This window comes from Streptomyces sp. NPDC038707 (assembly GCF_040636485.1).
In the GTDB taxonomy this organism is placed as follows: Bacteria; Actinomycetota; Actinomycetes; order Streptomycetales; family Streptomycetaceae; genus Streptomyces.
This window is the reverse complement of record NZ_JBEZUP010000003.1, coordinates 108,094-218,626: the sequence shown is the minus strand read 5'-3', so window position 1 is coordinate 218,626 and position 110,533 is coordinate 108,094. Positions and strand designations below refer to the sequence as shown.

Annotated in this window: 108 protein-coding genes, 5 tRNA genes and 1 riboswitch (2 of these 114 running past the window's edge); of the genes, 54 read left to right on the top strand and 59 right to left on the bottom strand. The window is 72.2% G+C overall.

The window, feature by feature from the left end:
- From AB0E62_RS05890 to AB0E62_RS05875, 4 genes are all read right to left on the bottom strand, one after another.
- On the bottom strand, positions 1-346 hold the 5' portion of the coding sequence (locus AB0E62_RS05890; RefSeq protein ID WP_362188644.1) for a hypothetical protein. 38 nt of this gene lie to the left of the window's left edge; only the first 346 of its 384 coding nucleotides appear in the window; its start codon is at positions 344-346; the stop codon falls past the left edge of the window.
- A gap of 247 nt (positions 347-593) precedes the next feature.
- A complete protein-coding gene (locus AB0E62_RS05885; RefSeq protein ID WP_362188641.1) occupies positions 594-1,469 on the bottom strand; it encodes an acyl-CoA thioesterase II in 876 nt (291 codons plus the stop codon).
- Positions 1,470-1,504: 35 nt separating this feature from the next.
- Positions 1,505-2,662, bottom strand: a complete 1,158-nt coding sequence (locus tag AB0E62_RS05880) for an acyl-CoA dehydrogenase family protein (RefSeq protein ID WP_362188638.1) — start codon at positions 2,660-2,662, stop codon at positions 1,505-1,507.
- A 405-nt stretch (positions 2,663-3,067) separates the two neighbouring features.
- Positions 3,068-3,664 carry a TetR/AcrR family transcriptional regulator gene (locus AB0E62_RS05875; RefSeq protein ID WP_362188635.1) on the bottom strand — a complete coding sequence of 199 codons (597 nt, stop codon included), beginning with the start codon at positions 3,662-3,664 and terminating at the stop codon, positions 3,068-3,070.
- 96 nt (positions 3,665-3,760) lie between these two features.
- Between AB0E62_RS05875 and AB0E62_RS05870 the strand changes: the two genes are divergently transcribed.
- Genes AB0E62_RS05870 through AB0E62_RS05855 form a run of 4 tightly spaced genes read left to right on the top strand, consistent with a single transcriptional unit; the run spans position 3,761 to position 9,409 of the window.
- Positions 3,761-5,377, top strand: coding sequence for a carboxyl transferase domain-containing protein (locus AB0E62_RS05870; protein ID WP_362188633.1), 1,617 nt, complete (start codon positions 3,761-3,763; stop codon positions 5,375-5,377).
- Between the two features lie 11 nt (positions 5,378-5,388).
- Entirely contained in the window at positions 5,389-7,305 is a 1,917-nt protein-coding gene (locus tag AB0E62_RS05865; protein WP_362188630.1) for an acetyl/propionyl/methylcrotonyl-CoA carboxylase subunit alpha, read from the top strand.
- A complete protein-coding gene (locus AB0E62_RS05860; RefSeq protein ID WP_362188627.1) occupies positions 7,302-8,243 on the top strand; it encodes a hydroxymethylglutaryl-CoA lyase in 942 nt (313 codons plus the stop codon). Before AB0E62_RS05865 ends, AB0E62_RS05860 begins: the two co-directional genes overlap by 4 nt.
- A gap of 5 nt (positions 8,244-8,248) precedes the next feature.
- Positions 8,249-9,409 carry an acyl-CoA dehydrogenase family protein gene (locus AB0E62_RS05855; protein ID WP_362188624.1) on the top strand — a complete coding sequence of 387 codons (1,161 nt, stop codon included), beginning with the start codon at positions 8,249-8,251 and terminating at the stop codon, positions 9,407-9,409.
- Positions 9,410-9,492: 83 nt separating this feature from the next.
- Here the strand turns inward: AB0E62_RS05855 and AB0E62_RS05850 are convergent, their stop codons facing one another.
- On the bottom strand, positions 9,493-10,122 hold the full coding sequence (locus AB0E62_RS05850) for a flavin reductase family protein (protein ID WP_362188621.1): 630 nt from the start codon (positions 10,120-10,122) through the stop codon (positions 9,493-9,495).
- Positions 10,123-10,594: 472 nt separating this feature from the next.
- Here AB0E62_RS05850 and AB0E62_RS05845 point away from each other — a divergent pair, with 472 nt between their 5' ends.
- The 8 genes from AB0E62_RS05845 to AB0E62_RS05810 all read left to right on the top strand — a co-directional run bounded on the left by AB0E62_RS05845 (position 10,595) and on the right by AB0E62_RS05810 (position 18,753).
- Positions 10,595-10,711: an NUDIX domain-containing protein gene (locus tag AB0E62_RS05845; RefSeq protein ID WP_362189168.1), complete on the top strand. Its 117-nt coding sequence runs from the start codon at positions 10,595-10,597 to the stop codon at positions 10,709-10,711.
- 3 nt (positions 10,712-10,714) lie between these two features.
- On the top strand, positions 10,715-10,930 hold the full coding sequence (locus AB0E62_RS05840) for a hypothetical protein (RefSeq protein ID WP_362188618.1): 216 nt from the start codon (positions 10,715-10,717) through the stop codon (positions 10,928-10,930).
- A gap of 727 nt (positions 10,931-11,657) precedes the next feature.
- The gene (locus AB0E62_RS05835) at positions 11,658-12,704 is read left to right on the top strand and encodes an ABC transporter substrate-binding protein (RefSeq protein ID WP_362188615.1); all 1,047 of its coding nucleotides are present in this window, start codon (positions 11,658-11,660) and stop codon (positions 12,702-12,704) included.
- Positions 12,705-12,756: 52 nt separating this feature from the next.
- Positions 12,757-13,602 carry a siderophore-interacting protein gene (locus AB0E62_RS05830; RefSeq protein WP_362188612.1) on the top strand — a complete coding sequence of 282 codons (846 nt, stop codon included), beginning with the start codon at positions 12,757-12,759 and terminating at the stop codon, positions 13,600-13,602.
- Positions 13,603-13,726: 124 nt separating this feature from the next.
- Entirely contained in the window at positions 13,727-15,193 is a 1,467-nt protein-coding gene (gene desA / locus AB0E62_RS05825; protein ID WP_362188610.1) for a lysine decarboxylase DesA, read from the top strand.
- Positions 15,177-16,463, top strand: coding sequence for a lysine N(6)-hydroxylase/L-ornithine N(5)-oxygenase family protein (locus AB0E62_RS05820; protein ID WP_362188607.1), 1,287 nt, complete (start codon positions 15,177-15,179; stop codon positions 16,461-16,463). Before desA ends, AB0E62_RS05820 begins: the two co-directional genes overlap by 17 nt.
- Positions 16,460-16,984 (top strand): GNAT family N-acetyltransferase, encoded by a 525-nt coding sequence (locus AB0E62_RS05815; protein ID WP_362188604.1) that lies wholly within the window; start codon positions 16,460-16,462, stop codon positions 16,982-16,984. Before AB0E62_RS05820 ends, AB0E62_RS05815 begins: the two co-directional genes overlap by 4 nt.
- Complete coding sequence (locus AB0E62_RS05810; RefSeq protein ID WP_362188601.1) at positions 16,981-18,753, top strand: IucA/IucC family siderophore biosynthesis protein; 1,773 nt, start codon at positions 16,981-16,983, stop codon at positions 18,751-18,753. The genes AB0E62_RS05815 and AB0E62_RS05810 overlap by 4 nt, the downstream gene beginning before the upstream one ends.
- Before the next feature lie 65 nt (positions 18,754-18,818).
- Here the strand turns inward: AB0E62_RS05810 and AB0E62_RS05805 are convergent, their stop codons facing one another.
- Positions 18,819-20,423 carry a beta-N-acetylhexosaminidase gene (locus AB0E62_RS05805; protein ID WP_362188598.1) on the bottom strand — a complete coding sequence of 535 codons (1,605 nt, stop codon included), beginning with the start codon at positions 20,421-20,423 and terminating at the stop codon, positions 18,819-18,821.
- An 83-nt stretch (positions 20,424-20,506) separates the two neighbouring features.
- Here AB0E62_RS05805 and AB0E62_RS05800 point away from each other — a divergent pair, with 83 nt between their 5' ends.
- Entirely contained in the window at positions 20,507-21,391 is an 885-nt protein-coding gene (locus AB0E62_RS05800; protein ID WP_362188595.1) for a DUF4429 domain-containing protein, read from the top strand.
- A gap of 36 nt (positions 21,392-21,427) precedes the next feature.
- Here the strand turns inward: AB0E62_RS05800 and AB0E62_RS05795 are convergent, their stop codons facing one another.
- Complete coding sequence (locus tag AB0E62_RS05795) at positions 21,428-22,993, bottom strand: metallophosphoesterase family protein (protein WP_362188592.1); 1,566 nt, start codon at positions 22,991-22,993, stop codon at positions 21,428-21,430.
- Between the two features lie 165 nt (positions 22,994-23,158).
- Between AB0E62_RS05795 and AB0E62_RS05790 the strand changes: the two genes are divergently transcribed.
- Positions 23,159-23,416: a hypothetical protein gene (locus tag AB0E62_RS05790; RefSeq protein WP_362188589.1), complete on the top strand. Its 258-nt coding sequence runs from the start codon at positions 23,159-23,161 to the stop codon at positions 23,414-23,416.
- Positions 23,417-23,496: 80 nt separating this feature from the next.
- Positions 23,497-25,314, top strand: a complete 1,818-nt coding sequence (gene glmS / locus AB0E62_RS05785; RefSeq protein WP_362188586.1) for a glutamine--fructose-6-phosphate transaminase (isomerizing) — start codon at positions 23,497-23,499, stop codon at positions 25,312-25,314.
- Positions 25,315-25,381: 67 nt separating this feature from the next.
- On the opposite strand, the gene AB0E62_RS05780 is transcribed toward glmS, so the two are convergent.
- Together AB0E62_RS05780 and AB0E62_RS05775 are read right to left on the bottom strand one after the other, a co-directional pair.
- The gene (locus AB0E62_RS05780; protein WP_362188584.1) at positions 25,382-25,957 is read right to left on the bottom strand and encodes a GPR1/FUN34/YaaH family transporter; all 576 of its coding nucleotides are present in this window, start codon (positions 25,955-25,957) and stop codon (positions 25,382-25,384) included.
- A gap of 127 nt (positions 25,958-26,084) precedes the next feature.
- On the bottom strand, positions 26,085-26,612 hold the full coding sequence (locus tag AB0E62_RS05775) for a universal stress protein (RefSeq protein ID WP_362188581.1): 528 nt from the start codon (positions 26,610-26,612) through the stop codon (positions 26,085-26,087).
- 316 nt (positions 26,613-26,928) lie between these two features.
- On the opposite strand from AB0E62_RS05775, the gene AB0E62_RS05770 reads away from it, so the two are divergent.
- From AB0E62_RS05770 to AB0E62_RS05755, 4 genes are all read left to right on the top strand, one after another.
- A complete protein-coding gene (locus tag AB0E62_RS05770; RefSeq protein ID WP_362188578.1) occupies positions 26,929-27,198 on the top strand; it encodes a hypothetical protein in 270 nt (89 codons plus the stop codon).
- A 379-nt stretch (positions 27,199-27,577) separates the two neighbouring features.
- The gene (locus tag AB0E62_RS05765) at positions 27,578-28,801 is read left to right on the top strand and encodes a helix-turn-helix domain-containing protein (RefSeq protein ID WP_362188575.1); all 1,224 of its coding nucleotides are present in this window, start codon (positions 27,578-27,580) and stop codon (positions 28,799-28,801) included.
- 183 nt (positions 28,802-28,984) lie between these two features.
- Positions 28,985-29,587: an oligoribonuclease gene (gene orn / locus AB0E62_RS05760; RefSeq protein WP_362188572.1), complete on the top strand. Its 603-nt coding sequence runs from the start codon at positions 28,985-28,987 to the stop codon at positions 29,585-29,587.
- A gap of 107 nt (positions 29,588-29,694) precedes the next feature.
- Positions 29,695-29,767, top strand: a tRNA-His gene (locus tag AB0E62_RS05755).
- A 119-nt stretch (positions 29,768-29,886) separates the two neighbouring features.
- On the opposite strand, the gene AB0E62_RS05750 is transcribed toward AB0E62_RS05755, so the two are convergent.
- The 5 genes from AB0E62_RS05750 to AB0E62_RS05730 form a co-directional block, all read right to left on the bottom strand.
- Positions 29,887-30,942: a LacI family DNA-binding transcriptional regulator gene (locus AB0E62_RS05750; RefSeq protein WP_362188569.1), complete on the bottom strand. Its 1,056-nt coding sequence runs from the start codon at positions 30,940-30,942 to the stop codon at positions 29,887-29,889.
- A gap of 87 nt (positions 30,943-31,029) precedes the next feature.
- Positions 31,030-32,472 (bottom strand): GH1 family beta-glucosidase, encoded by a 1,443-nt coding sequence (locus AB0E62_RS05745; protein ID WP_362188566.1) that lies wholly within the window; start codon positions 32,470-32,472, stop codon positions 31,030-31,032.
- Between the two features lie 357 nt (positions 32,473-32,829).
- Positions 32,830-33,753, bottom strand: coding sequence for a carbohydrate ABC transporter permease (locus AB0E62_RS05740; protein ID WP_362188564.1), 924 nt, complete (start codon positions 33,751-33,753; stop codon positions 32,830-32,832).
- 14 nt (positions 33,754-33,767) lie between these two features.
- Entirely contained in the window at positions 33,768-34,760 is a 993-nt protein-coding gene (locus tag AB0E62_RS05735; RefSeq protein WP_362188561.1) for a sugar ABC transporter permease, read from the bottom strand.
- 338 nt (positions 34,761-35,098) lie between these two features.
- Complete coding sequence (locus AB0E62_RS05730; RefSeq protein WP_362188558.1) at positions 35,099-36,421, bottom strand: extracellular solute-binding protein; 1,323 nt, start codon at positions 36,419-36,421, stop codon at positions 35,099-35,101.
- 493 nt (positions 36,422-36,914) lie between these two features.
- Between AB0E62_RS05730 and AB0E62_RS05725 the strand changes: the two genes are divergently transcribed.
- Positions 36,915-37,964 carry a LacI family DNA-binding transcriptional regulator gene (locus tag AB0E62_RS05725; protein ID WP_362188555.1) on the top strand — a complete coding sequence of 350 codons (1,050 nt, stop codon included), beginning with the start codon at positions 36,915-36,917 and terminating at the stop codon, positions 37,962-37,964.
- Positions 37,965-38,111: 147 nt separating this feature from the next.
- A complete protein-coding gene (locus AB0E62_RS05720; RefSeq protein ID WP_362188552.1) occupies positions 38,112-39,524 on the top strand; it encodes a GH1 family beta-glucosidase in 1,413 nt (470 codons plus the stop codon).
- A 226-nt stretch (positions 39,525-39,750) separates the two neighbouring features.
- Here AB0E62_RS05720 and AB0E62_RS05715 read toward each other — a convergent pair whose 3' ends face one another.
- Entirely contained in the window at positions 39,751-40,611 is an 861-nt protein-coding gene (locus AB0E62_RS05715) for a fused MFS/spermidine synthase (protein WP_362188549.1), read from the bottom strand.
- Between the two features lie 131 nt (positions 40,612-40,742).
- Complete coding sequence (locus AB0E62_RS05710) at positions 40,743-41,150, bottom strand: hypothetical protein (protein WP_362188547.1); 408 nt, start codon at positions 41,148-41,150, stop codon at positions 40,743-40,745.
- Between the two features lie 271 nt (positions 41,151-41,421).
- Between AB0E62_RS05710 and AB0E62_RS05705 the strand changes: the two genes are divergently transcribed.
- Positions 41,422-42,885: a hypothetical protein gene (locus AB0E62_RS05705; RefSeq protein WP_362188544.1), complete on the top strand. Its 1,464-nt coding sequence runs from the start codon at positions 41,422-41,424 to the stop codon at positions 42,883-42,885.
- A gap of 63 nt (positions 42,886-42,948) precedes the next feature.
- On the opposite strand, the gene AB0E62_RS05700 is transcribed toward AB0E62_RS05705, so the two are convergent.
- On the bottom strand, positions 42,949-43,545 hold the full coding sequence (locus AB0E62_RS05700) for a histidine phosphatase family protein (RefSeq protein WP_362188541.1): 597 nt from the start codon (positions 43,543-43,545) through the stop codon (positions 42,949-42,951).
- Between the two features lie 264 nt (positions 43,546-43,809).
- Here AB0E62_RS05700 and AB0E62_RS05695 point away from each other — a divergent pair, with 264 nt between their 5' ends.
- The 5 genes from AB0E62_RS05695 to AB0E62_RS05675 all read left to right on the top strand — a co-directional run bounded on the left by AB0E62_RS05695 (position 43,810) and on the right by AB0E62_RS05675 (position 50,047).
- A complete protein-coding gene (locus AB0E62_RS05695) occupies positions 43,810-44,754 on the top strand; it encodes a phosphatase PAP2 family protein (protein ID WP_362188538.1) in 945 nt (314 codons plus the stop codon).
- Positions 44,735-45,940: a hypothetical protein gene (locus tag AB0E62_RS05690; RefSeq protein WP_362189165.1), complete on the top strand. Its 1,206-nt coding sequence runs from the start codon at positions 44,735-44,737 to the stop codon at positions 45,938-45,940. Before AB0E62_RS05695 ends, AB0E62_RS05690 begins: the two co-directional genes overlap by 20 nt.
- Positions 45,937-47,526 carry a hypothetical protein gene (locus AB0E62_RS05685; protein WP_362188535.1) on the top strand — a complete coding sequence of 530 codons (1,590 nt, stop codon included), beginning with the start codon at positions 45,937-45,939 and terminating at the stop codon, positions 47,524-47,526. Before AB0E62_RS05690 ends, AB0E62_RS05685 begins: the two co-directional genes overlap by 4 nt.
- Positions 47,523-48,860 carry an AAA family ATPase gene (locus AB0E62_RS05680; protein WP_362188532.1) on the top strand — a complete coding sequence of 446 codons (1,338 nt, stop codon included), beginning with the start codon at positions 47,523-47,525 and terminating at the stop codon, positions 48,858-48,860. The genes AB0E62_RS05685 and AB0E62_RS05680 overlap by 4 nt, the downstream gene beginning before the upstream one ends.
- Positions 48,861-48,949: 89 nt before the next feature.
- Positions 48,950-50,047 carry an LLM class flavin-dependent oxidoreductase gene (locus AB0E62_RS05675; RefSeq protein ID WP_362188529.1) on the top strand — a complete coding sequence of 366 codons (1,098 nt, stop codon included), beginning with the start codon at positions 48,950-48,952 and terminating at the stop codon, positions 50,045-50,047.
- Here the strand turns inward: AB0E62_RS05675 and AB0E62_RS05670 are convergent.
- Positions 50,026-51,834, bottom strand: coding sequence for a bifunctional diguanylate cyclase/phosphodiesterase (locus AB0E62_RS05670; protein ID WP_362188526.1), 1,809 nt, complete (start codon positions 51,832-51,834; stop codon positions 50,026-50,028). The genes AB0E62_RS05675 and AB0E62_RS05670 overlap by 22 nt on opposite strands.
- Positions 51,835-52,200: 366 nt before the next feature.
- On the opposite strand from AB0E62_RS05670, the gene AB0E62_RS05665 reads away from it, so the two are divergent.
- Positions 52,201-53,415 (top strand): M6 family metalloprotease domain-containing protein, encoded by a 1,215-nt coding sequence (locus AB0E62_RS05665; protein WP_362189162.1) that lies wholly within the window; start codon positions 52,201-52,203, stop codon positions 53,413-53,415.
- 95 nt (positions 53,416-53,510) lie between these two features.
- On the opposite strand, the gene AB0E62_RS05660 is transcribed toward AB0E62_RS05665, so the two are convergent.
- From AB0E62_RS05660 to AB0E62_RS05645, 4 genes are all read right to left on the bottom strand, one after another.
- A tRNA-Lys gene (locus tag AB0E62_RS05660) sits at positions 53,511-53,584 on the bottom strand.
- Complete coding sequence (locus AB0E62_RS05655; RefSeq protein ID WP_362188523.1) at positions 53,575-54,156, bottom strand: bifunctional DNA primase/polymerase; 582 nt, start codon at positions 54,154-54,156, stop codon at positions 53,575-53,577. The genes AB0E62_RS05660 and AB0E62_RS05655 overlap by 10 nt, the downstream gene beginning before the upstream one ends.
- Positions 54,157-54,290: 134 nt before the next feature.
- A complete protein-coding gene (locus AB0E62_RS05650) occupies positions 54,291-54,659 on the bottom strand; it encodes a hypothetical protein (protein ID WP_362188520.1) in 369 nt (122 codons plus the stop codon).
- A 103-nt stretch (positions 54,660-54,762) separates the two neighbouring features.
- On the bottom strand, positions 54,763-55,494 hold the full coding sequence (locus AB0E62_RS05645) for a decarboxylase (protein WP_362188518.1): 732 nt from the start codon (positions 55,492-55,494) through the stop codon (positions 54,763-54,765).
- Positions 55,495-55,698: 204 nt separating this feature from the next.
- On the opposite strand from AB0E62_RS05645, the gene AB0E62_RS05640 reads away from it, so the two are divergent.
- The 7 genes from AB0E62_RS05640 to AB0E62_RS05610 all read left to right on the top strand — a co-directional run bounded on the left by AB0E62_RS05640 (position 55,699) and on the right by AB0E62_RS05610 (position 60,877).
- Positions 55,699-56,652: a D-2-hydroxyacid dehydrogenase gene (locus AB0E62_RS05640; RefSeq protein WP_362188515.1), complete on the top strand. Its 954-nt coding sequence runs from the start codon at positions 55,699-55,701 to the stop codon at positions 56,650-56,652.
- 195 nt (positions 56,653-56,847) lie between these two features.
- Entirely contained in the window at positions 56,848-57,699 is an 852-nt protein-coding gene (gene ehuB / locus AB0E62_RS05635; protein ID WP_362188512.1) for an ectoine/hydroxyectoine ABC transporter substrate-binding protein EhuB, read from the top strand.
- Positions 57,696-58,343: an ectoine/hydroxyectoine ABC transporter permease subunit EhuC gene (gene ehuC, locus AB0E62_RS05630; protein ID WP_362188509.1), complete on the top strand. Its 648-nt coding sequence runs from the start codon at positions 57,696-57,698 to the stop codon at positions 58,341-58,343. The genes ehuB and ehuC overlap by 4 nt, the downstream gene beginning before the upstream one ends.
- Positions 58,340-58,990: an ectoine/hydroxyectoine ABC transporter permease subunit EhuD gene (gene ehuD, locus AB0E62_RS05625; RefSeq protein WP_362188506.1), complete on the top strand. Its 651-nt coding sequence runs from the start codon at positions 58,340-58,342 to the stop codon at positions 58,988-58,990. Before ehuC ends, ehuD begins: the two co-directional genes overlap by 4 nt.
- Complete coding sequence (ehuA, locus tag AB0E62_RS05620; protein WP_362188503.1) at positions 58,980-59,762, top strand: ectoine/hydroxyectoine ABC transporter ATP-binding protein EhuA; 783 nt, start codon at positions 58,980-58,982, stop codon at positions 59,760-59,762. Before ehuD ends, ehuA begins: the two co-directional genes overlap by 11 nt.
- Positions 59,763-59,954: 192 nt before the next feature.
- A complete protein-coding gene (locus tag AB0E62_RS05615; RefSeq protein WP_362188500.1) occupies positions 59,955-60,707 on the top strand; it encodes an IclR family transcriptional regulator C-terminal domain-containing protein in 753 nt (250 codons plus the stop codon).
- Positions 60,708-60,803: 96 nt separating this feature from the next.
- A tRNA-Lys gene (locus AB0E62_RS05610) sits at positions 60,804-60,877 on the top strand.
- Positions 60,878-60,924: 47 nt separating this feature from the next.
- Here the strand turns inward: AB0E62_RS05610 and AB0E62_RS05605 are convergent.
- The 3 genes from AB0E62_RS05605 to AB0E62_RS05595 all read right to left on the bottom strand — a co-directional run bounded on the left by AB0E62_RS05605 (position 60,925) and on the right by AB0E62_RS05595 (position 63,921).
- Complete coding sequence (locus AB0E62_RS05605; RefSeq protein WP_362188497.1) at positions 60,925-61,530, bottom strand: lytic polysaccharide monooxygenase; 606 nt, start codon at positions 61,528-61,530, stop codon at positions 60,925-60,927.
- 131 nt (positions 61,531-61,661) lie between these two features.
- On the bottom strand, positions 61,662-62,798 hold the full coding sequence (locus tag AB0E62_RS05600) for an SPFH domain-containing protein (protein WP_362188494.1): 1,137 nt from the start codon (positions 62,796-62,798) through the stop codon (positions 61,662-61,664).
- A 121-nt stretch (positions 62,799-62,919) separates the two neighbouring features.
- A complete protein-coding gene (locus AB0E62_RS05595; RefSeq protein WP_362188491.1) occupies positions 62,920-63,921 on the bottom strand; it encodes a peptidoglycan-binding protein in 1,002 nt (333 codons plus the stop codon).
- Between the two features lie 197 nt (positions 63,922-64,118).
- Here AB0E62_RS05595 and AB0E62_RS05590 point away from each other — a divergent pair.
- A tRNA-Lys gene (locus AB0E62_RS05590) sits at positions 64,119-64,192 on the top strand.
- A 225-nt stretch (positions 64,193-64,417) separates the two neighbouring features.
- Positions 64,418-65,107, top strand: coding sequence for a FadR/GntR family transcriptional regulator (locus tag AB0E62_RS05585; protein ID WP_362188488.1), 690 nt, complete (start codon positions 64,418-64,420; stop codon positions 65,105-65,107).
- A 4-nt stretch (positions 65,108-65,111) separates the two neighbouring features.
- Here the strand turns inward: AB0E62_RS05585 and AB0E62_RS05580 are convergent, their stop codons facing one another.
- The 13 genes from AB0E62_RS05580 to AB0E62_RS05520 all read right to left on the bottom strand — a co-directional run bounded on the left by AB0E62_RS05580 (position 65,112) and on the right by AB0E62_RS05520 (position 77,836).
- Complete coding sequence (locus tag AB0E62_RS05580) at positions 65,112-65,783, bottom strand: class F sortase (protein ID WP_362188485.1); 672 nt, start codon at positions 65,781-65,783, stop codon at positions 65,112-65,114.
- A gap of 6 nt (positions 65,784-65,789) precedes the next feature.
- Positions 65,790-66,347, bottom strand: coding sequence for a hypothetical protein (locus AB0E62_RS05575; protein ID WP_362188483.1), 558 nt, complete (start codon positions 66,345-66,347; stop codon positions 65,790-65,792).
- Positions 66,348-66,445: 98 nt separating this feature from the next.
- Positions 66,446-67,225, bottom strand: a complete 780-nt coding sequence (locus tag AB0E62_RS05570; RefSeq protein WP_362188480.1) for an HAD-IIA family hydrolase — start codon at positions 67,223-67,225, stop codon at positions 66,446-66,448.
- 78 nt (positions 67,226-67,303) lie between these two features.
- Entirely contained in the window at positions 67,304-68,836 is a 1,533-nt protein-coding gene (locus AB0E62_RS05565) for an alkaline phosphatase family protein (protein ID WP_362188477.1), read from the bottom strand.
- A gap of 74 nt (positions 68,837-68,910) precedes the next feature.
- A complete protein-coding gene (locus AB0E62_RS05560) occupies positions 68,911-69,963 on the bottom strand; it encodes a 2-aminoethylphosphonate ABC transporter substrate-binding protein (RefSeq protein WP_362188474.1) in 1,053 nt (350 codons plus the stop codon).
- Positions 69,964-70,010: 47 nt separating this feature from the next.
- Positions 70,011-70,808 carry an ABC transporter permease subunit gene (locus AB0E62_RS05555; RefSeq protein ID WP_362188471.1) on the bottom strand — a complete coding sequence of 266 codons (798 nt, stop codon included), beginning with the start codon at positions 70,806-70,808 and terminating at the stop codon, positions 70,011-70,013.
- Positions 70,795-71,643: a 2-aminoethylphosphonate ABC transporter permease subunit gene (locus tag AB0E62_RS05550; RefSeq protein WP_362188468.1), complete on the bottom strand. Its 849-nt coding sequence runs from the start codon at positions 71,641-71,643 to the stop codon at positions 70,795-70,797. Before AB0E62_RS05550 ends, AB0E62_RS05555 begins: the two co-directional genes overlap by 14 nt.
- On the bottom strand, positions 71,633-72,685 hold the full coding sequence (locus AB0E62_RS05545; protein ID WP_362189159.1) for an ABC transporter ATP-binding protein: 1,053 nt from the start codon (positions 72,683-72,685) through the stop codon (positions 71,633-71,635). The genes AB0E62_RS05550 and AB0E62_RS05545 overlap by 11 nt, the downstream gene beginning before the upstream one ends.
- A gap of 1 nt (position 72,686) precedes the next feature.
- Positions 72,687-73,403, bottom strand: a complete 717-nt coding sequence (locus tag AB0E62_RS05540) for a phosphonatase-like hydrolase (protein WP_362188465.1) — start codon at positions 73,401-73,403, stop codon at positions 72,687-72,689.
- A gap of 7 nt (positions 73,404-73,410) precedes the next feature.
- Entirely contained in the window at positions 73,411-74,535 is a 1,125-nt protein-coding gene (locus tag AB0E62_RS05535) for a TIGR03364 family FAD-dependent oxidoreductase (RefSeq protein ID WP_362188462.1), read from the bottom strand.
- A 133-nt stretch (positions 74,536-74,668) separates the two neighbouring features.
- Entirely contained in the window at positions 74,669-75,424 is a 756-nt protein-coding gene (locus tag AB0E62_RS05530) for a GntR family transcriptional regulator (RefSeq protein ID WP_362188459.1), read from the bottom strand.
- A gap of 65 nt (positions 75,425-75,489) precedes the next feature.
- The gene (locus AB0E62_RS05525; protein ID WP_362188457.1) at positions 75,490-76,344 is read right to left on the bottom strand and encodes a hypothetical protein; all 855 of its coding nucleotides are present in this window, start codon (positions 76,342-76,344) and stop codon (positions 75,490-75,492) included.
- Positions 76,345-76,699: 355 nt separating this feature from the next.
- Entirely contained in the window at positions 76,700-77,836 is a 1,137-nt protein-coding gene (locus AB0E62_RS05520; protein WP_362188454.1) for an ROK family transcriptional regulator, read from the bottom strand.
- Between the two features lie 48 nt (positions 77,837-77,884).
- Here AB0E62_RS05520 and AB0E62_RS05515 point away from each other — a divergent pair, with 48 nt between their 5' ends.
- The 3 genes from AB0E62_RS05515 (at position 77,885) to AB0E62_RS05505 (ending at position 80,399) form a co-directional block, all read left to right on the top strand.
- Entirely contained in the window at positions 77,885-78,958 is a 1,074-nt protein-coding gene (locus AB0E62_RS05515) for a Gfo/Idh/MocA family oxidoreductase (RefSeq protein WP_362188451.1), read from the top strand.
- The gene (locus tag AB0E62_RS05510; RefSeq protein ID WP_362188448.1) at positions 78,958-79,437 is read left to right on the top strand and encodes a heme-degrading domain-containing protein; all 480 of its coding nucleotides are present in this window, start codon (positions 78,958-78,960) and stop codon (positions 79,435-79,437) included. The genes AB0E62_RS05515 and AB0E62_RS05510 overlap by 1 nt, the downstream gene beginning before the upstream one ends.
- 95 nt (positions 79,438-79,532) lie before the next feature.
- Positions 79,533-80,399 (top strand): LLM class F420-dependent oxidoreductase, encoded by an 867-nt coding sequence (locus AB0E62_RS05505; RefSeq protein ID WP_362188445.1) that lies wholly within the window; start codon positions 79,533-79,535, stop codon positions 80,397-80,399.
- 362 nt (positions 80,400-80,761) lie between these two features.
- Here the strand turns inward: AB0E62_RS05505 and AB0E62_RS05500 are convergent, their stop codons facing one another.
- From AB0E62_RS05500 to AB0E62_RS05490, 3 genes are all read right to left on the bottom strand, one after another.
- Positions 80,762-81,619 carry a fumarylacetoacetate hydrolase family protein gene (locus AB0E62_RS05500; RefSeq protein ID WP_362188442.1) on the bottom strand — a complete coding sequence of 286 codons (858 nt, stop codon included), beginning with the start codon at positions 81,617-81,619 and terminating at the stop codon, positions 80,762-80,764.
- Positions 81,620-81,755: 136 nt separating this feature from the next.
- Positions 81,756-82,466, bottom strand: coding sequence for a membrane protein insertase YidC (gene yidC / locus AB0E62_RS05495; protein ID WP_362188439.1), 711 nt, complete (start codon positions 82,464-82,466; stop codon positions 81,756-81,758).
- A gap of 234 nt (positions 82,467-82,700) precedes the next feature.
- Positions 82,701-83,027, bottom strand: coding sequence for a DUF6412 domain-containing protein (locus AB0E62_RS05490; protein WP_362188436.1), 327 nt, complete (start codon positions 83,025-83,027; stop codon positions 82,701-82,703).
- Between the two features lie 298 nt (positions 83,028-83,325).
- Between AB0E62_RS05490 and AB0E62_RS05485 the strand changes: the two genes are divergently transcribed.
- From AB0E62_RS05485 to AB0E62_RS05475, 3 genes are all read left to right on the top strand, one after another.
- The gene (locus AB0E62_RS05485) at positions 83,326-84,798 is read left to right on the top strand and encodes a glycoside hydrolase (protein WP_362188433.1); all 1,473 of its coding nucleotides are present in this window, start codon (positions 83,326-83,328) and stop codon (positions 84,796-84,798) included.
- A gap of 128 nt (positions 84,799-84,926) precedes the next feature.
- Complete coding sequence (locus AB0E62_RS05480; RefSeq protein WP_362188430.1) at positions 84,927-85,940, top strand: SEC-C domain-containing protein; 1,014 nt, start codon at positions 84,927-84,929, stop codon at positions 85,938-85,940.
- A 24-nt stretch (positions 85,941-85,964) separates the two neighbouring features.
- A complete protein-coding gene (locus tag AB0E62_RS05475; protein ID WP_362188427.1) occupies positions 85,965-86,429 on the top strand; it encodes a very short patch repair endonuclease in 465 nt (154 codons plus the stop codon).
- Here AB0E62_RS05475 and dcm read toward each other — a convergent pair.
- The 5 genes from dcm to AB0E62_RS05450 form a co-directional block, all read right to left on the bottom strand.
- Positions 86,358-87,710, bottom strand: a complete 1,353-nt coding sequence (dcm, locus tag AB0E62_RS05470; RefSeq protein ID WP_362188424.1) for a DNA (cytosine-5-)-methyltransferase — start codon at positions 87,708-87,710, stop codon at positions 86,358-86,360. The two genes, AB0E62_RS05475 and dcm, sit on opposite strands and share 72 nt — an antisense overlap.
- A 166-nt stretch (positions 87,711-87,876) precedes the next feature.
- On the bottom strand, positions 87,877-88,440 hold the full coding sequence (locus AB0E62_RS05465; protein ID WP_362188421.1) for a class IV adenylate cyclase: 564 nt from the start codon (positions 88,438-88,440) through the stop codon (positions 87,877-87,879).
- Between the two features lie 10 nt (positions 88,441-88,450).
- Positions 88,451-89,113, bottom strand: coding sequence for a class I SAM-dependent methyltransferase (locus AB0E62_RS05460; protein WP_362188418.1), 663 nt, complete (start codon positions 89,111-89,113; stop codon positions 88,451-88,453).
- A 551-nt stretch (positions 89,114-89,664) separates the two neighbouring features.
- Positions 89,665-90,567, bottom strand: coding sequence for a radical SAM protein (locus AB0E62_RS05455; RefSeq protein ID WP_362188415.1), 903 nt, complete (start codon positions 90,565-90,567; stop codon positions 89,665-89,667).
- Positions 90,568-90,631: 64 nt separating this feature from the next.
- Positions 90,632-91,366: a haloacid dehalogenase-like hydrolase gene (locus AB0E62_RS05450; protein ID WP_362188412.1), complete on the bottom strand. Its 735-nt coding sequence runs from the start codon at positions 91,364-91,366 to the stop codon at positions 90,632-90,634.
- 93 nt (positions 91,367-91,459) lie between these two features.
- On the opposite strand from AB0E62_RS05450, the gene AB0E62_RS05445 reads away from it, so the two are divergent.
- Both AB0E62_RS05445 and AB0E62_RS05440 read left to right on the top strand, forming a co-directional pair.
- Positions 91,460-92,233 (top strand): helix-turn-helix transcriptional regulator, encoded by a 774-nt coding sequence (locus AB0E62_RS05445; protein WP_362188409.1) that lies wholly within the window; start codon positions 91,460-91,462, stop codon positions 92,231-92,233.
- Complete coding sequence (locus tag AB0E62_RS05440) at positions 92,220-92,687, top strand: NUDIX domain-containing protein (RefSeq protein WP_362188406.1); 468 nt, start codon at positions 92,220-92,222, stop codon at positions 92,685-92,687. Before AB0E62_RS05445 ends, AB0E62_RS05440 begins: the two co-directional genes overlap by 14 nt.
- Here AB0E62_RS05440 and AB0E62_RS05435 read toward each other — a convergent pair.
- The 4 genes from AB0E62_RS05435 to AB0E62_RS05420 form a co-directional block, all read right to left on the bottom strand.
- Positions 92,675-93,238 (bottom strand): HD domain-containing protein, encoded by a 564-nt coding sequence (locus tag AB0E62_RS05435; protein WP_362188403.1) that lies wholly within the window; start codon positions 93,236-93,238, stop codon positions 92,675-92,677. The two genes, AB0E62_RS05440 and AB0E62_RS05435, sit on opposite strands and share 13 nt — an antisense overlap.
- Before the next feature lie 93 nt (positions 93,239-93,331).
- The gene (locus AB0E62_RS05430) at positions 93,332-95,146 is read right to left on the bottom strand and encodes a DEAD/DEAH box helicase (protein ID WP_362188400.1); all 1,815 of its coding nucleotides are present in this window, start codon (positions 95,144-95,146) and stop codon (positions 93,332-93,334) included.
- Positions 95,143-96,576: a hypothetical protein gene (locus tag AB0E62_RS05425; RefSeq protein ID WP_362188397.1), complete on the bottom strand. Its 1,434-nt coding sequence runs from the start codon at positions 96,574-96,576 to the stop codon at positions 95,143-95,145. The genes AB0E62_RS05430 and AB0E62_RS05425 overlap by 4 nt, the downstream gene beginning before the upstream one ends.
- Positions 96,577-96,632: 56 nt before the next feature.
- Positions 96,633-97,331: a hypothetical protein gene (locus AB0E62_RS05420; RefSeq protein ID WP_362188394.1), complete on the bottom strand. Its 699-nt coding sequence runs from the start codon at positions 97,329-97,331 to the stop codon at positions 96,633-96,635.
- Between the two features lie 345 nt (positions 97,332-97,676).
- Between AB0E62_RS05420 and AB0E62_RS05415 the strand changes: the two genes are divergently transcribed.
- Positions 97,677-98,681, top strand: a complete 1,005-nt coding sequence (locus AB0E62_RS05415; RefSeq protein WP_362188391.1) for a hypothetical protein — start codon at positions 97,677-97,679, stop codon at positions 98,679-98,681.
- A gap of 24 nt (positions 98,682-98,705) precedes the next feature.
- On the opposite strand, the gene AB0E62_RS05410 is transcribed toward AB0E62_RS05415, so the two are convergent.
- The gene (locus AB0E62_RS05410; protein ID WP_362188388.1) at positions 98,706-99,329 is read right to left on the bottom strand and encodes an ATP-binding protein; all 624 of its coding nucleotides are present in this window, start codon (positions 99,327-99,329) and stop codon (positions 98,706-98,708) included.
- Positions 99,330-99,547: 218 nt separating this feature from the next.
- Between AB0E62_RS05410 and AB0E62_RS05405 the strand changes: the two genes are divergently transcribed.
- Both AB0E62_RS05405 and AB0E62_RS05400 read left to right on the top strand, forming a co-directional pair.
- Positions 99,548-100,393 carry a helix-turn-helix transcriptional regulator gene (locus AB0E62_RS05405; protein ID WP_362188386.1) on the top strand — a complete coding sequence of 282 codons (846 nt, stop codon included), beginning with the start codon at positions 99,548-99,550 and terminating at the stop codon, positions 100,391-100,393.
- Entirely contained in the window at positions 100,394-100,609 is a 216-nt protein-coding gene (locus AB0E62_RS05400; protein WP_362188383.1) for a DUF397 domain-containing protein, read from the top strand.
- Positions 100,610-100,780: 171 nt separating this feature from the next.
- Here the strand turns inward: AB0E62_RS05400 and AB0E62_RS05395 are convergent, their stop codons facing one another.
- Positions 100,781-101,266 (bottom strand): DUF2267 domain-containing protein, encoded by a 486-nt coding sequence (locus tag AB0E62_RS05395; protein ID WP_362188381.1) that lies wholly within the window; start codon positions 101,264-101,266, stop codon positions 100,781-100,783.
- Positions 101,267-101,579: 313 nt separating this feature from the next.
- Positions 101,580-102,008 carry an Hsp20/alpha crystallin family protein gene (locus AB0E62_RS05390; RefSeq protein ID WP_362188378.1) on the bottom strand — a complete coding sequence of 143 codons (429 nt, stop codon included), beginning with the start codon at positions 102,006-102,008 and terminating at the stop codon, positions 101,580-101,582.
- 178 nt (positions 102,009-102,186) lie between these two features.
- Between AB0E62_RS05390 and AB0E62_RS05385 the strand changes: the two genes are divergently transcribed.
- The gene (locus tag AB0E62_RS05385; RefSeq protein WP_362189156.1) at positions 102,187-102,489 is read left to right on the top strand and encodes a hypothetical protein; all 303 of its coding nucleotides are present in this window, start codon (positions 102,187-102,189) and stop codon (positions 102,487-102,489) included.
- Positions 102,490-102,509: 20 nt separating this feature from the next.
- On the opposite strand, the gene AB0E62_RS05380 is transcribed toward AB0E62_RS05385, so the two are convergent.
- Positions 102,510-103,466: a helix-turn-helix domain-containing protein gene (locus AB0E62_RS05380; protein WP_362188375.1), complete on the bottom strand. Its 957-nt coding sequence runs from the start codon at positions 103,464-103,466 to the stop codon at positions 102,510-102,512.
- 153 nt (positions 103,467-103,619) lie between these two features.
- On the opposite strand from AB0E62_RS05380, the gene AB0E62_RS05375 reads away from it, so the two are divergent.
- Positions 103,620-104,069, top strand: coding sequence for a hypothetical protein (locus AB0E62_RS05375; RefSeq protein ID WP_362188373.1), 450 nt, complete (start codon positions 103,620-103,622; stop codon positions 104,067-104,069).
- A 12-nt stretch (positions 104,070-104,081) separates the two neighbouring features.
- On the opposite strand, the gene AB0E62_RS05370 is transcribed toward AB0E62_RS05375, so the two are convergent.
- Positions 104,082-105,620, bottom strand: a complete 1,539-nt coding sequence (locus tag AB0E62_RS05370; protein ID WP_362188370.1) for an MFS transporter — start codon at positions 105,618-105,620, stop codon at positions 104,082-104,084.
- A 61-nt stretch (positions 105,621-105,681) separates the two neighbouring features.
- Positions 105,682-106,944, bottom strand: coding sequence for a DUF445 domain-containing protein (locus tag AB0E62_RS05365; protein WP_362189153.1), 1,263 nt, complete (start codon positions 106,942-106,944; stop codon positions 105,682-105,684).
- Between the two features lie 184 nt (positions 106,945-107,128).
- On the opposite strand from AB0E62_RS05365, the gene rdgB reads away from it, so the two are divergent.
- Positions 107,129-107,731, top strand: coding sequence for an RdgB/HAM1 family non-canonical purine NTP pyrophosphatase (gene rdgB / locus AB0E62_RS05360; protein WP_362188367.1), 603 nt, complete (start codon positions 107,129-107,131; stop codon positions 107,729-107,731).
- A gap of 4 nt (positions 107,732-107,735) precedes the next feature.
- Here the strand turns inward: rdgB and AB0E62_RS05355 are convergent.
- Both AB0E62_RS05355 and bcp read right to left on the bottom strand, forming a co-directional pair.
- Positions 107,736-107,822 (bottom strand) — tRNA-Leu (locus tag AB0E62_RS05355).
- 46 nt (positions 107,823-107,868) lie between these two features.
- Positions 107,869-108,336 carry a thioredoxin-dependent thiol peroxidase gene (gene bcp, locus AB0E62_RS05350; protein ID WP_362188364.1) on the bottom strand — a complete coding sequence of 156 codons (468 nt, stop codon included), beginning with the start codon at positions 108,334-108,336 and terminating at the stop codon, positions 107,869-107,871.
- A gap of 103 nt (positions 108,337-108,439) precedes the next feature.
- Here bcp and AB0E62_RS05345 point away from each other — a divergent pair, with 103 nt between their 5' ends.
- The 3 genes from AB0E62_RS05345 to AB0E62_RS05335 all read left to right on the top strand — a co-directional run bounded on the left by AB0E62_RS05345 (position 108,440) and on the right by AB0E62_RS05335 (position 109,625).
- Positions 108,440-108,769 carry a DUF3618 domain-containing protein gene (locus AB0E62_RS05345; protein WP_362188361.1) on the top strand — a complete coding sequence of 110 codons (330 nt, stop codon included), beginning with the start codon at positions 108,440-108,442 and terminating at the stop codon, positions 108,767-108,769.
- Between the two features lie 23 nt (positions 108,770-108,792).
- Positions 108,793-109,152 carry a co-chaperone GroES gene (locus AB0E62_RS05340; protein ID WP_030610388.1) on the top strand — a complete coding sequence of 120 codons (360 nt, stop codon included), beginning with the start codon at positions 108,793-108,795 and terminating at the stop codon, positions 109,150-109,152.
- A 47-nt stretch (positions 109,153-109,199) separates the two neighbouring features.
- Positions 109,200-109,271, top strand: a riboswitch (guanidine-III (ykkC-III) riboswitch).
- A 33-nt stretch (positions 109,272-109,304) separates the two neighbouring features.
- Positions 109,305-109,625: an SMR family transporter gene (locus AB0E62_RS05335; protein WP_030610391.1), complete on the top strand. Its 321-nt coding sequence runs from the start codon at positions 109,305-109,307 to the stop codon at positions 109,623-109,625.
- A gap of 19 nt (positions 109,626-109,644) precedes the next feature.
- Here AB0E62_RS05335 and AB0E62_RS05330 read toward each other — a convergent pair whose 3' ends face one another.
- Positions 109,645-110,533, bottom strand: the 3' end of a protein-coding gene (locus tag AB0E62_RS05330) for a transglycosylase domain-containing protein (protein WP_362189150.1). Its footprint extends 1,970 nt past the window's final position; only the last 889 of its 2,859 coding nucleotides appear in the window; the start codon falls outside the window, past its right edge — the gene reads right to left on this strand; it ends in the stop codon at positions 109,645-109,647.

Sequence of the window (110,533 nt, the reverse complement as noted above, 5' to 3'; positions counted from 1 at the left end):
CACCGCCGTGACCGCCGCCACCACCGCCGTGGCCACCGCCACCGCCGTGGTCGCCGCCACCGCCGTGGCCGCCGCCGCCGTAGCCGCCGTGGTCGCCGCCGTAGCCGCCGTGGTCGCCACCGTAACCGCCGTGGTCACCGCCGTAGCCGCCGTGGTCGCCGTAGTCGTCGTCGTCATCGTCGTTCCACCAGCCGCCGCCGTGGTCGTCGTCGTACCGGCTGTAGGAACTGTCGCTGCCGTGTTCCGAGGCGGAGGCCGTCGCGGCCGTGCCGAACGCGGCTCCGCCCGCCAGCAGCAGACCGGAGGCGGACAACGCGACAAGACGCCTCGTGCGCTGTGATCGCATGGGAATACCTTCCATCTCCATCGTCTCTCACGGCTCCCCTGGGGAAGCGTGAGGTGGATGGCCGTCGCCGCGGCTGTGCGGAAGATGCGGCGCGGTCTTCAGGTGTCACCGCAGCGGAAAGGAACGGAACCACCGGAAGCCGGGGGTTGTGGGACTCCCCGCGTCCAGGGCATGCCGTTCGCTGCGGCCCTTCACCCAGAGAGCCTAATCGGACATACGCCACAAGTCATCTCGTGGAGCGCATCCGTCACAGCTGTCTCGGAACGCGGACCAGGCCCTCCTGGATGACCGTGATGGCGAGCCGTCCGTCCTGCGTGTATATGCGGGCCTGGCCCAGGCCCCGGCCGCCGGACGCGGACGGCGACTCCTGGTCGTACAGCAGCCATTCGTCGGCGCGGAAGGGCCGGTGGAACCACATCGCGTGGTCCAGGGACGCCCCGACGACGTCCCCGACGGCCCAGCCGCCGCGCCCGTGGGCGAGCAGCACGGAGTCGAGCAGGGTCATGTCGGAGACGTAGGTGGCGAGGACGACGTGCCGCAGCGGGTCGGCGCCGTCGAGCTTGCCGTTGACGCGGAACCACACCTGGGAGTGCGGCTCGCGCGGCGCGCCGTAGCGGCCGTACGGCGGCTCGTCCACGTACCTGAGGTCGATCGCCTCGCGGGCCTCCAGGAACCTCTCGACCACCTCGGGGGCCAGGTGGCGGTAGCCGCGCAGCCGCTCCGGGGAGGTGGGCAGGGTCGCCGGGTCGGGCGCGGCGGGCATGGGCGCCTGGTGCTCCAGGCCGTCCTCGTACGTCTGGAAGGACGCGGAGAGGTGGAAGATCGGCTTGCCGTGCTGGACGGCGACCACCCGGCGGGTGGTGAAGGACCGGCCGTCGCGGATGCGGTCCACGGTGTAGACGATCGGCGCGCCCGGGTCGCCGGGGCGCAGGAAGTACGCGTGCAGGGAGTGGGGAAGCCGGTCCGCGGGGACCGTGCGCCCGGCGGCCACCAGCGCCTGCGCCGCGACCTGCCCGCCGAAGACGCGCGGGACGACGGCGGAGCGGGACCGGCCGCGGAAGATGTCCTCCTCGATCTGCTCGAGGTCGAGCAGATCGAGGAGGTCCTGGAGTGCCTGGCTCATGAGGTGCAGGTATACCGCCCGGGGACCCGGGGTCCTCAGAGACCCATGTCCTTGGCGATGATCGTCTTCATGATCTCGCTGGTGCCGCCGTAGATGCGGTTGACGCGGTTGTCCGCGTACAGGCGGGCGATCGGGTACTCGTTCATGTAGCCGTAGCCGCCGTGCAGCTGGAGGCAGCGGTCGATGACGCGGTGCGCGACCTCGGTGCAGAACAGCTTGGCGGAGGCGGCCTCGGCGGGGGTCAGCTCGCCGGCGTCCAGCGCCTCCAGCGCGCGGTCGGCGACGGCCTCGGCGGCGTCCACCTCGGCCTGGCAGGCGGCCAGCTCGAACTTGGTGTTCTGGAAGTGCGCGACCGGCTTGCCGAAGACGGTGCGGTCCTGCACGTACTGCTTGGCGAACCGGACGGCGGCCTTGGCCTGGGCGTAGGCGCCGAAGGCGATGCCCCAGCGCTCGGAGGCCAGGTTGTGGCCGAGGTAGTAGAAGCCCTTGTTCTCCTCGCCGAGCAGGTCCTCGACGGGCACCTTGACGTCCACGAAGGCCAGTTCGGCGGTGTCGGAGGTGCGCAGGCCCAGCTTGTCCAGCTTGCGGCCGATGGAGTAGCCCTCGGACTTGGTGTCCACGGCGAACAGGGAGATGCCGTGGCGGCGGTCCTCGGCGGTGGGCGCGGAGGTGCGGGCGCAGACGATCACCTTGTCGGCGTGGACGCCGCCGGTGATGAAGGTCTTGGCGCCGTTGAGGACGTAGTGGGTGCCGTCCTCGCTCAGCTTGGCGGTGGTCTTCATGCCCGCGAGGTCGGAGCCGGTGCCCGGCTCCGTCATCGCGATGGCCCACATCTCCTCGCCGGTGACGAACTTCGGCAGGTAGCGCTTCTTCTGGTCCTCGGTGGCGAGCATCTTGATGTACGGCAGGGCGAGCAGCACGTGCACGCCGGAACCGCCGAACTGGACGCCCGCGCGCGCGGTCTCCTCGTAGAGGACGGCCTCGAACTTGTGGGTCTCCAGGCCCGCGCCGCCGAACTCCTCGGGCACGCTGATGCCGAAGACGCCCAGATCGCCGAGCTTGTAGTAGAAGTCGCGCGGCGCCTGGCCGGCGGCGAACCACTCGTCGTAGACCGGGACGACCTCGGCCTCGATGAAGGCGCGGATGGTCTCCCGGAACGCCTCGTGATCCTCGTTGAACACCGTACGGCGCACGCCGCCACCTCCACGTACCTCGGCATGACTTCGGCCATGTCTAAGCGCTTGCTCACTCACCGTACCGGCGAGTACGGAACTCCGTCCAGAGGGGTTCGGCCGTAATACTCGTCACGCGTTCCGCGCCGGCGCGACCAGACCCACGCGCGGCGCCCCGAAAAGAGACCCGGACACCCGCCGGCCCACCGCGCACGACATCCCCACGGACCCCGACGGCCGGTTCGCCCCGACGGCCGGTTCGCTCCGAGGGGCGGGATCGCGGCGGCCGAGCCGGTCCCCGGGGCGTGGCCCCGGCAGACGGGCCGGCCCACCGGGCACGTGTCCTGACGGAGTACGGCCCTCCGGACACGGGGTCCTGACAGACCGGTCACGCCACAGCGCGCACCGGGAGAACAAGCCCTACGGCTACGCCACTCCCGCCGCCTCGAACGCCCCCCGCGCCATCCGGTGCAGGAGGTCCGCCGTCGTGCCCCGGCCGGGGAGGGTGCCGGCGCGGCCGAGGTGGGGGGTGGAGTTGAGCAGGCCGAAGACGGAGTGCACGGCCGAGCGGGCGGCCGGTTCGGTCAGGTCCGGGTAGACCTCGCGGACCACCTGCACCCACAGCTCCACGTACTGCCGCTGGAGCTGGCGCACCAGCTTGCGGTCGCTGTCGCGCAGCCGGTCCAGCTCGCGGTCGTGCAGGGTGATCAGCGGGCGGTCGTCCAGGGCGAAGTCGATGTGCCCCTCGATCAGGGAGTCCAGGACGCGGGTCGCGGGGGTCCCGTCGGCCTCCGCCAGCCGGCGCCGGGCACCGGTCAGCAGCTGTCCGCTGATGCCGACCAGCAGCTCGGCGAGCATCGCGTCCTTGCCCGGGAAGTGCCGGTACAGGCCGGGGCCGCTGATGCCGACCGCGGCGCCTATCTCGTCGACACCGACGCCGTGGAAGCCGCGGTCGGCGAACAGCCGGGCGGCCTCCTTGAGGATCTGCTCGCGGCGGGTCGGGGCGTCGGTTCTGCTGGCCATGCCGTCAATTCTAGACAGCGGGGTTAGCGGTCGTTAACCTGAAGGAAATGGTTAACGCTCATTAACACGTTCGGACACCGGTGAGGGGACCGCAGGATGCAGGAGGCACCGGAGCTTCACAGCGCGGCCGATCCCGCGTCACAGGGCTGGCGGGCCAACGAGGAGGCCCATCTCGCACTCGTGGAGGAGCTGCGCGCCAAGCTGGCCGCGGCGGCCCTCGGCGGCGGTGAGAAGGCCCGGGCGCGGCACACCGCGCGCGGCAAACTGCTGCCGAGGGACAGGGTGGACACGCTGCTCGACCCGGGCTCGCCCTTCCTGGAGCTGGCGCCGCTCGCGGCCGACGGGCTGTACGACGGGCAGGCCCCGGCCGCCGGGGTGATCGCCGGCATCGGGCGGGTCAGCGGCCGCGAGTGCGTGATCGTGGCGAACGACGCCACGGTCAAGGGCGGCACGTACTACCCGATGACGGTCAAGAAGCACCTGCGCGCCCAGGAGGTGGCCCTGGACAACCGGCTGCCGTGCGTCTATCTGGTCGACTCCGGCGGAGCCTTCCTGCCGATGCAGGACGAGGTGTTCCCCGACCGGGACCACTTCGGCCGGATCTTCTACAACCAGGCCCGGATGTCCGGCGCCGGCATCCCGCAGATCGCGGCCGTCATGGGCTCCTGCACGGCGGGCGGGGCGTACGTCCCGGCGATGAGCGACGAGGCCGTGATCGTGCGGAACCAGGGCACGATCTTCCTCGGCGGGCCGCCGCTGGTGAAGGCGGCCACCGGCGAGGTCGTCACCGCCGAGGAACTGGGCGGCGGCGAGGTGCACTCCCGGGTCTCCGGTGTCACCGACCACCTCGCCGAGGACGACGCGCACGCGCTCAGGATCGTCCGGGACATCGTGGCCACGCTCCCGGCCCGGCGGTCGCTGCCGTGGGAGGTCCGGCCGTCCGTCGAGCCCAAGGTCGACCCTCACGGGCTGTACGGCGCCGTCCCGGTGGACTCCCGTACCCCCTACGACGTCCGGGAGATCATCGCGCGCGTGGTCGACGGTTCCCGGTTCGCCGAGTTCAAGGCCGAGTTCGGGCAGACCCTGGTCACCGGGTTCGCGCGGATCCACGGCCACCCGGTGGGGATCGTCGCCAACAACGGCATCCTGTTCGCCGAGTCCGCCCAGAAGGGCGCCCACTTCATCGAGCTGTGCGACCAGCGCGGCATCCCGCTGGTGTTCCTCCAGAACATCTCCGGCTTCATGGTGGGCAAGGACTACGAGGCGGGGGGCATCGCCAAGCACGGCGCCAAGATGGTCACGGCGGTGGCCTGCACCCGCGTGCCCAAGCTGACGGTGGTGGTCGGCGGTTCCTACGGCGCGGGCAACTACTCGATGTGCGGCCGGGCCTACTCCCCCCGCTTCCTGTGGATGTGGCCCAACGCCAAGATCTCCGTGATGGGCGGCGAGCAGGCCGCGTCCGTGCTGGCGACCGTCAAGCGGGACCAGCTGGAGGGCCGCGGCGAGGAGTGGCCCGCCGAGGAGGAAGAGGCGTTCAAGGCGCCGATCCGCGCCCAGTACGAGCGCCAGGGCAACGCCTACTACGCCACCGCCCGGCTCTGGGACGACGGCGTGATCGACCCGCTGGACACCCGCCAGGTCCTCGGTCTGGCCCTGACGGCCTGCGCCAACGCGCCTCTGGGAGACCCCCAGTTCGGCGTCTTCCGGATGTGAGGAGGGGAACCGTGTTCGACACAGTGCTGGTGGCCAACCGGGGCGAGATCGCCGTACGCGTGATCCGTACGCTGCGCGCCCTGGGCGTGCGCTCGGTGGCGGTCTTCTCCGACGCCGACGCCGACGCGCGGCACGTACGGGAGGCCGACACGGCGGTCCGGATCGGCCCGGCGCCGGCCGCCGAGAGCTATCTGTCGGTGGAGCGGCTGCTGGAGGCCGCCGCCCGCACCGGCGCCCAGGCCGTCCACCCCGGGTACGGCTTCCTCGCCGAGAACGCGGCGTTCGCGCGGGCGTGCGAGGAGGCGGGGCTGGTGTTCATCGGCCCGCCCGCGGACGCGATCGCGCTGATGGGCGACAAGATCCGGGCCAAGGAGACGGTCCAGGCGGCCGGGGTGCCGGTGGTGCCCGGCGGACGCGACCCCGAGCTGGCCGAGGCGGCCCGCTCCCTGGGCGCGCCCGTGCTGCTGAAGCCGTCGGCCGGCGGCGGCGGCAAGGGCATGCGCCTGGTGCGGGACCTGGCCGTGCTGGACGAGGAGATCGCCGCCGCCCGCCGCGAGGCCCGCGCCTCCTTCGGTGACGACACGCTGCTGGTGGAGCGGTGGATCGACCGGCCCCGGCACATCGAGATCCAGGTGCTGGCCGACGGCCACGGCAACGTGGTGCACCTCGGCGAGCGCGAGTGCTCCCTCCAGCGGCGCCACCAGAAGATCGTCGAGGAGGCGCCGAGCGTGCTCCTGGACGAGGCGACCCGGGCCGCGATGGGCGAGGCGGCCGTGCAGGCGGCCCGCTCGTGCGGGTACCGGGGCGCGGGCACGGTGGAGTTCATCGTGCCGGGCGCGGACCCGACGCAGTACTACTTCATGGAGATGAACACCCGTCTCCAGGTGGAGCACCCGGTCACCGAGCTGGTGACCGGCCTGGATCTGGTGGAGTGGCAGCTGCGGGTGGCGGCCGGCGAACCGCTGCCCTTCGGCCAGTCCGGCGTCACGCTCACCGGGCACGCGGTGGAGGCCCGGATCTGCGCCGAGGACCCCGCGCGCGGCTTCCTCCCCTCCGGCGGCACGGTCCTGCTGCTGGACGAACCCGAGGGCGACGGGGTGCGCACCGACTCCGGGCTCAGCGAGGGCACCGAGGTGGGCAGCCTGTACGACCCGATGCTGTCCAAGGTCATCGCCTACGGCCCCGACCGCGCGACCGCCCTGCGCAGGCTCCGGGCGGCTCTGGACCGCACGGTCACGCTGGGCGTGCAGACCAACGCCGGGTTCCTGCGCCGGCTGCTGGCCCATCCGGCCGTGGTCTCCGGTGACCTGGACACCGGGCTGGTGGAGCGGGTGGTGGACGACCTGGTCCCCGCCGAGGTGCCCGAGGAGGTGTACGAGGCGGCGGCGGCCGTCCGGCTGGAGGCGCTGAAGCCACGCGCGGAGGGCTGGACCGACCCGTTCTCGGTGCCGGACGGCTGGCGGCTGGGCGGCACCCCGAAGCCGCCCGTCTTCCACCTGCGGGTGCACGAGCCCGTGGCCTACACCCCCCGCGGCGCCCACACCGTCACCGGCGACCGGGTGAGCGTCACCCTGGACGGCGTCCGGCACACCTTCCGCCGCGCCGGGGACTGGCTCGGCCGGGACGGCGACGCCTGGCAGGTGCGCGACCACGACCCGGTCGCCGCGTCCCTGAACCGCGCGGCCCACGCGGGCGCCGACTCCCTCACCGCCCCCATGCCGGGCACGGTGACGGTGGTCAAGGTGGCCGTCGGCGACGAGGTGACCGCGGGCCAGAGCCTGCTGGTGGTGGAGGCGATGAAGATGGAGCACGTCATCTCCGCCCCGCACGCCGGCACGGTCGCCGAGCTGGACGTGACCCCGGGCAGCACGGTCGCCATGGACCAGGTGCTGGCCGTCATCGCCCCGCACGAGGAGGCGGCCGGATGAGCGCCCCGGGACTGCCCATGGCCGTACCGGCCGAGGGACTGCCCGCGCGCGTGCGCATTCACGAGGTGGGCGCGCGCGACGGGCTGCAGAACGAGAAGACGGCCGTACCGACGGCGGTGAAGGCCGAGTTCATCCGCCGGCTGGCCGGCGCGGGCCTGACCACCATCGAGGCGACGAGCTTCGTGCACCCCAAGTGGGTGCCCCAACTGGCCGACGCGGAGGAACTGTTCCCCCGGGTCGCCGGCCTGGACGCGGCCCTTCCGGTGCTGGTGCCCAACCAGCGCGGCCTGGACCGGGCGCTGGCTCTCGGTGCCGAGTACGTCGCGGTGTTCGCGAGCGCCACCGAGTCCTTCGCCAAGGCCAACCTCAACCGGACGCTGGAGGAGTCCCTCGCGGTGTTCGAGCCGGTGGTGCGGCACGCGAAGGACGCGGGCGTGCGGGTGCGCGGCTATGTGTCCATGTGCTTCGGCGACCCGTGGGAGGGCCCGGTGCCGCTCGCCCAGGTGGCGCGGGTGTGCGGGGCGCTGCGCGACATGGGCTGCGACGAACTGAGCCTCGGCGACACCATCGGAGTGGCCACCCCGGGCCAGGTCCGCGCCCTGCTCGCCCTGCTGAACGAACGGGGCGTGCCGACCGACGCGATCGGCGTCCACTTCCACGACACGTACGGGCAGGCGCTCGCCAACACCCTGGCCGCCCTCCAGCACGGCGTCACCACCGTGGACGCCTCCGCCGGGGGGCTCGGCGGCTGCCCGTACGCCAAGTCCGCCACCGGCAACCTCGCCACCGAGGACCTCGTCTGGATGCTGCACGGTCTCGGCATCGAGACGGGGGTCGACCTCGGCCGTCTGACCGCCACCAGCGTGTGGATGGCCGAACAGCTGGGCCGGCCCAGCCCGTCCCGTACCGTCCGCGCTCTCTCCCACAAGGACCAGTGATCAGCATGGACCACCGTCTCAGCCCCGAGCTGGAGGAACTCCGCCGCACGGTGGAGGAGTTCGCGCACGACGTGGTGGCGCCGAAGATCGGCGACTTCTACGAGCGGCACGAGTTCCCCTACGAGATCGTCCGCGAGATGGGCCGCATGGGCCTGTTCGGGCTGCCGTTCCCGGAGGAGTACGGCGGCATGGGCGGCGACTACCTGGCGCTGGGCCTCGCCCTCGAGGAACTGGCCCGGGTGGACTCGTCGGTGGCGATCACGCTGGAGGCGGGTGTCTCGCTGGGCGCGATGCCGCTGCACCTGTTCGGCACGGAGGAGCAGAAGCGGGAGTGGCTGCCCCGCCTGTGCTCGGGCGAGATCCTGGGCGCGTTCGGGCTGACGGAACCGGACGGCGGCAGCGACGCCGGGGCGACCCGTACGACGGCCCGGCTGGACCCGGACACGGACGAGTGGGTGATCAACGGCACCAAGTGCTTCATCACCAACTCCGGTACGGACATCACGGGCCTGGTCACCGTCACCGCGGTCACCGGCCGCAAGCCGGACGGCCGCCCGGAGATCTCCGCCATCATCGTGCCGTCCGGCACCCCGGGCTTCACGGTGGCGGCGCCCTACTCGAAGGTCGGCTGGAACGCCTCCGACACCCGCGAGCTGTCGTTCGCCGACGTCCGTGTCCCCGCGGCCAACCTGCTGGGCGAACAGGGCCGTGGCTACGCCCAGTTCCTGCGCATCCTGGACGAGGGCCGCATCGCCATCGCCGCGCTGGCCACGGGCCTGGCCCAGGGCTGCGTGGACGAGTCGGTGAAGTACGCGAAGGAACGTCACGCCTTCGGCCGCCCGATCGGCGCCAACCAGGCCATCCAGTTCAAGATCGCCGACATGGAGATGAAGGCCCACACGGCCCGCCTGGCCTGGCGCGACGCGGCTTCCCGCCTGGTCGCGGGCGAACCCTTCAAGAAGGAGGCCGCCCTCGCCAAGCTCCACTCCTCCACGGTCGCCGTGGACAACGCCCGCGACGCCACCCAGATCCACGGCGGCTACGGCTTCATGAACGAGTACCCGGTGGCCCGCATGTGGCGCGACTCCAAGATCCTGGAGATCGGCGAGGGCACGAGCGAGGTCCAGCGGATGCTGATCGCCCGGGAACTGGGCCTGGTGGGCTGAGGCGACGCCGCTCGCGCGGGGTTACGGCTGTCCGGGGAGCGGCCGGCTCGGCGGTTCCCCGGACACCACGCCGCGTTCCGTCCTCATGCGCCACAAGCCGCCGCGCGCACCGTTTCCGAGCGGAAGCCGTACCCCACCTCCGGTGCCAGGCCGTGGTAGTGGCGGAAGTTGTAGATGAGCGGGCTCCAGAGAGCGGGGTCGATGTGCTGGGTGCCCGGCACGACGATGCGTTCGTCGGCGTGGACGCGCAGCACCTCGCACTCGACGCTGAGGAAGAGACCCGCTCCGCCCGGCGTCAGCGCCCGGGCCCGTGCCTCGAACTGCAGCGCGCACTCGGCGACCCGCGGCGGCTTCACGAGGTGGGAAGCGTCCGGGGTGAGCCCGGAGGCGGCGAACTTGTCGGGCTCGTACCGGTACGCCGCGCGCTTGCTCTCGGGCACCGGGTTCGCCCCGGTGAGCGGTGCGAGGCGCTCCACCCGCTCCCACAGCTCCGGCGAGGCGACGTTGATCACCAGCTCGGCGCGCGCCGCGAGGTTGCGCGCGGTCTGGCTCTCGCTGCCCACCCCCAGGACGATGTGCTGCCCCAGCGCCCAGGCGGAGGAGATCGGGGCGAGGTTGAACGTGCCGTCGTCGTTCTCGGTGCTCAGCAGGACCACGGGCGTGCCGAAGTACAGGATGCTCGGCCGGACCACTCGGTGGGTGTCAGTCGTCATGGACCAAGACGCTAGGGGCGGAACGTTTCGGTGCACGCCGAAGCATGGTCTGCCGACAGCTCCGGCCATCCCGGCGGTTCCCTGTCCGTGGCGACCACCGACGTGAAGACCGGACAGGGCTTCCTGAACTGGGAGTCCGGCCCGGCGCGGTCGCCGCGGCCGTGTTCCCCCACGCGGTCCAGGAGTCCAGGCTCGTGCCCGCCGAGGACTCCCGTGTCGTACGACTGACGGACCGGGGTCGCGACGCCTTCCGACGACGCCTGGACCTGCCCGACGAGCCCCTCACGGCACGGTGAGCGGGCCCCTCAGGCCGAGCAGGCGCAGACAGCGGCCCTCGGCCAGTACGTTCACCAGGCATGGTCCAAGCCCACGGCGATGACACGAGACCCGAGGCCTCCGTGATCGTCACCCGTGACGATCACGGTCAGGTCGCCGTCCTGACCGCGGAGTTCCCCGGCACGGGGGCGAGTTCCTGTTCCTGCCCCGAGGCAAGGCCGAGGCGGGTGAGACGCCGGAACAGTGCGCCTGCCGCGAACCCCTCGAAGAGACGGGCATCACCGCGCGGTCCTGTCGGCACCTCGGTTCGTAGGCCATGACGCTCGACTCCACCGCCCAGGTCCACCTCTTCCAGGCCGCACAACTCTCCTGCGGCCCTCAGCAACTCATGCCGTGGGAAGCGGACTTCGAGCTCATGTGGTGGACGATGGACGACGCGCTCAGGGCCGTCGGCGAGGGCCGTTTCCTCTTGCAGGGCGGCCCCTTGGCGCTGCTTCTCGCAAGCAGGGTGTCCGTCGGCTTCCGGGGCTGATGGGCTGAGGAGACACCGCTCACGTGAGTTGCGTGGGTTGGGCTGGGCCCGGGTTGCCAGTTGCCGCGGGGCCGCGGAAAGTGGCCGACTGAAGTATCTCGGCCCCTGCCGTCGGCTGCGTTCGCATCGTGGGCCGGCGGTGAGCCCGGTAGAGGGGTGGGGTTGTTTTGGGATGCTTGTCCATAACTAGCCCCCCTCCCCCTCGCCCTCTCACCCGGAGGGCTCGGACAGCCCGGGCCCTCCGACGGGCCGCAAGCCGCTTGACCCACCCGGCGTGCAGGCGAGGCGCGACCGCGTACCACCTACCGCCCCACAAGACGCTGAGCCGACCCGGCGTGCAGGCGAGGCGCGGGTGCGTCCCCCGCCCTACGGTGCCCGGTCAGCTTGCCCGGTGGTCCGGTGCCGGGCTGGGCCACTGTCCTTCCGGGCCGCTCGCTCGCTTCTGCCCCGTGCTGGAGCGGGCCGTGTCAAGGGTGGGCCGCAGGCCCATCGCCGAAGGCGACGCGCAGCGCCCTTGAGGCGGACCGTGGAAGCACGACACTCACCCAGAAACGAGCGGCCCCACGGTCACTTGAGAGAAGAGGTGAAGGCGTCCCACGTGACGGGACTGACGCCACCTCGACATGGTGCGCGCCAACCCACCCCCTGGACATCAGCTGAGGTTAGGCTAACCTACCTTCGAACCTGTCCGGCGGGCGCTCCGCCCCGGTCGAAAGCAGTCATACCCATGTCCCATGCCCGTGCCACCCACCTCACCCGCCGCGGACTGCTCGCCGCGGGCGGCGCCCTCGGTCTCGGTGCCGCGCTCGCCGCCTGCGGGGACGACAAGGGCAAAGACGGTGGCTCCGGCGGGAGCACGGGCACGGGCAAGTCCGGCCCCTGGTCGTTCAAGGACGACCGCGGCACGACCGTGAAGCTGGACAAGGTCCCCGCGAACATCGTCGCGTTCACCGGCGTCGGCGCCGCGCTGTACGACTACGGCATCCAGGTCAAGGGCGTCTTCGGCCCGACGAAGACCACCGCCGGCAAGCCCGACGTCCAGGCCGGCGACATGGACATCAGCAAGGTGACGATCCTGGGCAACACCTGGGGCCAGTTCAACATCGAGAAGTACGCCTCCCTCGCCCCGGACGTACTCATCACGACGATGTTCGACGGCTCCGGCACCCTCTGGTACGTCCCCGAGGAGTCGAAGAAGAAGATCGGCCAGCTGGCCCCCAGCGTCGGCATCTCCGTCTACGACCGTCAGCTCACCCAGCCGCTCCAGCGCATGTGGGACCTCGCCGCCTCGCTCGGCGCGGACATGAAGGCCGCCAAGGTCACGGACGCCAAGAAGCGGTTCGAGGACGCCGCCGCCCGGCTGCGCGCCGCCGCCAAGGCCAAGCCGGACCTCAAGGTGATGGCCGGCAGCGCCAGCGACCAGCTGTTCTACGTCTCCGGCAGCAACCTCTCCATCGACCTGGAGTACTTCAAGTCCCTCGGCGTGAACTTCGTGGAGCCCCCGGAGAGCGCCAAGAAGCAGGGCGGCGGCTGGTACGAGTCGCTGAGCTGGGAGAACGTCGACAAGTACGACGCCGACATCATCATGATGGACGACCGCTCCTCGGCCATCCAGCCCGCCGACATCACCAAGGCCACCTGGAAGAAGCTGCCCGCGGTGAAGGCGGGCCAGGTCATCCCCCGCTCCCCCGAGCCGATCCTCTCGTACGACAAGTGCGTACCGCTGCTCACCCACTTGGCCGAGGCCCTGGAGAAGGCCAAGAAGGTCAGCTGACGACGGTCCAGCCCGCCCACAAAGCCCTGAACACCACCCTCAGGAGCCACACATGACGACGGCCGTAGCCGCCCCGTTCCGTTTCTTCTCCCTCCAGGTCGTACGGACGAGGCGGCTCGGCCCGTCCCTGGTCCGGGTCACCTTCACCGGTTCCGACCTGCACGCCTTCCACTCCGACGGGCACGACCAGTCCCTGTCGCTGTTCCTTCCGCACCCCGGGCAGAGCGAGCCCGCGGTCCCGCTGGAGCTGGGCGACGGCTGGTGGCAGGGCTGGCGGGAACTGCCGGACGACGTACGGGCCGTGATGCGCTCGTACACGCTGCGGGCGCTGCGCCGCGACCCCGACGAGATCGACATCGACTTCGCGCTGCACGGCGTCGAGCCGGGCGCCGCCACCCCGGCCGGGCCCGCCTCCCGCTGGGCCGCCCGGGCCGCCGCCGGCGACCGGGTGCTGCTGCTCGGCCCGGCCGTCGCCGACAACCGGGCCATCCGCTTCCGCCCGCCCGCGGACACCGACCTCGTCGTGCTGTGCGGCGACGAGACGGCCGTGCCCGCCGCGACCTCGATCCTCGAAGCCCTGCCCGCCGGCACCCGGGTGCGGGCCTGGCTGGAGGTGCCGCACGCCGGTGACATGCAGGACGTGCGCACGGAGGCGGACGCGGAGATCACCTGGCTCGTACGGCACGACGGGTCCCCCATGGCCGTCGACGCCGTACGGGCCGCCCCGCTGCCGGGCGCCGAGCGGCCGTATGTGTGGCTCGCCGGGGAGTCCGGCCAGGTCAAGGCGTTGCGGCGGCACTTCGTCGGCGAACGCGGGGTGGACCGGCGGCGCGTGACGTTCGTCGGCTACTGGCGCCAGGGGCTGACGGAGGAACAGCTCCGCGCGACGGGCGAGTAGGCCCCGAAGCCCTCCCCCTTTGGCTTGTTCCGGTCTTGGGAGAGGCACGCCTCCACCCGTGAAACTTAGGTTAGGCTAACCTAAGCTCATCCCCGCACGGATCGTCCCCCCGGAGGACCCCCACATGCGCTCGCACCTGCTCAATGGCCTCACCGCGGAGCACTACCGCCGCTCCGTGACCGAAGGAGTCGAGCGGGTGGCGGCCAAACTCGCCACCACCGACCGTCCGTTCACCGGCGTCACCGTGGACACCCTCTCCCCCGCCATCGACGCGATCGACCTCGACCGTCCGCTGGGCGACACCACCGCCGTCCTGGACGAACTGGAGGACGTCTACCTGCGGGACGCGGTCTACTTCCACCACCCGCGCTACCTGGCCCACCTCAACTGCCCGGTGGTCATCCCGGCGGTGCTCGCCGAGGCCGTGCTCTCCGCCGTCAACTCCTCGCTGGACACCTGGGACCAGTCGGCCGGCGGCACCCTCATCGAGCGCAAGCTCATCGACTGGACGGCCGCCCGCATCGGCCTCGGCCCCGCCGCCGACGGCGTCTTCACCTCCGGCGGCACCCAGTCCAACCTCCAGGCGCTGCTGCTCGCGCGGGAGGAGGCCAAGCCGGGGCGGGCCGGGTGGGAAGAGGGGGACTCGCTCGCGAAACTGCGGATCTTCGCCTCCGAGGCCGGCCACTTCAGCGTCAAGAAGTCCGCGAAACTGCTCGGGCTCGGCCCGGACGCCGTCGTCACCGTCCCCGTCGACCACGACAAGCGCATGCAGACGGTCGCCCTCGCCCGCGAACTGGAGCGCTGCGTGCGCGACGGCCTGGTCCCCATGGCCGTCGTCGCCACCGCCGGCACCACCGACTTCGGCTCCATCGACCCGCTGCCGGAGATCGCCGGGCTGTGCGCCCAGTACGGCGTGTGGATGCACGTGGACGCCGCCTACGGCTGCGGGCTGCTCGCCTCCCTGAAGCACCGGGACCGCATCGACGGCATCGAGCGCGCCGACTCGGTCACCGTCGACTACCACAAGTCCTTCTTCCAGCCGGTCAGTTCCTCCGCCGTGCTGGTCCGGGACGCGGCCACCCTGCGGCACGCCACCTACCACGCGGAGTACCTCAACCCGCGCCGGATGGTGCAGGAACGTATCCCCAACCAGGTGGACAAGTCCCTCCAGACCACCCGCCGCTTCGACGCCCTCAAGCTGTGGCTGACCCTGCGCACGATGGGCGCCGACGGCATCGGGCAGCTCTTCGACGAGGTGTGCGACCTGGCCCACCAGGGCTGGGAACTGCTCGCCGCCGACCCGCGCTACGACGTCGTGGTCGAACCCACCCTGTCCACGCTGGTCTTCCGCTACATCCCGGCCGCCGTCACCGACCCGGCCGAGATCGACCGGGCCAACCTCCACGCCCGCAAGGCCCTGTTCGCCTCCGGTGACGCCGTGGTCGCGGGCACCAAGGTGGCCGGCCGCCACTACCTGAAGTTCACCCTGCTCAACCCCGAGACCAAGGCGGACGACATCGCCGCCGTCCTCGATCTGATCGCCGGCCATGCCGAGCAGTACCTGGGAGAGTCCCTTGACCGCGCGTCCTGACAGCCCGACCGAGACCTACGACTTCGTGGGGATCGGGCTCGGCCCCTTCAACCTCGGCCTCGCCTGCCTCACCGAGCCGATCGACGGACTGCACGGCGTGTTCCTGGAGTCCAAGCCCGGCTTCGAGTGGCACGCCGGAATGTTCCTGGACGGCGCCCACCTCCAGACCCCGTTCATGTCGGACCTGGTCACCCTGGCCGACCCCACCTCGCCGTACTCCTTCCTCAACTACCTGAAGGAGAAGGGCAGACTGTACTCGTTCTACATCCGCGAGAACTTCTACCCGCTGCGCGTCGAGTACGACGACTACTGCCGCTGGGCCGCCGGGAAACTGAGCAGCGTCCGCTTCGGCACCACCGTCACCGAGGTCTCCCACGACGGTGAGCTGTACGCCGTGCGCACCGCGGCCGGGGACACCTACCGCGCCCGGCACCTGGTGCTGGGCACCGGAACCGCCCCCTTCGTCCCCGAGGCGTGCCGGGACCTCGGCGGGGACTTCCTGCACACCTCCGAGTACATGCACCGCAAGGCGGAGCTGCTGGGGAAGGAGTCCATCACCGTCGTCGGCAGCGGGCAGAGCGCGGCCGAGATCTACTACGAGCTGCTCTCGCAGATCGACACGCACGGCTACCGGCTCAACTGGATCACCCGCTCCCCGCGGTTCTTCCCGCTCGAGTACACCAAGCTGACCCTGGAGATGACCTCCCCGGACTACATCGACTACTTCCGGGCGCTGCCCGAGGAGACCCGCTACCGGCTGGAGAAGCAGCAGAAGGGCCTGTTCAAGGGCATCAACTCGGATCTGATCGACTCCATCTTCGACCTGCTGTACCAGAAGAACGTCGAGAGCGGCGACCGCGGGGTGCCCACCCGGCTGCTGACCAACTCCACGCTGCGCACGGCGTCCTACGCGGACGGCTCGTACACCCTCGGCTTCCACCAGGACGAGCAGGGCAAGGACTTCGAGATCCGCACCGAGGGACTGGTCCTGGCCACCGGCTACCACTACACCCCGCCGGCCTTCCTCGCCCCCATCCGCGACCGCCTCCGCTTCGACGGCCACGGCCGCTTCGACGTGGCCCGCAACTACAGCGTGGACGTCACCGGCCGCGGGATCTTCCTGCAGAACGCCGGCGTCCACACCCACAGCATCACCAGCCCCGACCTGGGCATGGGCGCGTACCGGAACGCGTACATCATCCGAGAGCTCCTCGGCACCGAGTACTACCCGGTCGAGAAGTCCATCGCCTTCCAGGAGTTCGCAGCATGACCTTCACGTTCCGCCCCGTAGACCCCCTGGACGACGCCAAGCTGCTGTATTCCTGGGTCACGCATCCCAAGGCCGCCTTCTGGATGATGCAGGAGGCGCGGCTGGAGGACGTCGAGCGGGCCTACATGGAGATAGCGGCCGACGAGCACCATCACGCGCTGTTCGGGCTGCGCGACGGTGAGCCGGTGTTCCTGATGGAGAAGTACGACCCCGCGCACCGCGAGCTGGTGGGGCTGTACGAGGCGCGGCCGGGGGACGTCGGGATGCACTTCCTGACGCCGGCCACGGACCGGCCGGAACACGGGTTCACCCGGGCCGTGCTCACCGCCGTGATGGCGCACCTGTTCGAGGACCCGGCGGTGGAGCGGGTCGTGGTCGAGCCGGACGTCCGCAACACGGCGGTGCACGCCCTGAACGCGGCCGTCGGGTTCGTGGCCGAGCGGGAGATCGACAAGCCGGAGAAGCGGGCGCTGCTGAGCTTCTGCACCCGCGAGCAGTTCGAGAAGGCGGTGACCGCATGACCCTCGCCGACACCGTGGCCCATCTGTCCCCCGAGCGGTGGGCGAGGGCCAACCGGCTGCTGGTGCGCAAGGCACTGGCCGAGTTCGCGCACGAGCGGCTGATCACGCCGCAGGAGCAGGACGGCGGCCGGTACGTCGTCCGCAGCGACGACGGGCTGACCAGCTACCGGTTCGCCGCCGTGCGCCGGGCCCTGGACCACTGGCAGATCGACCCGGACTCGGTCACCCGGCACCGCGACGGCAGTGAACTGCCGCTCGCCGCGCTGGACTTCTTCATCGAGCTGAAGGAGTCGCTGGGGCTGAGCGACGAGATCCTGCCGGTGTACCTGGAGGAGGTCTCCTCCACCCTGTCGGGCACCTGCTACAAGCTCACCAAGCCCCGGGTGACCTCCGCCGAGCTGACGCGGGCCGGGTTCCAGGCGATCGAGACCGGGATGACCGAAGGCCACCCGTGTTTCGTCGCGAACAACGGGCGGCTGGGCTTCGGCGTCCACGAGTACCTGTCGTACGCGCCGGAGACTGCGAGTCCCGTCCGGCTGGTGTGGCTGGCCGCGCACCGCTCGCGGGCCGCGTTCACGGCCGGCGCCGGGATCGAGTACGAGCCGTTCCTGCGCGAGGAGCTGGGCGAGGAGACGGTGGCACGGTTCCGGGCCGTTCTCACCGGCCGGGGCCTGGACCCCGCCGACTACCTGTTCATCCCGGTCCACCCCTGGCAGTGGTGGAACAAGCTCAGCGTCACCTTCGCCGCCGAGGTGGCCCGGAACCTTCTGGTGCCGCTCGGCGAGGGCGACGACGAGTACCTGGCCCAGCAGTCGATCCGCACCTTCTTCAACACCAGTGCCCCGCACAAGCACTACGTGAAGACGGCGTTGTCGGTCCTCAACATGGGCTTCATGCGGGGTCTGTCGGCCGCCTACATGGAGGCCACCCCGGCGATCAACGACTGGCTGGCCCGGCTGATCGAGGACGACCCGGTGCTGAAGGCGAGCGGCCTGTCGATCATCCGGGAGCGGGCGGCCGTCGGTTACCGGCACCTGGAGTACGAGCGGGCCACCGACCGCTACTCGCCGTACCGCAAGATGCTGGCCGCGCTGTGGCGGGAGAGCCCGGTGCCCTCGCTGGAGGAGGGCGAGTCCCTGGCGACGATGGCCTCGCTGCTGCACGTCGACCACGAGGGCGCCTCCTTCGCGGGCGCGCTGATCGAGCGGTCGGGCCTGTCCCCGGTGGAGTGGCTGCGGCGGTACCTGCGGGCCTACTACACCCCGCTGCTGCACAGCTTCTACGCCTACGACCTGGTGTTCATGCCGCACGGCGAGAACACGGTCCTGGTGCTGAAGGACGGGGCGGTGCGGCGGGCGGTCTACAAGGACATAGCCGAGGAGATCGCCGTCATGGACCCGGACGCGGCGCTGCCCCCCGAGGTGGCGCGGATCCGGGTGGAGGTCCCCGAGGACAAGAAGCTGCTGTCGATCTTCACGGACGTCTTCGACTGCTTCTTCCGCTTCCTCGCCGCCCAGCTGGCCGCCGAGGGCGTCCTGGAGGAGGACGGCTTCTGGCGCACGGTCGCCGAGGTCACCCGGGAGTACCAGGAGGCGCACCCCGAACTGGCCGAGCGGTTCCGGCAGTACGACATGTTCGCCCCGGAGTTCGCGCTGTCCTGCCTGAACCGGCTCCAGCTGCGGAACAACCGGCAGATGGTGGACCTCGCCGACCCGTCCGGCGCGCTCCAGCTGGTCGGCACCCTGAAGAACCCCCTCGCCGGCTTCTGAGGGCCCCACGGGCGGACGGGCACCCCGGGGTACGGTCCCCCGGGGTGCCCGTCGGTGTTCACCGGTCAGGGTGCCGGCCAGGGAACCTCCGGCGAGTGGTAGTAGCCGATGCCGAGGGCGTCCCAGCGCGGGCCCTGTGCGGCCAGCCGCTCCCGGTAGCCGTCCCAGCCCAGCCGGGCGGCCGGCGACCAGCCCAGCTCGGCCGCCCCGGCGAACCGGGGGAAGGCCAGGTACTCGATGTCGGCGGAGGTCCGCACGGTCTCCGACCACAGCGGTGCCTCGACGCCCCGGACGGCCGAGGCGGGCACCCCGGCGAGGTAGGCGCCCGGGTCCCAGTCGTAGGAGCGCCGTGCCTCCACCAGGCCCGCCCACTTGGTGCCGATGGGGGTGGCGGCGTTGTACTTCATGTCGAGGTAGACGCGGTCGGCCGGGGACAGGATCAGCTGGGTGCCGTTCCGGGCGGCCTCGGCGACCTGTTCCTTCTCGGCGGCGCCGGTGCGGTCCAGGCCCCAGTACTGGGCGAGGGCGCCGCGGGCCGGGTGGGCGCCGGTGAGCTGGTGCCAGCCGATGACCGTCTTGCCGTAGCGGGCGACCACGGGCTGGACCCGGTCCATGAAGCTCACGTAGTCGGCGTGGCTGGTGGAGTACGCCTCGTCGCCGCCGATGTGCAGATAGCGGCCGGGGGTGAGCGCGGCCAGCTCGCGGATCACGTCGTCCACGAAGTCGTAGGTGACCTCCTTGGGCACGCACAGCGAGCTGAAGCCGACCTTGGTGCCGGTGTAGGGCGGGGGTGCCACGCCGTCGCAGTTCAGTTCGGCGTAGGAGGACAGGGCCGCGTTGGTGTGGCCGGGCATGTCGATCTCGGGGACCACCTCCAGATAGCGGGAGGCGGCGTAGCGGACGATCTCCCGGTACTCGGCCTTGGTGTAGTAGCCGCCCGGGCCGCCGCCGACCTGGGTGGCGCCGCCGTGGGTGGCCAGGCGCGGCCAGGAGTCGACGGCGATGCGCCAGCCCTGGTCGTCGCTGAGGTGCAGGTGCAGTTCGTTGACCTTGTAGAGGGCCACCTGGTCGATGTAGCGCTTGACCTGGGCGACGGTGAAGAAGTGCCGGGAGACGTCGAGCATGGCGCCCCGGTAGGCGTAGCGGGGGCGGTCCTGCACGGTGCCGCCGGCGATCTGCCAGGGGCCTCGCTGGACGGTCTTCTTCTCGACGGTCGGCGGCAGGAGCTGACGCAGGGTCTGGACGCCGTGGAACAGCCCGGCGGGGGTGCGCGCGGTGAGGGTCACGCCGCCGGCGGCGCTGTGCAGCCGGTAGCCCTCGGCGCCGTAGTCGCCCTTCTGCAGGCGGAGCCGGATGCCGCCGCCGCCGTGGTCGGTGACCGGCAGCGGGTAGCCGGTGGACGGGCGCAGGATGCCGGCGAGGTACGCGCCGACGCGGCGGACCTCGGCGGAGCCGCCGACGCGGATGCGGGTGGCGCGGGTGATGCGGTAGGGCGCACCGCCCGGTGTGACGGAGACGGGCGCCGGGACCACGCGTTCCAGTGGCGTGGGGGCGGCGGCGGCCCGGGCCTCGGTGGCCGCGCCGATGCCGGAGGCACCGGCCGCCGCGAGCAGCAGCAGGGTCGCGAGGATGCGGGACGTCCGGGGAGTCGTGCCGTGGTTCGGTCTCACATGCGCTCCCTTCGGTGGGGGGAGGTGACCCTCGGACGGGGTCGTCCTCCACTGTGCCGCAGATCGGGTGAAACAATCCCCCTATGGCGGACATCATCCAGAAGGACGGCACCTGGGCCTTCGACGGCGACGCCCTGCGCATCACCCCGGGCCGGGAGAAGAACGTGAGTCCGCTCCGCCGTGAGCTGGGCGAACTCGTCGTGCCGCTGGGCGCGTTGGCCGGTGTCTCGCTGGAACAGGGCCGGAAGTCGGGACGGCTCAGGCTGCGGCTGCGCGACGGCGCCGATCCGCTGCTCCAGGCCACCGCCGGCCGGCTCACCGAGCCGCACGACCCGTACCAGCTGGCCGTGGAGCCCGACCGGTACGGCGTGGCGGAGTACGTCGCCGACGAGGTGCGCAACGCCCTGCTGCTGGAGGGGGTTTCGCCCGCACCGGTCGACGCGTACCTGCTGCCGGGACCGTCGCTGCCGGTGTCCGCCTCGGCCGGGGACGGCACGGCGGGCTTCGACGGGGAGCGGGTGCGGCTGGAGTGGAACTGGAAGACGGAGGAGTCCAAGGCGTCGGCCGGCCCGCGCACGATCGCCCTCGCGGACATCACCGGGGTGGAGTGGCAGCCGGCGGCCGGTCTGGAGAACGGGTACCTGCGGTTCCTGGTGCGCGGCGCCCCGGTCGGCGCGCCGCCCAAGTACGACCCGAACGCGGTGGAGTTGTGGGGGTTCCGGAAGGACCCGCTGATGGCCCTGGTCGCGGCGGCGGTGCAGGCGCGGCTGCCGCACCCCTCGGCGGCGCGGGCGGAGGCGGGGCGGATCCCGGCGCAGCGGGCCGTGGAGCCGGCCGGTGCGCCGGCCGGGGACGACCACGACACGCTGCTGCGGCGGCTGCGGGAACTGGGCGAGCTGCACCGCGACGGGGTGCTCACGGACGAGGAGTTCGCGCTGGCCAAACAGGCGGTCCTCAGGCGCCTGTGAGGAAGGCGCCTGCGAGGACCGCCCGCGGGGCGGGGGCTACTTGGCCGTGCGGGACACCGTGAAGTGGTCGATGCGGTCGCCGGTCTCGGCGATGCCCGACACCTTCAGGGTGGTCTGGCGGCCCCTGGGCGCGGGGCTGACGTCCACGCGCAGGAAGGAGTAGTTCAGGTAGCGCACCCGGGACCAGCCGACGGTCTCGTGGACCTTGCCGTCCCTGGTGTTGACGAACGAGGCGACGGAGTCGGTCGCGTGCTCGTGGCCCTCGTAGGTGTCGGGGGCGGAGAAGGCGTACAGGCTGCGGCCGGCGGCGCCGGCGGTGACGTAGACCACGCCGTCGGTCTCGGGGTAGGCCGTGCCGCCGATGGGCAGTTCCTTGGCGACCTCGCCGGCCTTGATGACGTCGGTGCGCTCGTACTGGTGGTTGTGGCCGTTGATGACCAGGTCCACGGTGTACTTCTCGAACAGCGGCACCCACTCCTGGCGCACCCCGCCCTCGGAGGCGTGGGCGGTGGAGGTGCAGTAGGCGCAGTGGTGGAAGAAGACCACGATGAAGTCCACCTCCTTGGCGGCGCGGTACTTCTTCAGCTGCCCTTCCAGCCATGTCGTCTGGGTTCCGCCGGAGATGCCCAGGTTCGCCGGGATCTCGAAGGAGATGTCGTTGGCGTCGAGGGAGATGACGGCGGTGTTGCCGTAGACGAAGGAGTAGACGCCGGGCAGGTTCTTCCGGTCCGGGCCGTTGTCCGGCAGGGTCCAGCGGGCGTCCTCGCCGCCGTAGCCGTTGGGCGAGTACCAGGCCTCCATGTCGTGGTTGCCGTACGCCGGCATCCACGGCACCTGCTTGGCGACGGTCTCGGTCTGGGCGAGGAAGGAGTCCCAGGTGCGCGCGTCGAAGCCGGTGTCGGCGGTCTTGCCCGCGCCGGACGGGTCGGCGTAGGCGATGTCGCCGGCGTGCAGGTGGAAGGCGGGGTTCTGGCCGAGCAGGAGGCTGTTGTTGGCCAGGCCGTGGTAGCCGACGCCCTCGTCGCCGAAGGCGGTGAAGGTGAACGGCGCCTTGTGGGCGGGGGCGGTGGTGAAGGTGCCCACGGTGCCCAGCAGGTGCGGCTCGGCCGGGTCGAAGCCCTGGTGACCCACGCCGTAGTAGTACGTCCGGCCCGGGCGCAGGTGGGTCAGCCTGGCGTGCAGGTAGTACTGGGTGTGGTCGCCGCTCGCGCCGACCCCGGCCGGGGTGTACAGGGTGCGGACCTCGGCCTCGATCCGGCGGGAGAGGTCCCAGGGGTGGGCGCCGATCCGGACGAACGGCTTCCTGACGGCGACCGGGACCTGCCAGGAGACGGTGATCTCGGTGCGCGGGTCGTTGCCCCAGGCCAGGTGGCGGCCGAAGGGGGCGACACGGGCGCCGTCGACCTGGGCCGCGGCGGGGGCGGAAGACCGGGTGGGCACGGCGGCCCGGGCGGTGGCACCCGGCACGAACGCGCCACCGGCGACGGCGCCCAGCGTGACCGCGCCGCCCCTGATCATGGTGCGCCGCGAGAACCTGGCGCGCAGGTACTCGTGCTGTTCGGCCATGCTCATGCGCTCGGCCAGCTTCTCGGGAACGCCCATACGAGGAATGTCCATGGCGTCTGAAACTGGTCGGCTCGGGCAACGGGATGCCGGACTCCGGGTGGACGGTGGGCGAACAGGGCGCCATAAGAGTTTCAACAGCCCTCTGCCCGGAATCGGGCACGATTCTTGCGAAACAGGCGCCGGTACCCCAGGATCTACCGGGTGCACGACGAACTCGTAGATCATCTGACGCGGTCCACGCCCCTGAGCCGGGGCGAGGCGCTGCGCGTGGTCCAGGACGTGCTCGCCTACTTCGACGAGACGGCCCAGGAGTACGTCCGTCGCCGCCACCGCGAGCTCCAGGCCCAGGGCCTGGTGAACGCGGAGATCTTCCAGCGGATCGAGGCGGACCTGAAATACCGGGCGGTGGCGCCGCCGGAGCTGACGCTCAGGCAGCTGCGCCGCATGGTCTACGGCTGACCGGCGGCCCCGGCCCACCCAGGACAGCCCGGCCCCCACCGCCGGCCCGGACCAGCGACACCCAAGGGATACCTCTATACATGTGCGGAATTGTCGGTTACATCGGGAAGCGTGACGTCGCCCCCCTCCTCCTGGAGGGCCTCCAGCGCCTGGAGTACCGCGGCTACGACTCCGCGGGCATCGTCGTCACCTCCCCGAAGACGCCCGGTCTGAAGATGGTCAAGGCCAAGGGCCGGGTGCGCGACCTGGAGGCGAAGGTCCCGGCGCGCTTCAAGGGCACCACCGGCATCGCCCACACCCGCTGGGCCACCCACGGCGCCCCCTCCGACGTGAACGCCCACCCGCACATGTCGGCCGACCAGAAGGTGGCCGTCGTCCACAACGGCATCATCGACAACGCCGCCGACCTGCGCCGCAAGCTGGAGGCGGACGGAGTCGAGTTCCTCTCCGAGACCGACACCGAGGTCCTCACCCACCTGATCGCCCGCTCGACGGCCGAGAAGCTGGAGGACAAGGTCCGCCAGGCGGTCCGGCTGGTCGAGGGCACCTACGGCATCGCCGTCCTGCACGCCGACTTCCCGGACCGCATCGTGGTGGCCCGCAACGGCTCCCCGGTCGTCCTCGGCATCGGCGAGAAGGAGATGTTCGTCGCCTCCGACATCGCCGCGCTGGTCACCCACACCCGTCAGATAGTGACCCTCGACGACGGCGAGATGGCCACCCTCAAGGCCGACGACTTCCGCACCTACACCACCGAGGGCACGCGCACCACCGCCGAGCCCACCACGGTGGAGTGGGAGGCCGAGTCGTACGACATGGGCGGCCACGACACGTACATGCACAAGGAGATCTTCGAGCAGGCCGACGCCGTGGACCGGGTGCTGCGCGGCCGGATCGACGACCGGTTCTCCACCGTGCACCTCGGCGGCCTCAACCTGGACGCCCGCGAGGCCCGGCGGATCCGCCGGGTGAAGATCCTCGGCTGCGGCACCTCGTACCACGCGGGCATGATCGGCGCCCAGATGATCGAGGAGCTGGCCCGCATCCCCGCCGACGCCGAGCCGGCCTCCGAGTTCCGCTACCGCAACGCGGTCGTGGACCCCGACACCCTGTACATCGCGGTCTCCCAGTCCGGTGAGACGTACGACGTCCTGGCGGCCGTGCAGGAGCTGAAGCGCAAGGGCGCCCGGGTCCTCGGCGTGGTCAACGTGGTCGGCTCGGCGATCGCCCGCGAGGCCGACGGCGGCGTCTACGTCCACGCGGGCCCCGAGGTCTGCGTCGTCTCCACCAAGTGCTTCACCAACACCACGGTGGCCTTCGCCCTGCTGGCGCTGCACCTGGGCCGCACCCGCGACCTGTCGGTCCGCGACGGCAAGCGGATCATCGAGGGCCTGCGCAACCTGCCGCGGCAGATCTCGGAGATCCTCGACCAGGAGGAGGAGATCAAGCGGCTGGCGGAGAGCTACGCCGACGCCCGCTCGATGCTCTTCATCGGCCGCGTCCGGGGCTACCCGGTGGCCCGCGAGGCCTCCCTGAAGCTCAAGGAGGTCTCCTACATCCACGCCGAGGCCTACCCGGCCTCCGAGCTGAAGCACGGCCCGCTGGCCCTCATAGAGCCGGCCCTGCCCACGGTCGCGATCGTCCCCGACGACGACCTGCTGGAGAAGAACCGCGCCGCCCTGGAGGAGATCAAGGCCCGTGAGGGCAAGATCCTCGCGGTGGCCCACCGGCACCAGGAGAAGGCGGACCAGACCATCATCGTCCCGAAGAACGAGGACGAGCTGGACCCGATCCTGATGGGCATCCCCCTCCAGCTCCTCGCCTACCACACGGCGAAGGCGCTCGGCCGGGACATCGACAAGCCGAGGAACCTCGCCAAGTCCGTCACGGTCGAGTAGGCGCCCCCACAGACACCGCCACAGAACGGACCCCCGCGTGTGCCACCGGTCACGCGGGGGTCCTTTCTCATGCCGCTCGACTTCGGCCGGTGGCCGTCACCCCCCGGCCCGCGGCACGCCGGGACACCGCCGTCGGCCAGTGCGCGAGCGCCGCCGTCGCCGCGTACCAGGCCACCGCGCCCGAGGCGACGGCCGCCCAGCCGCCGGCCCGGGCGAGCACGGAACTGCCGGCGAAGGCCGCCACGGCCAGCACCAGCATGGACAGGAACAGCAGCCCGTACAGCAGCCGGCCCAGGGCGTCCCGGCCGGTGAGGGTCAGGGTCAGGGCCACCAGGGCGAACAGCACCAGGAAGAGGCCGGCGGCGTTGGCCGGTCCGCGGTCCGACACGGCCCAGGCGAACCACAGGGCGCCGAGGGTGACGTACCCGGCGCCGGAGGCGGCCGCGCCGTCGTGCAGGGCCAGCAGGCCGACGAGGAAGAGGGTGACCCCGCCGACGTAATGGGCCACGGTCACGGTGTCGGAGGCGCCCACGCCGTGGATGACGCCGGTCGTCCCGAGCCCGAACGCCAGGAGGGTGAGGGCGAGGGCCAGCCGGCCGGCCACGGCGGTGGTCACGTTTCCCGCGGAGACATCGTTGTCCACGGCGGGCTCCCTTCGTGCAGGTGCGGTGGTGCGGTGCCCGGTATATGCCCCCCACCAGGGCCGGAACACCTGCTACGGGCGAGTAGTTCGCCTGTGCGCCAAGGGAGTTGGCGGGGCGTGGGATGCCCTAGGGAATGACGATCACGGGCCGTCGCGCCCGCTTGGCGAGCCGTCCCGCGACGGAGCCGAAGATCCGGCCGACGATGCCGTGGGTGGAGCCGACCACGATCGCGTCGGCCTCGTACTCCCGCCCCACCTCTTCGAGTTCGTGGCAGATGTCCCCGCCCCGCTCGACCAGGATCCAGGGGACCTCGGCCAGATAGTCGGCACAGGCCAGTTCGAGCCCCAGGACCTCGGTGCGGTGGTCCGGGACGTCGACGAAGACGGGCGGTTCGCAACCGGCCCACACGGTGGTCGGCAGCCGGTTGGCGACATGGACGATGATCAGGCCGGAGTGGGAACGGTGGGCCATGCCGATCGCGTAGGCGAGGGCGCGCTCACTCGAGGTGGAGCCGTCGAAGCCGACGACGACTCCGTGCCGGAAGGCGGGGTCGCAGGAAGGACGTGACGCTTCCGCCGCCAGGGGATCGGTCGCCGTGGGGTCGGCGACCGGCCGCTTGCGGTCCGCGGGTTCGAAGAATTCGTGACCGGCCATGGCTGTCTCGGCGTTGTGATCCTTTATGGGAAGGGACGACAGTGTGCGGCGGAGCTGTGTCCGGGAAACATCTTCCCAAGCCCATACCCCCAAGGGTACGGCGGCACGCCTCCTGAGCCCAGATCCCGCGCACGCTCCGTAAGCGGTCCCCCCGCCATCCGCAGGGGTTCACCGGAGCATGCACGAGCCGCGCCCGTAACGCAATGGTTGCTGCCCCGTACAGGCGGTTTGCACGGCGTTCACAGGTGTACCGTCGGTGACCGGCCGGTCGAACACGCGTTGAACGCGGGTGAGCCACCGCCACAGGGAGTACGAGATGCCCGGTCCCCGCCCCAGCAGCGACCCGCACCCCGCGCCGGACGCCGTCGGCGAGGTCATCGGGTGGGCGGCCTTCAGCTGCGTGCTCGTACCGGTCGTCCTGCTCTGGTACGGCGCCTCGCTCGCCGGTGCCGCCGGCACCGCGCTGGGCCTGACCGCCGTCACGGCCGTCTGCCGGGTGCTGCTGCGCCGGTCCGAGCGATGTGCCGCGCGTTGCGCCGCGCAAAGAGGTGGACGTCACACCCGGGGTCAGACACCGGTCGACTGACCTGTTTTCGCGCCTCCGAACGCTGCTTTTCAGCCAACTTCTGGATATCGCCCAGGAGAGCTCCGACCCACCCTCCAATCCCCGTTCCACCTGCAAGGAAAGGGTCCACAGGCCGGCGTGCACCCTATGCGGTTTGGCCACCGCCACAAGGCGCACTTCCCTGCACGCCCCGGGAGTGCAACGCTTCGTGATCGAATGCTTCACGCCAAGTTGTCATGTCGACAATGTCCGGCGTGTCGAACTGGCCACCGCGTGATCGCGGGAACCAGTAAATTCGATCTTGACTGTCTTTACGGCGGGGGACTCGTGCAGGACCGAGGGGAAACGTGCAGGAGCGACACAACCGAGGAGCCGCGACCACCGAGGGGGGCTTAGCAGTATGAGCCACGACTCCACTGCCGCGCAGGATGCCGCAGCCCGGAAGCTGTCCGGGCGACGCCGTAAGGAAATCGTCGCGGTGCTGCTGTTCAGCGGCGGCCCCATCTTCGAGAGTTCCATTCCGCTTTCGGTGTTCGGCATCGACCGCCAGGACGCCGGCGTACCGCGCTACCGGCTGCTGGTGTGCGCGGGCGAGGAAGGCCCCCTGCGGACCACCGGGGGCCTGGAACTCACCGCACCGCATGGGCTGGAGGCGATCTCCCGCGCCGGGACCGTCGTCGTGCCGGCCTGGCGGTCGATCACCTCGCCGCCGCCGGAGGAAGCGCTCGACGCGCTGCGCCGGGCACACGAGGAGGGCGCCCGCATCGTCGGGCTGTGCACCGGTGCCTTCGTGCTCGCGGCGGCCGGACTGCTGGACGGCCGCCCGGCGACCACCCACTGGATGTACGCGCCGACGCTGGCCAAGCGCTATCCGTCGGTGCACGTCGATCCGCGGGAGCTGTTCGTCGACGACGGCGATGTGCTGACGTCGGCGGGCACGGCGGCCGGGATCGACCTCTGCCTCCACATCGTGCGGACGGACCACGGCAACGAGGCGGCCGGCGCGCTCGCCCGGCGCCTGGTGGTCCCGCCGCGCCGGTCGGGCGGGCAGGAGCGCTACCTCGACCGGTCTTTACCCGAGGAGATCGGCGCCGACCCGCTGGCCGAGGTCGTCGCCTGGGCGCTGGAACACCTCCACGAGCAGTTCGACGTGGAGACACTGGCGGCACGCGCCTACATGAGCCGCCGCACGTTCGACCGCCGGTTCCGCTCGCTCACCGGGAGCGCGCCGCTGCAGTGGCTGATCACACAGCGGGTGCTCCAGGCGCAGCGGCTGCTGGAGACGTCGGACTACTCGGTGGACGAGGTGGCGGGCCGCTGCGGCTTCCGCTCCCCGGTGGCCCTGCGCGGCCACTTCCGCCGCCAGCTCGGCTCCTCCCCCGCCGCCTACCGGGCCGCCTACCGGGCCCGCCGGCCGCAGGGCGACAAGCCGGGCGAGCCGGAGCCGGCGGTGCCGGTGACCGGCCCGCAGGGCGCGCCCACGGGTCTGTCCGGCCCGGGACCGGCGGGCGGCCCCGCCCCCGCGCTGCTCCACGAGCACCGCGACGGCGGGGTCCCGCTGCAGAGCCGCCGCGCCCCGGCCGGCGCGGTGGGTCTGCTCCCGGGCCCGCGCAGCGGTAACTGAGCGCCCCGGAGGAGGGGGGCGGGCATGTCCCGCCCCCCTCCTCCGCTCCGGGTCCTGCGCTCCGGGACCTTTGCTCCGCAGCCGGGACGACGGCCCTTGCCGCGGGGCACGGGAGTACGGGGGTACGGGGGGCACGGGGACACGGGGGCACCCAAAGACTCAGGTGCGCTTTAGGGTGGTCGCATGAACGATCGCATGGTGTGGATCGACTGCGAGATGACCGGCCTCTCGCTGTCCGACGACGCGCTCATCGAGGTGGCCGCCCTCGTCACCGACTCCGAGCTGAACGTACTCGGCGAGGGGGTGGACATCGTCATCCGCCCGCCGGCCCGGGCGCTGGAGACGATGCCGGAGGTGGTGCGTCAGATGCACACCGCGTCCGGACTGCTCGCGGAGCTGGAGCGGGGCACGACCCTCGCGGACGCCGAGGAGCAGGTCCTGGCGTATGTGCGCGAGCACGTGAAGGAGCCCGGCAAGGCCCCGCTGTGCGGGAACTCCGTGGGCACCGACCGCGGCTTCCTGCTGCGGGACATGCCGACCCTGGAGGACTACCTCCACTACCGGATCGTCGACGTCTCCTCGGTCAAGGAGCTGGCCCGCCGCTGGTACCCGAGGGCGTACTTCAACAGCCCGGAGAAGAACGGCAACCACCGGGCCCTCGCCGACATCCGCGAGTCGATCGCCGAGCTGCGCTACTACCGCGAGGCCATCTTCGTGCCCCAGCCCGGCCCGGACTCCGACACCGCCCGGCAGATCGCCGCCCGGCACGTCGTCCCCGCGTCGTAGCCGCTCCGTGGCGGCCCGCGCGAAAACGTGTGCGCGAGCACCCCTGAGGACCCTGTAGACTTCTTCTCGGCCGGTCGGGGAAACGACAAGTTCCACCGCCGGTCGTGGTGGGTGTAGCTCAGCTGGTAGAGCACCTGGTTGTGGTCCAGGATGTCGCGGGTTCGAGTCCCGTCACTCACCCTGAGTGATCAGCCGGTGACTCCGTCGAAGACGGGTCACCGGCTGATTCGTTTTTCCGTTTTTCCTCCCCACGCCTTCTCACCGGCCGGGATCCGTGCGGGCCCGGCCGGTGAGGCGCGTCACGACGACGCCCGCACCACCAGCCGCACCGGCAGCACCGCCCGGCGGGGGGTCTCCTGGCGCCCCGCGCCCGGGCCCCGGCCGGCGATCTCCGCGAGGAGCAGGTCGATCATCGCGCGGCCCATCTCCTCGATGGGCTGGCGGACGCTGGTGAGCGGCGGGTCCATGTGCCGGGCGATGGCCGAGTCGTCGTAGCCCACCAGCGCCACGTCCTCCGGGATCCGGCGGCCCGCCTCGCGCAGCGCCTGGCGGGCGCCGGCCGCCATCACGTCCGAGCCCGCGAAGACCGCATCCAGGTCGGGGTGGCGGGACAGCAGGGTGGCCATCGCCCGCCGGCCGCCCTCCTCGGTGAAGTCGCCCGGCTCGATGAGGAGTTCGTCCGCCGGACGGCCCGCGTCGGCGAGGGCGTCGCGGTAGCCGTCGGCGCGGCGCTGGGCGCCGTAGACGTCCAGCGCGCCGGTGATGTGCGCGATCCGGCGGCGGCCCCGGGACAGCAGGTGTTCCACGGCCGCGCGGGCGCCGCCGTAGTTGTCGGAGTCCACCGAGGTGAGCGACTCGGCCGCCGAGCGCGGGCCGCTGATCACGGCCGGGATCTCCAGCTCGTCCAGCAGATCGGGCAGCGGGTCGTCGGCGTGCACGGAGACCAGCAGCACGCCGTCCACCCGGTGGGCCGCCAGGTACTGGGCCAGCCGCTGCCGCTCGCGGTCGTTGCCCGCGAAGATCAGCAGCAACTGCATCTCGGTGTCGGACAGTTCCGCGCCGACCCCGCGCAGCATGTCGGAGAAGTAGGGTTCGGCGAAGAAGCGGGTCTCCGGTTCGGGGACGACCAGCGCGATGGCGTCGGTGCGGTTGGCCGCGAGGGCGCGGGCCGCGGTGTTGGGGACGTAGCCCAGCTCGGCCACGGCCGCCTCGACGGCGGCGCGGGTGGCGTCGCTGACCCGGGGCGAGCCGTTGATGACCCGGGAGACCGTGCCCCGCCCGACCCCGGCCCGGGCGGCGACCTCCTCCAGGGTCGGCCGCCGGCCGCCCCGGCCCCTCACACCGTTGCCTGCCATGGTCGCCGCCTTCCGTTCACCGCCGTCAGGCCAGGAATGTAACAGCGTGACGGCGGCGCCTTCGATTCCGCGGGCGGCCGGCGGCCGTCAGGCGGGCAGGGCGTTGTCGCGGATGACCCCGGCGTACCAGTGGGCGCTCGCCTTGGGGATGCGGCGCTGGGTGGAGTAGTCGACGTAGACGGCGCCGAACCGCTTCGAGTAGCCGTAGGACCACTCGAAGTTGTCCAGCAGGGACCACAGGAAGTAGCCCCGCACGTCGGCTCCGTCGGCGATGGCACGGCGGACGGCGTCCAGGTGGGAGCGGAGGTAGGCGATCCGCTGCGGGTCCTCGACCCGGCCCTCCGGGGAGACGTAGTCGTCGAACGCGGCGCCGTTCTCGGTGACCATCAGCGGCAGGCCGGGGTGACGGGCCGACATCTCGGTCAGCAGGGTGTGCAGCCCGTTCGCGTCGATGGCCCAGTTCATGGCGGTCAGGTCGTCGTTGGCGAGGTGGAAGGCGACCTGCTCGGAGCCGGTCCACGGGGAGTGGTCGCTCGCGCCGTGGCCGTCGTTGCGGGTGCTGGCGGCGCCGTCGGCGGGCAGCGAGACCACGGTCGGCGAGTAGTAGTTGACGCCGAGCACGTCGATGGGGCGGGAGATCTCCGCCAGGTCCCCGGCGCGCACCAGCTCCTCCCAGTCGACCAGGTGCGCGGTGTCGCGCAGCAGGTCCTCGGGGTAGGCGCCGTCCAGCAGGGGGCCGGTGAAGATCCGGTTGCCGACGGCGTCGATGCGGCGCGCGGCCTCGGCGTCCTCGGGGCTGTCGGTGAGCGGACGCACCTGGTGCAGGTTCAGGGTGATGGAGAGCTGCGCGGAGGTGGGCAGGGCCGCGCGCAGGGCGCCGACGGCCTCGCCGTGGGCCAGGTTCAGGTGGTGGGCGGCGCGCAGCGTGGCGGCCGGGTCGGTCCGGCCGGGGGCGTGCACGCCGGAGCCGTAGCCGAGGAAGGCCGAGCACCAGGGCTCGTTGAGGGTGGTCCACATACCGACCCGGTCGCCCAGGGCGCGGGCGGCGAGGGTGGCGTAGTCGGCGAACCGGTGGGCGGTGTCGCGGTGCGGCCAGCCGCCCGCGTCCTCCAGCTCCTGCGGCAGGTCCCAGTGGTAGAGGGTGGCGACCGGGGTGATCCCCGCCTCCAGGAGGGCGTCGGTCAGGCGCCGGTAGAAGTCCAGGCCGCGCTCGACGGCGGGGCCCCGGCCGGTGGGCTGGATGCGGGACCAGGAGAGGGAGAACCGGTAGGCCTTGAGGCCGAGGTCCTTCATCAGCGCCACGTCGTCGCGGTACCGGTGGTAGTGGTCGGCGGCGATGTCTCCGGTGTCGCCGTTGCGGACCTTGCCGGGGGTGTGGCTGAACGTGTCCCAGATGGAGGGGGTGCGGCCGTCCTCGGTGGCGGCGCCCTCCACCTGGTAGGAGGCGGTGGCGGCGCCCCAGACGAAGCCGGTCGGGAAGGAGGTGTCGGCGGCCTGCTGGACGGTGGGCTCGGGTCGTACGGCGGTCATGGTGAGAGCGCTCCCAAAGCGAAGAGAAACGGTTGACGGACGGCGGCCCGGCCGTGCGGGAGCCGGTCGCGGGCGGGACGGGGCAGGGCCCGGCCGCGGTGCCGGGTGGGCGTCGCGGCCGCGGCGGGGAGGCCGGGGCCGCGGCCGTGGCCGGCACGGCGGGCCTGCCGTCGGGCAGGGCCCCGGCGGGGCCGGGTGGTGTCCGGTCCGGTACGGCCCGCTGCGGGGCGGATGAGGAGGTGGGCGGTACCGGACCGGACACGAGGGTGGGCCGGCTGCGCGGGACGCGCGCCGGCGGGGGGGACCCGGGCCGGCCCCGGGCGGGCCGGTCCGGCGGGACGGGCCCGCGGCCGGGGCTCAGCCCTTGACCGCGCCCGACATGATCCCGCCGACAATCTGCTTGCCGAAGATCACGAACACCAGCAGCAGCGGCAGGGTGCTGATCAGCGCGCCGGCCATGACGATGCTCTGGTCGGGCGTGTAGGAGGCGCTGAGCTGGCCGAGCGCCACCTGGATCGTGGGGTTCTGCTGGCTCAGCGCGAGGAAGGGCCAGAAGAAGTCGTTCCAGGCCTGGACGAAGGTGAGCATGCCCAGCACCATCATCGCGGGCCGGGCCACGGGCAGCACCACGTTCCACACGATGCGGATGTTGCTGGCCCCGTCCACCTTGGCCGCCTCGATCAGCTCGTACGGCAGCGCCTCGATGAGGTACTGGCGCATGAAGAAGACACCGAACGCGCCGACCAGGGTCGGGAAGATCACCGACTCCAGCTTTCCGCCCCACCCGATGTCCGCCATCATCATGAACAGCGGGACGACGCTGAGCTGGGGCGGGATCGTCAGCGTGGCGATGACCGCGGTCATCAGCACGTTGCGGCCGCGGAAGCGCATCTTGGCGAAGGCGTATCCGGCCAGGGTGCAGAAGAACAGGGTGGCGAGGGTGATGCTGCCGGCCACGATCACGCTGTTGACGATGGCCGTCCCCAGGTGCGCCTGGTCCCAGGCCGCCTGGAGGTTGCTGCCGAGCCGGCCGCCGGGCACCAGCGGGGGCGGGCTGTCCAGGACCCGCTGCTGGTCGTGCGAGGCGGCCACCAGCGTCCAGTACAGCGGGAAGATCGAGCCGAGGCCGACGACGATCAGGGCGGCGTAGGTGAACGGGCCGCCCCGCAACTGCTGGCCGGCGCCCAGGCGGAGGCGGCTGCGGCCCTTGCCGGGGGTGGGGGGAGGCGACGCCGGGGCGAAATCCGGCGACGAGGTCTTGGTGGGACTGGTCGTGGTCATCGTTGTCGCTCCCGTCAGGCCGCGTTCTTGCGCGCGAACCGGCCGACGATCCAGTTGATCAGGGCGATCAGCAGCAGCAGGACGAGCATGGCCCAGGCCACGGCCGCCGCCGGTCCCAGATGACCCAGCTTCCAGCCGTAGTTGAAGAGGTAGATGCTGAGGGTCTCGTACTGGTGCTCGCTGCCGCCGATGGAGCCGAGGGTGCCGCCCTGGAGCAGCAGCGGTTCACCGAACAACTGCATCGAGCCGATGGTCGAGATGACGATGGTGAACAGGATCGTCGGCCGCAGCGAGGGGATGGTCACCTTGCGGAACTGCTGCCAGCGCGACGCCCCGTCGATGGAGGCGGCCTCGTACAGATCGGTGGGGACCGCCTGCATCGCGGCCAGGTAGATGAGGGCGTTGTAGCCGGTCCACCGCCAGATCACGATGACCGAGATGGCGATCTTGGAGGTCCAGGTCCCGTTGCCCCAGTTGATGTTGCCGGCGCCGAAGAAGTGCAGCACCCAGTTGAGGATGCCGCCGTCGGCGCGGAAGACCAGCGCGAAGACCAGCGCGGCCGTCGCGACCGAGGTGGCGTACGGGGTGAGGATGACGGTGCGCCAGAAGGTGCTGGCGCGCAGCTTGTAGTTGAGCAGATGGGCGAGGCCGAGGGCCACCAGCAGCTGCGGCACGGTGGAGATGACACCGATGACGAAGGTGTTGAAGACGGCCGTCCAGAACTCGGCGTCCTGGAGGATCCGGGAGAAGTTGTCGAGGCCCACCCACTCGGACTGGTCGAGTCCCGTCATCTCCACCCGGTGCAGGGCGATCCAGCCGGTGTAGAGGAGCGGGTAGAGCCCGAAGGCGCCGAAGATCAGGAAGAAGGGGGCGATGTAGGCGTACGGCGACGCCTTGTCGTCGAAGCGCCACAGCCGGCTGCGCCAGGTACCGCGTCCGTTCGACGCGGCACCGGAGCCGCCGGGCGGCGGGGTGTAGGCACCCCGGGCGGGGGTTGTCGTTGCCACGGAGGGAGTCCTTCCCTGAAGGTTTCGGCCGGTGGGGGCGTACGGCGCGTTCCGGACCGGGACCGGCCCGCCGCTCCCCGCGCGGATCGGTACGGTGGCGAACGACCCGTGCCGCGGCCTGACGTGCGTGTGGGGCGGAAACCGGCCGTCGGCCGCCGGTCCCCGCCGGTGACGCCGCGGCGGTGCCCGGTCCCGGGCACCGTTGCGCGTCGTCGGGCGCTCACCCGCGCGGGCCGTGGCCCCCGCCTTTGGTCACCGGTCGGCGCTGACCGGAGGGGGAGGCGGGGTGCCCGCGCGGGCGGGTGCGGGCGGCCGGCGGGCCGCCCGCACCCGGCCGGTCAGCCGAGCGCCTTGTCGAGCGTGTCGGTCGCGGCCTTCCAGGCGTCGTCGGGCTTGGTGCCCCGCGTCTCCATGTTGTTGATCTGGGTGGAGATGGTGTCCTTGATGGTGCCGTCCTTCGGGCCGAGCACCGCCCCGGGGATGGACTTGGCCTCCTCGGCGTAGAGCTGGCCGATGGGGGCGTCGCTGAAGTACGGGAGCTTGGCGTTCTTCACGTCGGCCAGTTCGTAGGCCTTCTGGTTGGACGGGAAGACACCGATGGCCTTGAACACCGCGGCCTGCTGCTCGGGGGCGGTCAGCCACTTGACCAGCTCGGCGGCCTCCTTGGCGTGCTTGCCGCTCTTGGGCACGGTCAGGAAGGAGCCGCCCCAGTTGGCCGCCGTGGAGCCGGGCGTGCGGGAGATGTCCCACTTGCCCTTGTAGGCGTCACCGGAGTTGGTGGAGATCTGGCCGGCCATCCAGGCGGGGCAGGCCACGGTGGCCACGGTGCCCTTGCGCAGCGCCGCGGTCCAGGCGTCGGTGAACTGCGGCAGCCCCTGGGAGAGCTTCTTCTGGGCGGCCTCCGCGGCCAGGTTCCAGCCCTTCTGGACGGACTGGCTGTCCTTGTAGACCGGCTTGCCGTCGGCGTCGTAGTACTGCTGCTCGGAGGACGAGACGACCGCGTTGTACATCGCGGAGGCGGAGTCCATGAAGTAGGTGCCGGAGGGCGCCTTCTTCTTGAACTGCTCGCCGAGCTTGAGGTAGTCCTCCCAGCCGCCGGAGACCGCCTTGGCGACGGCCTCGCGGTCGCTGGGCAGGCCCGCCTTCTCGAAGAGGTCCTTGCGGTAGCAGAGCGACATCGGGCCGATGTCGGTCCCGGCGCCGATCACCGCACCGTCCTTGGTGGTGGCCTGCTTGGCCTTCCAGGACACCCAGTCGCCGACGTTGATCGTCTTGCTGAGGTCGGTGAACTTGTCCGCCTGGGTGTCCACGACCTCCTTGATGCGCCCGACCTCGACACCGACGACGTCCGCCAGGCCGCTGCCCGTGTTCAGCTGCTGAAGGAGCTTCGGGTAGTAGTCCTGCTCGTTGGCCGTGGTCTCTTCCTTGACCGTGATCTTCGGGTGCAGCTCGTGGTACTTCTCGAACAGCTTGGCTTCCTTGTAGCCGAACTGCCCGTAGTCGGCCACCGTGAGGGTGATGTTGCCGTTGGCGTCCGCGCTGTCCGAGTCGCCGTCGTCGCTGCTGCAACCGGTCAGCAGCAGGGCTGAGGCGGTCAGGGCCGTCGTGGCCACGACCGCTGCTCTGCGGCCGTGACCACCGCCGGTACGGGTGATGCGCATTCCACTACTCCTTGTTCCAGTGGGGAACGGGACCTCAGGATTCGGACCGCCGGGCCGGGCGGTCCGGACCTGCCCTCTCGGTTCGAGCAGCGGCTAGCCGACAGCACACGATGTGCGGTGGAAACGTGCTGGTCAAAGGTGTGCCATGCAAGGTAGAGGGGAAGGCCATGGGTGGTTTCGTCCGAACGGAAGAGAGCCCCGGTCACCCCGTGGGACCGCTCCCACGCGGCATGCCGGAAGACTCGTCGGTGCCGGGGCCGGGTGTCAAGACTTGAAGACGGCGTTGTTGCGCAAGCGTGTTCCGTACGTCACGGGAACGTGTCGCCCCGCTCACCTCGGCAGGCTTGTCGTCCGGGCGTTCGGTCCGGCGTCGGCCCAGCTCACCGGCGTACCGCCGGTCTCCCCGGCGCATCCGCCCCGCCGCGTGGGGCGATTGCCGGAATTCCTGGGCCAGAATGAAGCGCCCCCGCCCCGGACCGCCGGAAGGTGAACGATGAGTCCTGCCGAACAGCCGCAGCCGCTTACGACGGCGGACGTCCGGCGGCCGACCCTGAACGCCGTGGCCGCCCGGGCCGGCGTGGGCCGCGGCACGGTCTCCCGGGTCATCAACGGCTCCCCCAAGGTCAGCGACCGCTCCCGGGCCGCCGTCGAACGGGCGATCGCGGAACTCGGCTACGTTCCCAACCGCGCCGCCCGCTCGCTGGCCACCCGCCGCACGGACTCGGTCGCGCTGGTCGTGCCGGACGCCGAGAGCCGCCTGTTCGCCGAGCCGTACTTCTCGGAGATCATCCTCGGCGTGAACGCCGGACTCGCCGACGCGGGCCTGCAGTTGCTGCTGGTCCTCACGGGCGACGAGACCGAGTACGGCCGGCTGGCCGGCTACCTGGCCGCGCAACGGGTGGACGGGGTGCTGCTGATGGCGGTGCACGCCAAGGACACCCTGCCCGACCGGCTCGCGGAACTGGCCGTGCCCACCGTGCTGGCCGGACGCCGGGGCGAGGCCGAGCGGCTGGGCCACGTCCGCGCGGACAACCGGGGCGGCGCCCGGCTCGCCGTACGGCATCTGCTGGCGGGCGGGCGGCGCGCGGTCGCCACCATCACCGGCCCGCTGGACATGGACGCGGCGCGGGCCCGGCTCGACGGCTACCGGGACGCGCTGCGGGACGCCGGGATCGCCGTCGCCGAGGAGCTGATCGCGGCGGGCGACTTCACCGAGCAGGGCGGGCGCGCGGCCATGCGGGAACTGCTGCGCCGCCGCCCGGACCTCGACGCCGTCTTCGCGGCCTCCGACGTGATGGCCTCCGGCGCGGTGCAGGAACTGCGCGCGGCGGGCCGCCGGATACCCGGGGACGTGGCACTGGTCGGCTTCGACGACTCCATCGTGGCCCGGCACGTCGACCCGCCGCTGACCAGTGTCCGCCAGCCGCTGGCGGAGATGGGCCGCACGATGGCGGCCCTCCTGCTGGAGGAGATCGCCCAGCGCGGCACGGTCCGGCGCGGGGTGGTCCTGCCCACGGAGCTGGTGGTGCGGGAGTCGGCCTGACGGAAGGGTTCGCTCCGCGCGCCCCGGCACGCCACCGCACGCCCCCCTTGTCCGGCACCCCGTCAGCCGTTCCCCCTTCCATCGTGGGAGCGCTCCCATGCATAATGCGTGCACTCGACCCCTGGGAGAGCCTCCATGCCCGAACCGATGACACAGACCTTTCCGCCCGCCTTCCTCTGGGGCGCCGCGACCTCGGCGTACCAGATCGAGGGCGCGGTGGGGGAGGACGGCCGCACCCCGTCGATCTGGGACACCTTCAGCCATACGCCGGGCCGTACGGCCGGCGGCGAGACCGGGGACATCGCGGTCGACCACTACCACCGCTACCGCGACGACGTGGCGATGATGGCGGAGCTGGGCCTGACCTCGTACCGCTTCTCCGTGTCCTGGCCCCGGGTGCAGCCGACGGGCCGGGGCCCGGCCGTCCAGCGTGGCCTGGACTTCTACCGCCGGCTGGTGGACGAGCTGCTGGAGCACGGCATCAAGCCGGCGCTCACCCTGTACCACTGGGACCTCCCCCAGGAGCTGGAGGACGCGGGCGGCTGGCCGGAGCGGGACACCGCGTTCCGGTTCGCCGAGTACGCGCGGCTGGTCGGGGAGGCGCTCGGCGACCGGGTGGAGCAGTGGATCACCCTGAACGAGCCCTGGTGCAGCGCCTTCCTGGGCTACGGCTCCGGGGTGCACGCGCCCGGCCGCACCGACCCGGCGGCCTCCCTGCGCGCCGCCCACCACCTGAACCTGGGCCACGGGCTGGCGGTGTCCGCCCTGCGCGCGGTGATGCCGGCCGGGAACCGGATCGCGGTCAGCCTCAACTCCTCGGTGGTGCGGCCGCTCAGCCAGGACCCGGCCGACCTGGCCGCTGTCCGCCGCATCGACGACCTGGCCAACGGGGTCTTCCACGGGCCGATGCTGCACGGGGCGTACCCCGGGTCGCTGTTCGAGGCCACGCGCGCGGTGACGGACTGGAGTCACGTCCTGGACACCGACCTCCGTACGATCAACGCGCCGCTGGACGCGCTGGGCCTGAACTACTACACGCCCGCGCTGGTCTCGGCCGCGTCCGAAGAGGTGAAGGGGCCCCGGCTGGACGGGCACGGCGGCGGCGAGCACTCCCCCTGGCCGTGCTGCGACGACATCGTCTTCCACCAGACGCCGGGCGAGCGTACGGAGATGGGCTGGACCATCGACCCGACGGGCCTGTACGACCTGATCACGCGCTACACGCGCGAGGCGCCGGGCCTGCCGCTGTACATCACCGAGAACGGCGCGGCCTACGACGACAAGCCCGACCCCGACGGCCGCGTGCACGACCCCGAGCGCATCGCCTACCTGCACGGCCATCTGTCCGAGGTGCGCCGGGCCATCGCCGACGGCGCCGATGTGCGCGGCTACTACCTGTGGTCGCTGATGGACAACTTCGAGTGGGCGTACGGCTACGGCAAGCGGTTCGGCGCGGTCTACGTCGACTACGCCACGCTGGAGCGGACGCCGAAGTCGAGCGCCCACTGGTACGGCGAGGCGGCCCGCACGGGAGCGCTGCCGCCGCTGCCGGCCGCCTAGCCCGGAGGGCGCGGCCTGCCGTGGGGGGCGGGCCGCGCCCTCCGTCGTCCCGGGGCGTCGGGGCCGCGTGGTGGCGGGCGTGGATCACCGGGCTGACGGCCACGGTCTTCCAGGCGGCGCCGCACAGCCCCCAGCCCGCTCTCGACCTGGGCCTGGAGGGCGGTCGCGGCATGCTCGGCGTAGCCGCACCGCCACGAGGCGAGGTCGGTACCTGCTGGGCGGCGCCCTAGCGGAACACCGAGGGCGGCGGGGCCGGGGACGCCACCGCGGCCTCGTCGGTCACGGGCACCGCGCCCCCGGCGAAGTCGGTGAGCGCGCGGCCGTGTTCGACCCGGCCGGGGTGCGGGTCGGAGGCGGCGCGGCGGGTGAGTTCGGCGAGCGGCAGCGGCGCGTCGGAGGCGACCAGGACGGCGTTGCCGAAGCGTTTGCCGCGCAGGACGGCCGCGTCGGCGATCAGCGCGAGTTCGCCGAACCGGGCGGCGGCGGTGGCGATCTGGCCGCGCAGGTGGGCGAGCGGCGGGCCGTCGGCGAGGTTGGCGGCGTACACCCCGGTGGGCTTCAGCGCGCGGCGGACCTCGTCGAGGAACTCGGTCGAGGTGAGGTGCGCGGGGGTGCGGGCACCGCTGAACACGTCGGCGACGACCAGGTCGGCCCAGCCGTCCGGAACCTTGGCCAGGCCCGCACGGGCGTCCGCCGCGCGCACCCGGACGCGCGCGTTCGGGTCCAGGGGCAGCTCCCGGCGGACCAGTTCGACCAGGCGTGCGTCGCGCTCCACGACCTGCTGGGTGGAGCGGGGCCGGGTCGCGGCGACGTACCGGGCGAGGGTGAAGGCACCGCCGCCGAGGTGCACGGCGTGCACGGGCCGGCCGGGCGGGGCGGCGAGGTCGATGGCATGCCCGATGCGCCGCTGGTAGTCGAAGGAGAGGTACGCCGGGTCGTCCAGGTCGACGTGCGACTGGGGCGCCCCGTCGATCAGCAGCGTCCAGGCCCGGCCGCGGTCGGGGTCGGGGACGAGCTGTGCGAGACCGCCGTCCACCGGCTCCTCGATGACGGCCGGCCCGCGCCGGGTGTTCCTGGACCTGCCCATCCGCCCATTTTCGCAGGTGCCCGGGGAGGGTGCGGCAACGGCGGCGGCCGGTCGGGGGCACGGCAGCCGGTCAGGGCGGGCAGCGGCCGGTCAGGGCGGGCAGCGGATGTCCGTGTGGATGTCCGTGCACGTCAGCAGCACTTGTCCGCCACCTCGATCAGCCGGGCCGCCTCGCCCAGGGCCCGGCGCAGCACCGCCGGGTCCGTGGCGGGGTCGGCCTCGCCGGGGGGCAGCAGCCAGTCCGAGCCCGCCACCGGCGGCCCGGGGTCCAGGCGCAGTCCGCGCCCGTCCGTCTCGGTGCAGGTGCTGCCCGGCACGTCCCAGCAGGCCGCCGTACCGGCCGGCACGAGGAAGCCGAGGGTGTCGCGGTCGTCGTCGTGCAGGACGGGTCCCACCGCGTCCGCTCCCGCTCGCCGCAGGATGTCGACCGCCTCCAGCCCCTGCCGGGCCGGCACCGTCACGAGGTCGCATGCCGGGTCGTCCACGCACGCGGGCGACGACGGCGACGTACAAGGTTCGTTGCTCTGGCTGGTCACCATGCCGGCCTCCACACAGCCCTGTTGCGGTCCATGGGGTTCAACGCGCGAGTGCGTCAACGGGCACGGTCCAAGTGCGCCGCAAAGGATGGCACTTCATGGCAGATCGCGCACGAGATATCCGGTTTGTGACCAAACACCGTGTGGCGGACCCCGTACAGCAGGTACGTTCAGCCCGCCGGAACCGAGCGCCACACGGGCGTCCGTCCCGGTACCACCCCGGTACCGCCCCGGTCCCGGCATGGTTCGACGGTTCGCACGAGAGGACCCGGCCATGACGTCGTCAACGGTGACCTCGTCACAGCCCGACCGGCCGCCCCGGCCGAACCTCGCCTTCCGCCGGCTGCGGGGCCCGCGCTCCCCGGCCGAGTTCGCGGCGCTGGTACGGCGGGCCGCGCGCGAGATCGGCGAGCGGGTGAGCTGTGACGCGCGCTACATCGGCCGGGTCGAGGCGGGCGAGATCCGCTGTCCCAACTACGCCTACGAGCGGGTGTTCCTGCACATGTTCCCCGGCCGCACCCTCACCGATCTGGGCTTCGTGCCCCGTTCGTCCGTCCGCGGCCGGGCGGCGCGGACGGGCGCGGCCGAGCCGCGCGGGCCCGCCGCCGGGGAGGGACCCGGCGCGTCACCCGGGGCCGGCGAGCCGCACGACCCTCAGGACCCCCGGCAGAACGACCCCCTGAACCACGAGGAGAGCGACGTGCTGCGTCGCGCATTCATGACCGGCGGAGGCGCCACGGTGGCCGCCGCCACACTGGCCCCGCTGGGGCTCACCACGTCCGCCGCGGCGGCGGACCGGCTGCCGCGGCGCGCGGGAATCCCCGAGGCCATGGCCCTGGAGGAGGCGGTCCGCCGCATCCGGCTGCTCGACGACCGGCACGGCGCGGACGGTCTGTACCGGCGCGCGGCGGCTCCGCTGCGCGCCGCCTACGCGCTGCTCGACGCGGGCGCCACCCGGCAGACCACCGCCGACCGGCTGCACGCGGGCGCCGGTGAACTCGCCCTTTCCGTCGGCTGGCTGGCCCATGACTCCGGCCGCTTCGACGACGCGCGCTCGCACTACGCGGAGGCGCTGGCCACCGCCCGGATGACCGGGGACGCGGGGCTGGAGGCGCACGCGTTCTGCAACACCGCGTTCCTCGCGCGGGACGCGGGCCGCCCCCGGGAGGCGGTCCGGGCCGCGCAGGCCGCGGAGCGCGCCGCCCGGCCGCTCGGTTCGGCCCGGCTGCTGTCCCTGCTGGCGCTGCGCGAGGCGGGCGGCTGGGCGGGGCTCGCCGACCGCACCGGCTGCGAGCGGGCGCTGGCGCGCGCCCAGGCCCTGTTCGAACGGGGCCGCGCGGACGCCGATCCGGAGTGGATGAGCTTCTACGGCGAGGCGGAGCTGGCGGGGCTGGAGGCACAGTGCTGGTCCACGCTGGGCGACTGGCGGCGGGCGTCCCGGCAGGCGCGGCGCGCCGCGCAGTCGCAGGATCCGCACTTCACCCGGAACATCGCGCTCTACACCGCCGAGCTGGCCGACGACCTCGCCCGCGAGGGCCGTCCCGACGAGGCGGCGGAGGCGGGGCTGCGGGTGCTCGCGCTGCTGGACCAGGTCCAGTCCTCGCGGATCCAGCAGATGCTGGCCGGGACGGCCCGGGTACTGCTGCCGCACCGGCGGGCGTCGGGCGTGGCGGAGTTCCTGACCCGCCATGCCTCACACAAGGGGCCACAACGGGTCGGGGACGCGGGGCCGGTGTAGTCCCGGGGGCGGGGGCGGAAGGGAGGAACCACGCCCCCGCGCCACCCCGTCCCCGCCCCTCCGTCACGCCGTCAGGTGCCCCACGTCGTTCCAGTTCTCGATCGCCGGTTCGCCGTACGCCCAGCCCAGGACGGACAGCGACGTGGGGTTCAGCCGGATGCGGGCCGCGAAGTCCAGCGGCAGTCCCAGCCACCGCGCGCCGATCGACCGCAGGATGTGCCCGTGGGCGAAGACCAGGACGTCCCGGTCGGCAGAGCGGGCCCAGGCGACCACCTCGTCCGCGCGGGCGGTGACCTCGGCGACGGACTCGCCCCGCGGGACCCCGTCCCGCCAGATCAGCCAGCCCGGCCGCACCGCGTGGATCTCGGCCGGGGTCATCCCCTCGTACGCGCCGTAGTCCCACTCCATGAGCGTGTCCCAGTGCTCGGCCCGCCCGCCGAACCTGGCGAGTTCGCACGTCTCGCGCGCACGGGAGAGCGGGCTGGTGCGTATCTCCGCGTCCGCCAGCCCGTCCAGCGGGGCGCGGTGCAGCCGTTCGCCGAGCAGCTTGGCCCCGTGCCGGCCCTCCTCCAGCAGCGGCACGTCCGTCCTGCCGGTGTGCTTGCCGGACAGCGACCAGGCCGTCTGTCCGTGCCGGGCCAGCAGGATGCGCGGTGCCATGGGAGACCTCTCCGGACGGGGTGACGCCCGGGGACGCCACGGAATCTACGAGTGTTTTTCGGCCCCTCCATCATCGCTCACCCCTCCGACAGGCAACCCCGCGGGCGGTCCCGGCGTCTTCCAGTGCCGGACGCGCGCCGAGGGGCCGTACGCACACCCGGGCCGGACCGACGGGCCCCTCCTGGGCGCGGCGGGACACCGTAAAGTGGCACGGTCGCCCGCCGGAGGCGTACCGCACACAGCAGAAGGGGGAGGGCGATCGGATTGCCGCAGACCGAGACACCGGGCACCGAGGTGACCCTCCGTCCCCGGCCGCGCTGGTGGACCGAGCTGCCGCTGATCGTGCTCGTCTACGCCTGCTACTCGGCCGGCCGGCTCCTCGCGCGCGGTGACGTCGCCGGCGCCGTCGACCACGGCCTGGCGATCCTGCGCATCGAGAAGGCCCTGCACCTCGATTTCGAGCACCCGCTGAACCGGCTGTTCACCCGGGAGGCCTGGCTCGGGGTGCCGGCCGACTTCTGGTACGCCTCGCTGCACTACCTGGTCACGCCCGCCGTCCTGGTGTGGCTGTTCCGCGCGCGTGCCCCGCACTACCGGGCGGCCCGCACCTGGCTGCTCACCTCCACCATGATCGGCCTGATCGGCTTCACCCTGCTGCCCACCTGCCCGCCCCGGCTGCTCGACGCGGGCCACGGCTTCGTGGACACCATGGCGCAGTACAGCTCGTACGGGTGGTGGGGCGGTGCGGCCAGCGCGCCGCGCGGCATGGGCGGCATGACCAACCAGTACGCGGCGATGCCGAGCCTGCACGTGGGCTGGGCGCTGTGGTGCGGGCTCATGCTGTGGCGCCACGGCGGCACGCGCCTGACGAAGGTCCTCGGCGTCGTCTACCCGCTGCTGACCGCGATCGTGGTCATGGGCACCGCCAACCACTACTTCCTGGACGCGGTCGCGGGCGTCGCCGTGATGGGCGTCGGCTTCCTGCTGGCGCCGCCCCTCCTGCGGTCCGTGGACCGGCTCCGCGCCCGGCTGTCGCGCCCCGTCGCGCCGGTCGCGTCCGGCACGGGTTCCCCGATTGTCAGTGCCGGATGCCAGACTTCGGCGGGTGAGCGAATTCCACGGCAGCGCGAGTCGCGGCTCGACCCCGCGGCCGGACCGGACGCCTCCCCCACCGACGCGGGCGAGGGGGCTGCGGCACCGGCTCGCTGAGCTGCGCGGTCCCGACGTACCGGCCAAGGCCCTGGACGCGCGCGCCCTCGCGGCGCTCGCCGCGAACCCGGGGTGCGCCCGGCGGGCGATCCTGGACGGCGCCGGGGTGGACAAGGCGCGGCTGGCGAGTGCGCTGGGCGCGCCGTCCGGCTTCGGGCAGTCGCAGTTCGCGCTGACCCGGGGCAACGCGTTCGAGGCGCGGGTGAAGGCGGACGGTGGCGCGGAGCTGCTGCGGCTGGTGCACGCCCGGCTCGACCCCGGCGCCGAGCCGCCCGCCGGCGCGGCCGTGCCCGACCTGAGCGCGCACGGCCCCGAGGGGCGCACGGCCCGTACGGCGCTGGCGCTGCGCGAGGCCACGGGGGCGGGCGGCTGGACGCTGCTGGACCATCCGATGCTCGCCCTGGACGTGGCCGGTTCGCTCGCCTTCCTGGAGCCGGACGCGGTGGTGGTGCACCCGGACGGCGGCTGGTCGGTGGTGGAGATCAAGTCCTTCCCGACGGTGGACGGCGCCGCGGACCCGGCGAAGGTGGGCGCGGCGGCCCGGCAGGCGGCGGTGTACGTGCTGGCACTGGAGCAGGTCGCCGCCCGCCTCGACCCCGTGCCCGAGGTGCGCCACCGGGTGCTGCTGGTGTGCCCGAAGGACTTCTCCAACCTGCCCGCGGGCTCCGCCGTGGACATCCGCAAGCAGCGCGCGGTCACCGCCCGCCAGCTGGCCCGGCTCACCCGGATCGAGGAGATCGCCGACGCGCTGCCCGAGGGCACGTGCTTCGCGCCCGACCGGCCCGCCGAGGAGCTGACGGCGGCCGTGGAGGCGGTGCCGGCGGCCTACGCCCCGGAGTGCCTGTCCGCCTGCGAGCTGGCCTTCCACTGCCGGGAGCGGGCCCGCTCGGCCGGCGCGGTGACCCGCCTGGGCCGGCCGCTGCGGGCGGAGCTGGGCGGCCTGTCCACGGTGGCGGAGGTGCTGTCCGCCGCCCGCGGCGCGAGCGGCGACCCGGCCGATCCGGCGGTGGCGGCGCTGCGCCGCGCGGCGGCCCTGCGCGCGGAGGCCCTCCGGGAGGCCGGCGAGAGGGCGGCCTGCGAGCAGGCGGCCGGCGGGAGCGCGGTCGGTGCGAGCGCGGTCGGTGCGAGCGCGGTCTCGTCCGGGTCCGGCGGCTCACCGGTGAACGCCGGGGAGGTGACCGCGTGACGCTGATCGACGCCCTCGCCCGGCTGGAAGCCGTGGACAGCGGCCGGGCCCAGCCCGCGGCGACGGTCCGGCACCGGCATCTGTCCGACCGCCCGCTGGTGTTCGTGCCGCTGACCACGGCCGGCGAGACCGGCGCCCCGCTCGGCGCGCTGGTCGGCACCGACCGGGACGCGCCCCGGCTGCTGGTCGTGCCGCAGCCCCGGGACCGCGATCTGCGCTTCACGTTCCTCGCCGACCTGGCCGACGTCGTGCTGCCGCACCTCGAGTCGTACGCGGACGCCGTGGAGGCGGCCGAACGCACCGAGACCGACCCGGAGACCGGCAAGCGGGTCAAGGTGGCGGCCGAGCTGTGCGCGGACGCGCCCCAGCTGATCGTGCCGAGCCGCACCGGCCTGGACTTCGTACGGCTGCTGGGCCGCTCGATGCGCTTCCGGCGCACCGCCGAACAGGACCCGGACGCGCCCTATCCGGCGCCGCCCCGGGTGCCGCTGCTCGGCCGCTGGCTGACCCACTACGGCGAACGGGCCAGGGTGCCCGGCTCGTCGCTGCTGCTGGCCCTGACGGAGGTGCTGTCCCGGCACTGGGCGACCGGCCAGTCCGGCCTGGAGGACGAGCACCTGGGCGCGCTGCTCGCCTGGATCGCGCCGCCCGAGGGACTGACCGGCGCCGAGGCCGCGCGCCGGGCCGAACTCGCCCGGGACGCCGACGGCCAGTTGCTGTGCCCGCCGGCCGGTCCCGCCACCGACCCGGCGTTCGACAACAAGCTGCTGGCCCCGGCGATCGAGCGCTACGACCGCGCGCGGACCGCCCTGGCCGCCGCCGAGGACCCGCTGGCGGCGGACGCCCGGCTGGCCGCGCTGACGAGGGCCGAGCGGGAGGTCCGCGATCTGGTCGACAGCCGTGTCCGGCCCACCTGGGACGCGGTGTGGCGGGGCCTGGACCTGCTGCGGGCGCTGCCCGCGGGCGCGCACGTGGAGGGGCGCTGGCTCCGGGACCGCTGGTCGTTCACCGCGCACCGGGACCGGGTGCGGGCGGGCGAGCCGCCGCAGCCGCGCCGGGACGACGCGGTGACGGCGGCGAACAAGCTGGCCACGCGCGAGCGCGAGCAGGCCCGGCTGGAGGCGCAGGAGGCGCTGGACGATCCGCTGGTGATGGCCGGGCGGCGGCTGGCCGGGGAGGCGTTCGCGGGCGAGGTGACCGATGTCGTGATGGCGTACAGCGAGGGCAAGCGGCCGAGCCCGCGCCCGCTGGTGACCCTCCGCACGGACGACCGGCCGCACCTCGCGGAGCGGGCGCGGGTGTACCGCTCGCTGGACGGCCGTCCGCAGTCGGCGGAGTTCGTCGGGTACGAGGCCGAGGGGGTGCTGACCCTGCGCGTCCTGGACCGGATGGGCCGCGGCAAGGAGCCCGGTCCCGGATCGGTGCCCGAGAAGGGCGACCGGATCTGCTTCACGCTGTTCGAGCACGAGCAGCGCGGCGGCGCGAAGCTGCCCGACCCGGAGGAGACCCCGTGGACGCACGGCGGCCCGCCGGGCGAGGCGGCGCCGGAAGCGCCCGACCCCGTCACCGAGGAGGACGTGCTGTGACGACCGTCGGCTTCGATCCCGCGGCCGCGGCCGGCCGGGCCACCGCGGCGATCCTGCACGACACGCTGCACGGCACCGAGCGGGGTGTGGTGGTGGACTCCCCGCCGGGTGCCGGCAAGTCGACGCTGGTGGTGCGCGCGGCCCTGGAACTCGCCGCGGCGGGCCGTCCGCTGATGGTGGTGGCGCAGACCAACGCCCAGGTGGACGACCTGGTGCTGCGCCTGGCCGAGAAGAACCCGGAGCTGCCCGTCGGCCGGCTGCACAGCAGCGACACCGACGCGTACGACAAGGCGCTGGACGACCTGCCGCAGGTGCGTACGTCGGCGAAGGCGGCCGACCTCACCGGTCTGCCGGTCGTGCTGTCGACCGCCGCGAAGTGGGCGCACGTGAAGGTGGACGAGCCGTGGCGGCACGCGATCGTGGACGAGGCGTACCAGATGCGCTCGGACTCCCTGCTCGCCGTGGCCGGCCTGTTCGAACGGGCGCTGTTCGTCGGTGACCCGGGCCAGCTCGACCCCTTCTCCATCGTGGGCGGCGAGCAGTGGGCGGGCCTGTCGTACGACCCCTCGGCCTCGGCGGTCAGCACGTTGCTGGCCCACAACCCGGACCTGCCCCAGCACCGGCTGCCGGTGTCCTGGCGGCTGCCGGCGTCGGCGGCTCCCCTGGTCTCGGACGCGTTCTACCCGTACACGCCCTTCCGCAGCGGCACGGCCCACGGCGACCGCCGGCTGGCCTTCGCCGTGCCCTCGGACGGCTCCGGTCCGGACCGGGTGATCGACGAGGCGGCGGAGTCCGGCTGGGGCCTGCTGGAGCTGCCCGCCCGGCACACCCCGCGCACGGACCCGGAGGCGGTGCGGGCGGTGGCGACGGTGGTGCGCCGCCTGCTGGACCGGGGCGGCGCGGCGACCTCGGAACGCTCCCCGGACCCCACGCCGCTGACCGCCGGCCGCGTGGCCGTGGGCACGGCGCACCGCGACCAGGCGGCGGCGGTCCGGGCGGCCCTGGCCGAGCTGGGCGTCCGGGACGTCACGGTCGACACCGCGAACCGGCTCCAGGGCCGGGAGTACGACGTGACGGTCGTCCTGCACCCGCTCTCCGGCCGCCCCGACGCCACGGCGTTCCACCTGGAGACCGGCCGCCTGTGCGTCCTGGCCTCCCGCCACCGCCACGCCTGCATCATGGTCTGCCGGGCCGGTGTCCCCGACCTCCTGGACGCCTACCCCGCCACGGAACCGGTCCAGCTGGGCACCCTGGTGAAATTCCCGGACGGCTGGGAGGCGAACCACGCGGTCCTGTCCCACCTGACCGAACACCGGGTGTCCTGGCGGTCCTGAGCGAAGGCGCGCGCTCTCCGGAATAAGCGGGGACTCCCTCCTGTTAGGGCCCGGAGGACAGCGCAGTGCGTGGAACAGGAGGCCATACCGTGGCGGCAGACGAAGTGGACGAGATCAGGGGGGTCACGCGCGGCAGCGCCCCCGTGCCCCTCTCCGTGCTGGACCTGGTGACCGTCGGCGCGGGCCGTACCGCCACCGACGCCCTGCGCACCAGCGTGGCGCTCGCCCGGCTCACGGAGTCCCGCGGCTTCCACCGGTACTGGGTCGCCGAGCACCACTCCATGCCGGGCGTGGCCTCCTCCTCCCCCGCCGTGATCCTCGCCCACCTCGCCGCCCACACCGACCGCATCCGGCTCGGCTCGGGCGGTGTCATGCTGCCCAACCACGCCCCGCTGGTGATCGCGGAGCAGTTCGGCACGCTGGAGGCGCTGGCCCCGGGCCGGGTCGACCTGGGCCTGGGCCGGGCGCCGGGCACGGACGGGGCCACCGCCGCGGCCCTGCGCCGCAGCGACACCCTGAACGAGGGCGCCGACGACTTCCCGCAGCAGCTCGCCGAGCTGACCCGGTTCCTGGACGACGATTTCCCGGACGGGCACCCGTACCGGCGCATCCACGCCATCCCGGGCCCCGTGCAGGGCACCACGCCGGGCGGGGTGCAGTCCCCGCACCGCCCGCCGGTCTGGCTGCTCGGTTCCTCCGGCTTCAGCGCCCGGCTGGCCGGCCTGCTCGGTCTGCCGTTCGCCTTCGCGCACCACTTCTCCGCGCAGAACACCGTCCCGGCCCTGGACCTGTACCGGGAGACGTTCCGGCCGTCCGCCGTCCTGGCCGAGCCGTACGCCCTCATCGGCGTCTCCGCCCTCGCCACGGACGACGAGCGGGAGGCCCGCCGGCAGACCCGGGCGATGGCCCTGAACATGCTCCGGCTGCGCACCGGCCGGCCGGGCCTGTTCCCCGACCCCGAGGAGGCCGAGGCCTACGAGTTCGGGCCGATGGAGGAGGAGTTCATCACCTCCTGGACCGCGAACGTCGTGCACGGCACGGCCGACGAGGTCCGGGCCGGCCTGGACGGCCTGCACAAGCGCACCGGGGCCGACGAGCTGATGATCACCTCGCACGCCCACCGCGGCGAGCTGCGGCTGCGCTCGTACGAACTGATCGCGGACGCCTACGGGTTGCCGACCGCGTAGGTCCGGGCGGCCCCGAGCAGCTCGGAGATACGATCCGGCGGCACCGGGCGGGAGTACAGCCAGCCCTGCCCGGTGTCGCAGCCGATCCGGCGCAGCCGGCTGGCCTGGGCCGAGGTCTCCACGCACTCCGCGGTGACCGTGAGGCCGAGCCGGTGGGCGAGCTGGATCATCGCCTCCACGACGACCTCGTCGGCGGGGTTCGGCATGGTGTCCCGGGCGGCCTCCTCGTACTGGAAGCCCCGGACGAAGGAGCCGTCCAGCTTCAGCGCGGAGACCGGCAGCCGGCTGAGGTAGGCGAGGTTGGAGTACCCGGTGCCGAAGTCGTCGATGGCGATGCGCACGCCCATGTCGCTGAGCGCCTGGAGGGCCTGGAGCGGGCGGCCCGCCGAGCCCATCACCGCGGACTCGGTCAGCTCCAGCTGGAGCAGGTGCGGGGCGAGCCCGGTCTCGGCGAGGGTCTCGGCGACGTCGGCCACCAGGTCGGAGTCCCACACCTGCCGTACGGCCACGTTGACGCTGACGAAGATGGGCGGTTCGCCGGGCCGGTCGAGCTGCCAGCGGCGGGCCTGCCGGCAGGCGGTGGCCAGTGCCCAGCGGCCCAGCGGCACGATCGAGCCGTCCTCCTCGGCCAGTCCGATGAACCGATTCGGCGTGAGCGTGCCGAACTGCGGGTGGTGCCAGCGGATCAGGGCCTCCACGCCGTTGAGCCGGCCGTCCTCCATGGCCACCAGCGGCTGGTACTCCAGGGCGAACTCGCCCCGCTCGATGGCGGGGCGGAGGGTGGAGGACAGCGCCTGGCGGGTCATGCGGTGGGCGTTGCGCTCGGGGTCGAACAGGGTCCAGCGGGCCTTGCCGTCGGCCTTCGCCCAGTACAGCGTCGTATCGGCGGCCTGCATCAGCCCCGTGGCCGTGGTCCCCGCGGTGTGCCGTTCGACGACGCCGATGGACGCGGTCAGCGACAGCCGCTGGCCGGCCAGGTCGAAGGGCTCCTCCAGGGCCCGCAGCGCGGACTCGGCGAGGTCGGCGAGCTGTTCGGTGCCGGTGGAGTCCTCCACCAGCAGGGCGAACTCGTCGCCGCCGAGCCGGGCCACCAGGGGGGTGACGGCACGGGCGTAGCCGGCCGCGTCGGCGACCCCGGTCAGGCGTTTGGCCACGGCTGAAAGGAGCCGGTCGCCGACGCGGTGGCCGAGGGTGTCGTTGACGGCCTTGAAACCGTCGAGGTCCAGATAGCACAGGCCGATCCGGCCGGTGCCGCCCTGTTCGTACGGCTCCGCCTCCAGCGCGGCCGTGAGCCGCTCGAAGAACAGCGTGCGGTTGGGCAGCCGGGTCACCGGGTCGTGCATCTGCAAGTGCCGCAGCTGCGCCTGGAGTTCACGGCTGGCGCTGATGTCGGTGACCGACAGCAGGGCGCCGCCCCCGCCGCCGCTCAGCGGGGCGACGGTGATCTGCGCCCACACCGAGTTGCCCCCGGGCTGCTTGAGCCGGCGGGTGCAGCGCAGCCGGGCCTGCCGGCCGTTCAGCACCTCCTGGAGGGCGTGCCGGCCGCGGGGGTCCGCGGCCAGGTCCACCAGGTCGGCGGCGGACCGCCCGACGATCGTGTCCGCCTCGATGCCGAGCAGTTCGCCGAGGGCGGTGTTGGCGGTGACGACGAGGCCCTCGGGCCCCACGACCGCCATGGCGAGCGGGGCGGTCGCGAAGACACGGTGGTAGGTGGTGTAGTGACTGTCTGTGACGGCTGACCGGTCGAGGTCTGCCGCGGGCGTCGGCCCTTCGGACGTTCCGCTCACCGCTCGCTCCCGCAGTGCACTCGATCTCTGTCCGTGCCGGAAAGTGTGCCGATCATAGAGGCTGGCCCCGGGCCCTTCCAGCCGATGTCCAGTGTCCCGGACGGAGCACAGGTTCTGACAGATCGTTTCTGCCCGCACCTGGGCAGCTTCTACAGCCCTCCGACAAGTTGTGACGTTCCGTGAATGTTTCCGGATATCGAGCGCCGGGGCGCGCCCGGCGCTGTTCGGGCGCGCGCTCACCCTTCTGGTGCAGACAAACAGGGCATAAATCAATGAATACCAGCAATCTGGGTGCGGGTCCCGCGAACCACACCCGGAGGTCAGTCCGTGCCCAAGCTGCGCAGCACCGCCGCCGTGTTCACCACGATGTCGGCGCTCGCCGCGACCTCGATCCTCACCGGCCCCTCCGCCGCCGAGCCCTTCTCCACGGCGCCCTGCGCGCTGCACCGCACCGAGGTCCACCATTCGGAGGGCGTGGACACCTGGAACACCGCCTACCCCCGCCCGGCCGGCACCCTCGACGCGGTCCTGGTGTTCCTGTCATTCCCCGACGCCGCCCCGCGTACCACCCCGGCCGAACTGACGGCCGACCACTTCCCGGCCACCACCGGCTTCTACGCGCAGTCCTCCTACGGCAGGTTCACTCTCCGCCCGCACCCGCTGGAGCGCTGGCTGCGCATGCCGCGCCCGTCGACGGCGTACGCCATGCGGCGGGACTGGAGCACCGGGGACCGGGCGGCCTATCTGCGCGACGCGTTCGCCGTGGCCGACAAGGCGGTCGACTTCTCGCGCTACCAGGTCGTCTATCTGATCGCCGACCCGGACGCGCCCGGGGTCGACTCGGACGCCACGAAGGTGGTGAACCTCGATACGCCCCTGCGCGCGGACGGCACCGACATCCGCCGGGTGGTCACCGTCTTCGAGCACCATCCGCCGGACCGGCTGGTCCTCGCCCACGAGACCGGCCACGTCTTCGACCTGCCCGACCTCTACCACCGTCCGGCCGACGGCAAGGGCGACTGGGACACCCATGTCGGGGACTGGGACCTGATGGGCAGCCAGTTCGGTCTCGCGCCCGATCTGCTGGGCTGGCACAAGTGGCGGCTCGGCTGGCTGGATCCGCGCCAGGTGGTGTGCGTGCGCGGTGCCGCGCCGAACCGCCTCACCCTGGAGCCGCTCGCGGCCGGACCGGGCTCCGCGGTGCCGGTCGCCGACGGCGGGTCCGCGTTCGGCCTGGGGCACGGCGTCAAGCTGGCGGTGGTGCGCACCGGCCCGGAGAGCGCCCTCGCCTTCGAGGCGCGCGGACCGGCCGGCGCCGACCGCGCGGCCTGCCGGCAGGGCATCCTGGTCTACCGGGTGCGCGGCGGCGCCGCGTCCGGCGACGGCCCGGTCCAGGTGGTGGACGCCCATCCGCGCACCGAGGCCTGCTGGGAGAACTCGGTGTACCCGCCGCTCGCCGACGCGCCGGTCTTCCTCGGCGAGAGCTTCACCGTGCCCGGGGAGCGCGTGCGGGTGGAGGCGGAGGGCAGGACGGCGTCGGGGGCGTGGACGGTGACGATCACACCGGGGGTGCGCGGCTGAGCCGCGCGGACCGTGTGCGTGTACGGCGGACCGTGTTCGTATACGAAAGCAGCGGGCCGAATTCTTTCGAATTCGGCCCGCTGCCCTTCTTCGCGTGCGCCGCCAGGGACTCGAACCCCGGACCCGCTGATTAAGAGTCAGCTGCTCTAACCAACTGAGCTAGCGGCGCCTGCTGACGTCGTAGACATTAGCACCCTGGCCGCGGTGAGGAGAAATCGACGGCCGCGCGGCGGACCGGGCGGCGCCGACGGCCGCCCAGAGCAGCACGTCGGGGCCCGGCAGCCAGGGGTGCCGGGCCTCCGGGGCGACCAGCCAGCGGGCGGCGCCGGGGGCGTCGTCGCAGCTCAGGGGGGACGGCGGGGGCACGGTCACGGCGTCGCCCGGGCCGTGGCACAGCAGCGGCGGCACCGCCCGCGCCCGCCGGGTGCCCCACTCCTCCCAGGCCAGCAGGGAGGGCAGCCGCTGGGCGGTGCCGGGGGCGGCGAAGAACAGCGTCCGGCCCCGGAACACCGCGACCGGGCCCGACCGCGACCCCGCGCCCCACAGCCGGTCCAGCATCCGGCGCCCGAACACCACCGGGGCGCTGACCACGTCGAAGACGGTGCCGCAGGGCAGCACCACCGGGGCCTCCGGGCGCTCCCGCCACAGGGCGAGGGTGCTGCGGGCGTGGGGTCCCGCCGAGGCGAGCCAGGCGACGGCGCCGGAGCTGTCACAGGTCACGTTCGGGGCACTGGTCGTCATGACACCCAGATGTACAGCGCGTCAGCGAGCGGTTCCGCTGAGTTGCGGAAAACCGGGACAGGGCGGCCGAGGAGGAGTATCTTGCCCACCCGGCATATGCCCCTGGCGGCGGGGGCCGGCCGACGCGCGGCGCGCTACAGCGGATCGGCCGACGTCCGCCCCTCGCCCTCCCCGCGCATCAGGTCCCGCCCGAACTCCACCATCTTCTTGGCATAGTCCTCGGTCCACTCCGCCCGCTCGGCGATGTCCGCCGCGGTCAGCCGGTCGAACCGGCGCGGGTCGGCGAGCTGGGCCGCCGCGACGGCCTGGAACTCCACGGCCCGGTCGGCCGCCGCGCGGAACGCCTGGGTCAGCTCCGTGGCCCGGGACAGCAGCTCCCGCGGATCCTCGATCGACTCCAGATCGAAGAAGTGCTCCGGGTCACGGCCCGCCTCCGCGGGCTCGAAGAGCAGGGGCGCGGGGCGTAGCCGCGGTTCGTTGCGACGCGGCGTGGGCTCCGCCATGTCTTGTCTCCTCCTCGTACGGTTCCGGCACCGCCTTCGGGTGGGCCACCGTCCATTGTCCCGCGCCCGCGCAAGGGGCCGCCGCGACGAGGAGGACCCGGCGTCACACCTGCACCAACGGCTCCCGCGTGAACAGGCTGCCCAGGGTCGGGGCGTTCACCCGGCGGTCCGCCAGCCGCAGGCCCTCCCAGACCGTGACCTGGCTGGCGGTGAGGACCGGCTTGGAGAGGGCCTTCTCCAGCAGGCCGAGGTGGGCGGCGGTGTGCAGGGCCGTGTCCGGCAGCAGGACGGCCTGGGCGTCGGGGGTGTCCGCCGCGCGGGCGAGGGTGAGCACGTCCTCCTCCCCCCAGCCGGTGACCTCGGCCGGGGTGGCGGCCGGCGAGCAGCGCAGGCCGGTCACCTCCAGGCCGCCGTCCCGCAGGAAGTCCGCGAACAGGGCGGTGACGTCCTCCGGGTAGGCCGTGCCGACGGCGACCCGGCGCGCGCCGATCTCGTGGGCCGCGTGGACGAAGCCGAAGGAGGTGGAGGAGGCCGGCATCCCGGCGAGCCGGGCCAGGGTGCGCACCTGTTCCTGGGCGCCCGCCCAGCCCTGTACGAAGCCGCCGCCGGCGCAGGCCCACACCACCGTCTCGACTCCGGTCAGCCGCAGTGCCTCCACGCCCTCGGCGAGCCGCTCGGCCGAGCCCAGCTCGCGCAAAGCCGCCACCCGGTGGGTGTCCTCGCCGGGGTCGGTGTGGATCAGGTCCACCCGGATGTCGCTGCCCAGGAGCTGCTCGATGCGCGGATAGTCGTCCTCGGCACGGTGGCCCGGGTAGAGGAGTCCGAGTGCGGTCATGTCCAGCCTTCCTGATGGTTGTCCGGCGGTACGGACCCGCCCCCGGGCGGCCGTGCCCGGCGGGGGCCCAGGGCTCGGGTACCCCGTCGGCGCGGCGCCGCCCCTGCCAGTGGCCCACGGCCGTGTTGACGGCGCCGCGTCCGGGTGCGAGCGTGGTCGGTCCGTGCCCGGTCCGCGCAGGTCAGACCTTCGGGAGCCGCCCGCATGACCCCGTCACCCCCCACCGTGCTGGTCCTCGACGCCGATCCGCCGCCCCGGCTCGGCCGCCTCACCGGACGCGCCCGGGTCGTGCGCACGGACGCGGCGCACCTGGCGGACCGGCTGCCCGCCGCGGATGTGCTGCTGGTGTGGGACTTCACCTCGGGCGCGGTGCGCGAGGCATGGCCGGGGGACGGCCCCCGGCCGCGCTGGGTGCACACGGCGAGCGCGGGCGTGGACCATCTGCTGTGCCCGGAGCTGGCCGCGTCGGACACGGTGGTGACCAACGCGCGCGGGATCTTCGAGCAGCCGGTGGCCGAGTACGTGGCGGCCCTGGTGCTGGCGGCCGCCAAGGACCTGCCGGGCACCCTGGCCCACCAGCGGGAGCGGACCTGGCGGCACCGGGAGACGCGGCCGGTGGCGGGCACGCACGCCTGCGTGGTCGGCTCGGGCCCGGTCGGCCGGGCCATAGCGCGGGTGCTGAAGGCCCTGGGGGTGTCGACGGCGCTGGTCGGGCGGGTGCCGCGGACCGGGATACACGGCCCGGACGACCTGGACCGGCTGCTCTCGCGCGCGGACTGGGTGATAGCGGCGGCTCCGCTGACCGAGCGGACGTCCCGCATGTTCGACGCGCACCGGTTCGATGTGATGCAGCCCTCGGCGTTCTTCGTGAACGTGGGCCGGGGCGGTCTGGTGGACGAGGAGGCCCTCGCCCGGGCGCTGGAGCGGCGCTGGATCGCGGGCGCGGCGCTGGACGTGTTCGCCGCCGAACCCCTGCCCGCCGACAGCCCGTTGTGGAAGTTGCCGGGGCTGCTCGTGTCCCCGCACATGAGCGGGGACACGTTCGGGTGGCGCGACCGGCTCGGCGCGCAGTTCGTGGAGCTGTACGAGCGGTGGGCGGCGGGCAGGCCCCTGCCGAACGTGGTCGACAAGGCGCGCGGCTACGTGCCCGGCCACTGACGGCCCCGCAGCGGGCCGGCAGGCGGTCACGGCGGGGCACATCGCCTGGTCAGGGCGAGACGGTGACGAATCGTCCGGCCGGCGGAACCGGGGCGCATAGCCCGGGGGCGTCTGGGTAGCCGCGCCGCCATGGCTGCACCACGAGGGAACGACGCACACACCATACGGTCGGGACGCAGACACACCCGGCGTTCCGTGCTGGCGGGCCTCGCGGCGTTCGGCGCGCTGGGCGCGGCGGGCTGCACGCGGGTGGCGTCGGCGTCCGGCGAGGACGGCGGCGATCTGCTGGAGCGGCTGCGCGCCCAGGGGGTCGTACGGCTCGGGATCGCCGGTGAGGTGCCCTTCGGGTACATCGACCGGGACGGGAAGCTCACCGGGGAGGCGCCCGAGCTGGCCCGGGTGATCTTCGAGCGGCTCGGTGTGGACCGGGTGCAGCCGGTGCCGACCGAGTTCGGCTCGCTGATCCCGGGGCTGAACGCCCAGCAGTTCGACGTGGTGGCCGCCGGGATGTACGTCACCCCGGACCGCTGCGAGCAGGTCATCTTCGCGGACCCCGACTACCAGATGCCGGACGCGTTCATCGTCCGCAAGGGCAATCCGCTGGGGCTGCGCACCTACGCGGACGCGCTGCGCCGGCACGCGAAGATCGCCACCGGGACCGGGTACGCGCAGATCCAGCACGCCGTGGAGGCGGGCTTCAAGGAGAACGAGCTGGTCATCGTCCCGGACCAGGTGGCCGGGCTGAACGCGGTGGAGTCCGGGCGGGTCGACCTGTTCGCGGCCACGGCCGTCACCGCGCGGATGGTCGCGCGGGGCTCCGCCAAGGCCGAGTCGACCAAGCCGTTCGTCGCGCTCGTGGACGGCAAACCCAAGGCGGACGGCGGCGCGTTCGCGTTCCGGCCGGCCGAGACCCGGCTGCGGGACGCCTTCAACGCCGAGCTGCACAAGCTGCGCCGCGCCGGGGAGCTGTACCGGATCGTGCGGCCCTTCGGCTTCACCGAGGCGGAGATGACCACCCTGACCGCGAAGGAGCTGTGCCGCCGATGACCGCGGGGCTGTGGAAGATCATCCTCCAAGGGGCCGGCGTCACCCTCCAGTTGCTGGTGTACAGCGCGCTGCTGGCCGCCGTGGTGTCCTTCGTCGCCGGGGCCGCGCGCACCCACCGCTCCCGGCTGGTGCGCTTCGTCGCGGGCCTGTACACCGAGGTGTTCCGCGGCACGTCGGCGCTGGTGATGATCTTCTGGGTGTTCTTCGTGCTGCCGGTCGCCTTCGGCTGGCAGCTCGTGCCGATGTGGGCGGGCACGCTCGCGCTGGGGCTGACCTACGGCGCGTACGGCGCCGAGATCGTGCGCGGCGCGCTGGCGGCGGTGGACCCGGCGCAGCGCGAGGGCGGGATCGCGCTCGGCTTCACGCCCTGGCAGCGGCTGCGGCTGATCCTGCTGCCGCAGGCGGTGCCGGAGATGATCCCCTCCTTCTCCAACCTGCTGATCGAACTGCTCAAGGGCACCGCGCTGGTGTCCATCACGGGCATGGGCGACCTGGCGTTCAGCGGCAACCTGGTCCGGCTCGCCCTCCAGCAGAGCGCCCAGATCTACGGGTACCTGCTGCTCATCTATTTCGTGATCGCGTTCCTGCTCACCCGCGGGATGCGCGGCCTGGAGCGCCGGCTCAAGGCGGAGGTGGCCCGATGACCTGGGACTGGGGAGCGGTCGCCGACTTCCTGCCGTACTTCGGCAAGGGCCTGGTGGTCACGCTGGAGGCGCTGGCCCTGGGGTCGCTGATCTCGTTCGGGCTGGGTCTGGTGTGGACGCTGCTGATGCGGGCGCCGACCCGGTGGGTGCGCTGGCCGGTGGGCGTCGTCACGGAGTTCGTGCGGGACACCCCGCTGCTGGTGCAGCTGTTCTTCCTGTTCTACGTGCTGCCCGAGGCGGGGGTGACGCTGTCCCCGCTGACCACCGGGGTCCTCGGGCTCGGGCTGCACTACTCGACGTACACGATGCAGGTCTACCGGGCCGGCATCGAGGCGGTGCCGGCGGGTCAGTGGGAGGCCGCGACGGCGCTGAGCCTGCCGGTGCGGCGCACCTGGACGGCGGTGGTGCTGCCGCAGGCGGTGCGCCGGGTGGTGCCGCCGCTCGGCAACTACGTCATCGCGATGCTGAAGGACACGCCGATGCTGATGACCATCGGCGTGCTGGAGATGCTGGGCCGGGCGCGGCTCGTCTCCCAGCAGCACTTCCAGTTCACCGAACCGCTGACGGTGATCGGGATCGCCTTCGTCGTCGTGTCGTACCTGGCCTCCCTTCTTCTGCGCACCCTGGAGCGTCGCCTTGTCCGTTGAGACCAGCAAGCAGCCGGCCGTGACCGGCACCCGGCCGACCGAGCTGATCCGCATCGAGGGGGTGACCAAGCGGTTCGGGGAGAACACCGTGCTGGACGGGCTGGACCTGTCCGTGGACGCGGGCCGGCACGTCACCCTGATCGGGCCCTCGGGTTCCGGCAAGACCACGATCCTCAGACTGCTGATGACCCTCGCCGAGCCGGACGAGGGCACGATCACGGTGGCCGGACAGCGGCTGTTCCCGGCGCCGGAGAAGCAGGTCCGGGAGGTCCGCAAGAAGATCGGGATGGTGTTCCAGCAGTTCAACCTGTTCCCCAACATGTCGGTGCTGCGCAACATCACCGAGGCGCCGGTGCGGGTGCTGGGGCTGTCGAAGGACGAGGCGGAGGCGCGGGCGCGGGAGCTGCTGGACCTGGTGGGCCTGGCCGACAAGTGCGACGTGAGGCCGACCCGGCTGTCCGGCGGGCAGCAGCAGCGGGTGGCCATCGCCCGGGCGCTGGCGATGCGGCCGCAGGTGCTGCTGCTGGACGAGGTGACCTCCGCGCTCGACCCGGAGCTGGTGGCGGGCGTCCTCGACCTGCTGCGGGACATCGCGCACAGCACCGACATCACGATGCTGTGCGTGACGCACGAGATGGGGTTCGCCCGGGACATCTCCGACCAGGTGCTGATGTTCGACGGGGGCCGGGTCATCGAGGCCGGGCCGCCGGAGAAGATCTTCGGCGACCCGGAGCGGGAGCGGACCCGGGAGTTCATCAGCGCGGTCCTGTGAGCGGCGGGGCGGCGGGCGGCCACGGGCGGGACACAGCCCCCGGGAAATGCCTCTGGCATATGCCAGAGGATCTCCGCACCGGTGGGAGCGGGCAGCCGGCGGGCGTCATCTCGCCGACACCTCTTCCCCGGGGACCCGGCGCGGCTATCGTGGACACGATCCGCCGACCCGGATCGCGGCCGAGGGGGACCCATGAGTTTCGAGCCGACCGCCCCGTACCACTGCGCCCAGGAAGCCCTGCGCGTGCTGGAGACCGTGTCCCGGCACCCCGCCGGCGTCACCGCCGCCGAGCTGGCCCGCCGCACCGGCCTGGTCCCCGGGCGCCTCACCGGCCTGCTGCGGATGCTGCGCCGCGAGGGCTACGTCCAGGAGATCACCGAGGGCGCGTACATCACCGGTGAGACCCTGCGCCGGCTCGGCTCGGCGCACGACCGGGAGCGGGCCCTGCGCGACCGGCTCCAGCAGAACCTGGACCGGCTGCGCGACGCGGTCGGCGCGGCCGTCTACCTCAGCCGGTACGTGGACGGCGAGGTCCGGGTCACCCAGTACGCCGCCGGGCCGGCCACCCCGGCGGTCAACGAGTGGGTGGACTTCCGCTACTCCGCGCACGCCACGGCCGTCGGCAAGAGCCTGCTGACCCAGCTGGACCCGAACGCCCGCCGCGACCACCTCGCCCGGCACCGGATGGCCCGGCTCACCTCGCGCACCATCACCAGCGACAAGCTGCTGCTGTCCCGGCTGGAGTCCCAGCCGCCGTCGGCGCCGGTGCTCGACCTCCAGGAGTACGCGGTCGGCACGGTCTGCGCCGCCGTGCCGGTCACCGCGGGCTCCACCGTCGGCTGCCTGGCCCTGTCGCTTCCGGTGCGCGACGCCCACCGGCTCAAGCGGGCCGCGGACGCCCTGAACCGCAACGCGGCGCCGGTGCTGCTCTCGCTGGCGATCTAGGCCCGCCCGGGTGGTCACGAGCACCCCTGCGGAGCAGGTAGTATTTTCTTCGTCGCCGGCCGCGGGAGGCAAGAACCCGAGGCAGGCGGGAGTCATGCGCCGCTAGCTCAGTTGGTTAGAGCAGCTGACTCTTAATCAGCGGGTCCGGGGTTCGAGTCCCTGGCGGCGCACCTGTGAAGGTCCCCCTCGCCGAGGCGAGGGGGACCTTCGTGCGTACTCAGAAGGTGACGTCGGAGCAGGCGTAGAACGCGTTGCCCGTGTCGGCGATCGTCCACACCGAGACGATGACGTGGTGCCCGCTCAGGCCGGACGGCAGGGTGCCGCTGTGGCTGAGCGTGGACGGCGGCTGCTGGCCGCCGTAGGGCACCGTCAGGAACGGCGTGAGGTTGAGGTCCGAGCGGGCGAGGTTGTGGCTCTGGTTCCAGCCCGGCTTGGTGATGTAGTACTTGAAGTCCGTCGTGGCGTGCCTGGCGGTGAACTGCCAGCGGAAGGTGTACGACTGGCCGCCCGTCACCTTCGTGGTGGGCCAGGCCGCGCCCGACGGCGTCTTCGGCGCGCTGAGCTGGGAGAACTGGCCCAGCCCGGCATTGCAGATCTGGCCGTCGGCGGGTCCGCCGGCCGGGAAGCCCTTGGGGCCCTCGACGCTCTGCGGCTCCCACTGGATCTGGCCGCAGTTGGTCACGGTGCCGTTCTGACAGAGCTTCTGCCTGCTGATGGGGAGGTCGGTGTAGCCGTGGCCGCTGGCACCGCCGGTGGAGAGCGCGAACGCTCCGGCGGTCACCGCGCCCAGTACGACCGCGGACAACTTGGTCTTGGTGCGCATGCTGCCGCTCCTGGGGAACGTGGGGTGTTCTGGGAGTTCGGTGAGCTGTGCAGGTAGGTCTAGACCAAGTCTCAGATTATTGCCGTCAGTTGAACATGTCCATACCAATCGGCGACGTGTTCGTCCAGCCGCTACACCGGCTCCGCCCGCCCCGCGCAGAACGCCACGGTCAGGTCCCGTACCAGCACCTTGCGGTCGTAGTCGTCCAGTTCGACCAGACCGCGCGTGGTCAGCCGGGTCACCGTGTCCTCCACCGAGTCCACCACCGAGCCGAGCAGACCGGCCCGCTGCCGGGCGTCCAGCGCGGCGATCCGGCGCCGGTTCACCGCGGCGGCCACCTCGGGGGCGTACTCCACCCGGACCGGCTGCACCGAGAACACCTCCAGCCCCACCGGCGCGGTCTCCTCCGCCACCAGCCGGGTCAGCGCGTCCCCGGCCGCCGTCGTCCCGCCCCGCACCCCGCCCGCCGGCTCCACCGGCACCCGGGCCAGCGCCGCCTCCACGCACTCGCGCAGATACGACTCGTGGTCGTCGATGCCGAGCAGCGCCCGCGCGGTGTCCCGCACCCGCCACACCACCAGCACCACCACCCGCAGCGCCATCCCGTCCGGATCCACCGCCGGCATCGCCTCGCTGCGCCAGTGCCGCAGCCGCACGTCCACCCGGCGGCGCGGCAGCAGCGGATTCACCCACAGCAGCCCCGTGCGCCGGACCGTCCCCCGGTACCGGCCGAACAGCCCCAGCACCCAGGCCCGCCCGGTCCGCCCCCGGGCCAGCCCGCCGAACCCGGCCGCGCCCAGCAGCCCGGCCCCGGCGTACGCGGCCCAGTGGGCCAGGCCGAGACCGGTACCCGGGTCCCCCGGCAGCCCGAACGCCCGGGCCGCCGGCGGCGTCAGCAGCCCCGCCCACCAGGTGGTGGCCAGCGCGCCGGTGAGCCCGCAGGCCCCCGCGAGCAGCCCGGCCGCCCCGGGCAGCACCCGCGCCGGGCGCTCCGCCAGGTCCGGGTCGACCTCCGGCAGCGGGCGCCGGCGCACCGGCGCCGGGCGACCGGGCCGGGGCTGCTCGCCGGTGCCCTGCCGGCGGGCCACCACCGCCGGCGCGAGCGGCACCCGCACCGGATCGGGACCGTCCCGGAAGAGGAGGTGGACGGGGATCTCGGTGGTGGCCTCGTTCTGGATCAGCCGGGCCGGCCGGACACCGGTACCGCCGGCGGTACCGTCCGACTGCCCCTCGGACTCGGGTGGTGTGTGGGATGTGGTCGTACTCATGCGTGCTCCAGCCTCCGCGCCAGACGCGTCATGAACAGGGGTGTGGACGAGAACGTGCCCGGGCCGGCCGGCGGTCCGGAGGAACAGGGAGCCCAGAAGAGGCTGGGGCGGACAGGCGGCGCTAGGCGAACAGGCGGCGCCAGGTCTCCGGCCCCGGGAAGCCGTCCGCGGCGCCGCCCCGCCAGCCCTGGGCGCGCTGGAACGCCTCGACGGCCCTGCGGTCCGCCTCGCCCCAGTGCGGGCCCGGGCCCTGGGCGTAGAAGCGGCCGTACCCCTTCCGCACCAGCCGGGCGCCGAGCAGGGTGACGTGGTCGTTGACCGCGCCGGGCCGGAAGGAGGCCCGGCCGGGATAGGGCACCGCCGGCCTCGCGGCCCCCGCCGCCCGGGCGCCGGCCGCGCCCTGGGGCAGGCCCTTGTAGCGGTAGGGGACGTACTTGGAGGAGTTGCTCCAGTAGGCGTAGGGGGTGGCCTGGCGGCGGGCGTGCGGGGGTGTCTGTTCGTAGGCCGTGTAGTACGTCTGCGTGTGGTCGGTCCAGCCGCCGAAGATCACTACGTGGGAGCCCTTCTCCGGGTTGTCGGGGTTGTGGAACAGCAGGATGTCCCCGGGTTGCAGCTCCCCCTTGGTGATCTTCACGCCGAACTGGCCGAGGCTGCCGGTCCACTCGTTCTCCGGCAGGCCCCAGGCCATGGAGACGTAGCCCGAGCAGTCCTGCCGGTAGCCGTCGGACCAGAAGGCGGTCATGCTGTACGGCACCTTGGCGTCCACCCAGGTCTTGGCCCGCTTGATGATGTCGGTCCGGGTGGTGGCCGGGACCAGATCGGCGGGCGCCTTCTCCGGGCCCTCCGGTCTGCCGTACAGCGGGCCCCTGGGGCCCTGCGGGGTGGCGGGCTCGCCCTCGGCGGGCCGTGCCTCGCGGTGCGGGGACCGGCCGGGAGCGGCGACGGCGACGGCCGGAGGAAGCGCGCCGAGGGCGGCGGCGACGGCGGCCACGGCCACGGCGGCGCGGGCCGCCGGGCGGGTGCGGCCGGGGTGCGGGCGTGAGGAGGCGTGCCGGGAGAGACGGCAGCCGGGACAGAGGCAGTCGCTCGCGGGGTCGACTTCCTCGAACATCGGAGCGGTCATGCGATCTGCCTCACATTCGTGGTGATGTGTCCGCGAGTGCGCACGTTGATCAGTTTCCCAACCGCCTTGGGATCGCGCATTCTGACGGTCCGAATGATGTACAGGGACCCGCCGAGCGGCGTACGGGCCGGGTACGGGCCACCGGAAAGCGGTCCGGAGCACCCCTGGGCTTCAGGTAGAGTTTTCTCCGTCAGCAGGCGCCGCTAGCTCAGTTGGTTAGAGCAGCTGACTCTTAATCAGCGGGTCCGGGGTTCGAGTCCCTGGCGGCGCACGATGACGATGGCGAGCTGTATCCGCAAAACGCGCGGATACAGCTCGCCATCTCTGTTGTTGCGCGGCTTCGCCGCGCGCGGTGGGGGCTCCGCCACCCACAGCCCCTTGCCGCGGTGGCCGGGTCCCGAAACGTGCCCGCGCCCCAGCTCACCCGGAAAGCCCCTCGCTCAGGCGGGGGGCTTTCCGTCTGCCCGGGGGCCGAACGGCCGGTTACGCTCTGGCCATGGCAGCCCGGGACCTTCAGGAGCGGATCAAGAAGCTGATCGTGGACCGGCGGCTGCCCTCGGGTGCCCCGCTGCCCACCGAGCCGGAGCTGATGCGGCTGCTGGGGGCGAGCCGGAACTCGGTGCGGGAGGCCCTGAAGGCGCTCCAGGCGATGGGCATCGTGGAGATCCGGCACGGCTTCGGGACGTATGTCGGCTCGATGTCGTTCGCGCCGATGATCGAGGGGCTGGCCTTCCGGACCGTGGCCGGCCACTACCGGGGCGAGGACTCGCTGCTCCAGCTGCTGGAGCTGCGCGAGGCCGTGGAGACGGGGCTGGTGTCCCGGCTGGCGGGGCGGCTCCCGGAGGCGGACCTGGCCGAGCTGGACGCGCTCGTGGACCGGATGGAACGGGAGGCCGCCGAGGGCACCGGCCTCGCCGGGACCGACCGCGCCTTCCACGCCACGCTGTACCGGGGCCTGGACAACGTGCTGCTCGGCGAGGTGCTGGAGGCGTTCTGGGACGCCTTCCACCGGGTGCGGCGCGACCTGGCGGCAACGCCGCAGGACCCCCGGGTCACCTGCCGCCAGCACCGGGAGATCCTGGACGCGGTGCGCTCCGGGGACTCCCTGCGGGCCGAGCGCGCCATAAGGGACCACTTCGGCAACCTGCGCACCCGCCTGGCCCACACCCCCACGGCCACCTCCTGACCGCTCAGCCGGACACCCCCGTCAGGTACGACGAGACGACCACGTTCGCCGTGTAGCTGCCGCTCGCCCGGTCGAACGAACCCCCGCAGGTGATCAGGCGCAGCTCGGCGCGGCCGGGCCGGCGGGGACCGTAGGCCTGGTGGGCGTCGAAACCGGCTCGGGGCAGCACCCGCACGTCGTCGACGGTGAACTCGGCGACCTTGCCGTCCGCGCGGAAGACCCGGACGGTGTGGCCCGGCCTGAGGGTGCTGAGCCGGTAGAAGACCGCCGGCCGGGTCGTGGTGTCGACGTGGCCCACGAACAGGGCCGCCCCGGCGGCACCGGGCCGCGGACCGGCGCCGTACCAGCCGACCACGCCCGGCTGGTCGTAGGGCGGCGGGTCGACCGCGCCACGCGCGTCGAGGCCGCGGGTCACCACCGGGGCCTGCACGCCGAGGGCGGGGATGTCGACGCGCTGCGGCACCGCGCCGGCCAGTGGCCGGGCCGCGCCGGGCAGCCGGGCGGGGTCGCCGGTCCGGCCCGCGGCGAAGACGTCCCCCGTGGCGGTGCCGTCCGTGCTCCGCGTCCCGTCGCTCACCTCGCGGCCCCACAGCCACAGTCCGCACAGCAGCAGCGCCCAGGCCAGGACGGTGACCAGCCGCCCGGTGCCGGCGCCGCGCCCCTGCTCGTCGGACACGGGAGGTCAGCGGGTGGAGCGGGCGCGGCGGGCGCGCAGCCCCACGGCGAGCGCGGCGAGGCCGGCCAGCGCCAGGCCGGTCACCGCCTGGCCGGTGTCGGGGCCGGAGCCGCTGGTGGCGACCGTGGCGAAGTGCGCGGTGCCGCCGCCGCCCGCGGCGACCGGGGCGACGGGGGAGGCGGCGGCGGTGACCGGGGCGACGGGCGCGGCGGACCGGGCGCCGTCCGGGCCGCCGACGGTCAGGCTGCCGGTGATCACCCGCTCGCCGCAGACGACCTTCACGGCGTAGGCGCCCGGCTCCAGACCGGAGCGGACCCGGGTGTCGCCGGTCAGGGTGCCCTGGCCGCCGGTCAGCCGGGCGTCGGAGACGAAGGCGGCCGAGGCCGCGGTGCCCTGCTCGCCCGCGCAGCCCTCGGTGCGCACGGTGAGGTCGGCGCCGGGCGCCGGGGAGGCGGGAGTCACGGCGACCGAGCCGCCGCCGTCCGCCGCGCGGGCCGCGGGGGCGGCCGCGACGACCGCGGCGGCGAGGATTGCGGTACGGACAGTGAGGCGTAGTGAGCCCATCGTGAACCTCCAGTTATCTGGAGGCTCCCCCGCACCGGGCGCCTCCGCATCCTCGGGAGGCGTCCGGTTGCTCCGGACGGGTGATACCGGGTTTCGGGTCAGATCAGGTCGACCAGGTCCGCGATGGAGTCGACGACCTCGGAGGGGCGGAACGGGTAGCGGTCGATGTCGGCGGGCTGGGTGACGCCGGTCATCACCAGGAAGGTGCGCATCCCGGCCTCCAGGCCCGCGAGGACGTCGGTGTCCATGCGGTCCCCGATCATCGCCGAGGTCTCGGAGTGCGCGCCGACCGCGTTCAGCCCGGCCCGCATCATCAGCGGGTTGGGCTTGCCGACGAAGTACGGCTTCTTGCCGGTGGCGGCGGTGATCAGCGCGGCGACCGAGCCGGTGGCGGGCAGGTCGCCCTCGGTGGAGGGGCCGACGTTGTCGGGGTTCGTGGCGATGAACCGGGCACCGTCGTTGATCAGCCGGACGGCCTTGGTCAGCGCCTCGAAGGAGTAGGTGCGGGTCTCGCCGAGGATCACGAAGTCGGGCTCGTGGTCGGTGAGGATGTAGCCGATGTCGTGCAGGGCGGTGGTCAGGCCGGCCTCGCCGATGACGTAGGCACTGCCGCCGGGCCGCTGGTCGTTCAGGAACTGGGCGGTGGCCAGCGCCGACGTCCAGATGTTCTCCACCGGCACGTCCAGGCCCATCCGGCGCAGCCGGGCGTGCAGGTCGCGGGCGGTGTAGATGGAGTTGTTGGTGAGCACCAGGAACGGCCGGCCGGACTCGCGCAGCTTCTTCAGGAAGGCGTCGGCGCCGGGGATGGGCACGCCCTCGTGGATCAGGACGCCGTCCATGTCGGTGAGCCACGACTCGATGGGCTTGCGGTCTGCCATGTGCTGCGTCTCCTGGCGTACGTGCGAACGGAAAACGGGGGGCGCCGGAACCACGGCGTACCGACGCCCCCAGCCTAGTCAGGACCCGTCGATCCGGACCCCGTCGATCACCCAGTACCAGTTGTTGCCGCCGGTGTAACGGAACCGGACCCGGGCACTGGTGGCGCCCGCCGGCACCTGGAGGGTGACCGTCTCGGTGCGCGAGGGCACGTCGGCGGTGTACGTCCGCACGCTCACCGGAGTGCCGCCGTCGTAGGAGACGAGGACCTCGCCCCGCTGCGGGGACTCGTGCCGGTAGTAGGTGGTGTACGTCAGCACGGCCGTGCCGCCGCCGGTGACCGGGTGGGCGGGGCTGACGAGGGTGGAGTCGAAGGTGCCGGTGTAGCTCTTGTCGGTCCACTCGTCGCCGTCGGCGACCGCGAAGACGTTCCGGGCGCGGATGTTGCCCTCGCGGTTCTGGTCGCGCTGGGCCTGGGTCCAGAACTCGTCGGTGGTGAAGGTCCAGCCGCGCCACTCGGTGACCCCGCCGCCGCCCATCGCGGAGTTGTCGACGGACCAGCCGGGCGGCGGGGTGTGGGTGAAGCCCACGGTGCCCGCCGGGATACCGGTCTCGTCCACGCGGGTCGCCAGCGCGCCGCGCAGGGCGTCGAAGTCGTCCGGGACGGGCTGCTGCACGGGCCGGCCGTCCAGTCCCCACGCGGGGTCGAGGGGGATGCCGAGGTGGGCGAGGGCGGAGGCGGCGACGTCCGGCATCTTCACGTCGTGGCGCACCGAACCCGGCGCGAGCGCCGACCCGGTGGCGATGAGGAAGGTCTGCCGCTCCTGGAGGGTGGAGCCGCCGTGGCCGCCCGCGTCGGTGTGGCCGTGATCGGCGGTGACCATGATCAGCCAGTCCTCGGCGGCGTACGTCGGCCGGGCCTTGACGGCGGCCACGATCTGCCCGACCTGCGCGTCGGCGCCCGCGACGGCGTCCAGGTACTGCTGGGAGGCGGCGCCGTAGGTGTGGCCGGCGTGGTCGATGTTGTCCAGGTGGACGAAGACCGCGTCGGGGTTCGCGTCCCGGAGCTGCGCGACCGCGCGGGAGGTGGTGCCGGTGTCGTACTCGGCGCTCGGGGTGGAGACCCGGGTGTCGACCTTCGCGGAGAACACCGTGTCGGTGAGGGGCGTCCAGGAGGCGACGGCGTACGTGGACAGGGCGGGCTTGGCGGTCTCGGCGCGGGTGAGGAAGTCCGGGTACTGGGTGAACCGGGCGCCGGTGAAAGCGTTGTCCTTCACGTTGTGCTTGTCGGGCCAGACACCGGTGAGGATCGTCGACCAGCCGGGCCCGGAGAGGGTGGGGGCGAGCGGGTTGGCGTAGATGCTGCTGGGCGCGGTGAGTCCGGCCGCCGTCAGGGCGTCCAGGTTCGGCGCGGCGGCGTCCTTGATCCGGCTGAGCAGGGCGCCGTCCAGGCCGATGACGAGCACCTTCGGGGTACGGGCCGCGGCCCGGGCGACGGTCGCCGGCGGCCCGGCGGAGACGGCCACGGCGGCGGCGGACAGGAGGAGGGAGCGGCGGGAGAGGTGGGGCACGGGTTCCTCCGGAGGAAGAGGGGCGGACGTGCGTACGGGCATGGCGACGCCCCCGGTGGTGCCAGGGGCGTGGGGTCTCGCGGGGCGGGGCCGTCCACGGCCCCGCCCCGGAGGAATCAGCTGCCGGTCGCGGACTTCCAGTCCTCGACGTAGGCGCCGAGGTTCTTCTCGATGTCGTTCCAGTCGGGTTCGAAGACCTCCACGCCGTCCATCAGCCGGGTCAGCGCCACGGCGTTGGCGTCGGTGGCCTTGACGTCCTGGCGGGCGGTGAAGCCGCCGCCGATCGCGCTGACCTCCTCCTGCTGCTTGCGGGCGAGCAGGAAGTCGAGCAGCTTCTTGCCGTTGGCGCTGTGCGGGGCCTTGGTGACCAGGCCGGCCGCGTACGGCAGGGCGAAGGTGGTGGGCTTGCCGTCGGTGCCGGCCGGGAACCAGATGCCGAGGTTCGGCATGGTCTTGGTCTGGGCGTGGTTCATCTGCACATCGCCGTTGGCGACGAGGAGTTCGCCCTTGTCCACCTTGGGGGCGAGCTTGCCGGTGGAGGCGGACGGGCCGACGTTGTTGGCCTGGAGCTTCTTCAGGTAGGCGAGGGCCTGATCCTTGCCGCCGAAGTCGTGCATCGCCTTGATCAGCACGGCCGTTCCGTCGCCGGCGACGCCCGGGGTGGAGTACTGGATCTTGTTCCTGTAGCGGGAGCCGAGGAGTTCGTCCCAGGTCTTCGGGGGCTGCTTCAGCTCCTTCTTGTCGTAGACGAACCCGAAGTAGTTGTTGACGACGGAGGTCCAGGTACCGTCGGCGGCCTTGTCGGCGCCGCCGACCTGGTCGGCGCCGGCCGGGCTGTACTTCTGCAGCAGGCCCTTGCCGGCGGCCTGCTGGATGAACGGCGGCAGGGTGACCAGCACGTCGGCCTGCGGGTTGCTCCGCTCGCGGACGGCGCGCTGCACCATCTCGCCGGAGCCGCCCTCGACGTACCTCACCTTGATGCCGGTCTGCTTCTCGAAGTCCTCGAACACCTGGTCGTACCAGCCGTCGCCGTTCTCGCCCTTGAGGCCGTCGGCGCTGTAGACGGTGACGACCTTGGCGTCCGAGGCGGCGGAGGAGCCGCAGGCGGACAGCGCGGGTGCGGCGAGGAGGGCGAGGGCCACGGCGAGCGGGACGCGGTTTCTGGGCATGGCGGGGCGGACTCCTGGCGTGAAGTGCGGGGATTGTGCGGGGGGATTCAGCGGTACGACGCCCGGGTGCGGACCCGGGAGACGGCGAACAGGACGAGCAGGGTCGCGGCCATCAGGACGACGGCGACGGCGGACCCGGTGAACAGGGCGCCCCGGTCGGTGGACGCGTGGACCAGCACGGGCAGCGGGGTCCAGTCGGGCGGGTAGAGCATCATCGTGGCGCTCAGCTCGCCCATGGACAGGGCGAAGCACAGTCCGGCGGCGGCGGTCAGCGAGGGCAGCAGCAGCGGCAGCCGCACCCGGAACAGGATGTACGCGGGCCGGGCGCCGAGGGAGGCGGCGGCCTGTTCGCAGGCCGGGTCCAGGCGGGTCAGGGCCGCCGACACCGACTGGTGGGCGAAGGCGGTGACCAGCACGGTGTGGGCGGTGATCACGATCCACCGGGTGCCGTTGAGCAGCAGCGGCGGCTGGGAGAACGCCACCAGCACCGCGAGGCCCACCACCACCGAGGGCACGGCGACCGGCAGCACGAACAGGGCGTCCAGTACCCGGCGGTGGCGCCTCTTCAGGGCGGCCCCGGCGAGCGCGGCCCAGGTGCCGGCGGTCAGCGCGAGCAGGCTGGCGGCGACGGCCGTGACCAGGCTGGTGGTGAGCGCCTGGAGGGCCTCGCCCCGGGTGGCGGTGCGGTAGTGGTCCAGGGTGGGCCCGGAGGGCAGGGCGCCGGACCAGTGGGTGGCGACGGAGGCGCCCAGGATGACCAGCAGGGGCAGCGCGAACAGCGGCAGGAACAGCGCGAGGAACACCGCCCACACGGCCCACCTGGCCTTGCGGCTATGCACCAGCACGACGGCTCACCACCCGGTACAGGCCGTACAGGCCCACGGAGATCAGGACGTTGACGACGGCGACCGCGCAGGCGCCCGGGTAGTCGGACTCCAGGATCGCCTTGCCGTAGACGAGCATCGGCAGCGTGGTGACCCCCTTCGCGCCGGTGAACAGCACGATCCCGAACTCGTTCAGGCACAGCACCAGGACGAGGCTGCCGCCGGCCGCGAGCGCGGGCAGCGCCTCGGGCAGGATCACCTGCCGGACGATGCGGGGCGCCCGCGCGCCCAGCGAACTGGCCGCCTCCAGCTGGGCGGTGTCGAGCTGCGCGAACGCGGCGAGCAGCGGGCGCATCACGAACGGCGTGAAGTAGGTGACCTCCGCCAGCAGCACGCCCCAGGGCGTGGTGAGGAACTGGAAGGAGCCGACGATGCCCGTGCTGCCGTAGATGAACAGCAGCGCCAGCGTGATCAGGAAGGACGGGAAGGACAGGTACACGTCGATGAACCGGGCCACCGCCTTCGCGCCGGGGAACGGCACGAACGCGATGACCAGCCCCAGCAGGAACCCGAGGACCAGACAGCCGGCGGTGGCGGCCGGCGCCAGCCACACGGTGGTCCACAGCGCGTGCCGGAACGCCTCGGAGGCGAAGACGTCGGCGTACGCCTGGAGGGAGGTGCCCCCGGTGTCGGGCCGCAGGGACTGGCGGACGACGAGGGCGAGGGGGTAGAGGAAGAACAGGGCGAGCAGGGCGACCGGGGGGAGCGCCCACAGGTGGGGCGCCCACCGTCGCGGGGAGCCCTTCCGCTCGGCGGGGCGGGCGGGTACGGCGCGCAGCGCGCTGTCAGTGGTCATCGCCGGCCACTCCCGCGGGCAGCAGCACCCCGTCGTCGGGTGCGAAGTGCAGGTCGACCGGGTCACCGAGGGCCGGCGGAGCCTTCAGTTCCCGTACGTCCGCCATCACCGTGTGCCCGTCGACCTCGACGTAGAGCCGGTGGGTGGCGCCCCGCCACTGGATCTCCCGTACGGTGCCGGTGAGCCGGTTGGGTCCCTCGCCCAGCCCGACCAGGTGCGGCCGTACGCAGAGCGTGGCGCGGGCGCCCACCGCGGCCCCGGCGGTGCCGAGCTTCAGCTCCGTGCCCGCGAGGGACACGCCGCCGGCCGTCACGGTCACCGGGACCAGGTTCGCGCCGCCCACGAAGGACGCGGTGAACGCGTCGGCGGGCGCCCGGTACAGCTCCCGCGGCGTGCCGCACGACCGCAGCCGGGCCGACTCCATCACCGCGATCCGGTCGGCCAGGGTCAGCGCCTCGACCTGGTCGTGGGTGACGTACAGCATCGACACGTCGGGCAGCTCGCGGTGCAGCCGGGCGAGTTCGGCGAGCATGCCGGAGCGCAGCCGGGCGTCCAGCGCGGACAGCGGCTCGTCCAGGAGCAGCACGCGGGGCCGGATGGCGAGGGCGCGGGCGATCGCGACGCGCTGTTGCTGCCCGCCGGACAGCTCGCGCGGGTGGCGGCGGGCGTAGCCGGCCATGCCGGTCAGCTCCAGCGCCTCGGCGACCCGCTGCCGGATCTCGCCCCTGGGAGTTCTGCGGGCCTTGAGTCCGAAGGCCACGTTCTCGTCGACCCGCAGGTGCGGGAAGAGGGCGTAGCTCTGCACGACCATGCCGATGCCGCGCCGGTACGGCGGGAGGTCCGTCACGTCCTCGCCGCCGAGGTACACCCGCCCGGACGCGGGCCGCACGAACCCGGCGACCGCACGCAGCGCGGTGGTCTTGCCGGATCCGGACGGCCCGAGGAGCGCCATGACCTCGCCGGGCTCGACGGTCAGGTCGAGGGAGTCGAGGACGACGTTGCCGTCGTAGGCGACCGTGACGGAGTCGAAGCGGATGCCCATGTCAGCGGTCTCCGGCGAGCAGGCCGGGCAGGCCGGCGACGGAGTCGAGGACATGGGTGGCACCGGCGGCGGCGAACTCGGCGTCACCGTGCGCGCCGGTGCGCACGCCGGCGACCAGCCCGGCCCCGGCGCGTACGCCGCTGAGCACGTCGTACGACGTGTCGCCGGCCACCGCTATCTGCCGTACGTCGTCGGCCGCCTTGGTGCGGACGAACGCCTCCAGCACCATGTCCGGGTACGGCCGCCCGCGCCCGCCGGCGTCGGCCGGGCACAGGGTGAGCGGCACCAGGCCGCGCCAGCCGAGGGCGTCCAGGACGGCGTCCTGGGTGACCCGGGCGAAGCCGGTGGTGAGGACGACGGTCCGGCCGCCCGCGGTCAGTTCCTCGATGGCCTCGCGGGCCCCGGGGACCGGCGCGATCAGGCCCTGGTCGACCAGGTCGCCGTACGCCTTCTCGAAGGCGGTGTTGGCGCGCCGGGCGCGGTCCTCGTCGCCGAAGAGGTGACGGAAGACGGAGATCTTGGACTCGCCCATGGTGGCGCGGACGTAGGCCAGGTGCTCGGCGTGCTCGGCGGAGCCGGGCTCGACGCCCAGCTCGGTGGCGGCGGCGGCGAAGGCGCGCTCGACCAGTCCGCCGTCGGCGACGGTGGTGCCGGCCATGTCGAGGACGACGAGGCGGATGCCGGGGCCGGCCGGGGTGTTCGGGGTGTCGGGTGTCATGGGGTGCTCACCAGCCCAGTTCGTTCGCGGTGGTCTCGGCTATCGCGGGGGCGCAGGTCATGCCGCGCCCGCCGGGCCCGGTGACCAGCCACACCCCCTCGTGCACCTGCTGGCGGTGGACCACCTCGGCGGGGTCGGTGCACTGCGCGTACACGCCCGCCCAGCGGTGCCGCACGCGCGGCAGCGGCCGGCCGAGGAGGGACTCCACGACGCCGGTGAGGTGCTCGTAGGGCTCCTCGACGGTGTCGAAGGCGAAGGGGTGCTCGTACTCGTGGGTGTCGCCGATGGTCAGGCCGCCGTCGGCGCGCTGCACCATGAGCAGCTGCATCCTGTGCGCGGCGGCGGTCTCGGGCTGCGGCTGCCGGGCGTTCAGCTCGTCCAGCGCCTTCGAGGCGTACGCCGGGTAGTAGCGGAAGCTGTCGGCGTCGGCGACGGAGGTGGTCAGCGGCTCGCCGAGCGGCTCGGTCTGCATCATCTGGAGGCGGACGCGGCGCACCGGGAGGTCCGGGCCGGCCAGTTCGCGGACGAGCCCGCCGAGCCAGGCGCCGGTGCACAGCACGACGGCGTCGGCGTGGTGGGTGTCCCCGTGGTCGTCGCGGACGGTGCCGGCGCCGGTCACCTCGCGCACCTCCCGGCCGGGCAGGAAGGTGTATTCCGGGGACTTCAGCAGCTCCGCGCGCAGGGCGAGCTGGGCGGTACGGGGCTCCACGGCCGCGTCCCGCTCGCAGTACAGGGCGGCGGTGAAGTCCCCGCGCAGGGCGGGGTTGAGGGCGCGGGCCTCGCCCGGGGTGAGCAGCCTGTAGCCGCGGGCGGCGGCGTCCGCGCGGGCCACGGCCGCCTCGGCGACGGCGAGTTCGAGCGGGCCGCGGACCGGGGTGAGGGAGCCGTTGGGGCGGAAGCCCAGCGCCGGCACCCGGCCGCCGATCCCCTCCCACAGTTCCCGCGCCCGCAGGGCGGCCTCCAGCTCTGCTCCACCGGCGCGCCCGCTGACCCAGATCTGCCCGAAGTTGCGCAGGGAGGCGCCGCGCGCCTCGGCTTCCCGCTCGATCTGGACGACCTGGTGGCCGCGCTCCACTGCTTGCCAGGCGTGCATGGTGCCCACCACGCCGGCTCCGACGACTGTGACTCTCACGGCGGCAACGCTCCTCGGGGTTCGGGAACCGGAGACATCCGGCTGACAACGAGAGCGTGAACGAGCCATCACGTTTGGGCTAGACCCGTTATCTTTCTGTTATGTGCGGAGCGGGCGGGGCGGCGGGTGCGGTTCAGCCCCGGAGGTGGGCGGTGAACGAGAACCGGTCGCCGCGGTACAGCGACCGCACCCGCTCCAGCGGGCGGCCCCCGGTGTCCCGGGAGATCCGGTGGATCAGCAGCATGGGCAGGGCGGGCGGGGTGCCGATGAGGAGGGCCTCGCGGGGCGTGGCCAGGACGGTCTCGATCCGCTCGTCGGCGTCGCCGAAGGAGATGCCCTGGGCGGCCAGATAGCCGTAGAAAGAGGAATCCGGGTCGAACTCGGCGTCCAGCCGGGGCACCCGGGCGACGGCGACGTACGTGCTCTCCAGGCCGACCCGTTCGTCGTCGGCGAGCAGCACGCGCTCCAGGTGCCAGACGGGTTCGCCGGGGCCGAGCCCGGTCTCGGCGGCGAGCGGCGCCGGGCACGGGAACCGGTCGAGGGTGACGAGGGTACGGCCCGGGGTGCGCCCCTGCCGGCGTACGCCCTCGGTGTAACTGGCGAGGGACAGCGGCTGGGCCAGCTTGGGCCCGGCGACGACGGTGCCGCGGCCCCGGCGCCGCAGGCGTCCCTCCAGCACCAGTTCCCGTACGGCCTGCCGGACGGTCTCGCGGGCCACGTCGTACCGCTCGGCGAGATCCCGTTCGGTGGGGATGACGCCGCCCTCCCCCAGCTCGTCCAGCAGCGCGGCGATCCGTGCCTTCACCGCGTAGTACTTGGGGATGCGCCCGTGTTCGGGGATGCCGGCGCGGACGGGGGCGCCGGGGGCCTGGTCGTTGGGGTAGTCCACGGGAGGGATCGTCGCAGACGGGGACCGGGGGCCGGGGGCGGGGGCGCGGGAGCGGGACGGCCCGGTCAGCGGCGGCGGCGCAGCAGGAGGAAGGTGCCGGTGGCGGCGGCGAGCAGGGTGAGGAGGGCGAGCACGGGGGCGAGGGCGGTCGTGAGCGGGGTGCGGGCGGACTCGGGCCCGGCGGCGGCCGGCTGACCGGCCCGGGGGGCCGGGGTGGGGGTGCCGGGCGGGTGCGCGGCCTGGGCCTCCCGCACGGGTCCGGCGTCCTGCTCCTTCCACGGTCGGTGCCTCCCGGCGGCTTCCCCATCGTCCTCGGTGACGGAGAAGCGGTAGGCGCCGGACTCCCCGACCCAGTCGCCGTCCTCGCCCCGCCGCTGCACGACGGCGGCGTTCACGGTGACCCGGTCCGTCACGGCGCCGGGGCCGAGCGAGAGCCGGACCCGGACGCCGACGGTCCGGCCGGGCGGCACGGTGAACCCGGCGAAGCCGGTGCCGTCCAGGACGCCGACCAGTTCCCGCGCGCCGGTGGCCTCGAAGGTGACGGGGCGGACGCGCGGGCCGTCGTAGAAGTCCAGGTGGAGCCGGTCCGGCCGCAGCGCGCGCTTCTCGCCGACCAGGACCACGACCGGGTGGACGCCGGCGCAGGTCCGGTCGGTGGTGTTGGTGAGGTCGATGTACCAGGTACGGGGCCTGCCGCCGGCCTCATAGGACGCGGGCCCGCCACGGATACGGGCGGCCAGCGGAAACGTGCGGGCATCGGCGGCGGCGCAGGACGGGGTGGCGGGGGTGGCAGGGGTGGCGGAGGTGGCCGGCGATGCCGCGAGGACGACGGTGGTGGCGGCGGCTGCGGCTGCGGCTGCGGCCGTAGTCGCGGTCGCGGTCGCGGTGAGCAAGAGGGGCGGGGACGTGCACCATCGCATGAACACATGACCCTGCCGGGCGGGGCGGGGGGTACGGCGCCGCCATGCCGGTGCCTGGACCAAGTCCCCCCGGCCGGCGGACAACGGGGGTCACCGGCCGTGCCGCCGGCAGCGGCGTGAGGCCACCGGCCGTCTTGCCGACCGCGAGCGCGTCGTGGCCGGCGCGCGGCTTCCCGCGCCCCCGGGGAGTTGCCCCACCGTCGGCGCAATGCGGGACGGCGTGGCCGACAGCGCCGTGAGGCCACCGGTCGACTTGCCGACCGCGAGCGCGCCGTCGCCAGGCACGCATTTACCCGCACCCCGGGGAGTTGCCCCGCCGTCGGCCGTGGCTTCGGGCCGCCTCGGCGGGCTCCCCTCACGCATCCCCCCGCCCGAACAGCGGTGCCAGCAGCAGCTGGGCCGCGCCCTCGGCCACCAGGCGCTCGGTCCGTGGAGCGAGCCGTACCGGTACCTCGCCGGCCGCTCCCTCGCGCCGGGCCCGGGCCGCCAGTACCTCGGCGACACCCCGCACGTACACGTCCGGCGCCCCGGCGACCGTACGTCCCCCGAGCAGCACCCCGTCGATGTCCAGCAGCCCGACCAGGTTCCCGGCCGCCACGCCCAGCACCCGCGCCGCCTCCGCGATCTCGCCGCGCGCCGCCGCGCCGAGGCACAGCGCCTCCACGCAGCCCCGGTTGCCGCACTCGCACGGCGGCCCGTCCAGCTGGAGCACCTGGTGGCCGAACTCCCCCGCCCCGGTCCGCGCCCCGCGGTGCACGCCGCCGTCGATCACCAGCCCGGCCCCGAGCCCCGTACCGAGGTGCAGGTACGCGAAGGAGCGGCCCGCCGCCTCCTGCGCGCCCCCGACCGCCAGCCCGAGCGCCGCCGCGTTGGTGTCCTTGTCCACCACGACCGGCATCCCCAGCCGCCGCGCGAGCGCGTCCCGCAGCGGAAAGCCGTCCCACTCGGGAAACCCGGTGACCCGGTGCAGCACCCCGCGCGCGTGGTCCAGCGGACCGGGCAGCGCCACCCCCACCCCGACCAGCGGACCGCGCCCGCCAGGGGCCTCGCCGAGCCGTTCCCCGGCCACGTCGCGGACCGCCGCGCACACCGCCCCCAGCACGGCCTCCGCCCCCGCCCCGAGGTCCAGCTCCCCGCGCCGCTCCGCCACCACGGCACCGTCCAGATCGACGAGCACCGCGCGCAGTTCGTCGCGGTCCAGATGCACCCCGACGGCATGCCCCGCCTCCGGCACCAGCCGCAGTACGGTGCGCGGCTTGCCCCCGGTCGACGCCCGCCGTCCGGCCTCCGCCGCGAACCCCTCCTCCCGCAGCCGCGCGGTGATCTTGCTGACGGCCTGCGGGGTCAGCCCGGTGCGCTCGGCCAGCTCCAGCCGGCTGACGCCCTCGGCCCCCGCGTCCCGCAGCAGCCCCAGCACCAGCGCCGTGTTGTGGCTGCGCACCACGCCCAGATTGGCCCCCACCGGCCCACCACTGCTTTTCACGCCTCCCATTCTCCCCTCCGCTTGCACTTTCGCAACAGCGTTGCCAAAGTGGGAGGCATGACTGGTACCCCCCTCCGCGTCGGCCTGATCGGCTACGGCCTCGCCGGCTCCGTCTTCCACGCCCCGCTGATCGCCGCCACCGAGGGCCTCGCCCTGGACACCGTGGTCACCTCGAACCCGGAGCGGCAGCGGCAGGCCCGCGCCGAGTTCCCGGACGTCCGGCTCGCCGCCACCGCCGAGGAGCTGTTCGACCGGGCGGACGAGCTGGACCTCGTCGTCGTGGCCTCCCCGAACAAGACGCACGTGCCGCTGGCCACCGCCGCCCTGCGGGCGGGCCTGCCGGTGGTCGTGGACAAGCCGGTCGCCGGCACCGCGGCCGAGGCCCGGCAGCTCGCCGCCCTCGCCGAGGAACGCGGTCTGCTGCTGTCGGTCTTCCAGAACCGCCGCTGGGACAACGACTTCCTGACCCTGCGCAAGCTGCTGGCGGACGGCACGCTCGGCGACGCCTGGCGCTTCGAGTCCCGCTTCGAGCGCTGGCGCCCCCAGCCCAAGGGCGGCTGGCGCGAGTCCGGCGACCCCGCAGAGATCGGAGGTCTGCTCTACGACCTCGGCAGCCACGTCGTCGACCAGGCCCTGGTCCTCTTCGGCCCGGTCACCGAGGTCTACGCCGAGACGGACATCCGCCGCCCCGGCGCCGAGGCCGACGACGACACCTTCCTCGCGCTCACCCACGCGAGCGGCGTCCGCTCCCACCTCTACGTCTCCGCGACGGCCGCCCAGCTCGGCCCCCGCTTCCGGGTGCTGGGCTCCCGCGCGGGCTACGTCAAGTACGGCCTGGACCCCCAGGAGGCGGCCCTGCGCGAGGGCGGCCGGCCCGGCACCGGCGCCGGCTGGGGCGCCGAGGACGAGTCCCTGTGGGGCCGCATCGGCTCGGGGGAGTCCCCGCTGACCGGCGGCGGCACCCCCGTACCGACCCTGCCGGGCGACTACCCGGCCTACTACGCGGCCGTGGCCGGCGCCCTGCGCGGCACCGGTCCCAACCCGGTGACCGCCCTGGAGGCCGCCGCCGCGCTCGATGTGCTGGAAGCGGCCCGCCGGTCCGCCCGCGACAAGGTGACGGTGACCCTCTGATGCCCGAGAACACCCCGACCGTCGAGGAACTGGAGGAGCAGCAGCGGCGCCTGGTCTTCCGGCGGTTCACCCACGAGGACGCCTGGGCCCTCGGCTGCCTCCTGGTCGAGCGGGCCCGGGAGCGCGGGGCGCCGGTCGCCATCGACATCCACCGCGCCGGCCAGCAGCTGTTCCACGCCGCCCTGCCGGGCTCCGCCCCGGACAACGACGCCTGGATCCTCCGCAAGCGCCGGGTGGTGGAGCGCTACGGCGCCCCCTCCTACCTGGTCGGGGCCCGCTTCCGCGCCAAGGGCACCACCTTCGAGGACTCCTCCCGCCTCGACCCGGACGCCTACGCGGCGCACGGCGGCTCCTTCCCGGTCACGGTGGAGGGCGCCGGTGTGATCGGCGCGGTGACCGTCTCCGGCCTGCCCCAGATCGAGGACCACCGGTTCGTGGTGGCGGCGCTGGAGGAGTTCCTCGGCCGTTCGGCCGACTGAGGGAACGGCGGGAATCAACCCGGGTCGCCCTCCGGTTGGCAGGACGGAAGACCTGACGATCACGGCTCAGTCCACCACCGGAGGGATCACACCCGATGACCACCGCACTGAAGGAGAGCGTCGGCCGGTACGGCGTCTGGAGCATCGAGCTGCGCTCCGAGGACCCGGCCCGGCGCGGCGAACTGGACGAGGCCGCGGCCGAGCTGGAGGAGCTGGGCTACGGCGCGCTCTGGCTCGGCGGCAACACCACCGCGGACCACGCGGCCCCGCTCATCGGCGCCACCCGGAGCGTCGTCGTCGGCACCAGCATCCAGAGCGTCTGGCAGCAGGACGCCGCCACCACGGCGGCCGGTTTCGCCGAGCTGGAGACGGCCCACCCCGGCCGGTTCGCGCTGGGCCTCGGGGTGAGCCACGGCCCGCTGGTGAAGGACTACCGGCGCCCGTACGCGGCGATGGTCGAGTACCTGGACGAGCTGGACCGCGCGGGCGTGCCCGCCGAGCGGCGGGTGCTGGCCGCGCTCGGCCCCCGGATGCTGGAGCTGTCCCGGGACCGCGCGGCCGGCGCGATCCCGTACCTGACCACGCCCGAGCACACCGAGCGGGCCCGGGAGATCCTGGGCGCGGGGCCGCTGCTGGCCCCCGAGCTGAAGGTCGTCCTGGAGTCCGACCCGGCCCGCGCCCGCGAGACGGCCCGCGCCTACCTGGCCAACTACCTGCGGCTGCCCAACTACACCAACAACTTCCTGCGGCTGGGCTTCACGGAGGCGGACGTCGCCGAGGGCGGCAGCGACCGGCTCATCGACGCGGTCTTCGCCTGGGGCGACGAGGCCCGGATCCGCGAGCACGTCACCGCCTTCCACGAGGCGGGCGCGGACCACGTGGCCCTCCAGGTGGTCACGGCACACACCGGCGAGGTCCTGCCCCGGGAGGAATGGCGCCGGCTGGCCGCTCTGCTGGGCTAGCCGGCCCGGCCGCCCGAGAGCACGGGGAACCGGCCCGGCCGCCCGAGGACACGGGGAACCGGTCCGGCCCGAGGTGCGCGGGGAACCGGTCCGGCCCGAGGTACGCGGGGAACCGGCCCGGCCCGAGGTGCGCGGGAAACCGGTCCGGCCCGAGGTGCGCGGGGAACCGGTCCGCCCGAGGTGCGCGGGGAACCGGTCCGCCCGAAAGGCGCGGCGAACCGTGCGGCCGGCCCGGCACCACGGGCGGGCGACGGGCGTCACCGCGGTTCCCGGCGCTCTGGTGCCGGCTGGTGTTCCCGGCGCCCCCGGCGCTCCCTGCGCCCCCGGCACCGGCACTCCCGGCACCCCCTCCCGCGGAGCGGCTACGCGTCCTTCAGCTCCTGCCGCTGCCGGCCGAGCCCCGGGATCTCCAGCTCGACGACGTCCCCGGCGCGCAGGTACGGCTTCGGCTCGGGCGCTCCCATCGCCACCCCGGCCGGCGTGCCCGTGTTGATGACGTCGCCGGGGTACAGGGTCATGAACCGGCTGAGGTAGCGCACGACCTCGCCGACGGGGAATATCTGCTCGGCCGTGGTGCCGTCCTGCTTCAGCTCGCCGTTCACCCACAGCTTCAGCGACAGGTCCTGCGGGTCGGCGATCTCGTCGGCCGTCACCAGCCACGGGCCCAGCGGGTTGAACGTCTCGCAGTTCTTGCCCTTGTCCCAGGTCCCGCCCCGCTCCATCTGGTACTCCCGCTCGGAGACGTCGTGCGCGAGGGCGTACCCGGCGACGTGCGCGAGCCCTTCCTGTGCCGAGTCCAGGTAGCGGGCCGTACGGCCGATGACGACCGCGAGTTCGACCTCCCAGTCCGTCTTCACCGAGCCGCGCGGCACCAGCACCGTGTCGTCCGGCCCGACCACCGTGTCCGGCGCCTTGAGGAAGACGACCGGCTCGGGGGGCGGCTCCATGCCCGTCTCCCGGGCGTGGTCGTAGTAGTTGAGCCCGATGCACACGACCTTCCCGATGCGGCCGAGCGGCGGGCCGATCCGCAGTCCGGCCGCGTCCAGCGCGGGCAGTCCACCGCCCTCGGCCGCCGCCCGGATCCGGCCGAGCGCCTCCTCGTCGGCGAGGAGCGCGCCGTCGATGTCGTCCACGAGGCCCGACAGGTCCCGGAGGGTCCCCTCGGCGTCGAGCAGTGCGGGGCGCTCGGCCCCGGCCGTACCGACTCGCAGCAGCTTCACGGTCACCATCTCCCTCGTTCGCGGGCGCCCGCCGATGGGTGCAGCCATCGGAGGACTGGCCGATCCTCCAATTCCCCCGTCCAGTCCGCAAGACCCTGTTCAGGTACTGGACCGTAACCGGTACGGCCGGTACCGCTCAGCGGTACAGCAGGGACTGCTCCGCCGCGCTCCACGCCGTACTGGTGACGATGTACAGCGCGGCGGCCAGCGGGACGACCGCCACCGAGACGAGGGTGAAGTAGGACAGGAACGGGGTCACCCGGGTGACCGCGGCGAGGCCCGGCACTTGGTCGCCGCCGACGGCCGGGGCGGGCTGTGCGGCCACCGTCCGCCGGGCGCGCCGGTAGTTGGCGGTGGCGACGGCCGCGACGAGGGCGAACAGGCCGAGGTAGACCAGTCCGGCCGGGCCGAACACCCCGCCGTCGGCGAGCGCGTCGGCCCAGCGTCCGCCGAGCGGCGCCGCGAACAGCCGGTGGCCGAGCAGGGAATTGGCCCGGCCGCCGATCGTGGTGCTGGAGAAGAGGTGGTAGAGGAGGAAGAAGGCCGGCAACTGGAGCAGGCCGGGCAGGCAGCCGGAGAGCGGCGAGACCTTCTCCCGGGCGTGCAGTTCCATGACCGCCCGCTGGAGCCGCTCCGGGTCCCGGGCGTGCCGGGCACGCAGCGCGTCGATCTCGGGCTGGAGCGCGGCACGGGCGCGCCGGCCGCGGGCGGCGGCGCGGGAGAGCGGGTGGACGAGCAGTCGTACCAGCGCGGTGAACAGGACGATCGCGGCGGCCGCCGCGGAGGCGTGGAAGATCGGGGTCAGCAGGTCGGCGAGGTGCTCGACCAGACGGGCGAAGACGGACATGGGTGAGCCCTCCGGGGGGTCTCGTCGTGCCGGAAACGGCCGGGAATCAGGGGATTCGACGGGGAAACGGCAGGACGAGCCGCGCGGGGCCACGCGTCGGCGCAGGCGCGGATGCGCGGATGCGCGGATACGCAGCTGTACGGATGCGCGGACGTGCGAATACGCACATGTACGACTACGCGGACGTGCGGATATCCGGGGTGGATACCCGGGGTGGATACCCGGAAGCGTGCCCTACGCGGCGGTCGTCGCCGGTCCGGCGTGACCGGGGGCCCGGGGACGTCGCCGGCCGGGTGCGTCGGGGTCGCGCTGGGGCAGGAAGGCCGTACGGCGGGCCCGGTCGCGGATCGCGGTGCGCACGCGGGTCGGCGGCACGGCGGGCACACGCCGCGCGGCCAGCAGGGCGCAGGCGGCGAGCATGGCGGCGACGGTGGCGGTCGCGGCGAGGGCGACGGCCGTGGTGAGACCGCCGCCACCGAGGAGGGCGGCCTGGAGCAGCAGGACCTGCGCCAGGAACAGCAGGAAGGCGAGGGGACGCAGGGCAACGGCACTGCCGCGCATCGGAATTCCCCTCTCTCTTTCGTACTGCCGTACTGCCGTCAGTCTGCCAGACGCGTCGGCTCGACCTCCAGGGACTCCAGGCCTCCAGGCCTCCAGGGCTCCAGGGCTCCAGGGCTCCAGCAGCCGCTACGAGTGGCGGTGTCCGGCTTTCTCCATGGGTTTGAGAAAGGGCCGTCACAACCCTCGACAAGGCCGTCCGGCAGCCCCGATGCTTCCTGTTGGCATGCCGGGGGGACGAGTCGGCACCGCTTCCAGGAGCGCGGTGCCGCAGCCGCTTGGAGAGGCAGCGAACGCACCCATGATCCGACGCAGAACTCTGCTGGCCGCCGCGGGCGGCGGCCTGCTCGGCAGCACACTGGCCACGGGCACGGCCCGGGCGGACGCGACGATCGCCGTCAACCCCTCGGCGACGTACGGCACCTGGGAGGGCTGGGGCACCTCCCTGGCCTGGTGGGCGAACGTCTTCGGCACGCGGGACGACTTCGCCGACCTCTTCTTCACGACCGGGAGCACGACGTACAACGGCACCTCGCTGCCCGGCCTCGGCCTGAACATCGCCCGCTACAACCTGGGCGCGTGCGGCTGGAACAGCGTGGGCGGCGAGACGATGGCCGTCTCCCCCAACATCCCCTCCTTCAAGCAGATCGAGGGCTACTGGCAGGACTGGACCAGCGAGGACCCGGCGTCCGCGGCCTGGAAGTGGACGGCGGACGCCGCCCAGCGGGCCATGCTCGTGAAGGCCACCCAGCGCGGGGCGATCTCCGAGCTGTTCGCCAACTCCCCCATGTGGTGGATGTGTTCCAACCACAACCCGTCCGGCGCGGCCGACGGCGGCAACAACCTCCAGTCCTGGAACCACCGTCAGCACGCCGCCCACCTCGCGGCCGTCGCCCTGTACGCGCGCGAGCACTGGGGCGTGACCTTCGCGACGGTGGAGCCCTTCAACGAGCCCTCCTCGTCCTGGTGGACCGCGACCGGCACCCAGGAGGGCTGCCACATCGACGCGGCCACCCAGGCGTCCGTACTGCCGTACCTGCGCTCCGAGTTGGACAAGCGGGGCCTGACCGGCACCAAGATCGCCGCGTCCGACGAGACGGGCTACGACCTGGCCCGCACCACCTGGAACTCCTTCTCCGCCACGGCCAAGGGGTACGTCGACCGGGTCAACGTGCACGGCTACCAGGGCTCCGGGGGCCGCCGGGACCTGCTGTACACGGACGTGGTGACCACCGCCCGCAAGGCCCTGTGGAACTCGGAGACCGGCGACAGCGACGCCACCGGCCTGACGACGGCGAGCAACCTCCTCTACGACTTCCGCTGGCTGCACCCCACGGCCTGGGTGTACTGGCAGGTGATGGACCCCAGTGCGGGCTGGGCGGCCATCGCCTACGACCCGGCCACCCGGCAGCCGGGCGCGGTCCAGACGAAGTACTACGTCCTGGCCCAGTTCACCCGGCACATCCGCCCAGGCATGACGATCCTGGACACCGGCGCGAGCTACGCGGTGGCGGCGCTCGACCGCCCGGCGCGGCGCCTGGTGATCGTCGCCGCCAACACCTCCGCCTCGCCCCAGACCCTGACCTTCGACCTGTCCCGCTTCTCCACCGTCACCGGCGGCCCGGGCGGCCTGGTCCCCCGCTGGAACACGGTCACGACGGGCGGCGACCGCTACACACCCCACTCGGACACCCACCTGAACGGCAAGTCGCTCCCGGTCCCCTTCGCGGCGAAGTCGGTACAGACCCTCCAGATCGACGGCGTCACGGTGTGAGGCCGGCCCCGGTGCGAGGCCGGGCCCCGGTGTGAGGCCGGCTTCGGAAGTACCCCTTCGGCCATACCCGCCCGCTGCGCCCCCTCCGCGCCTCACGTTCACCGGCGCCCGGCAGTACGGTGTCCCTCATGCGCCCCGACACGCCTGCCGAGAATGTCGACCACACCGCCGAAGCGGCACGCCTGGAGCGGACCGCCGGCCTGTACCCGGAGGACGCCGAGACCCTGCTCCTGCGGGCGGCGGCCCACCTGGAACTGTCCGGCGACCGCCCCGCGGCCACCACGCTCTACGACCGCCTGCTGTCGTCCGCCGCGGAACTGGCCGACCCCGCCCTGGTCCGCGCCCTGAAGGCATCGAACCTGTGGGAGTACGGCCACGAGGCCGAGGCACGGGCGATCATCGAGGGCATCCGCGCGACGGCCCCCCGAGACCCGGCCCCGTGGGTGATCGCAGCGGAGGCCCTGGAGTCGCACGACGAGCTGGAGGCGGCGGCGGAGACGTTCACGGAGGGAGCCCGCCTGCTGATCCCCGGCCCGACGGAGGCGCCCCTCCCCTCCACCCACCCCCTCCTCCACGGCCGCCACCGCGTCCGCCGCATGCTGGGCCTGCCGCACGACGACTGGGACACCCTGGCGGACACCGTGCACACGGGCCCGGTCTCCCTGGACGAACTCCACGACCCGAAACGGGTGTGGTCACTGGGCTCGGACAACCCGGCGGAACTGGAGGCGGAGATCTCCCGCCTGCGCGCGGAACTGGGCGCCCACCGAGCGGCCCTGTCCCGCCCGTTCCCGGTGGCGGTCCTGCACTGGCCCGCCCCGGAACTGGAGGAACTCCTCACGGCGTACCCCACCCTGTCCACGGAGTACCCGTCCCACGCCGAGCACCTGAGGACCATAGAGTCCTCCCTGCGCGAACTGGCCTCCTCCGGCACGGCCAACCTGGGCATCGTCACCGGCACGGTCCCGTCCTACGAGGCCTTCGCAGCCTCGGAAGCCACCCCCCCGACCGACCCCACCCTGCTCCCCCAGTACGCGACGACCCTGGCAGCCCGGGGCCGAGCGGTCGCCTGGCCTCCGGGGAGGGGGGCGGGGTGTTGGTGCGGGACGGGACAGCTCTACGCAGAGTGTCACGGTGTGTGACGTCAGCGGACTAGGCTGGTAAACGTGTCCGAAGACGCTCCGTGGAAACCGCCAGCAGGCTCCTGGGCCTCATCCGCGGCACGCCGCCGCAACATGCAGGCGATCCGTAGCCGGGACACCAAGCCGGAGACATTGATCCGGCGGTTGGTGCACGCCCGGGGGCTGCGCTATCGCGTGGCAGCACGCCCTTTGCCAGACCTTCGCCGGACGGCGGACATGGTATTCGGTCCGGCGAAGGTGGCGGTCTTCATCGACGGCTGTTACTGGCATGGCTGCCCCGAGCACTACGTCCCGCCGAAAACCAATTCCGGCTACTGGTCGGAAAAAGTACTCCGCAACGTTGAGCGGGACCGGGACACCAACCAGCGCCTAGAGAGTGCCGGATGGCTCGTGCTCCGTTTCTGGGAGCACGAGCCATCAGACGCCTGCGCGGACAAGATCGCCGCGGCTGTGCGGCGCCGAAGGGCTGTCAATGGCGGGCGCCTCTGACACGGGGAAGACCATCTGTTCCGTCACAGGGGCTGCCGAACCAGCACCCTCGGTGTCGAGCTCGTAATCGCGGAGCAGCTCATCGCGGTGCTCAGGCCGCAGCACGGCGGCGATAGCACGCCCGACCGCCTCCGCGACGGGAGGCGGGAAGGCGTTGCCCACCTGCCGGTACTGAGCTGTCTTCCGGCCCTGGAACTTCCAGTCCGTCGGGAAGCCCTGAATGATCGCGGCCTGCTCCACCGTCAGCATCGGGCCGGCCGGGCGGAAAAGGTCGCGCTCCGGATCGCACTTGTCAAGCTCGTTGGCCACACCCATCCCGTCTACGCCCAGCTGCGCCCAGGCCCGCTTGGCCCTGGTCGGCCCGAGGTCCGCGCCGCCGTGCTTCCTGGAGCCTCCCACGAGTGTGGGAGCGACGCCCCGGCCCAGCTCCGCTGCCTCGGTGGCCTTGCGCAGCCAGTCCAGATACACCTGTTCCCCGGTGCGCTCTCCCGGCTTCGCCTGCTCGCCGTACTGATTCTTGTTCCAGTACTTCCGGCAGCGCGCTTCCATGCTGGCCGCGAGCTCTCCGACTACGGTCGCCCGCTTGCCTTTGAGCTTGGATGGCCACACGAACTCAGCACCAGACTCGTCCAGCGCGCTCTTGTGGATCACGACCAGGATGGCCCGGGGGCGCAACTGCGGCACACCGTAGTTGCTCGCGTCAATCCGGCGCCAAACTTTGCGCATGACCCGGTCCTGCTCCACAGCGGACCAGTTTGCCTTGATTTCGGGAACGGCATAGCCGAGCTCGCGCAGTGTGCCCAGAATGTCCCGGCGGTAGTCAATGAAAACCTCCGGAGGCTCAAGAATTCCCCGGACATTTTCGATCATCACTGCCCGGGGCTGCAGTTCCTCGATAATCCTCAGCGCGTCCGGGAACAAGTCGCGCTCGTCATCCTTACCCAGGCGTTTTCCAGCCAGCGAGAACGGCGGGCATGGGACGCCGCCTGCTAGGAGGTCCAAGTTTCCTTCTTGGATCGCGGAGCTAGCGTTCATCCCAGGCTGCAGGAATTCCTTGACGTCCATGGGCTTGAGCTCATCGGCCCGCCCCTCGTCCCAGCCCGGCCAGTGGGTCACGTTCGCCCGGAGGGTGGCTACCGCGTGCGGGTCCCACTCCACGAGATCGAGGTGGTCGAACCCCGCATTATGCAGCCCAACGGCTTGTCCTCCCGCCCCCGCGCAGATCTCCACCGAGGTCAGTGGCCGGGCGAACCGCGGACGCTCACGACCGCTGGCGCTCATAGTGTTCCTTCCAGGATTGACTCAAACCGGGTCAAGTGTCCCAGAAGACCATTGATCACTTGCTCGCTCCTGAGCACTCGACACCCACGAGTGTCCCACTGTCTCAGCCCCGGCCCCGAGGGGACCAGGGCTGAGGCCATGGAGCGTTTGCGCCCGTGTGGCCGTTCTAGCCGCGGTGCTTGTCCGCGTCGGAGAACAGCAGGGTCGGTTCGGCCAGGATGTCGCGGCCGGCCTCGCTCTTGTAGATCTCGTCGACGCTGCCGAACCGGGCTTCGGAGTAGTCAAGCCCCAGGACACCGGCGGCCTGCCTGACGGACGCCTCGTCGGGCCCCTCGATCTCCAGGAACGTAGGGAGGTCAGGCCAGGTGTCGAAGTCGAAGGCGACCTCTCCCAGGCGCCACTCCTCGCGGTAGTTCTCCTGGTAGCGGACTTCGGTGAGGCCGACCCGACGGAGGATTCCGGCCATGGCATGCAGATCGGCGACCTCCGTCTCGATCTCCTTGGTGCCGTCGATCGTGGTGGCGTCGGTGACCTGCTTGAGCGTGAGGGTCGAGCGGGTGCCCTCGTTCCGCAGACGGAGCCACGCCCCGCCCTCAAGGGAGTCATTCTCGAAGATCTTGCGGGTGAGGAGGGTGCGGGGAAGCGCTTGGACGGCACCGAGGGCAGCCAGTTTGGCCTGCAGGGCGACGACGTCAACGGCCAGGAACTTCGCCTCGTACTCGTGCTTCATGGTCCTTCTCTCAGAGACGGTCGGTGAGGGTGGACGAACGGGCCGCCAGGAGCAGACCCATGCGATGGGTGTGGTCGTGTGGCTGGCCGATGTGAGGCCGCTCGGTGAACTCGTTCGTGCGCAGAGTGAGCAGCACGTCCCAGTCGTCGAGAAAGTGAGGTCTCAAGCGCTCCGGAGAGGTGTAGTGCTCCACCAAGTGATGGCGCTTTTCGACGGGCATCATGAACTCCGCACCGAATACACCGCCCGGGCGGACCAGGCGCTGCATTCGGTCGACGAACTCGGCGAGCGGGCGGTGGTGGTTGGCACTGTAGTGCCAGGAGCAGCTCGTCCAGACCGCCTCGCACGGCATGTCCAGAGGCTCCCACGCGAGGAAGTCCTCCTCGATCACCTGCACACGGCCATGGAGTTCCTCCAGCTTGAGACGGTCGGCCAATCCCATGGCGTGCACCTGGCTGCCGCCCGGGAGGCGTACCTCACCTCCGTGCACGGCGAGCGCGTCGCGTTCGATGGCCACTACGCGGTACCCAGCCGCGGCCAGGGGCAGGACGAACTTGCCGTCGCTCGCACCGACGACCGCGACGGTGGAGTCAGGAGCAACGCGTTCCCGCAGGACCGCGTGGAACTGTGGGAAGAAGGTGAGAGTGTGCTCCCACAGGCTCTGTGTCTGCATGGGAGTGCGCTCCTTGCGTATCGGTGGCGGTGATCACGCGGAGGACCTCGTCGGGGGTGAGCCCCGTCGTATCGATGCGATGCATCGGGAACGAGGCATAGGCATCCGTCACCCGGTCCGTGACGGTTTCCATCAGCGCGTCCCAGCGCGATACCGGCTTGTTCCGTGCTGCGAGGCGCCGTTGGCGTTCGTCCCCAGCACAGACGAGCTGGTAGGTGACGGGCATGGGCAGCCAGGACGGCAGAGTCACGTCAAGCCGGGCGCCCACGGCACGGTGGGCTGCGAGACACCGTGCGAAGTAGCTTTCTACGACGACGGGGACGCCGTCACTGAGGTGGCGCTGGATCTCTTCGGCTGCTGTAAACAGTGCGGAAAGGTACAGGCACATCCGCGCTTCAACGTTCGTACGCCTGTCCATTTCGCGTCTCAGGGGCTGGTAGAAGGCAGGCACGGTGGGGATGAGCACGGCTCGTCGGGCAGCTGCGAGCATCGGTGCGATCGTCGACTTCCCGGTGCCCCGTAAGCCTTCCAGGCTCTCGAAGGCCGGCTGATCAGGCACGGGCGTACACCACGTCCGGTACCCGGCGCGTGAGCTCGTCCGTAGCGGAGGGCCTGTGAACGATACGGTTCGCGGCCTTCTCGTACCAGAACGCGTGGGAATCGCTGCCCACCGCCTTGCAGGACATGGTGAGCGCACCGCGCGGGTCCGCCTCGATCCGGTCGATCTCGCGCGGCCCGCCGGACGGAGCGCAGACATCCGGAGCGCCGTGCTCGGAGAGGTCCTCGTCGACGATCACTTCAAGCGGCAGCCTGGCCTCCGCGAGCTCTTCACGGAGCCGGCCGTAGGCGGCCGTGTCCGTGACCAGCAGGCCGGGATGGTCGGCGGCATTGCCGACCGGCCGCAGGTGGTGGAGCTTCAGCTGCCGGACTCCAAGCGGCGCCAGGATGCCGGCGAGAGGGATCACCTCGCCGATGTTCTGTGAGGTCACGGTCATGGTCGCGCCCGTCGGAACACCGAGGTCCCGTGCCAGGCTGAGCGAGTCCAGGGCGCTCTGGTAGCTGCCGCGTTTGCGGATGCCGTCGTTGGTCGAGCCGACACCTTCGAGGGACACCCGGAGCAGGTCCAGGTGCGGAGCGATCCCGGCCAGGCGGCGTTCGATCCGGTACCCGTTGGTGCAGATCTCGACGCGCTGGCCCAGTTCCTGCTTGGCGTACCGGACCACCTGCGGGAGTTCCCGGTGGACGAACGGTTCCCCGCCGAGGAGGGTGACGGCCTGCGTGCCGTATTCGTCGCGCATCAAGGTGAGAAGGCTGGCGGCTTCCCCGGCGGTGAAGGCGTCGGCGTACTGCAGCCGCTTGCCGTGGAAGCAGTGCAGGCACGTGAAGTTACAGCGGTACAGCAGCTGGAGATACAGCATCCGGATTCTCCGGATCCCGGTGACTTCCCCGATCACATGGGCTCCTTCGGCTTACTGCCTGGTGGTATCCCTGATGGTGGCCGTCTGCCGGGGGACCTCGTCACCGCCTTCGAGGACGCTCCAAGGACGTCCTGGGACGTTTTCCATGCCTCGCGAAGGACTCCAGGATGCTAAGAACCCGCCTGGTGTCTGTCAGATCGGACAGGACCTCACGGGCGCCGGCACCGGCCAGCTCCCCGGGACTGTGCACCCCGGAGGCGACTGCAAGGATCCCGGATCCAGTGGCCAGAGCGGCCTCCACATCGCGGGGAGTGTCTCCCACCAGGACCACCGGCACATCAGCCGGCCCGCCTCGCAGTCGCCGTATACGCTCGCGGGCGACCGCGACAAGACCGGAGCGAAGCTCGGCGTCCGCTCCGTAGGCACCCACAGGCAGATCCAGCAGTGTGTCGAGGCCGAAAGCGGACAGCTTCATCTTGGCGTTGGCAGCGATGTTGCCGGTCAGGACAGAGGAGACCCAGCCACTTCGCACGGCAGTGGCCTTCAGTACTTCGTGCGCCCCTGGCAGAGCTGCCCCGCGCAAGCGCAGATCACCCAGGCGATCACGCCCTGCCTGGGCGAGAGCGTTCTCGACGACGGACCACTCAGGCACGGTCTGCTCGTGGCGGAGGAACATATCCCGCATGATGAGCCGGTCCGTGCGCCCCTCGGTGCGCGCCGGTCCGGATGGTTCGCGTCCTGTGAGGGCTGAAAAAGCGGCAGCGTAGATCTTCTTGCTGACCCCCGCGTTCTCAATCAAGGTGTGGTCGATGTCCCACAGGACGATGAGCTCCATGGCGCCAGGGTAGGCAGACGGGGTGCTCCGCCCTCTTGACAACGTCCCATAACGTCCTTGCGCGATCATGCGACGCCCCGCTTCCATATGCCTGTGAACGACCGACTGCACTCTGTGCTCGCGCAGCGCGGTGTCTCGCCCGAATCGCTCGCGGAAGTCTGCGAGGTGGACCCCAAGACGGTGAGCCGGTGGCTGGGAGGGCGTGTCCCCCATCCGCGGCATCGCTTCCGCGTCGCCCGCCACCTGCGCGTGGAAGAGACCTTCCTCTGGCCGGCGCCGCCACGGCGGCCCGGCAAGGCGCGTGACGGGTCAGTCACCGAGCTGGTCGGCACCTACCAGAACCGGGCCAGCGTGCCGCGGGACATCTGGCTCTCGCTGCTGCGAGAGGCCCAGCACGAGATCAGTGTCCTCGTTTTCTCGGGCACGTTCTTCGCACAGTCCAATCCCCACGTGGCCAAGATGCTCTCCGAGCGCGCCGCGGAGGGGGTCCGGGTACGCCTGTGCTTCGGTGACCCTGTCGGTCAGGCAGTCGTGATCCGGGGCCGCGAAGAGGGAATCGGCGACACCCTGGCCGCTAAGATCCGCGCATCACTCACGTACTACCGGCCCCTGCTGGGCGAGGCGGGGTGCGCGGTGCGCCTCCACGACACCACGCTCTATACCTCCCTGTTCCGCTATGACGACAACCTGCTCGTCAACCCCCACATCTGGGGGCAGCCAGCCAGTGCCAACCCTCTGCTCCACCTCAAAAGGACTGAGGGAACGGGCTGGTTCGACAGTTACGCTCAGAGTTTCGACTCTGTCTGGGCCGCCGCGCGGCCGTGGACACCCGACCATGAGAGGACCGCCGCCCATGGGCAGGACTGAGTACTACAACGACCCGGCCGCCCCGAAGGCAAACACCCTCATCCCGGCCAGCAACCTGCTCGTCGTCGACGAGACCGGAGCCATCCTCCTCCAGCGCCGCCGTGACACCGGCCAGTGGGCGCTTCCCGGGGGCGCCCAGGACATCGGCGAGACCGCGGCAGAGTGTGCGCTACGCGAGTGCCTGGAAGAGACCGGCATCATCGCCGAGATCACCGGCTTCCTCGGCGTCTACACCAACCCGAACCACATCGTCGCCTACAGCGACGGAGAGATCCGTCAGCAGTACGAGAACACCTACATCGGCCGCCCCGTCGGCGGAACTCCCACGATCAACGACGAGGCCGACGGGGTCCGCTTCGTCCAGCCAGCCGACCTCGACCAGTACGACATCCACCCGAGCATGCGTCAGCAGATCGGGGACTACATGGCCGGCACTTACCCCTACCTGGGCTGAGCCGCCAGCGCTGCCTCGATCCTCTGCACGGAGGAGACGAGCTCCGGCGCCGCACGGCGGATGAACCGGCCGACCACACTGCCCTCGCCATAGCGGCCGATGATCTCCGTAATCCGCTCCTGCACACTGGTCCGGCCGCCCTCGGGCGTTGTCGTCATGTCGCAGTACACGAGAGCGTCCACCAGCAGCGGTTCCTCCAGCACCGGGAACTCCGACGCCAGCTCATCCCGCAGCCCTCGTTCCTCAGCCTCCAGCAGGGCAAAGGAGTGATTCGCGACCAGTCTCACCAGTCGCTCATCGGCCCCGTGTCCGTCCCGCAGGAACCTCGCCCCGTCCAGGGGATGGAACCCCGTCACAGCCAGGCGTGGTGCGTACCCGACGTCGTGCAGTGTCGCGGCAGCGGTCAGCAAGCCGGCATCCTTGCCAAGAAGCCGCCGGATTCCGGTCGCGCGCTCGGCCACCCCTTGCGTGTGCGCCCACCTCCGGGGAAGCGCGGCACTGAGTTCGGTTTCCGCTACCCGCGCCGCCCACTCCGTCATCAGATCGGTCATGCCGGGCTTCCTGCCCCGGCAGGGCCCGGGCCATGCGGGCCGCGCAGCCTGGCGCCGTACCGGTCCCCCCTCGGCACGGCGCCGCCTGAAGCGTCAGCCGCCTTGCACACCGCCGATGTGCCGGAGCAGCGCCTCGATGTCACCGGGCGCCAGTCCAGCCGCTACGGACGGCTCTTCCTCGAGATCGGCCAGTTGCTGGACCGTAGGGTCATCAAGGATCTTCCCCATGAATTCGAGTTTCTGGTCCAGCCGCACCTCAACGACTTCGTCAATCGTGCCGCGTGCCGCGATCACGGTGACCCTTGTCTCCGTGCCGGGAGCGAGGCCTAGTCGGTGGATCCGGTCCAGGCTCTGCAGGTAGCGTCCGGCCATGAAGTCCCTGTCCACGTACACAGCGTCGTGGCACACGTGATGAAGGCTGATCCCCTCTCCCAGGGTCGCCGGGTTGGAGATCAGCACCATGCAGCTGGGATCCTCGCGGAAGCGGCGCAACTGCTCTTCCCGGTCGGGGGTGCCCCCGTACACCACGGCCGGACTGTACTTCTCAAGCATCTGGGCCAGGGTGGTCAGGCTGCGGACGAACGTCGTCCACACCAGGGTTTTACGCCCCTGCGCGGCATTCTCGGCGATGATCGCCAGTGCTTCCTTGTACTTGGGGGACAGCTCGTAGTCCGGCAGGTTCTGCATCAGCGCATACAGGGAGCTGCCGGCCGGGACCTCCAGCGGAGGCAGCTGATAGGCGAGCGGCTCGTGCTTGGTGGCACCTTCCAGCAGCAGGGCCGGGCTCGTCGCCGCCATCAGCAGTCGCAGCGCTGTCTTCCCTAGCGCGCTGAGGTCATCGCGTGCGGTGCCCTTGGACATGCCGCCCACCAGTGAGCTGTAGATCTCGGCGTGCAGGTCGGGCATGTCGACGTAGCGCATCCGCAGGGTCATCGGCGGCAGGCCGAGCTCCTGCTTGGTCGTCCGGGTGAACAGCGGCCGCAGGACCGTGCTCGCGTAGGCGAGGTCTCCGCCCGCTACCGCCCTCGTGACCGCCCGCTGGCCGTGGCCCGGCCAGACGAAGCCCATGAGGTTCTCCAGGTCCTTCGCACCGTTCGGAGCGGGTGTTCCAGTCAGGATGAGCCGGCGTTCGGCGAGCGGTCCCAGCGCCATGCATGCGGCGCCGTACGTACCACGGGCACCGAGCTTCATCCGGTGGGCCTCGTCGAGAATGATCATTGAGGGCGCGGCCTTGAGCCAGTTCGCCAGGAGGGGCAGCGAACGGTCCAAGCGCTCGTAGTTGACGATGAGCACCTCGGCCCACTCATCCAGCGAGCCGTCGAGCACATGGGTACGCAGCGGGTAGTCAAAACACACGGCGGTCTCGTAACGCCAGGACTCATAAGCCGACTTGGGGCAGACGACCAACAGCCTGCTGGCGGCACCCCGGGCCCGCTGAGCGGCGTAGACCGCGAGCGCCACTCGGGTCTTGCCGGCGCCGGGCACGCTGAAGTTCGCGCCGTGCCCGAGCGAGAGCAGCTTGGCGACGTCCCGGCGCTGGAAGGCGTTGAGATCTTCCTTCCAGGTGTCTCCGAGCATGCTCAGCACGTCATCGGCAGCGACTTCCGGAGGTGCCGCGGAACCGGCCAGCCGATCTTCGACCAGCCTGGAGTCCTTGACCACTCCAGAGACGAGGTTCCTGAGTTCCGGAGCCCACTCGACACCGGCCCGGTCGGGCCAGCTGCTGAGGAGGGGCAGGTTCACCAGGAGTTCGTCCAGCGCCACCGAGGCGGAGAGCGGGCCCAGCTGGCCGCCGGTACGGAACCGGCCGGCCAGCTGGACGAGGTCCTGCTGGTACTGCTCTGTGGTCCGCAGGACCACACGGGTGCGCGAATCATCGAACCCGAGGTGCAGGGACGTTTCCGTCACTGGGTGCCCTCCGCAGTGGCTGCTGCCAGGAGCCAGGAGACACCGTCACCGGGGTTCGGGATCCCGCGCCCGGCCTGCTGGGCGAGCTTGCGCAGGCTGCCCCGCAGCTTGAGTACGGCCTCGTCGAAGGCCTCCTCGTCCAGGCTGTTGGAGGTGCGGGCCTGAACCAGCTCGATGACGCACTGGTCGATGTTGACGCAGGCGTCCGCCAGCCGGGCCGGCGCGAGCTGCTTGCGCTTGCGGAGCCGGGCGTCACGGCCAGCGTTCTCGATCGCCCGGTCGAAGGCTTCCCTGGCCTGGTCGAGCAGTGCCTGGGCCGAGGCCTTTTCGCTGTCGGGGAGCCCCGCGGTCGTATCGCGGACGGTAGCTGCCGCCCGGAGGATACGGTCGTTCAGGGCACGGGCCGCCGAGACCGCCGACGTAGCCGCCGGCACTTCCAGGTCCAGCCCGGGGATGGACACCGACTCGGCCTGGGCGGCGGTCCCGCTGTCAGCCAGCTCGGCCGGCAGCACCTGCTCCAGATACCCCTCCTTCAGGAACGCCTCGTCAATGAGACGCATGTCCGTCTTCGAGAAGTTCAGCAGGATCGCGGCCAAGCGCCGCTCCTTCACGATCTCGGCCTGGTCCCGGTCCAGGTTCTCCAGCTTCGTGTAGAGACGCTGGAGTTCCTTGAGGCGCTCCTGGGCGCCCTCCCAGTCAACCAGCCTCAGCGCAACTCCGCCGCCGCTCGCGCTGCGCTCGTTCAGCTCCTTGATCGTGCTGAGGATCCACCGCTCCTGGTGGTACGTCGCCGTCCGGATGCGGAATTCCTTGGCGATCTGCTCGGGCGTCCGGCCCATCGCCGCCTGTTCTTCCATGGCGATCAGCCGGTTGATGTACGAGTAGTCGCGCCGCTGGTCCTGGCGGAGCTGGAGTGCCAGCTCTACGGCGTCGATGTCGGCCTGCGTGAACGACGACGGGAGTACGCCCACCCTCATCGACGGCTTGCCCAGCTCCCGCAGGGCGACCGCGCGCGTGTTGCCGTTGACCAGGACACCGTGGTGGGTGACCAGCCCCGGCTCGTTCTGGCCGAACTTGTCCAGATCCTCCTTCAGCTTGTCGAAGTCGGGATCCCGGAGTTCCGGATCAGACGGCTTGGCCTGGAGCAGGCTGCGGAGGTAGTCCTGGCCGGCCTCCCCGAAGGGGTCCTTGTCCAGATTCCGGTCCTGGTCCGGCTTGTGGCTGCGCTGGGCACGGATCCGGTGCGTACCCGGGTTGAGGTAGAGATCGTTCAAGGGGAGGTCGATGACGTCGACATGGATCTGCTGTCCGTTCCAGTCGACCGTGACAGTCTCCCGGGTTCCGCCGGCGGCCCTCACCTCCTCCAGCCTCTTCCTGATCAGCTCACTGACCGTCTCCGCGCGCGGCGGCGGCGGGAACTCCCGCACCATGTCCTTCCCCGTCCCTTCTGTTGCCGGTCCTGTCAGCTTGCGTTGCCGGTCCTGGATCAGTCGGCCAGGTCGCCGATGGCCTGCGCGACCGCGGTGCGCGACTCCTGGGGCAGCGTCCGGTAGATGCCCCAGATCTTCTCGATCGGACTCAACGAACGCTGGTCGGCGTCAATCCACTTCGCGAAAAGACGCCGCTCCACCGACGAGAGGTTCTCCACGAGGTCCAGCAGCGCCCCGAGGTCGACCTCACGGTCCGCCCCGCCGCCGGTACCGCACTTCTTGCACTCGGTCACGAGCTGGTAGCCGGAGGTTCCATCGGACTGGAGCACCTTACGCCGGGAGACGTTGAGCTTGGCGAGCTCGATCCCACCGTCCTCGTACGCTTCGCCGGCGCCAATCCCACACGACCGGCACAGGTGGTTGTCGTCCTGGAGCACCTTGGCGCGCTGGGCGGCGGTCAGGCTGGACTTGTGCTTCGGCGCCTTGGACTTGCCGGGGATCCAGACATCGGCACCCCTGGTCACGAACCGCTGTTCCTGCTGGAGCAGGGAGGGGTCATCACGGTTGGTGTCGATGCGCCAGCCGTGGTCACGCAGGTCCCGCAGCCTGCGGTCGATCTGCGCGACATCCGGAAACGCCTCGCGCAGCTGGGCCTTGGTGAAGATGTTGCCCTCCCCCACGACAGAGACCAGCCACAGCGCTGCCCGGACCATGCTGCCGAACTTATTGTCCTGGTACGACGGAAATTCTTCCATTAAAGCCTCCGTGAACTCCATGCCTACGGCACGTCTTTTATTCCGGAGAGTGCTGCGATTGCGACCGACAGTGCACGTCACACGGCCTCCGCGCTCCCCCCGCTCCTCAGCGGCTCATTCAGCTCACACCACAACGTCACGGAAGTCCAGCCCCTTTCCAACTTGCGCGGGCAGAGCATTTTCTGCGGGCTGGACTTGCTCGTTGCGAGCAAGTCCAGCCCGCAGAAAAACGGCAGGAAGGACTGGCGCGGAAGGGTCGGGGCGGGTGCACAATTACCCGGTCACAGACAGGGCTTGGGGCGGCAGCGCTGGCCGCGCCTGAGCGTGCCAGGGAGGGGTAATCGCATGTCATCAGCTGGACGCAGCCCGCTTAAGGGCGGCTGGCTGGACCCCGACAAGGAGTTCAAGGAGGGTGTACGCCCCAGAAAACGCCAACTTGGCCTGGCACTGCGGGCCTTGTGCCGTCTGCTCCGATCGGGCGATCCGGGTGAATCAGGAAGAAGACCTCTCAAGCAGGCAGAGGCAGCACAACGACTCAACTGCACCGCTAACGAACTGTCACGCTATCTGAGCGACAGCCGGATTCCCCCGCAGGATTTCCTTGAGTGCCTGCATAAGGAGGCTGGCACTGACGCAGCGGCCGACGGCCAGGACGTCGGTATCACCCTCGAAGCACTGCTGGGCCTGCGTACTGGCGCCCTGGCGGAGCAGCAGGGTTGCGAGCACTGCCTGGCAATGAGTGAACGAGTCGATGCGCTCATCAAGCAGTCGAAAGCTCCCTGTCCGGGGTGCATGGCGCACGAACAGCAGCAGGAGGCCCGTCTGCGGCAGCGGAAACGGCTCGCCGCCCGGTTGCGGTCCGCCAGACGGGAGGGTGTGAGACTGCGGATGGAGATCGCCGACTTGAAGGTGACCGTGGCCGATTTGAAGTCCGAACTGGCTGAAAAACTGGCCAGTGAAGCCGGCCCGGGAGAACGTCCGGTGGCGGCACAGGGTGCCGGAGCTCAGCTGCCGGTCCCCCGTCGGCCGGGGGACCGGCAGCTGAGCGCGAGAGACGTGTCGGCGGCGCGGCAGTTGGTGGCGCAGGCTGAGGAGCTGGACAGATCAGGCAGGGAAGACCTTGCCTTCATCTTGCTCCGGCAGAGCACGACAGAGCTGCTGAGCCCAGCCGAGACCGCGCTGGTCATCGTAAAGCTGAGGTACCGGCAGCAGGACCGGCTGGCCGACGACCTGATCCACGTGTACGGCCGGGACCAGGAGAACCAGGACGTCATGGCGGTAGCCCTGGAACTGCATGAGAAAGGTGCGCCAGATGATGCCGGCGCCGTACTGAGGGCCGCGCTCGGGTAGCCCGCCGGCGGTGACCCCTGTCTGTCAGGCCGCGTCCGCTTCGCCCTCGTAGTGCATCTGGGCACGGTCGAGGATGTCGTCCGGGTCGTGCCCGCGGGCGGCGGTCCAGTGGAGCAGGTCGGCGATCAGCTTGACCGCGGACTCGTCGAGACTGGCGTCGCGGCACCGCCCTTGAGTGCCGCCAGTGCTCTGGTACCTCTCCAGTGCCTCCACGGCCCGCTCGATCCGGTGGCAGCCTTCCCCCAGGCTGAGCGGAATCTCGCACCACACCGCCTTGCCGACGGCGGTGAGAACGACGCCCCAGTCCGCGGCCAGCCCTGCCACGAGGTGCAGGCCCCGGCCGCACTCGTCGTAGCACTCCGCCATCTTGGGAGAGGGCGAGGCAGGGCTCTTGTCGTGGACCTCCAGCCGTAGCCGGCCATCCCTCCGCTCGAGCACCAATGCCGCCGCGGCCCCGTCGCCCACGTGCTTGACGACGTTGGCCGCCAGCTCGGTGACGATGACTTCGGCATCGTCGGCCACGGCCGGCATTCCCCACCTGACTAGTTGCCTCGCCGTCGCTTTCCGCAGCAGGCCCACTTCAACTGGGGCCGCGCGGAAGGGCAAGACGCAGTGCAGCCGGCGATCGGTCGTTCCGGAGATGGGCATGACCAGCCTCCCTCCCAGGCCACGCACATGCCCGCGCCTGCCGTATCCGAACGGCTGCAGTGCGTAGCGGTCTGAGGTTGAGCATGGCATATGGGAACTCTCGTCATGCAACTTCTCACGCGCCTCGATCGGGTGAATCCGGTGGTGAGCCCGGTTCAGCGCTCCCTAGCCTGAGGAGACCTCCGGGCCATCACCCCGGCACACGGCGAAGGAGCCGAATGTCCGAGCGAACCACCACACGCCGCCGCCAGCTTGGCGCGACCTTGCGCAAGTTGCGTGCTCGCAAAGGGCTGACGCTTGAGGAGGCCGGGCGGCTCGTCGGCGTCTCAAAGGCGACGGTCAGCCGGTACGAAACCCAGGCGGGTCCGGTCAGGTGGATCGTGGTTGAGGCTCTGTGCCGTGAGTATGGAGCCACTGACGCCGAGGCGAGGGCCGTGGTCAATCTGGCGAAGGAGGCCAAGCAGCAGGGGTGGTGGAACTCCTTCGCGGACTCCATTCCCGAGAGCATGAACCTTCTGCTCACCCTTGAGGACGAGGCAGTCCGCGAGAGCCACTTCTCCTGCGTCTACGTGCCCGGTCTCCTTCAGACGAGGGCCTACAGCACCGCGGTCCAGAAGGCCAACGAAGTACCTCTCGGTCAGGAGGAGATCGAGCGGCTGGTCGGCATCCGCATGAAACGGCAGGAGATCCTCACCCGCCCGAAGCCGCCACGGCTGTGGGCGATCCTTGATGAGTCGGTCGTCCGCCGCGTCGTCGGATCACCTCGGATCATGAGGGAGCAGCTCAGCCGGCTGCTCGAAGCGAACGAGTCGCCCCACATCACGCTCCAGATACTGCCGTTCGCGAAGGGAGCCCACGCCGCGGCGCTGGGAAGCTTCGTCATCCTCGGCGGGACCGAGCCGGCACTCGATGTGGTGTACGTCGACTTCCACGCCGGCTCTCTGTTCCTGGAGAAGGACGAGGAACTGGACCGCTACAGACTTGCGTTCGAGTACCTTCAGGCACAAGCGTTGGACATGGAAGCCTCGTCCGCCATGATCCACGGTGCCCTCAAGGAGCTGTGAATGTCCGTCGGCTCTCAGCCCGAGTCCGAGCCCAGGTGGTTCAAGTCGTCGTACAGCGGTGGCAACACGACCGAGTGCGTTGAGTGCGCGTGTACCGGCACCGGCATCCGCGTCCGGGACTCGAAGTGTGCCGATGGACCGGTTGTCACGGTTCACACCGCCGCGTGGCTTCGCTTTGTGGCGTCATTGGCTCAGCCACGGCCGCTGGACCGCTGAAGGCACCCGGCGTGGCACTTGGCCAACGGCCCAGAGCTGCCGGGCAAGTGGATGCGGGCGCCCAAGGCACTTCCACCCAGGACTACGGTGCTCAGTGAGCGTCGGCTGACGCACCACAACGTTTCCCGGGCGCCGCCCAGCCTTCTGCGGCGCCCAAAACCCTCCTGCCCCCTACGCCATCACCGCCAGCTCCGCCCGCCCGAACAGCAGGGCGTACCCAGGAGGCAGCTGGGACAGGATCCGTGAAGTCAGGGGTTCGCCGATTCGGGCGGTGAGGACGCTCAGGACCGAGCTGACGTCCCAGCGGGCCGTCGCCGGGGTCGCGCCCTCGATGCGGGTGGCGACCGAGTCGACGAACTCGCGGGCCGTCAGGGGGCGGGTCGCGGGGATCTGGGAGGCGATGACCCGGCCCGCCTCGCGCGGGAGCGCCTGCGCCAGGGCCACGCGTTCGTCGCCGGTGACGTGGCCGCCCAGGGCCGACAGGACGATGCGCGTGATGCGTTCCGCCTCCGCCCTGGTCGGGTACTGGCCCGCCTCGCGCACCGCCTCGGTCAGCTCCAGCCAGCCGGAGTCCTCGGCCGCGTCCCGGATGCGGGGGCGGGGCGGAGGGGTCTGGGCGGGGATGGTGGTTCTGGGCTGCGGGGTGGTCACGGTCATCGTGCTGGCTCCTCCTCCGGGACACTGCGGGGCACCGGCAACCGGATACCCCGTAACACGACGGGCATGAGCGGGAGTTCGGCCAAAGAGCGGCGTGTGGTGTCTTTGGTGGTGTGTGGTCCCTTGTGATGTGTTGTGCTGATTCATCAGCCTGTTGTCGGTTGCGGGCTTCCTCATCGGCTGATGCGGTGCGGCAGGGGGCGGGTCCGCTCGCGTCCGCCGCCCGGGCGCGTCCCGGGTCCCGCTCCGGTCCCGGGACGCGTCCGCGTCCGTGCCCGCGAGGGCCGTCGGCCGGCGGGCGGTGGCGTCGGGCTCAGCCGCTGATCTGCCTGCGGCCCGATCCGCCGCCGGTGATCTGGATGCGGCGGGGCTTGGCCTGTTCGGCCACCGGGATGCGCAGCGTGAGGACGCCGGCGTCGTACGAGGCGTCGATGCGGTCCGTGTCGAGTGTGTCGCCCAGGAACAGCTGGCGGGTGAAGGTGCCCGTCGGCCGCTCGGCGACCAGCATCTCCGCGTCGTCGGGAGCGGGGTGGCGCCGTTCGGCACGGACGTTGAGGACGTTGCGCTCGACGTCCAGTTCGATCGTCTCGGGGTCGATGCCGGGCAGGTCGAAGTGGACCAGGAACTCGTCCCCGGACCGGTAGGCGTCCATCGGCATCGCGGCCGGTCCCACCGCGTTCGCGCCGAGCACCTGCTGCGCGAGTCGGTCGAGTTCACGGAACGGATCCGTGCGCATGAGCATCACAGGTCACTCCTCTCTTCAGGCGCTGTGTGCGATGCCCTTCGGCTTCTTATATAACTCCCCGCCGGAAACTTGACAAGCCTCGACTCAGGTTCGTTCCGCCCTGCGACCTGCGCGTTAGTCTCGGGGCACACGTCAGGGATCTTCAGGGATGAACAAGGGTTACCAGGAGGCACTCATGGCCAGGGTTCCCAGCGCGGTCGTCGCCGCCACCGGGCTCGTCGGCGGCTACGGCGTCGCCCGTTGGACCAAGAAGCGGCAGCTGGGCGGGGCCGTGCTGGCCGTCGCCGGGGTCGCCGCCGCGCAGCAGTGGCGTGCGCGGGCCGGCGGGAAGGCCGCGGGCGCGCTGACCGCCGCGTACGTCGCCGCCTTCGCCGGCTCCCACCCGCTGGCCAAGAAGGTCGGCGCCTGGCCGTCCGTCCTCGGTGTCGCCGGTGCCGTCGCCGCCGCCTCCTGGGCCGTCGCCGACCGCAAGGCCTGACCGCCACAGCGGCACTGCCCCTACGACGCCCTCTCCTCCGCCCGGAACGCCCTCCGGTAGCCCTGCGGGCTCGTGCCCACCACCCTCCGGAAGCGTTCCCGGAAGGCCGTGGGGGAACCGAAGCCCGTCTGGGCCGCGATGCGTTCCACGGGGTGGTCCGTCGTCTCCAGCAGGTACTGGGCCCGCCGTACCCGCGCCCGGTGCAGCCACTGGAGCGGTGTCGTGCCGGTCTGGTCGCGGAAGCGGCGGTTGAGGGTACGGGTGCTCATGCCGGCCTTGGACGCCATCTCGTCCAGCGTCAGATCCTGGTCGCAGTGGTCCTCCAGCCAGCGCAGCAGCGGCTCCAGGGTCGCGCCGGCCGGCGCCGGGGGCAGGTCCCGCACGATGAACTGGGCCTGCCCGCCCTCCCGTTCCAGCGGCATCACGGACATCCGGGCCGCGTGCGCCGCCACCGCCGAGCCGAAGTCCCGGCGGATCATGTGCAGGCACATGTCCAGGGCCGCCGCCGCGCCCGCCGACGTCAGGAACTGGCCGTTGTCGACGTAGAGCACGTTCGGGTCGACGGTCACCTCGGGGTACCGCGCCGCCAGGTCACCGGCCGCGATCCAGTGGGTCGTCGCGCGCTTCCCGTCCAGCAGGCCCGTCGCCGCGAAGAGGAACGCGCCCACGCAGATCGAGGCGATCCGGGTGCCGTTCGCCGCCGCCGCGCGCAGCGCCCCGGCCACCCCGTGCGGCAGCGTCTCCGGCGGGTCCGCGACCCCCGGCAGGATGATCGTGTCGGCCTCCGCGAGCGCCTCCAGGCCGTACGGCGCCCGGACCGTGAAGGCGCCCGACGCGACCTCCTCCCCCACCGAGCACACCCGCACCCGGTACGGCTGCCGGCCGTCGGGCAGCCGGGCCCAGCCGAAGGTGTCGACGGGGGCGGACAGATCGAACGGGATGACGCCGTCCAGCGCGAGTACGGCCACGGTGTGCATGGCAGGAACCTAGCCGTGCGACCGGTTGTCGCCAACCCCTGCTGAGCAGCGGGGACGGAGGACGTGCACCGCCCGGTGCCGGTGGCGGGAATCCGTTGACAGGTGGCAGTCCCGCCGCTTCTGCGGGATCCGGGCGCGGCCTAGCGTCGGCCCGTGACCAAGTTCCTCCTCGCCGTGCACGTCATCGCCGCGATCCTCGCCATCGGGCCCGTCGCCGTCGCCGCCAGCATGTTCCCGCCCGCCGCCCGCCGGGCCCTGGCCGCCGGACCCGGCACCGACGCCCTCCAGGCGCCGCGTCTGCTGCACCGGATCTGCCGCGTCTACGCCGTCGTGGGCGTCGTAGTCCCGGTCTTCGGCTTCGCCACCGCGAGCGAGATGGGTGTGCTCGGCAGCGCCTGGCTGATCGTGTCCGTCGCGCTGACCGCCCTCGCCGCCCTTGTGCTGGCCGCGCTGGTGCTGCCCGCCCAGTCCGCGCTTCTGGAAGGGGGCGCGGAAGCAGGGCGGGCCGGCCGCCTGGCCATGGCGACCGGTGTCTTCAATCTCCTCTGGGCCGCCGTCACCGTGCTGATGATCGTCCGGCCGGGCTCCACCACCGGTGCCTGAGAACCGTCCCCGTCAGGGCCTGCTCGCCGCCGGCGGGGCCGTGGGACCACCGCCGCGCGGACCCGGCCGCGCCGCCGCCTTCGCCCGGCTCGCCACCGCCGTCAGCGGGCGGGCGATGTCCTCCAGGGAGCGGCCCTCGGCCCGTACCGCGAGGAACACCGCGACCAGGCCGGCCGCGCACATCAGCGCCGCGCCGATGGAGAAGGCCAGGACCGTGTCGCCCACCCGGCCGGTGCCGGTGAGGTCGGCGAACAGCAGCGGGCCGCTGATGCCGCCGGCCGCGGTGCCGAGGGCGTAGAAGAAGGCGATGGACATGGCGCGGGTCTCCATCGGGAAGATCTCCGACACCGTCAGATAGGCGCTGGAGGCGCCCGCCGAGGCGAAGAACAGCACCACGCACCAGCAGGCGGTCAGCGTGGCCGCGGTCAGCGTGCCCCGGTCGAACAGCCAGGCCGTGCCGAACAGCAGCAGGCCCGACAGCAGGTAGGTCGAGGAGATCATGATCCGTCGGCCGACCGTGTCAAAAAGCTTGCCGAGCAGCAGCGGGCCGCAGAAGTTGCCGGCCGCGATCACCGCGAAGTAGTAGCCGGTGTGGTCGGCGGGCACGTCGTAGAACGTGGTCAGGATCGCGCCGAAGCCGAAGGTGATGGCGTTGTACAGGAACGCCTGGCCGATGAAGAGGGAGAAGCCGAGGATCGCGCGCCTGCGGTAGCGGCCGAAGACCGTGCGGGCGATCTCCAGGAAGGAGACGCTCTTGCGCTGGTGGATCTCCAGCTCGCCCTCGGCGTCCGGCAGCCGTTCGCCGCGCTCGGCCTCCACCCGGCGTTCGATGCCGGAGACGATCTCCTCGGCCTCCCGGTCCCGGCCGTGGATCAGCAGCCAGCGCGGGCTTTCCGGGACGTGCCGCCGTACCAGGAGGATGACCAGGGCGAGGACGGCGCCGAGGGCGAAGGTCAGCCGCCAGCCGACGTTCGCGGCCAGCAGGCCGGTGTTCAGGGCGACAATCGACAGCAGGGATCCGCCGACCGCGCCCAGCCAGAAGCTGCCGTTGATGACCAGGTCGACCCGGCCGCGGTAGGCCGCCGGGATCAGCTCGTCGATCGCGGAGTTGATCGCCGCGTACTCGCCGCCGATCCCGAAGCCGGTCAGGAAGCGGAACAGGAAGAACCACCAGGCTTCCCAGGACACGGAGGTCAGGGCCGTCGCGGCCAGGTAGACCGCCAGCGTGATCATGAAGAGGTTCCGGCGGCCGAACCGGTCGGTCAGCCGGCCCCAGAACAGGGCTCCGGCACAGGCGCCCGCGACGTACAGCGCGGCGGCGACGCCGGTGACCTGCCCGGAGGAGATCTCCAGGCCGCTGCCGGACTCCGACAGCCGGCTGGCGATGTTGCCGACGACCGTGACTTCCAGGCCGTCCAGGATCCATACGGTGCCCAGCCCGAACACGATGGTCCAGTGCCAGCGCGACCAGGGCAGCCGGTCCAGCCGGGCGGGGATGTCGGTGGTGATCGTCCGGCCGGCCCGCGCCGACGGCGACTCCGCTTCGCTCATGGGCTCCCTCCTCGTCGAAGGACGGAACATCGGGTGCCCTGACCGCGCCGGAACAGTCCGGTCAGGCCCCCAGGCCCCGCGAGACCGCGTAGATCAAAAGGCCCGCGAGGGATCCCACCACCGTGCCATTGATCCGGATGAACTGCAGGTCGCGGCCGATGTGGGCCTCGATCTTGCGGGTGGTGTGCTCGGCGTCCCAGCCCGCCACGGTGTCCGTGATCAGCGAGGTGATCTCCTTGCGGTAGGTGGTCACGACGTGCACCGCCGCGCCCTCCACCCAGGCGTCGACCTTGTCCTGCATCTTCGCCTCGGACGCCATCCGCGCGCCCAGCGACAGCAGCGCGGACCGCACCCGCCGGCGCAGTTCGCTGCGCTCGTCCTCCGCCGCGGCCACGATCATCGACCGTACGGCCGTCCAGGCGGACGCGATCAGGTCCTGCACCTCGCCGCGGCCCAGCACCTCGGTCTTGAGCCGCTCCACCCGCGCCCGGGTGTCGGTGTCGGACTGGAGGTCGGAGGCGAAGTCGGTGAGGAAGCGGTCCAGCGCGCCGCGCGCCGGGTGCGAGGGCATGTCCCGCATCTCGGTGACGAACCGCAGCAGCTCCTTGTAGACGCGCTCGCCGACCTTGCGGTCCACGAACCGCGGGGTCCAGCCGGGCGCGCCGCCCTCCACGGCCACCATCACCTCGCCCCGGTGCAGTTCCAGCCAGTCGTGGGCGCGGGAGACCACCAGGTCCACCATCCGCCGGTGCCCGCCGTCGGCGACGACCTTCTCCAGCGTCTTGCCGATGCCCGGCGCGATCTCCCGGGCGTTGGCGCGCCGGGTGACCGCCTCGCCGACGACCGCCTGCACGTCCGAGTCGCGCAGCACGGTCAGGGCGCCGCGCAGGGCGGTGGCCAGTTCCGCCGTCACCCGGTCGGCGTGCTCGGGCTCGGCCAGCCAGGCGCCGAGCCGGCTGCCGATGCCGACCGCGCGCAGCCGCTGCCGTACGACGTCCTCGGAGAGGAAGTTCTCCCCGACGAACTCGCCCAGGGAGACGCCCAGCTGGTCCTTTTTGGTGGGGATGATCGCGGTGTGCGGGATGGGCAGGCCGAGCGGGTGCCGGAACAGGGCGGTGACCGCGAACCAGTCGGCGAGCGCGCCCACCATGCCGGCCTCGGCCGCCGCCGCCACATAGCCGGCCCAGGCCCCGGCGCCCGCGTTCTGGGCGACCTTGGCCAGGACGTAGACCACCGCGACGAACAGCAGCAGGCCCGTCGCCGTGAGCTTCATGCGCCGCACCCCGCGCCGGCGCTCCTCGTCGGCGGGGGTGAACGCCGTCATGGTGCGGTACGACCCGGCCCGCTCCGCCGTGCTCGTCTCGGTAGGTTCCATCAGCTCCGCCCGTCCGGTGATCCCCGCCCACCATTGTCCCTGCCTGTCCGGCTCCGGGACCAGGACAGGAGTCCCGGTGCCGGTACCCGGGGCGGGCACGGACGCGGCCCGGCGGGGAGGAATACTGTCGGGCATGACCCGCTTGATCCTCGCCACCCGCAACGCCGGAAAGATCACCGAGCTGAGGGCGATCCTCGCCGAGGCCGGGCTGCCGCACGAACTGATCGGCGCCGACGCCTTCCCCGAGGTCCCCGACGTCAAGGAGACCGGCGTCACCTTCGCCGAGAACGCCCTGCTCAAGGCGCACGCCCTCGCCCAGGCCACCGGGCTGCCGGCCGTCGCCGACGACTCCGGGCTGTGCGTGGACGTGCTGGGCGGCGCCCCCGGCATCTTCTCCGCCCGCTGGGCCGGCCGGCACGGCGACGACGAGGCCAACCTCAGGCTGCTGCTCGCCCAGCTCTCCGACATCGCCGAGGAGCACCGCGCCGCCCACTTCGCCTGTGCGGCGGCCCTGGCGCTGCCGGACGGCACCGAGCGGGTGGTGGAGGGGCAGCTGCGCGGCACGCTGCGGCTCGCCCCGGCCGGGACGAACGGCTTCGGCTACGACCCGATCCTCCAGCCGGAGGGCGAGACGCGGACCTGTGCCGAGCTGAGCCCCGAGGAGAAGAACGCCATCAGCCACCGGGGGAAGGCGTTCCGCGCCCTGGTCCCCGTGGTGCGGGAGCTGCTCGGCTGAACTGTGGTGCGGCCGGAGGGACTCGAACCCTCACGGGAGTTACCCCACTGGGACCTAAACCCAGCGTGACTGCCAATTCCACCACGGCCGCCTGGTGCTGCCCGGCCATGCTAGCGGCCGGGCAGTGCCCGCGGACGTCAGACGCCCAGATCCTTGATGATCTTGGCCACGTGGCCGGTCGCCTTGACGTTGTACAGGGCCCGTTCGACCTTGCCGTCCTCGTCCACGACCACCGTGGAGCGGATGACACCGACGACCGTCTTGCCGTAGAGCTTCTTCTCGCCGAAGGCGCCGTACGCCTCCAGCACCCGCTTGTCCGGGTCGGCCAGCAGGGTGACCTTCAGGGACTCCTGCTCGCGGAACTTCGCGAGTTTCTCCGGCTTGTCCGGCGAGATGCCGATGACGTCGTAGCCGGCGGAGGCCAGGACCTCCAGGTTGTCGGTGAAGTCGCAGGCCTGCTTGGTGCAGCCGGGGGTCAGGGCCGCCGGGTAGAAGTAGACGATGACCTTGCGGCCCTTGTGGTCCGAAAGGGACACCTCGTTGCCGTCTGCGTCGGGGAGGGTGAAGGCGGGGGCAACGTCCCCGGGCTGGAGTCGCTCGCTCATCGGACTAGCGTAACCGGGGGCCCTTGCGGTGCGGTGCGGCCATGAGCTGACAGACTGTTCGGAAAGCAGCAGACTTTCTTCGGCAGACTTCGGAGGCCGTACGGTGGCGGACACGTCGGACACCAGAACCCCGGCGCAGATCGAGGCGGACATCAGGCGCCGCCGCGAAGTGCTGGCCGAGACACTCGACGAGATCGGGGTGCGGGTGCATCCGAAGACCGTCGTCGGGGACGCGAAGGCCAAGGCCGTCGCCCACGTCGATCACACGGTCGGACGGGCGTACGTGCAGGTCAACCGTGTCGTGAGCGAGGTGAGGGCGCGGTTCACCGACGAGGAGGGGGCGCCCCGGCTGGAGCGGGTGGTGCCCGTGGCGATGGTCGTCGTGGGGGTCGTGGGGCTGATCGCTCTGGGGGCCCGGCGGCGCAGGGACTGACCGGGAACAGGTAGGTTCGACGCGTGAGCGCCAACAGAAACGAGCAGAGCACTCCCCACCACGACAAGCTGCCCATCCGGATGCTGCACGACCGGGTTCTCGTGCGGCAGGAGACCGGTGAGGGCGAGCGGCGGTCGGGTGGCGGCATCCTGATTCCCGCCACGGCGGCGGTCGGGCGGCGGCTGGCCTGGGCCGAGGTCGTCGCGGTCGGCCAGAACGTCCGGACGGTGGAGCCCGGCGACCGGGTGCTGTTCGACCCGGAGGACCGGGCGGAGGTCGAGGTGCGGGGCGTGGCCTACGTCCTCATGCGCGAGCGTGACCTGCACGCCGTCGCCGCGGACCGGTTCGAGGGGTCGGAGGACTCCACGGGGCTGTACCTGTAGCACACGGCAGTGAGAGGGCCGGTGACCATCGTCACCGGCCCTCTTTGCCGTGCCTTTGCTACGTTGGAGGGAACCCGACGAGACGCGCCGTACCGGGTCCAAGGCAAAGACGACGCACCCCCAAGAAGAGTCACTGTCTCGGAGGTGCCGTCATGGCCTGGATCCTGCTCGTCGTCGCCGGTCTGCTGGAAGTCGCCTGGTCGATCGGGATGAAGTACAGCGAGGGTTTCACCCGTCTGGTCCCGAGCCTGTTCACCGGCGCCGGCATCGTCGCCAGCATGGTCCTGCTGTCGTACGCCGCGAAGTCCCTGCCCATCGGCACGGCCTACGGCGTGTGGGTGGGCATCGGCGCGGCCGGTGCGGCGGTGCTCGGCATGGTGGTGCTCGGTGAGCCGGTCACCGCCGCCCGGATCTTCTTCGTGTGTCTGCTGCTGGTCGCCGTGGTGGGGCTGAAGGCGACCAGCGGTCACTGAGCCGCCGGGCCCCGGTCCGTCACAGCCCGGGGCCGCCCCCGGCGCCCCCGTCCGTGGCGGTGGTCCCGCCGGCGTCGGTGCCGCCGCCCGGCGTGCCGCCCCCGGTGACCGTGCCGCCGCCGGGGACGCCGCCGCCGGTGGTGGCGGTGCCGCCGCCGTCCGTGGCCGGCCCGCCGGTCGTGGTGGGCCCGCCGGTCGTGGTGGTAGGGGTGCCGCCGGTGGTCGTGCCGCCGGTCGCGGGGGCCCCGCCGTCGGTGGTCTGCCCGCCGTCGCCGGGCGTGCCGGTGGCCGTGGCGGTGCCCTCGGTCGGGGTGGCGCTCGGGGCGCCGGTCTCCTGGCCGCCGTCGGTGGTGGCGGTGCCGCCGGTGTCCTGACCGCCGTCCGTGCCGGGCTCGGGCGCACCGCTGGCCGGGGGCTCCTGGACCTTGTCGGCACCCTGCTGGAGGCGGAGGTCGAAGTCCGTGACCGGCTTGCCCTTCAGGGCGTCCCGCGTGTACTGCGCCCAGATCTCGGTGGGCGCGCCGCCGCCGTTGATGCGGGCCTGGCCGAGCGCGCCGTACAGCGGCTGGTGCTTGGCGGTCACCGGGTCCTGGCCCATGACGGAGACCACCGTGGCCAGGTCGGGGGTGTAGCCGGCGAACCAGGCGGCGGTGTCGCGCTCGGCGGTACCGGTCTTGCCGGCCGCCGGACGGCCCGCGGCCTGCGCGGCGGTGGCGGTGCCGCTCTCGACCACGCTGCGCAGCACCGCGGTGGTGGTGTCGGCGGCCTCCCGGCTGACGGCCTGCTTCACGCTGCGCCCGGGCAGCGCGATCTCCTCCCGGCCGTCCTTGGTGATCGCCTTGACCAGGCTGTACGTGCCGTGCTTGCCGTGGTTGGCGAGCGTGGCGTAGGACTCCGCCATCTCCAGG

Coding starts and splice junctions, on each gene's coding strand:
- AB0E62_RS05885 (WP_362188641.1), bottom strand. CDS start 1,469: ATGAGCCAGGCACTCCAGGACCTCCTCGATCTGCTCGACCTCGAGCAG.
- AB0E62_RS05875 (WP_362188635.1), bottom strand. CDS start 3,664: ATGGCCAGCAGAACCGACGCCCCGACCCGCCGCGAGCAGATCCTCAAG.
- AB0E62_RS05870 (WP_362188633.1), top strand. CDS start 3,761: ATGCAGGAGGCACCGGAGCTTCACAGCGCGGCCGATCCCGCGTCACAG.
- AB0E62_RS05860 (WP_362188627.1), top strand. CDS start 7,302: ATGAGCGCCCCGGGACTGCCCATGGCCGTACCGGCCGAGGGACTGCCC.
- AB0E62_RS05855 (WP_362188624.1), top strand. CDS start 8,249: ATGGACCACCGTCTCAGCCCCGAGCTGGAGGAACTCCGCCGCACGGTG.
- AB0E62_RS05850 (WP_362188621.1), bottom strand. CDS start 10,122: ATGACGACTGACACCCACCGAGTGGTCCGGCCGAGCATCCTGTACTTC.
- AB0E62_RS05840 (WP_362188618.1), top strand. CDS start 10,715: ATGACGCTCGACTCCACCGCCCAGGTCCACCTCTTCCAGGCCGCACAA.
- AB0E62_RS05835 (WP_362188615.1), top strand. CDS start 11,658: ATGTCCCATGCCCGTGCCACCCACCTCACCCGCCGCGGACTGCTCGCC.
- AB0E62_RS05830 (WP_362188612.1), top strand. CDS start 12,757: ATGACGACGGCCGTAGCCGCCCCGTTCCGTTTCTTCTCCCTCCAGGTC.
- desA (WP_362188610.1), top strand. CDS start 13,727: ATGCGCTCGCACCTGCTCAATGGCCTCACCGCGGAGCACTACCGCCGC.
- AB0E62_RS05815 (WP_362188604.1), top strand. CDS start 16,460: ATGACCTTCACGTTCCGCCCCGTAGACCCCCTGGACGACGCCAAGCTG.
- AB0E62_RS05810 (WP_362188601.1), top strand. CDS start 16,981: ATGACCCTCGCCGACACCGTGGCCCATCTGTCCCCCGAGCGGTGGGCG.
- AB0E62_RS05800 (WP_362188595.1), top strand. CDS start 20,507: ATGGCGGACATCATCCAGAAGGACGGCACCTGGGCCTTCGACGGCGAC.
- AB0E62_RS05795 (WP_362188592.1), bottom strand. CDS start 22,993: ATGGGCGTTCCCGAGAAGCTGGCCGAGCGCATGAGCATGGCCGAACAG.
- glmS (WP_362188586.1), top strand. CDS start 23,497: ATGTGCGGAATTGTCGGTTACATCGGGAAGCGTGACGTCGCCCCCCTC.
- AB0E62_RS05775 (WP_362188581.1), bottom strand. CDS start 26,612: ATGGCCGGTCACGAATTCTTCGAACCCGCGGACCGCAAGCGGCCGGTC.
- AB0E62_RS05770 (WP_362188578.1), top strand. CDS start 26,929: ATGCCCGGTCCCCGCCCCAGCAGCGACCCGCACCCCGCGCCGGACGCC.
- AB0E62_RS05765 (WP_362188575.1), top strand. CDS start 27,578: ATGAGCCACGACTCCACTGCCGCGCAGGATGCCGCAGCCCGGAAGCTG.
- orn (WP_362188572.1), top strand. CDS start 28,985: ATGAACGATCGCATGGTGTGGATCGACTGCGAGATGACCGGCCTCTCG.
- AB0E62_RS05750 (WP_362188569.1), bottom strand. CDS start 30,942: ATGGCAGGCAACGGTGTGAGGGGCCGGGGCGGCCGGCGGCCGACCCTG.
- AB0E62_RS05745 (WP_362188566.1), bottom strand. CDS start 32,472: ATGACCGCCGTACGACCCGAGCCCACCGTCCAGCAGGCCGCCGACACC.
- AB0E62_RS05740 (WP_362188564.1), bottom strand. CDS start 33,753: ATGACCACGACCAGTCCCACCAAGACCTCGTCGCCGGATTTCGCCCCG.
- AB0E62_RS05730 (WP_362188558.1), bottom strand. CDS start 36,421: ATGCGCATCACCCGTACCGGCGGTGGTCACGGCCGCAGAGCAGCGGTC.
- AB0E62_RS05725 (WP_362188555.1), top strand. CDS start 36,915: ATGAGTCCTGCCGAACAGCCGCAGCCGCTTACGACGGCGGACGTCCGG.
- AB0E62_RS05720 (WP_362188552.1), top strand. CDS start 38,112: ATGACACAGACCTTTCCGCCCGCCTTCCTCTGGGGCGCCGCGACCTCG.
- AB0E62_RS05715 (WP_362188549.1), bottom strand. CDS start 40,611: ATGGGCAGGTCCAGGAACACCCGGCGCGGGCCGGCCGTCATCGAGGAG.
- AB0E62_RS05710 (WP_362188547.1), bottom strand. CDS start 41,150: ATGGTGACCAGCCAGAGCAACGAACCTTGTACGTCGCCGTCGTCGCCC.
- AB0E62_RS05705 (WP_362188544.1), top strand. CDS start 41,422: ATGACGTCGTCAACGGTGACCTCGTCACAGCCCGACCGGCCGCCCCGG.
- AB0E62_RS05700 (WP_362188541.1), bottom strand. CDS start 43,545: ATGGCACCGCGCATCCTGCTGGCCCGGCACGGACAGACGGCCTGGTCG.
- AB0E62_RS05665 (WP_362189162.1), top strand. CDS start 52,201: ATGTCGGCGCTCGCCGCGACCTCGATCCTCACCGGCCCCTCCGCCGCC.
- AB0E62_RS05655 (WP_362188523.1), bottom strand. CDS start 54,156: ATGACGACCAGTGCCCCGAACGTGACCTGTGACAGCTCCGGCGCCGTC.
- AB0E62_RS05650 (WP_362188520.1), bottom strand. CDS start 54,659: ATGGCGGAGCCCACGCCGCGTCGCAACGAACCGCGGCTACGCCCCGCG.
- AB0E62_RS05645 (WP_362188518.1), bottom strand. CDS start 55,494: ATGACCGCACTCGGACTCCTCTACCCGGGCCACCGTGCCGAGGACGAC.
- AB0E62_RS05640 (WP_362188515.1), top strand. CDS start 55,699: ATGACCCCGTCACCCCCCACCGTGCTGGTCCTCGACGCCGATCCGCCG.
- ehuC (WP_362188509.1), top strand. CDS start 57,696: ATGACCGCGGGGCTGTGGAAGATCATCCTCCAAGGGGCCGGCGTCACC.
- ehuD (WP_362188506.1), top strand. CDS start 58,340: ATGACCTGGGACTGGGGAGCGGTCGCCGACTTCCTGCCGTACTTCGGC.
- AB0E62_RS05615 (WP_362188500.1), top strand. CDS start 59,955: ATGAGTTTCGAGCCGACCGCCCCGTACCACTGCGCCCAGGAAGCCCTG.
- AB0E62_RS05605 (WP_362188497.1), bottom strand. CDS start 61,530: ATGCGCACCAAGACCAAGTTGTCCGCGGTCGTACTGGGCGCGGTGACC.
- AB0E62_RS05600 (WP_362188494.1), bottom strand. CDS start 62,798: ATGAGTACGACCACATCCCACACACCACCCGAGTCCGAGGGGCAGTCG.
- AB0E62_RS05595 (WP_362188491.1), bottom strand. CDS start 63,921: ATGACCGCTCCGATGTTCGAGGAAGTCGACCCCGCGAGCGACTGCCTC.
- AB0E62_RS05585 (WP_362188488.1), top strand. CDS start 64,418: ATGGCAGCCCGGGACCTTCAGGAGCGGATCAAGAAGCTGATCGTGGAC.
- AB0E62_RS05575 (WP_362188483.1), bottom strand. CDS start 66,347: ATGGGCTCACTACGCCTCACTGTCCGTACCGCAATCCTCGCCGCCGCG.
- AB0E62_RS05570 (WP_362188480.1), bottom strand. CDS start 67,225: ATGGCAGACCGCAAGCCCATCGAGTCGTGGCTCACCGACATGGACGGC.
- AB0E62_RS05565 (WP_362188477.1), bottom strand. CDS start 68,836: ATGCCCGTACGCACGTCCGCCCCTCTTCCTCCGGAGGAACCCGTGCCC.
- AB0E62_RS05560 (WP_362188474.1), bottom strand. CDS start 69,963: ATGCCCAGAAACCGCGTCCCGCTCGCCGTGGCCCTCGCCCTCCTCGCC.
- AB0E62_RS05550 (WP_362188468.1), bottom strand. CDS start 71,643: ATGACCACTGACAGCGCGCTGCGCGCCGTACCCGCCCGCCCCGCCGAG.
- AB0E62_RS05545 (WP_362189159.1), bottom strand. CDS start 72,685: ATGGGCATCCGCTTCGACTCCGTCACGGTCGCCTACGACGGCAACGTC.
- AB0E62_RS05540 (WP_362188465.1), bottom strand. CDS start 73,403: ATGACACCCGACACCCCGAACACCCCGGCCGGCCCCGGCATCCGCCTC.
- AB0E62_RS05525 (WP_362188457.1), bottom strand. CDS start 76,344: ATGCGATGGTGCACGTCCCCGCCCCTCTTGCTCACCGCGACCGCGACC.
- AB0E62_RS05520 (WP_362188454.1), bottom strand. CDS start 77,836: ATGGGAGGCGTGAAAAGCAGTGGTGGGCCGGTGGGGGCCAATCTGGGC.
- AB0E62_RS05515 (WP_362188451.1), top strand. CDS start 77,885: ATGACTGGTACCCCCCTCCGCGTCGGCCTGATCGGCTACGGCCTCGCC.
- AB0E62_RS05510 (WP_362188448.1), top strand. CDS start 78,958: ATGCCCGAGAACACCCCGACCGTCGAGGAACTGGAGGAGCAGCAGCGG.
- AB0E62_RS05505 (WP_362188445.1), top strand. CDS start 79,533: ATGACCACCGCACTGAAGGAGAGCGTCGGCCGGTACGGCGTCTGGAGC.
- yidC (WP_362188439.1), bottom strand. CDS start 82,466: ATGTCCGTCTTCGCCCGTCTGGTCGAGCACCTCGCCGACCTGCTGACC.
- AB0E62_RS05490 (WP_362188436.1), bottom strand. CDS start 83,027: ATGCGCGGCAGTGCCGTTGCCCTGCGTCCCCTCGCCTTCCTGCTGTTC.
- AB0E62_RS05485 (WP_362188433.1), top strand. CDS start 83,326: ATGATCCGACGCAGAACTCTGCTGGCCGCCGCGGGCGGCGGCCTGCTC.
- AB0E62_RS05480 (WP_362188430.1), top strand. CDS start 84,927: ATGCGCCCCGACACGCCTGCCGAGAATGTCGACCACACCGCCGAAGCG.
- dcm (WP_362188424.1), bottom strand. CDS start 87,710: ATGAGCGCCAGCGGTCGTGAGCGTCCGCGGTTCGCCCGGCCACTGACC.
- AB0E62_RS05465 (WP_362188421.1), bottom strand. CDS start 88,440: ATGAAGCACGAGTACGAGGCGAAGTTCCTGGCCGTTGACGTCGTCGCC.
- AB0E62_RS05460 (WP_362188418.1), bottom strand. CDS start 89,113: ATGCAGACACAGAGCCTGTGGGAGCACACTCTCACCTTCTTCCCACAG.
- AB0E62_RS05450 (WP_362188412.1), bottom strand. CDS start 91,366: ATGGAGCTCATCGTCCTGTGGGACATCGACCACACCTTGATTGAGAAC.
- AB0E62_RS05440 (WP_362188406.1), top strand. CDS start 92,220: ATGGGCAGGACTGAGTACTACAACGACCCGGCCGCCCCGAAGGCAAAC.
- AB0E62_RS05435 (WP_362188403.1), bottom strand. CDS start 93,238: ATGACCGATCTGATGACGGAGTGGGCGGCGCGGGTAGCGGAAACCGAA.
- AB0E62_RS05425 (WP_362188397.1), bottom strand. CDS start 96,576: ATGGTGCGGGAGTTCCCGCCGCCGCCGCGCGCGGAGACGGTCAGTGAG.
- AB0E62_RS05420 (WP_362188394.1), bottom strand. CDS start 97,331: ATGGAAGAATTTCCGTCGTACCAGGACAATAAGTTCGGCAGCATGGTC.
- AB0E62_RS05415 (WP_362188391.1), top strand. CDS start 97,677: ATGTCATCAGCTGGACGCAGCCCGCTTAAGGGCGGCTGGCTGGACCCC.
- AB0E62_RS05410 (WP_362188388.1), bottom strand. CDS start 99,329: ATGCCCATCTCCGGAACGACCGATCGCCGGCTGCACTGCGTCTTGCCC.
- AB0E62_RS05405 (WP_362188386.1), top strand. CDS start 99,548: ATGTCCGAGCGAACCACCACACGCCGCCGCCAGCTTGGCGCGACCTTG.
- AB0E62_RS05400 (WP_362188383.1), top strand. CDS start 100,394: ATGTCCGTCGGCTCTCAGCCCGAGTCCGAGCCCAGGTGGTTCAAGTCG.
- AB0E62_RS05395 (WP_362188381.1), bottom strand. CDS start 101,266: ATGACCGTGACCACCCCGCAGCCCAGAACCACCATCCCCGCCCAGACC.
- AB0E62_RS05390 (WP_362188378.1), bottom strand. CDS start 102,008: ATGCTCATGCGCACGGATCCGTTCCGTGAACTCGACCGACTCGCGCAG.
- AB0E62_RS05385 (WP_362189156.1), top strand. CDS start 102,187: ATGGCCAGGGTTCCCAGCGCGGTCGTCGCCGCCACCGGGCTCGTCGGC.
- AB0E62_RS05380 (WP_362188375.1), bottom strand. CDS start 103,466: ATGCACACCGTGGCCGTACTCGCGCTGGACGGCGTCATCCCGTTCGAT.
- AB0E62_RS05370 (WP_362188370.1), bottom strand. CDS start 105,620: ATGAGCGAAGCGGAGTCGCCGTCGGCGCGGGCCGGCCGGACGATCACC.
- AB0E62_RS05365 (WP_362189153.1), bottom strand. CDS start 106,944: ATGACGGCGTTCACCCCCGCCGACGAGGAGCGCCGGCGCGGGGTGCGG.
- rdgB (WP_362188367.1), top strand. CDS start 107,129: ATGACCCGCTTGATCCTCGCCACCCGCAACGCCGGAAAGATCACCGAG.
- bcp (WP_362188364.1), bottom strand. CDS start 108,336: ATGAGCGAGCGACTCCAGCCCGGGGACGTTGCCCCCGCCTTCACCCTC.
- AB0E62_RS05335 (WP_030610391.1), top strand. CDS start 109,305: ATGGCCTGGATCCTGCTCGTCGTCGCCGGTCTGCTGGAAGTCGCCTGG.